Raw genomic sequence first — 103,638 nt, 5'->3', positions numbered from 1 at the left:
CCTGTTAAGCCCATTGGCCTGGAAGTTGTTATGGCTAAAGACGGAAAAAAGCCAACCGCCCGAACAAGTCCCCAGTGTGCATTGGGCTTATCTAAGATTAGGAAAACTCGCGGGCTGGAATGACAGCAAACGAAGCGGAATTGTAGGCTGGGAAAGGTTATGGCAAGGATGGTTTAAACTGCAAACCATCCTTGAAGGTTACCAGCTAGCCTTGTCTCTTGAGCAAAAGATGTGATCAAGAGACAGGCCCATGCAGGGCTTTTTATTGTCTTTATCACCTCAATTTATGCACAAGCACAGCATCGAAGCCTTAAATTTAGGCGACGAGGGCATTTAAGTTGATTAACAGATAACCAATTGAATCAGTTGCGTGAATTTCCAGCCAAAACACGGGTGACAAGCGTAAGTAAGCTTAGTATACTTCCTCCCGCTTCAGGTAATGACGATTACCTTAAGTCGGCCCCTTAGCTCAGTTGGTTAGAGCACACGACTCATAATCGTTAGGTCCACGGTTCAAGTCCGTGAGGGGCCACCACCCGATTCAACAAAAAAGCCCATTAATTCAATGGGCTTTTTTGTATCTAAAAACTGATCGCCGCTAGTTATCACACAATATCCGTGTATTTACACATTCCCCTCGCTGAACTGTTTTAAATTTTTAGCCTATTAGATGCTATTTAAACTTCCATAAAAATAGGCTCTTTGATAAGTGTTAAGCAGCAACACAATCAAAAAGCCTATTTAAAATCAATGAGCTAACTCCACAAATATCTAAGAGCTAGGTTTTTAACTTGCCTAACTGCTCATGTTGCTGCTTCACTAAATTTGCCAGTACCACACTGCTCTGTTGCGCTTCACCCGCAAGACGCGCAAGTTCAGAGGCCGAATCAGAAATGCCTGTAATATTGCGATTAACCTCTTCAGTCACCGCGCTCTGCTCTTCTGCCGCTGCCGCGATATGGGTCACTTGGCCCGAAATTTCTTCAATTTGACTCACCATAGAGTTCAATGAGTTCAGCGCTTGCTCAGTTTGAGATACGGCCATTTGTGCCCGTTCAGCGCCTTTATCTATGATGCCAGAAGCACTTTGAACTTCTTTTTGCAGTGCATCGATAAGAGTACTAATATCATTCGTCGAGCTTTGAGTCTTAGATGCCAGCGCACGGACTTCGTCAGCCACCACAGCAAAACCCCGTCCTTGTTCACCCGCCCTCGCCGCCTCAATCGCCGCATTTAATGCCAGCAGGTTTGTTTGTGCAGCAATGGAGCTGATCACCTCAAGAATACGACTAATATTCATACTGCTGTCTGCGACTTTACTCACGGCCAGCTTAGCTTCCATTGACTCTTTAGACATAGTCGCCACAAAGCCCATCGCCTTAGTCAGACTTTCTTCACTGTGACGAATGTTGCGTGACATAGCTTCTGTTTCTGCAGCGGTTTGCTCAGACGCCTTAGCAACCTCAAGTGCGGTGGCACTCATTTGGTTTACGGCCGTTACCACACTCTCAATTTCACCATATTGACGATTGACACTATCACGTGTGAGCTGGGCAATTTTCGCTGAAGCTTGGCTTTCTTCCTGAGAACGACTCGCAAGGGTTTTAAGCTCGGCAATCAGGTTTTTCAGTTTATAAATAAAGGAGTTGAAACCTTTTGCTAACGCAATCAACTCTGCATGGGAGTCCACTTCTATCGATTGCGTTAAATCACCATCAGCGCTTGCCAGGTGTTCTACACGGCCTTGGATCATCTTTAAGGGTGAAATAATGCTACGGATCACTAGGCTAATCGTAATCACAGCAGCAATCGACACGACAACACCGACCATGAGCAACAAACTTCCCAAGGAAGTTGCCATTTCATCCATATCATTATTCAACACAATCGAACTCTTGTACGCCTGCGCAGTCGGCACTTGGATCACTAAGGACCACTCGGCATTCGCTAAAGGGATCTTAATTGGGTAGGCAACAATAATTTCATCATCGTTAACCATGTAACCCGAGTTCTTGTGTAACGAGATAATTTGTGAAGCAATAGCTGGATTTATTGACTCAGCTAAAGGACGAGCCTTTTTACTGTAATGACTTGCTGCAACCACTAAACCGCGGGTACTCAATAAAGTTACTTTCGCTTGCCCATCGTAGAGGCTCTTAGATAACTTATCGATAAGGGTTTGAAAGACGGGTAAGTTTAAATCAACACCGACCACACCGATAAACTGTTTACGCTTAAGCACAGGAACAGTTAGCGAGGTCATTAATGCTTTGTTACCGGGAGTGATTTCGTATAAATACGGCTCCATTAGACAGGGCTTTAAGGTTTCTTTACCGCATAAATACCATTCTGCATCACGGATCCCAAATTCATTTAGGCTAGTAAGGTATTTTTCTGACGAATCTTCAACCTGTTGATGTGCAACAGTGCCATTGTCATCACGGGTATAGTAAACCTCTAGGGCACCTGATGTCATTACACTGTGGCTGGAATTAATATTCAGAAACTCAGTATCGAGCCCATCATAACCATTAGGTTCAAACTGGGCATACATGGAGGAAACTTGCGCATTCTTCTTAAGCACAGCCGCCACAGTGAGCTCTAAACGATCACGCTTTAAGGGAAGTTCTTCTGCCGTACTCTCCACCATACCGGCAAAAGAGTAAGGAATACGATAGGCTTCGTTAATAAATCCAGCGACCATTTCGCCATATTCACCGGCGCGGGCTTCGAGTTTATCCCGCGTTTCAGTTTGTAGGGTATTTTGAACTTGATCCGATAATTGCGCGTTTTGAGCCGACAGTGTCCACCATAAACTGATAGATAAAATAGCCACTATCGATAAAAATAATGCTGATGTAATCCACAACAACTTAGTACTGATGGACAAATGCTTCATCTAGTAAACTCCCAAGAGAACGACAATAGCGTAATTATTTTGATCTACTTTATTTTTATACTTTCTATACAGCATTAAAAATAGCACTTAGGGTAAGAATTACCAGTACTTAAGATAAAGAGTTGTCAATGGAATGTAAAACTTTTGAATGACTAAATCAAAAAAAGGCCAAATTCAAATAAATGAATTCAGCCTTTAATATCAAACACTATTCTTGATTGAGTCTAGGATTAGCGTCCCCACAACCAAGCGGCGCCACGCACCCCCGATGAAGCACCATAATAATTTTTAACAACAGGTGTGTGGCACTCTCGGCCAACCACATAGAGCGGCAAAATTTTCGGTAATTCGGTATAAATAGCATCGATGTTAGACACGCCGCCGCCAAGGACGATAACATCAGGATCCATCATATTGATCACATGGGCCAATGAACGGGCTAAACGATCAATAAAGCGGTTAAATGCTTGAGTTGCCAGCGGATCTCCCGCTTGCATCATTTGGGCAATTTCAATACCGCTGTCAGCAACACCGCCCGCAGCGCGAAAGTCGCGAACAAAGCCTGTTCCAGATATAAACGTTTCGATACAGTCTCTATTACCACAAAAACACGTCGTGGTATTAAATTCATCGGCTTTCATCCACGGTAAAGGATTATGGCCCCACTCACCACCAATACCATTGCCACCGTCATGTACTTGGCCTTTAATTGCGATACCAGCACCACATCCCGTTCCAATAATGGCACCAAATACAACAGACTTTCCTGCGGCAGCGCCATCTACCGCTTCTGATACGGCAAAACAATTCGCATCATTAGCAATTTTTACTTTACGATTTAATCGAGTCCCCAGATCCACATCGAGTGGATGACCATTGATCCAAGTTGAATTAGCGTTTTTTACTAGGCCAGTAAAAGGAGAAACAACCCCAGGAATACCTATTCCGATAGTGGCGGTTTGCTGCAGGCTGTCTTCGACTTCAGTTACCAATGCAACCAAAGCATTGACTGTCGCAACATATTCTCTCGGTGTCGGGATGCGTTTACGAAAGACTTCGTTACCATCGCTATCTAATGCGACTACCTCGATTTTTGTGCCACCAAGATCGATACCAATTCGTAACATTCATATACTCCGTTTAAATATATTTAACGCAAAGCGGTGCATTAACAACCTGATGCATATCTGCAACTGTAGAGACGCTGCTAAGTAGAACTTTTCGTTTTAAAGTGATCTACATTAGAATTTCCAAGCGCACTATGCCTGCTGGACAAACAGCAATCAACCTCAATGTATTTAAATACACCATAGCGCATACCCGCACATGCCATTATCTGCTTATCCGATAGTACTGCGAATGTTCCTTGATTTATCCGCAGCAGAAAAACTTGGATAAAACTGTCTCCGCTTAAATCCACCTTAAAATTGATAAGGTCATTTGTAACAAAGTCTGTTTTTGCCTATGTCTGCCATTGGTTTGAATTGGTTATCGCCTTATACTTTTGAGCTCAAATATTAAAACAACAATGTTGGAAGCAAGCGATATGACTATTGGGACTGCTCCGGTAAGTAAAACACATTCATTTATGACAGTGTCTCTTATCGAATTATGGGAACGCTTTGGTTATTACGGCATGCAAGCGCTGATTGTGTACTTTATGGTGCAGCGCCTTGGCTTTGATGACTCACGTGCAAACTTAGTATGGAGTGCCTGTGCGGCACTTATTTATGTATCACCAGCGATTGGTGGCTGGGTTGGGGATAAAATTCTCGGCACCAAACGCACTATGCTGCTCGGTGCGGGGATCCTCTCTCTGGGTTATGCGCTAATGGCCGTACCTACTGAAAATACGTGGTTTATGTTTTCAGCGCTCGGCGTGATTGTGGTCGGTAACGGCCTATTCAAGCCGAATGCGGGTAACTTAGTTCGTAAGATTTACGAAGGTGACGATTCTAAAATCGACAGTGCTTTTACCATCTATTATATGGCGGTAAACGTAGGTTCGACCTTCTCTATGTTGCTCACGCCTTGGATTAAAGATTACGTTAACGCCCAGTATGGCAACGAATTTGGCTGGCACGCGGCCTTTGCTGTGTGCTGTGTCGGTATATTGGTGGGGTTAGGTAACTATGCACTCATGCGTAAGAGTCTAGTCCATTACGGTTCTGAGCCAGATACTCGCCCAGTGAACAAGAAAAACCTCGCGATTGTATTGGGTCTATCCGCATTGTCGGTTGTCGCTTCAGCCATTATTCTTGAATATGAAGCTGTCGCGCGCGTCTTCGTTTATGCAGCAGGCGTAGCCGTATTGGCAATCTTCTTCCACTTGATCCGCACCAGCGAAACCAGTGAAAGAGCAGGACTGATTGCAGCGCTGATCCTTACCGTGCAAACCGTGTTCTTCTTTATTTTCTATCAACAAATGTCAACGTCACTCGCGCTGTTTGCCCTGCGTAACGTGGATTGGGATTTTCAAGTTTTTGGTACCCACTTGTGGACTTGGTCACCTGCCCAGTTCCAAGCATTAAATCCATTATGGATTATGGTATTAAGTCCAGTACTCGCATGGAGCTATTCGTGGGCTGGACGCAATGATAAAGACTTTTCTATCGCGGCGAAGTTTGCCCTCGGTTTTGCCGTTGTGGCAATTGGCTTCTTTATCTATGGCTTTGCGGGCCAATTTGCAGTCAATGGTAAAACCTCTTCATGGATCATGATCTGGGGCTATGCCTCTTACTCTTTAGGGGAATTGCTGGTGAGTGGTCTTGGACTTGCCATGATTGCTCGCTACGTACCTGCACGTATGGGCGGCTTTATGATGGGTGCCTATTTCGTCGCATCAGGTATTTCACAGTATCTGGGCGGTGTGGTTGCTAACTTCGCCAGTGTCCCCAAAGATTTAGTCGACCCACTGCAAACCTTACCCGTATACACAAGTCTGTTTAATAAATTGGGTATAGCCGCTGTGGTCTGTACCTTTATCGCACTTGCGGTATTACCTCTGATGCGTCGCCTGACTGAGACTCACCATTCACATAACAATGCTGCTGATCATGATATTAATGAAAGTGCTGCGGCATCGCTACGGGATGTGAAAGCCGAGCAGTAATGCTCGACTGACAATAGCGATTTTTCTATTGCATAACATTAACTGCCGATAGCCCTGCTATCGGCAGTTTTTTTATCACTTCATTCAACATCGTTTATACCCTTATATTGCTACTCATAACCAAATGAGCTTTAGCGAAAGTCATGCAATTCTACTGTGACTGGCTTAGCGCTGAGTTGCTGAGAATAAGAACTTCAGTTCCATATTATCGGCCCTCACACGCGGATGACTTCAGTCCCTCGATTTGTTACAAAGCAAGTATGGACTCGGACGCACTCGGTTTAATAGCGCTGCTCAAGTGCAAACTCAAATTGACATGACTAATGAAATAACGAAGGGAAAAGAGTTAGCCGTTCAAGCTTGAGAAGCATGGAACTTAGCCCCATATCAATAACACTGAATATCTTTTATTCATCAAGACTGAGCCATTAACGCTTGTTCTTCACTATGCGACTAACACAGTTAGCGCCTCTTGTTGTCGCTAGCAAAAACGGCAGTCACTTGGAGACACTATGTCACAACCGACATCAATATTGGCCGATATTCCCTTCTCGCTATTGGAACTCGCGCCTATGCGCCAAGGCTCAACTGTGGGTGAAACACTGCACAACAGTTTGCAGTATGCAAAGGAAGGCGACAGGCTCGGCTTTAATCGTTTTTGGTTTGCCGAACACCATAATATGCCCGGTATCGCTAGCGCAGCGACCTCGGTATTAATTGGCTATATTGCTGGCAATACTCAGCGTATTCGCGTCGGCGCGGGTGGGATTATGCTGCCAAACCATGCGCCTTTAGTGGTCGCCGAACAGTTCGGTACCCTTGAAAGCTTATATCCTGGTCGAATCGATTTAGGACTAGGCCGCGCGCCCGGCAGCGATCAAATTACCAGCCGAGCACTGAACCGTGATACCAGTCGCGCCGAACAATTCCCTGAAGAAGTCAGTGAATTACAAACTCTACTTGGCCCTTACAATGGTCGTCATGCGGTGCGAGCGATTCCCGGAGAAGGTACTAATGTACCAATTTGGTTATTGGGCTCGAGTCTTTTTAGCGCACAGTTAGCGGCGCAGCGCGGCTTGCCCTATGTGTTTGCGGGCCACTTTGCACCACGTTTTCTCTACGATGCGATTGAAATCTATCGCCGCGACTTTAAACCTTCTCAAGTGCTTGATAAACCCTATGTGATGCTCGGCTTGCCGTTAGTTGCCGCCGATACAGATGAAGAGGCGCAATTTCTGGGCACCACCTCAAAACAGCGCGTGCTGGCACTTATCCGTGGTCACGAGTTATGGCTAAAGCCACCAGTTGATACTATGGATGGCTTGTGGAGTGCGCAAGAAGAAACCTATGTCGATAATTTCTTAGGTTTATCCGTTACTGGTGGCCCGGCGACGATTAAGCATCGTTTGGAAATGATAGTAAAAGAACTCGGCGTGAATGAGTTTATCTTTACCAACGACTTGTATGATCTTGATAAACGCAAAAAGGCATTACAGATCCTAATGGAGATTAAAAAGTAGCGATTCATTTAACTGATGAGTGCAGAAAGTCACTGGCAGTAAAAACAGCCATTTCCAAAACAATCGCCCCAATAAAAATCCCGCCAAAGCGGGATTTTTATTATGCAAAACTGTTATCTAAAACCTTTTTATATCAAAGCGATATTAGCTTTTCAGTACGGAATTGAAACTGGCGTTAAGAATACCAAGGCCTGCATCAATTTGTGCATCCGGCGCCGTTAATGGCACCAAAATACGCAGCACATTACCGTAGGTACCGCAGGATAATAAAATCAATCCTCGGTCACGGGCATCGCTCAACACTTGCGCGCAATAGTGCGGCGCAGGTTTACCCTCTTCCATCAATTCGATGGCGATCATAGCGCCTAAACCACGCACATCGGCGATTTGCGCATGTTCGACCTGCATTACATTCAGGGCAGACTTAATTCGCTCACCAATGGCATTGGCCCTTTCTAGCAACTTTTCTTCTTCAAACACTTCAATGACAGCAAGCGCAGCGGCGCACGCTAACGGATTACCACCATAAGTACCGCCAAGACCACCGGGACCCACTGCATCCATGACTTGGGCGCGGCCAGTAATGCCTGAAAGTGGAAAACCACCCGCTATGGATTTAGCAAAGGTCGTGATATCTGCAGCAACACCCATTTGCTCCATAGCGAAGAAAGTGCCAGTACGACCCGCCCCCGTTTGCACTTCATCGGCGATCAGCATAATGCCTTCACGGTCGCACAGTGCCCGCAGGCGATGCATAAAAGCGGGCGATGCAGCGTAGAAACCGCCCTCGCCCTGCACTGGCTCTAAAATAATGGCGGCGATATCACTCGGCTCGGCATCATTTTTAAAGATACGTTCAATCGAGGCCATAGCATCGTCATCGGACACGCCATGTATTTCGCACGGGAACTCAGCGCGGAACACATTCGCCGACATCAGCCCCATACCTTTACTGTAAGGCGCGACTTTTCCGGTCAATGCCAAGGCCGCAATAGTACGACCATGGTAGCCAGACGTAAACGCAATCACGCCAGCACGTTTGGTATAGGCACGCGCCACTTTAACTGCGTTTTCAACCGCTTCTGAGCCACTAGTGAATAGTGCCGTCTTCTTGGCAAAATCCCCAGGAACCAGTTGATTGAGCTTTTCACATACTTGGATATAGCTCTCGTAGCCGAGCACCATAAAACAGGTATGGGAAAAATTATCCAGCTGAGCTGCAACCGCCGCCTTAACCTTAGGATGAAGGTGACCCGTATTGAGCACAGCAATGCCACCCGCAAAATCGATAAACTCGCGACCTTCAACATCCCACACAGTCGCATTTTCGGCGCGGGCGGTAAAAATAGGGTGAATTTGCCCGACACCACCCGCAACTGCGGCTTGGCGACGTGCCATCAATGAATCATTGGTTGTTGTCATTTAGTCTTCCTCACTCGCCAAATCGGGCCGTATTAAACGGACATACAGATATATTTAATTTCTAGATATTCTTCGATACCGAACTTAGAGCCTTCACGGCCAAGCCCTGAAGATTTCATCCCACCAAAGGGCGCGACTTCCGTCGAAATCAAGCCAGTGTTGACCCCAACCATGCCATATTCCAAGGCTTCGGCGACTTTCCACACCAATGAAATATCGCGGCCATAGAAATAGGCGGCGAGGCCAAATTCAGTATCATTAGCTTGTTTGATCACATCGTCGACATCGCTGAATTTAAACAGCGGCGCGAGTGGACCAAAGGTTTCTTCGCGGGCAACAAGCATGCTTTTATCAACGTTAGTGAGTACGGTTGGCTCGAAGAAATTACCGCCAAGATCATGAACTTTGCCGCCCGCGATCACAGAGGCGCCTTTAGCGATAGCGTCGATAAGATGACTCTGTACTTTCTCGACCGCGGCAGCATTGATCAACGGACCCGTAGTGATGCCCTCGTTGATGCCCTCTCCGACCTTAAGCTTGCCAACAGCAGTGCTAAGTTTTAAGGCAAACTCGTCGTATACACCGTCTTGCACATAAATGCGGTTAGCGCAGACGCAGGTTTGGCCGGCATTACGATATTTAGCTATCATGGCGCCTTCGACAGCGGCATCGATATTGGCATCGTTAAATACGATAAATGGTGCATTGCCGCCAAGCTCTAGTGACAGTTTTTTTAAGGTAGGCGCACATTGCGCCATTAATTTAATACCGATATTGGTTGAGCCAGTGAAAGACAGCTTACGCACTATCGGGTTGCTGCACATTTCATTACCAATCTGCACCGCATCACCCGTTAACACACTAAATACGCCCGCAGGAATACCGGCACGCTTAGCAAGTTCAGCCATCGCTAATGCGGTAAAGGGTGTTTGGTGCGCCGGTTTTACCACCATAGTGCAACCCGCAGCTAACGCTGGAGCGGCTTTGCGGGTGATCATCGCAGCAGGAAAGTTCCACGGCGTAATCGCGGCAGTTACACCGACAGGCTGCTTAATTACCATCAAGCGCTTATCCCCTTGATGCCCAGGAATGGTATCGCCATAAATACGCTTCGCTTCTTCGGCAAACCACTCGATAAACGAAGCGGCATAGGTTACTTCACCTTTCGCTTCTGCCAGCGGTTTACCCTGCTCAGTCGTCATGAGCAATGCTAAGTCATCACTATTTTCATTGAGTAATTCAAACCAACGCCTTAACTTAGCGCCACGCTCTTTGGCTGTGAGCGCTCGCCATGCAGGTAAAGCCGCTTCTGCCGCCTTAATCGCCATTTCAGTTTCAACTTGTCCCATATTAGGAACGTAGCCAATCACGGCATTGGTTGCGGGATTAACCACCTTTAGCGTGTCACCAGAAACGGCATCACACCATTGACCATTAATAAAAGACTGTTGACGTAGCAAACTCGGATCATTTAATTGCACAAGGATTTCCTCGTATTGTGAAGCTACCTAGCTTCTTAAAAGTGATGATGTTAGAGACCCAGTTTGTCTCTTAACGTGTAATACCAAGCTCCGATAGCACTAAAAGGGACGCGAAGTGCGTGACCGCCGGGGAAAGGATAATGTGGCAATCCAGCAAAGGCATCGAAGCGCGTGGCTTGGCCGTTAAGCATTTCAGCCAGTAACTTGCCTGCCAGATGGGTATAAGTGACACCGTGACCACTACACCCCTGTGAATAATAGATGTTCTTACCAATACGACCGACCTGTGGCAGGCGCGACAGCGTCAGTAGGAAGTTACCCGTCCACGCATAATCGATCTTCACATCCTTTAATTGTGGGAAGGTTTTGAGCATGTTAGGAATAATGATCGATTTGATATCCGCCGGATCGCGGGCGCCATACACTACGCCGCCGCCGTAAATCATCCGCTTGTCACCAGACAGGCGGAAATAATCGAGCAGATAGTTACAGTCTTCGACGCAGTAATCCTGCGGTAATAAGCTCGCGGCTAGATCGTCACTCAAAGGCTCTGTGGTAATCACTTGCGTGCCGCAGGGCATAGATTTTGCCTGCAGCTCTGGCATTAATTTCCCCAGATAGGCGTTACCCGCTACGACCACAAACTTGGTTTTTACACTGCCCTGCGCCGTATGCGCAACTGGGCTATCGCCTTCATCAACACTCAGCACTGCTGAGTCTTCAAAAATTTTACCGCCGAGGGATTCAACCGCGCGCGCTTCGCCTAGGGCTAAATTAAGCGGGTGAATATGGCCGCCGCTTTTATCGAGTAGACCACCGACATAACGCTCAGTATTTACCACACCGCGAATGCCTTTGGCATCGAGGAGTTCGAGCTGATTAACATGGCCGTGGCTTTCCCACAGTTGTTTTTGATGGCGTAAATGGCCCATTTGCTTTTCGTTCATCGCGGCAAACACGCCGCCATCTTTTAGATCGCATTGAATATTATACTTAGCAATACGATCGCGGATGATTTGCCCGCCCTCAAAGGCCATTTGGCCAAAGAGTTTACCTTGTTCTTTACCGACTGTTTTTTCAATAGTATCAATGTCACGGCTATAACTATTAACGATTTGTCCGCCATTACGGCCCGAGGCGCCCCAGCCTATGCGAGCGGCTTCTAACACCACCACACTCATGCCCGATTCTAATAAATGCAGCGCGGCAGAAAGGCCTGTATAACCTGCGCCAATCACACAAACATCGGCTTCAATCGATTCCTGTAGACGCGGACGTTCAACCTTATCGTTGGCCGATGCCGCATAATATGATCCAGCGTGAGCTATGGCAGACATGTTGTTCCCTTGAATTCTAATGTTCATTATTTTAAACAGCCATCACATCCTACACCTTCATAAAACGAAACACTAGCCAGAAAAGCGCAATAATTTACATTTTGTTTGATATATCAAACACGCGATTATTTTTAGCTCAGTGATTCAATTCTGGTGATCTTGAGTAACAGGACTAGCCTGCAAAGCAAAGCGGGTGATGGGAGCGGTGACAAATATCAAGGATGGCTTTAGCAATACCAAAGCCATCCCCAAATTAAACTAACTAGTTCATTGGTGTACGGTCGCGTTTCTCTGCCCGTCTTGCCATATACCAAGAAAGGAAAGCGATGAGTGAAACACACAGTATGATCAGCGTCGCTAAGGCATTGATCTTAGGAGAAACTCCTAAACGTACCGAAGAGAACACCACCATAGGCAGGGTCGTTGCACCAGGACCAGAGGCAAAACTTGCGATCACTAAATCGTCTAAGGACAAACTGAATGACAACAACCAACCCGCCACCAGCGCCGGCGAAATCATAGGCACAGTGATCAAGAAGAAAGTCTTGAGCGGTGTTGCCCCTAAGTCCATTGCCGCCTCTTCGATTGACATATCAAGCTCGCGCAATCTTGAAGACACCACCACAGCCACATAGGCAGCACAAAATGTTGAGTGTGCAATCCACACTGTCATCATGCCACGCTCTCTGGGCCAGCCCAACAAATCTGCCATGTGCACAAACAGTAAAAGCAAAGACAGACCAGTGATCACTTCAGGCATTACCAGCGGTGCAGTAATCATGTTCGACAGGGTCAGTTTTGCCCATGAACGCTTAAAGCGTGTCATCACAAAGGCTGCCATAGTACCGATAATGACCGCCATAGTTGAGCTATAAAACGCTATCCGCAGGCTGGTCCATACCGCATCTAAAATCTGTTGATCTTGAAATAATTCACCATACCATTTAGGGGAAAATCCTCCCCATACCGTCACTAATTTAGAGTCGTTAAAGGAATAAATCACCAGCACTAACATAGGTGCATACAAGAAAAACAAGCCAAACCAGAGCATCACTGAAGAAAAGCTTAATTTTTTCATAGGTCTTTCTCCAAACTACGCGCCTGATAGCGATGGAATAAAGTGATCGGAATAATCAATAGACCCAACATCACAATCGCCAGTGACGAAGCCACAGGCCAGTCGCGGTTATTGAAAAACTCTTGCCATAACACTCGACCTATCATCAAGGAATCGGGACCACCGAGTAGCTCTGGGATCACAAACTCACCCACGGCAGGAATAAACACCAGCATAGAACCAGCAATCACACCACTTTTTGACAGCGGGAAAGTAATTTTCCAGAAGGTATTCAAACGGCTCGAACCTAAGTCAGACGCAGCTTCAATCAAACTCATATCAAGTTTCACTAAGGTGGCGTACAAGGGCAGAATCATAAAGGGTAAATACGCATAGATGATGCCGATATACACTGCAATATTGGTATTGAGGATCTGTAACGGCTCAGAAATAATCCCCAACCACATCAGTGAATTATTGATAATACCAGTGTTACTTAAGATCCCCATCCAAGCGTAAACACGGATTAAAAATGAGGTCCAAGAAGGCAACATAACTAACAGCAGCAGCACGGTTTGCAACCGCGCAGGGGCACGGGCAATGGCATAGGCCATTGGGTAGCCAATAATCAAGCAGCCCAAGGTCGAAATTAACGCCATTTTCAATGAGCTGAGATAAGCCATGTAATATAGCGAATCATCGAGCAACATCAAATAGTTACCCAAATGCAGGAAGATATTTAATACATCGTCAGCATATTGGAATGTTGCTTCATAGGGCGGGATAGCAATCGCCGCCGTCGAAAAACTCAGTTTAAGGACAATCGCAAACGGTAAGGCAAAAAACAGCAGCAGCCAAGCGTAGGGAATACCTATGGTCCAGAAGCGGCCCTTAAGCCACTTAAATTTAATGGGTTTCTTCATGATCTCAACACCACGCCACTGGTGTCCTCCCAACTAATGAACACTTCGTCATCCCATGTGGCATGATCAGCTCGGCGTTCACGGTTAGTCATACTGCACTGTACGATTTGACCATTCTCTAAACGAATGTAATAGACTGAAATACCGCCTAAATACGCGATATCATGCACGATTCCTTTCGCCCAGTTGTACTGACCTTCAGGCTGTTCACGGCTAATAATGGTCTTTTCGGGACGCACTGCTAACCAAACATTCTTATCTTCAACGTTAGTCGTGACGCCATAACCGACATAGAAAGGTTGGGCCAAATCATTGGACTTAATGATCAGATGGTCGACTTCATCTACTTCAATCGCGCCACCAAACAAATTCACAGTACCGATAAACTCAGCAATCATGCGGCTGTTCGGGCTTTCGTAAATATCCATTGGCGAGCCAGTTTGAGCAATCCAGCCATCACTCATGATCGAAATTCGACCTGCCATTGTCATGGCTTCTTCCTGATCGTGGGTCACCATCACGCAGGTCACGCCGACACGCTCAAGGATTTCAACCACTTCTAGCTGCATTTGGGTACGCAGTTTTTTATCCAATGCGCCCATAGGCTCATCGAGCAGTAATAATTTAGGCCGTTTCGCCAGTGAACGGGCCAGTGCAACACGCTGGCGCTGACCACCGGATAACTGATGCGGTTTACGCTTACCGTATTGCTCCATATGCACGAGTTTCAGCATATCTTGCACACGCTGTTCAATTTCGGCTTTAGGCAGCTTGTCTTGCTTCAAACCAAATGCAATGTTTTGTGCCACTGTCATGTGGGGAAACAAAGCATAGGATTGAAACATCATATTGATGGGACGTTCGTATGGCGGTAAATCGGTGATATCTTCCCCATCAAGGAAAATACGGCCAGAGGTGGGCTTTTCAAAACCCGCCAACATGCGCAGTAGTGTTGACTTACCCGAGCCTGACCCGCCAAGTAAGGCAAAAATTTCGCCTTTATTGATAGTTAATGACACATCGTCGACAGCCCGCACGTCATCGAATAATTTGCTTACCCGCTCAATCTTGAGCAGTACTTTTTCTTGCGTCTTTGTTGTCGGTTTATTGGTGACGCTCGAGGTGATTGCCATAGTACTTCTCCACCCGAAAATGAGGCGTAGATACGCTCAAACTCTAGGTTCAACACGATTAATGAATGAAAAGTGGTTAAACAAACTGTGTCAAATCCTATACGTGGATTAACTATGCATAGGATTGGACATAGAAGTTTGCCAAGCTGGGGGCAAGCTAGGCTTGCCCCCTATCGACTATTGTCCTGACTTCACTTTGGTCCAAACACGGGTTAATACGCGCTGAATTTTCAAAGGACGAATTTCACCAATATAAAGTTTGTCTAACACTTCTTGTGGCGGATAGATCGCAGGATCGGTACGGATAGCCTCATCAACCAGAGGTTGAGCGGGATCGTTGGGGTTAGCATAGGCCACATAGTTAGAGATAGGCGCTATGACTTCTGGACGCAGAAAATAGTTAATCAGCGTGAGTGCATTATCGACGTTCGTTGAATCAGCAGGGATAGCTAACATATCGAACCACAGATTGGCACCTTCTTTTGGAATGGAGTAGCCAATCTTATTGCCATTTTTTGCTTCTTCAGCACGGGCCTTCGCTTGGAATACGTCACCGGAGAAACCGTAAGCGACACAGATGTCACCGTTTGCTAAGTCAGAAATATAACGTGAAGAATGGAAATACGTCACATAAGGACGAATTTTTTCCAGTAACTCACCCGCTTTTTCATAGTCTTCAGCCTTAGTGCTGTTAGGATCTAAGCCTAAATAAATCATCGCCTGTGGCACCATATCGTCGGCAGAGTCCAACATAGCAAAGCCACACTTAGAAATTTTTTCAGCGTATTTAGGATTGAAGATCAGTTCCATTGAGTTAAATGGCGCATCTTCCCCCACAGCGGCTTTCACTTTATCTATGTTGTAACCAATGCCATTGGTTCCCCATAAATAAGGCACGGCATATTGGTTACCCGGATCGGCTTTTTCAAGCAACTTCATCAGGGCTGGATTTAAATTTTTAAAGTTAGGTAACTTAGCGCGGTCTAAAGGTTTGAAAGCACCCGCTTTGATTTGCTTAGCGAGAAAGTGGTTAGAAGGTACAACGATATCGTAGCCACTACGACCAGACAGTAATTTAGCCTCAAGCACTTCGTTACTATCAAATACATCGTAAATTACCCTAATGCTCGTTTCTTTCTTGAAGTTTTCTAAGGTATCTTCCGCGATATAATCTGACCAGTTATACACGCGAACCACTTCTTCCGCTTGGGCCACTGCGCTCGCAAATACGCTCGCAGTCACCAGCGCTAATGTGGTCATCTTATTAAATAGCTTCATGCTTTCTCCTTTCTCGGGTAGCAGAACTGCTTAAGCAAATTCTGACATTGTGTCACCGGGCTGCCCGGATATTGTTGTTATTTTCGACCAATGCTACACCTTAAAAACCGCATCGGCAGTCTCTACGGCATGATAACCATGCCTACTTTATATCTTGCTGCAATTTGTTAAGTATCAGGTTTCGTGCCAAATTTTCGAGGCATCGGTATTGCATTAACACTCAAAAAAATAGACTAGATATGACACTGCTTGTACATTTTGCAACATTAAGGCAAATGCCTCAAGTCCCTAAGCAATCGCAAAAAACACTTAGATAAACACATTTTAAATATGACTAACAATTAGTTAGTAACGCTAGCAAGCGAACAACCTAAAATTGTTAAGCCTATTTTACTTCCCTTGCAGACAAGCAATGGAATTGAATAATCACTTTAACGGACAAGCCATTAAAAACCATCATATTATTTAACAAGCGAGTTGCACCAGTTAAGTGCAACCTCACTAAAACAGTGCACGCATCAGTATCGTTATGGCCAACGTTAACCCCTTATTCCTTGGGTTAACGCGGCAACACGGTCAGTGCAATCAATCCAAAACATTACACAGTGAGTAATAGGAATTCACGTTCCCATGAGCTGACAACACGGCGGAAGTTTTCAAGTTCAGCCTGTTTTACCGCCACAAATCCAGTGGTGAAGGATTCGCCTAAATATTGCTTACAGGCATCACTTTCTTCCATCGCCGCTAATGCTTCCTCTAATGTCAGTGGTAAACAATGGGTATTATTGCTACGACTTTCATTGGCTTTACCTTGCACAGGAGTCGAAGGTTTTAGCGACTCAACCATGCCGATATAGCCACACAACAAGCTCGCGGCAATCGCCAAATAACAGTTAGCATCGGCGCCGGGAATGCGGTTTTCAATGCGACGGTTTTGTGGTGAAGATTCTGGAATGCGTAAACCACAGGTACGGTTTTCATCGCCCCATTCTAAGTTTACAGGTGCCGAAGTGCCGGGGAGGAAACGACGAAACGAGTTCGCATTTGGCGCCATCAGTGGCAGCAACTCAGGAATGAATTTTTGTAGGCCTGCAATATATCCCAAGAATAGCTTGCTCTTAGTACCATCTTCATTGGTGAAAATATTCTTGCCCGTCTCTTTATTGATCACGCTTTGATGAATATGCATCGCACTGCCAGGCTCATCCGTCACGGGTTTTGCCATAAAAGTGGCGCAAACATCGTGCTTCAGCGCGGCTTCCCGTAAAGTGCGCTTAAAGATAAACACTTGATCAGCTAAAGATAATGCGTTGCCATGACTGAAGTTAATCTCCATCTGTGCGGGACCATCTTCATGGATTAAAGTATCGATATCTAAACCTTGAAGCTCACACCAATCGTACATGTCTTCAAACATAGGATCGTATTCGTTGGCAGCATCAATAGAGAATGACTGGCGACCCGCTTCGGGGCGACCTGAACGACCAATTGGAGGCTTTAAGGGTAAATCGTGGTCGTCACTACGACGAGTCAAATAGAACTCCATTTCGGGAGCGATAACAGGTTCCCAGCCCTGTTCGTCATAGAGAGACAAGACTTTTTTCAACACGTTACGTGGTGACAGCTCAATCGGATTACCCATTCTGTCGTAGCAATCGTGGATAACCTGTGCCGTGGCTTCGATGGTCCAAGGCAACATAAAGACGGCATTTTCATCGGGTACACAAACAAAATCGATGTCGGCGGGATCGAGCAAACTGTAGTAAATCTCTTCGTCGACAAAATCACCGGTCACAGTTTGCAACAACACACTTTCGGGCAAACGCATGCCTTTTTCATCGAGAAACTTATCGACTGGAGCAATCTTGCCGCGGGCGATGCCAGTCATGTCACTGATAACACATTCGACTTCTGTGATTTTTCGTTCTTTTAAAAAAGCGATTAGCTTATTCATTATTATTTCACTCGAGTTGTAGCCCTACGTCGGCATGCATCACCGAAGGCATTGAAAATGGAGAGGTAAAACGGATTCTCGCTCACCTTCCACTCTGGATGCCATTGCACACCGAGGGCAAATTCTTTAGTACCAATTACGGAGAAAGCCTCCACTAACCCATCTGGAGCATAAGCTTCTGGCCGCAACCCAACACCCAGGCGCTCCACGCCTTGAGTATGTACAGAGTTAATCTCTGCAGAGTTACGGCCCCAGGCCTCGTAAATAAGCCCCCCGGGCTCAACAGTAATACTGTGAGAAGCCCCATACTGCACATCTAAGGATGCGGTTTTATCTTCTCGATGTTCAATAAAGCCACCCACCTCATGGAGCTTCTGATGCAAACTGCCACCAAAAGCCACATTCATTTCTTGAAAACCGCGACAAATACCTAATACAGGTACCCCAGCAGCAATAGCAGCGTGGATCAGCGGCAAAGTTGTCGCGTCACGTTTAGGATCATGGTGTGTACCAAGCTCACTCGGCTGGCCTGCATAAAGATGGGGTTCTACATTAGAAGGAGAGCCAGTAAACAAAATACCATCAAGACGCTCTAAAATAGCGTCTATCGGTAAATCGCCACCTAAAGATGGGATCACTAACGGCCAGCCTTTAGCGCCATTAACTACGCCTAAAAGGTATTTTTCACCAACAATATTAAAGGGGTGTGATCCCAATTGTTGATTGCATGCAATAACACCTATGAGGGGTAAATCGGCTGACATATCTCACCTTTAGAATAGATTTTACTAGCATAACGAACACTTTGCCTTTAAATGTTCATTTTTTCACACAGTACACCGAAATTTAGCACTAGGCAAGAGGTTAAACACTTGTTAAAGGTTATTTAATCCACTTATTCTTAATAAGCATAGATAACATGTAGTTAAATGTATATTTACCCCATTTCTCGCTAATTCATGTATATAAACCAGCGGTTACACCAGCATAAAGCTCACTTTTTACAGGGTAAATTAAACCGTATTCGAACCAAATTTGAACCAATATTATTTACACAAAGAAGAGGATATATAACCAATATGACAGGGTTAGAAAGTAGGTAATACCAATCGTATTAAATATCTGTTCATTCAGCGGGAGTTCAACGCGCTTTAGACAAGGCGAAGGCTTGAAGGCATAGTGGTGCTCTGTCGAAAGCCTTAAACGCAGTATAAAGTGCGTTGAAACCCGCCCTTCGGGAGCCTCACAGGCATCCCACTCCCGTGTTGCATTGACTTAAAAGGGAATGACCATTTCTGCGTCAATGCGCCTTGGATTGAAATGCCTGTGAGGCTCTGAACTGATTAGATATTTAATGTGATTGGTATAAATCCGCAGTAATGTTGAATAACAGTATTACGCCACTCACTTTTAGTGAGTAAGTGGCCTAATATGTTGAATAATAGGGTAAGTTAATGACTTAATTAGAAGTTTGCAGGTGTAGTCGCACTCACTAGGCGACAAGGTTCATCGAAGGGATTGCGGAATCTATGGGGCAATTCACTGTTAAAATAATAACTGTCACCCGCTTCCAAAATATACACTTCATCCCCAACAGTGAGTTCGAATTTACCTTCTATCACCATAGCGGCCTCTTCACCTTCGTGCTTTAGCATCTCTTCACCCGTATCTGAACCGGGTGGGTAAATCTCATTCATCACTGACATTGCGCGGTTCGGGTAATCACGGCCAATCAGTTTAAATTCAAGTGGTCCAGTACCGATATTCAGTAATTCATTGGATCGATAGACGACCTTTTGCTCACTATCCGTTGAGGCTTCAATGGAGAAAAAGTCCACTAAAGACATAGGGATACCCGACAGCACTTTTTTTAAAGAGCTGACTGACGGGCTAACACTGTTTTTCTCGATCATTGAAATCGTACTGTTAGTCACACCAGCACGTTTGGCTAATTCTCGTTGAGATAAGCCTTTCATTTTTCGAACAGTTTTGAGGCTGGCTCCAATATCCAAATTTCACATCCCCCTAAAGGCTCGGGTCAATCCCGATAGATGACGAACAGGTTGTTCAGGATAAACACCATCCAGAACGCATTTTCGCCCAAAAAGCGCATGTTTTACTGCTTTCATTGTATTCTACATAAAAAGCGTGTTAAATAAAACGAACACTTTTTTGCGTCATGTTAAAAGTGTGATGAGTATACTGAGACAAGTCCAATTTACAATAAAAACAATTTTTTGGAGCCATAATGGCAAGCAAACCTCCAGTGCACAGCGAACTGTATCCACACTCTTATTATGTTGATACTGCTAAAGAAATTTATGCGCACCCACAACTCGAAGGCAATATCAATGCCGATGTCTGTATCGTGGGCGGCGGCTTTAGCGGTATCAATACCGCCATAGAACTCACACAGCGCGGTATGAGTGTCGTGCTGTTAGAAGCGAGGCGAATTGGCTGGGGCGCATCGGGGCGTAATGGCGGCGAACTCATTCGCGGCATAGGCCATGACCCTGCACAATTTCAAAGTGAAATCGGCACTGAAGGTGTTCAAGCAATTCAACAGATGGGCTTTGAAGCCGTCGAGATAGTGCGAAATCGCATACAAGAACACAGTATCGACTGCGATCTGCAAATGGGTTACTGCGACTTAGCGGTTAAACCTCGTCACATGGATGAGCTTGAAGAAGAATTTAGCGCACTCAAAGCCATGGGTTATCTGCAAGAAATCAAGCTGTTAACTAAGGCGCAATTAGGTGAAGTCATAGGCTCAGATTTTTATCAAGGTGCGCTGGTTGATATGGGTAGCGGTCATCTGCACCCACTTAATCTTGCCCTCGGTGAAGCTCGCGTCGCCCGCAATCTTGGCGCTAGGTTGTTTGAGTACAGCGCTGCTGAAAAAATCATTCAAGGCGCCAAACCGAAGGTCATTACCGCTAAGGGCGAAGTCACATGCCAATACTTAGTACTGGCGGGCAATGCCTATATCGGCCACAAACTTAATAGCTTTGTAGGGGGGAAAGTATTACCTGCAGGCAGTTATTTATTGGCGACAGAGCCCTTAACTGAGGCCCAATGCGCGAGTATTATCCCGCAAAACATGGCCTTCGCGGATATGCGAATTGCCCTAGATTACTTTCACTTATCGGCAGATCGTCGTTTGCTGTTTGGCGGCCTTTGTACCTATTCGGGTAAAGATCCGAAAGATATTGAAGCGGCACTGAGACCGAATCTTGAGAAAGTTTTCCCGCAATTAAAAGGGGTACGTATCGATTATGAATGGGGCGGCATGATAGGTATCGGTGCTAACCGTATGCCACAAATTGGTCGCCTTCCTGATGCCAATAATATTTTTTACGCCCAAGCCTATGCGGGACATGGTGTGAATGCCACTCACATGGCGGCAAAACTGCTTGCCGAGGCCATTTGCCAACAGGCGGGACATTTCGATGTGTTTGCTAAAATCAAACACATCACCTTCCCCGGCGGCCCGACGTTCCGCTCACCTATGCTCGCTGCAGGCATGCTGTATCACAGATTTAAGGACTTGTTTTAAGTCGCTTGTTACGCCTTGCCCACAGGATAAAAGGGATAGACCCAAGATAATGCACGACTAAAGCCACCAAGACGCCAAAGCCAATACCACTAGAAGTTAAAGGTATCCCTGGCTTAAAGTTACTGATGGTTTTCTCAAGATAATCAAAGCGAACAGGGTTAAACATATAGGCAGTTTTCTCAAACAAATTGCCCGTATTAAAGATCGCCACGCCCTGTGTTAACGCTTTATAAAGCGCCAGTGTCTGTACCTTTTGCTCAGCGTCGGCACGCACACTTGGCTCCTCATTTTGCTGGTGGCGGGCAATCATGGCATCAACATCGGCGTAATGATATTCCTTAGCCGTTGCCTCGTAACCTTCTACCTGCCATCGAGTCGATTCATAAAGGCCTGATAAAAATTGCTGATAATGATCAGCCAGTTGTGGTAACTGTAAGGCAATCACTAAAATAAATCCAAATACCAACTTATCGATCAATCTCGCTATCAAAGGTTTCTCCTTGGCATTTCGCCAAACGACGTAAAAGTCACATGATGTTCAACAAAAACCACGCTAACTTAATTAATCTACAGCACTAATTTCAATGGTGATACTCAATTAACACTCTATCGGCAGATCGTTACGGCTGCCCCAATCCGCCCATGAACCGTCATAGAGGATAGGATTTTTATGCCCCGCGGCGACCGAAGCTAAGATCAAAATACACGCCGTAATCCCAGAACCACAGCTGAATATCCGTGCGGATTTATCCGCTGCTAGCCCTTGATAAATAGACTGCAGCTCACTGACCGTTTTGATTTTATTACCATCGAGCACTTGAGCGAAGGGTAAATTAACCGAGCGAGGAATATGCCCAGAGCGCACACCGGGACGCGGCTCACTCACTTGACCTAAAAAGCGTGGCGCACCACGGGCATCGACAATCGCCGTTCCGGCATCTTCAATTCGTGATAACACGGCCTCGGCATCCATCACAAGCTCGGGGTGGTATTGCAGCACATCCGCCAAAGTATCGATATCCGTCGGGCCGTAATCGACGCCTTCGGCTTGATAACGCGATGAGGTAATGCGGTCTTCTTCAATCCATTGAGGCAAGCCACCATCAAGCACATAGACTCGATTAAAGCCCATGACTTTAAAGGTCCACCACGCCCGTGGAGATGAATAAATGCCTTGGTTATCATAGATAACAATAACACTGTCGACCTCAATCCCAAGTTGGGCTATCCCTTGGCTGAATTGCTCAAACGTCGGCAAGGCATGAATTTGGGTTGAAGTCTTATCGCAAAACACATTTTCCAAGTCGAATCGACGTGAGCGCGGAATGCAAATAGGCTCATCGTAAACTAAGGGTTCTTTACCAATAACGGTTTCCATACTGGCATCGAGCAAGACTAAATGGGGATCGGTGAGGTGTGCTTCGAGCCACTGCGAACTAACAAGTGGGTATTCCATAGCGGGTCCTTTTATTGTTATCAAAATCTGCCGCTAGTCTCTCACCAAATGCCGTAAAGCCCAAATATCGGCTTAACAAATTGCCTGTTTTGATATTTCTTTAAAAGTGTGGACTCGATTTTATGCACTCAATCATCAAATTGCGGCGAAGCCGTGTTTTGAAGAGAGTGCTTTCAAACTGCTCATTTTTAATGATGCCGCTTTCAAAACGATCCTGTCGATATGGCCGTGTTCGAGATAGCCGTTTTCGCAAAAGTCCGTTTCGAGACAACTGTTTTCAAAATAGCCGCTATTTAATGACTTCTATTTTCACGTCAATCAAGCCAGAAGAAGTATTGCCTATACTACTGAACGCCGATTTAGACAGATCAATAATGCGGCCACGCACGAAAGGCCCTCTATCATTGATTTTCACAATCACACTTTTGCCATTATCGACATTGGTGACCTTAACACTCGAGCCAAAGGGTAACTTTTTATGCGCTGCTGTCTTTAATTTATGTTTGTAAAGTTCACCGCTGGCCGTCTGCTTATTCTGATGTTTATCCCCATAAAATGAAGCCTGACCAGCTTCCGTGAATCCCACCCAGTTTCCATTCTCATCCGTCTGCATTGAAGAACAGCCGGCCAAAAAGCTTAGCAATGCCAGTACAAATAGTTTGACGACATTGAACTGCCTAATTGGGTTTTGAAGTGCATTCACATGACACCCTCTCTAATGAGTGAACGCTTTGCTGACGAGTAATTGGCTCAGCAAAAATCACTGGGAAATAACGAACAACCTTAGATGGCAAAGCTCAAGACCTGCATCCTAAAAGATCAAAATAAGAAACAATAAATTTCCACGAGGCTACAGCAGTTGCACGCTAAAATCACGTATTTACAGGTGAATGCTCTTACGTTGAGATAAAATATGCAGTCATAACGAGGCTTTGTTTCCTAATTTAGATCGGTAAACAAAGCCCTAACGAGTTAACACTTCATGGATAATCTCAAATTTGGGTTCTTTACCACTTGGCCATGTAGGTTTCTTTATGGGGTTTTCAAAGGTGGTCAGCCAAATATCAAGATCACTGGAACCAGACAAACAACCCATAAACGCAAAATACATTCCACTATTTATCATGTGACGGGCAAACTGAATAGCGTCTTCAAGAGTGCCCTCTTCCCAGTTATGTGTGAACGTTTCATCATCCCATACCCATTTAATGGGGACTCCACTTTCATCACAAGCGAAGAACCTTACATTTCGATAACCTTTACTTGCTGTTTTTAGAGAATTTATAAAACTTTCTCTGGTGTTATCGAATCTTTTTTTGAACTCTTCAATATCTAGATCTTTGCTAATAAAGTTCTTCATACTTGCCCTAGAGATAAATACTACCAACGGTATGACATAACCACACACAAAAAATTCTATCCAATGAGCCCAGTGACTGATGTCGTTTAGCTCTGTTAGAAGCTAATTATGCCAAAGATTGGTATTCATTGCTGCCATTATGAAACAACCTAATTTCGATACATTTTATTTCTTTTTTAGAGGAAATTAATTGCTCCACCAACCACATATAACCGATTTCATATAGCTTATTTTGTAGGGAGAACAAATCATCTTCTGGCATATTGTCTATATCAACATTCAATAATTGATACCAATTAAAGGCTTTAAATTCTGAAACATACTCAAACTCACATACTGCGGTTAAAAGCCATGCGCCATTCATCATAGAGGCGATGTCGACAAAAAAATCGCAATATGCCTCACCTTGATTCTTACAAGAAATCGCATATTCCCTAACAAGTTCCATAAAATCAGATTTGTAACTATCGAGAGCTTTACTGACGATTGCCCCAAACTCTTCTACGTTGTTCATACTTGCCTTATTATTCAATGCTCTAAGCACCCTATAATATCATAAATAACTTACAACCCTTTTCACACTATGACTAAATGCATTAATGGTAATGTTTGAAAGCCACAAATTTATAAGCGATAACTTACGATATTTATGAAGCTGATAAGAATGGAAGTAAATTGAGATATTAATGGGAGTATTTAAAGTCAATATTCTATCGGGTATGAGTGAGCAACATGATTACGAATCAAGAATGCAACATTTCATCTACAGCAGCAGATACAGATTTTACAAGTAAAATCTGGCTTAGAAAAAATGGGTACGGCTTGAGCTCCAAAAAATAAAAAACCTCTTTCCATGTAATATAAAAAGAGGTTTTAGTATTTAGCGAAAGCGGCTCCTTCTCTTATATAGAAAAAAAAGAGCGGTTATAAAAATAGTCCGCTTATAGCACGATCCAAGTCGCTTTCAGTTCTGTGTATTTGTCGAAGGAGTGCAGAGATTTATCTCGGCCATTACCTGACTGTTTATAGCCACCGAATGGCGCTGTCATGTCGCCGCCATCGTAATGGTTGATCCACACCATGCCAGCGCGCAGGGCTTTAGCGGTTTTATGGGCCTTGCTGATATCCGACGTCCACACGCCAGCGGCTAAACCGTAGATGGTATCGTTGGCTATTGATATCGCTTCTTCCATGCCATTAAATTCAATAACAGATAACACAGGGCCAAAGATTTCTTCGCTGGCAATTTTCATCTGATTGTTTACGTTAGAAAATACCGTTGGCTGCACATATACACCGCCCGTGTCGGCCATAACTTGGCAGCCACCGTGGACTAAGGTTGCACCTTCATCTTTACCCGCTTTAATGTAACTGAGCACTGTGTCTAACTGTTGTTTATCAACAACGGCGCCGCTCACAGTGGCAGGGTCGAGTGGATGCCCTGGATGCCATGAGGCTAGCTCCTCTGCGATAAGCGCGATAAGCTCATCTTTCACCCCGGACTCCACCAGCAAACGCGAACCTGCGGTGCAAACTTCACCTTGGTTAAAAGCAATGGCTTCGGCAGCAGCAACAGCAGCGGCTTTGAGATCTGGCGCGTCATTAAAGACGATATTAGGGCTCTTGCCTCCCGCCTCTAGCCACACGCGTTTCATGTTCGACTCACCAGCGTAAATCATTAATTGCTTGGCAATTTTGGTGGAACCTGTGAAAACCAGCGTATCCACATCCATATGCAACGCTAAGGCTTTACCCACGGTATGACCAAATCCTGGCAACACGTTGAGTACGCCTTGTGGGATCCCAGCTTTAATAGCCAATTGCGCCATACGGATAGCCGTTAAGGGTGACTTTTCAGAGGGTTTTAACACCACACTATTACCCGTGGCCAGCGCGGGCCCGAGCTTCCAACACGCCATCAGCATTGGAAAGTTCCACGGAACAATCGCGGCCACAACCCCCACAGGCTCACGGGTGATCATGCCAATTTCATTGTGAGCCGTTGGCGCGAGTTCATCGTAAATTTTATCAATAGCTTCGCCAGACCAGCGAATCGCACGGGCAGCCCCCGCCACATCCACCGCTTTGGAGAAACGAATTGGTTTACCCATGTCGAGGGTTTCTAACAGCGCGAGTTCATTGGCATTTTCTTCCAGTAACTCGGCGAAACGTATCATCACTTGTTTGCGCTTTACCGGAGATTGCTGCGACCAAACACCAGACTCGAATACGCTGCGGCCATTAGCAACCGCAAGATTAGCATCTGCAAGATCGCAACTCGCCACTTTTACCAACAAGCGGCCATCGATAGGACTAATACAATCAAAGGTGTTACCCGAAACGGCATCTTGGTATTCGCCATTGATAAACGCCTTACCATTAATAGACAGGCTGGCAGCCAGACTTTCCCATTCGCTGCGGCTCTTCGGTGTGCTCATGATGACCTCTTAATCATTCGTATAGGTGTGGTTTATCGTTCATAGACAAGAAAATAGTGGCCCGTGACGACTTTAGCGCAAATGGTAAACATCATCACAGTCATAATCCGAGCTTCAGGTTACGCTGTTTAAGCAATAAAATTCAATATTTTTTACAAAAATAGCTTTTTTGCCACAAATAACTGCACACGGCTCTTCCATGTTCATTATTTCTAACATAGCATAGCAAATATTAGCCACCCTAAAACAAGACCTGAAAATACAGGACAAGGTAGACACTATGGCCGATTTGCCGCTCAATTCCTCAAGCGTACCCTCACTTGAAAATTTCTGGATGCCTTTTACCGCTAACCGCCAATTCAAAGCCAGTCCGCGGTTACTCGCCAAGGCCGAAGGCATGTATTACACGGATATTGATGGTAATAAAGTGTTAGATGCTACCGCAGGTTTATGGTGTTGTAACGCAGGCCATGGTCGCAAGGAAATCAGCGAAGCAGTCAGCAAACAAATTAAAGAGATGGACTACGCGCCCTCCTTCCAAATGGGTCATCCTATCGCCTTTGAACTTGCCGAGCGGTTAGTCGAGCTCAGTCCTGAGGGATTGAACAAAGTCTTCTTTACTAACTCAGGTTCTGAGTCCGTCGATACTGCGCTTAAGATGGCACTTTGCTATCACAGAGCCAATGGTCAAGCCTCACGCACCCGCTTTATCGGGCGCGAAATGGGTTACCACGGTGTAGGCTTTGGCGGCATCTCTGTGGGTGGATTAAGCAATAACCGCAAAGCATTTAGCGGCCAATTACTGCAAGGCGTCGATCACTTACCTCATACCTTAGATATCCAAAATGCGGCATTTACCCGCGGACTCTCACACTTTGGCGCTGAAAAAGCCGAAGTATTAGAACAACTAGTGACCCTGCATGGCGCCGAGAATATTGCCGCCGTAATCGTTGAACCTATGTCGGGTTCTGCAGGGGTAATATTGCCGCCACAAGGTTACTTAAAACGCCTGCGAGAAATCACTAAAAAGCATGGCATCCTATTGATTTTTGACGAAGTCATTACCGCTTTTGGCCGCGTTGGCGCCGCCTTTGCGAGTCAGCGTTGGGGTGTTATTCCAGACATGATCACCACGGCTAAAGCCATCAATAACGGCGCGATTCCAATGGGCGCAGTATTCGTGCAAGATTTTATCCACGACACTTGCATGCTAGGCCCCAATGAACTGATTGAGTTCTTCCACGGCTACACCTATTCAGGTCATCCAGTCGCTGCGGCGGCCGCACTTGCCACCCTATCGATTTATGAAAATGAGCAATTATTCGAGCGCAGTTTTGAGCTTGAACGCTACTTTGAAGACGCAGTGCACAGCCTCAAGGGCCTGCCGAATGTGATTGATATCCGCAACACAGGATTAGTGGCGGGGATTCAATTCTCCCCTAACGCTCAAGGCGCGGGTAAACGGGGTTACGGCGTGTTTGAACACTGCTTCCGCCACGGCACTTTAGTGCGAGCCACGGGAGACATTATTGCCATGTCACCACCACTGATTGTCGATAAACGCGAGATTGACCAAATGGTTAATAGCCTAAGCGATGCCATTAACGCCGTTGGATAATAGCACCAGCGGTTCGTTCCACTCTCACATTTAACACCCCGCTGCGGCGGGGAACTTCAAAGGTTAACTATGCTCAAGATCACTCACTTTGTTAATGGTCAGCACACCCCTGCCAGTACCAGAACCCAAGATATTTTTGAACCTGCCACGGGTGAGCTACGTGGCCAAGTCTCACTAGCAAGCGGAACCGAAGTGGGTGAAGCCATCGCGATCGCTAAAACCGCCTTTGAAACCTGGTCGCAAGTCACGCCGCTCAACCGTGCTCGAGTGCTGTTTAAATTCAAAGCCTTAGTCGAGCAGCACCTAGATGAAATGGCTCAGCTTATCACCCGTGAGCACGGCAAAGTGATCGACGATGCTAAGGGCGAGTTGATCCGTGGTCTCGAAGTGGTCGAATTTGCCTGTGGTATTCCGCACTTGCTTAAAGGTGAACACACCCAGCAAGTGGGTGGCGGCGTCGATTCTTGGTCAGTTAATCAAGCTTTAGGTGTTGTAGCAGGCATAGCGCCCTTTAACTTCCCCGTGATGGTTCCCATGTGGATGTTCCCAATCGCCATTGCCTGCGGTAACACCTTTATTATGAAACCTTCAGAAAAAGACCCAAGCTCGGTGATGCGGATTGCCGAGCTGCTTAAAGAAGCGGGTCTTCCCGATGGCGTGTTTAACGTGATTAACGGCGACAAAGAAGCCGTCGATACCTTACTCACCCATAAAGATGTGCAAGCAGTGAGCTTTGTAGGCTCAACTCCGATTGCCGAATACATCTACAGCACAGCCTCTAAACATGGCAAACGCGTGCAAGCCTTAGGCGGCGCGAAAAACCATATGTTACTCATGCCAGATGCAGATTTAGATCAAGCCGTTAGCGCCTTAATGGGTGCCGCTTACGGCAGTGCTGGTGAGCGTTGTATGGCAATTTCAGTCGTACTCGCGGTAGGCGATGTGGGCGACGCATTAGTGGAAAAACTGCTACCGCAAATTCAAACCTTAAAAGTCGGCAACGGCCTGACGCCAGAGATGGAAATGGGGCCACTGATCTCCAAACAGCACCTTGCCAAGGTCACCCAATATGTTGAAGCCGGTGTGCAAGAAGGTGCAGCGCTGCTGGTCGATGGCCGTAAACTGAGTGTTGAAGAAAATCTACAGGGTTATTTCCTCGGCGCCTGTCTATTCGACCATGTCACGCCTGAAATGAGCATCTACCGCGAAGAAATCTTTGGCCCAGTGCTGGCGATTGTGCGCGTGAAAGATTACCCAACGGCGCTTGAGCTGATTAACCGACACGAATTTGGCAATGGCACGGCGATTTTCACCCAAAGTGGTGAAGCGGCGCGACATTTCTGTCACCACGTACAAGTCGGTATGGTTGGAGTGAACGTGCCGATCCCAGTACCAATGGCGTTCCACAGTTTTGGCGGTTGGAAGCGCTCACTCTTTGGGCCGCTGCATATGCATGGTCCCGATGGCGTGCGTTTTTATACCAAGCGTAAGGCTATTACTGCCCGCTGGCCCGTGGGTAAACAGACTCAAGCCGAGTTTGTGATGCCTACGATGAAATAGCCGAATGTCAGCTCAACAAGGAAATCGCAAATGACTGTAAGTATCAACGCCATTATTCGCTTTGCTACGGTGCAAACACCCGTCGAAACCTACCAGTTACCGGCGGAAAAGTTGTTAACTGGCAATCCAACTCAAGGGCTAGAGAATCATTATTCTAGCCCTTGTGATCAATTTCACAGTGGAATTTGGCAAAGTGAATCAGGCGCTTGGAAAATAAACTACACTGAATACGAGTACTGCGAAATCCTCGAAGGGATGAGTGTTATCACAGATCTTCAAGGTCAATCGCAGACGTTCACTGTGGGTGACAGGTTTATCATACCCGCGGGTTTTCAAGGCACTTGGGAAGTCGTGGAGCCCTGCCGCAAGGTTTACGTCATTTTCGAACAAAAGTGAGATCGACGAGGCTGATGTTAGCCTCAAAAAAGCTAAGTTATCTTAGCAATAACTCGCCATGAGGTCACAGCAACGGGTTTTCCTAGGCTGTTGTTTGGCAAACCAACGGATGCACTGGCGCGATTGAATAACCATGGTCGCCAGTAACACGTCCGAGTCAACAAAGAAAATGGGAGAAATACCGTGCATAACAATCTGAAAAAAAAACGGCTGGTACAGCTTGTCGGACTCGCGCTAACCACGACCCTATTCTCCGGCATTGCCGCCGCCGAAGTGACTGGGGAAATTAGTCTTACTAACGACTATCGTTTTCGCGGCGTATCACAAACCGCTGGCGATCCTGCCCTGCAAGGTGGTATCGATTGGAGCTTCGATTCGGGTTTCTCTGTTGGGGCTTGGGCAAGTAACGTGGACTTTGATGAGCCAGGTTATAACGGCCCAGCGATCGAATACGATTTCTATGTCGCCTATGGTGGTGAGATCAACGAAGATCTGACCTACGACATCACCCTTAACCGTTATAACTACTCAGGCGAGAGTGATATAGGTTATTTCGAAGTGATTACGGGTATGGAATTTAAGGGCTTTCGCCTAGCCTATTGGTTTACCAATGATTACGGTGGTACTGACTTAGATTATCACTATGGAGAACTAAACTACTCCTACGAATTTGTCGAGAATTGGAGCCTAGATTTGCACTATGGTTACAATGTGGGTGATGCCTTAGATGATGGTGAAGGTTTTGATAGCTACTCTGATTACTCTGTTGGCGTATCGACCGAATTGGCAGGCTTTGGGCTTTCATTAGCTTGGTTAGGAACAGATCTCAGCGGTGACCAAAAGGTCTCTGATGGCGCATTCAAAAACTCAGATACCGTGCTTGCGAGCGTAAGTTACGCGTTCTAATTTCGCCTTAGCTTGGTCCAACTAAAACACAAAAAAGCCCTCATCATCGAGGGCTTCTTTTTAGCTGTTCAAACAGACTTGACTACCAACTACGCATTTTATGGCCTTTCACCGCGTAGAAAAGGATGAACAAGTAGCATGGCAACATCACAATATAACCACCCTGCATGCCCATATCTGTCGCCGAACTCATTAAGCCCCAAGACACTGGACCAAAGGCGCCACCTGCAATCCCCATGATGAGAAGCGCAGAACCTGTACTGGTCAATTTCCCCATACCAGACAAAGCTAGCGGCCACACCGCAGGCCAAACAATCGCATTAGCTAAACCAAGAAAAGCAATCATCAACAAAGTATCGGGCAGCGCCACACCGCCAAAAGGCACTAACAAAACATTAGCAATAGCGTAGGAATTATTGTCGCCAAACAAAATACCGCATGTCAGTAACAAACCCAGAATAGCTGACACCATCAAAGCCTTAGGTTGTGAAATAAAACGAGGAATTAACAGGATACCTAAAGAATAACCCAGCACCATACACACCATAGTATAGGAAGTCATAACACCGTATGACTCTATGCCTAAAGACAAAGCAAATGTACCAATGGTATCGCCAGCAATAACCTCTACAGCAACATAAACAAACAGCGCTAACACGCCAAAGGCTAAGTTAGGGTGAGATAATGCCGCTTTAAGTTGCCCTTTATCAGTATTTTCAGCAGCTTCATCTTCATTCAACAACTCTGGCAAAGGTGATTTTTTTACCGCGAGCGCTAAGATACCGATAAAAATGGCCATGCCTAAATAGGGGAATACTAAACCGTCAGCCATTTCTTCAATTTGTACTTGAGTTAGCTCAGTACCAATACGGTCTTTAAAGCTGTCTAAAATCAACGCCGAAAACACCAAAGGCGCAATCACACCCGCACCTTTATTCAAAATACCCATCACACTGACACGGGCGGCCGCAGATTCTTCAGGCCCCAAACGCACCACATAAGGGTTAACCGCAGTTTGTAATAGGGTTTGGCCTGCGCCCATCACTAATTGGGCGAAAAGGAATAGGGCAAATATTTGTGTTTCCGCAGCAGGGATAAACAGTAAGCCCGCCAACATCATCACGCCCATGCCTATCGCCATACCATTCTTATAGCCGACTTTGCGAATAAGCCAAGCGGATGGCAAGGCAGTAAAGGTCACTGCAATGTAAAAAGAAAACAGGATCAACGACGCTTGAAAGGGATTGAGTTGCAATATTTGTTTCAAATAAGGCATCAAAGAACCATTCAACCAAGTGGCGAATCCGAGGATGAAAAAGAGAGCGGCCACTATGGCCATGGGGAGAAAGCTGCTTTTCTGCTGGCTTTTATCGAGTGTCATTTCCATAAACCTGCTTCTTATAGTAATTAATTATTTAGGTGATAACGGGGTTTAAATTAATGCCTAAGTTCCCGAATATCCGTATCGCGACTCGTCCGCAATGGTTAATGTTATCATCCAAACGCACCATTGTTTCAGTGATGTTAAAACAAATAACACAAAAAGACAACGCTGTCATTTAATAAATTCTCGCGAATATTCCCTCGTAATCATCGATTGGCCAACTGATAAGTTATAAGTAAGTAATGACTCACATCCAGAAAATAATGTAAAAAAAAGCCGCAGACACTGAGTGCGTGTGGCTCAAGCTATTAAGCAAACAGACTAAATTCTGACAAAAATATTGCGGCGATACATCCAATATAACACCAGCCACTGCACCGCAAGTAAGCTGATAACCCTAGCTAACGCTTGAGCGCTTTCAGGCAAGGCCATCACTAAGCCGCCAAATACGCTTTGGGCGATATATTTCCAATCCACTAAGCTCGACGCTAAGTAAATAATGATGGCGTTCGTGCCTATCACCACAAAGAAAAATGCGGCTTTTTGCCACTTAAGCACATCGACTAAGGCATAGAACACTGCCAGCAGAATCATGCTCCAGCCCGACGTCACCAGCACAAATGAACTGGTCCACAGATCTTTATTGACCGGAATAATAAGATCCAACAGCCAACCTAAGGCTAAGCAAGCACCACCTGCTACGGCGAGTAATCCCACTTTGACCCACTCACCTTTAGGATGGGATTTAACAATAAAGTGGCCGACAAACACACCCGCTAACGCATTGACTATGGCGGGGATGGTTGACAGTAAACCTTCAGGATCGGGCGTGCGCCCCTGATAGCTTATGCCGGGTAGTAAAATTGAATCGACATAGGCATTGATGGATTCCGTTGGCGAGAGCACGCCCGCCTGTCCACCTGAGAAAGGCAACCAAAGTTGCATTGCGCCATAACCGAGTAAAATGCCCAAGGCGACAATAACTTGCGTTCGTAGACTCGTATGCCACACCAGTAATGCGGCAAAGAACCATGCAAAGGCGATTCGGCCTAACACACTGGCATAGCGAATTTTTTCAGGATCGGCAGGCGCGCCCGTACCCCAACCGTGATTGTATAAAATGCCCAGTAGCAGCAATAAAAAGAGTCGTTTAATCCCATGCCGATACACAGGTAATCGATCCTTCATCAGTAATTTATCTAAACGTTTGGGAGATAAACCTAAGGCCACACCAGAGAGGAAAATAAACAGCGGAAAAATCAAATCGTAGAAGTGAAAACCATGCCATTGGCTATGGTGCATTTGTTCATCGCCCCATTGCCAACCTGCCCAGCCCGTTAAAATAAGCAAGCCACCAAACAGAGCCTCACCGCCCAAAATCCAAAACATATCGAAGCCGCGCAGTGCATCCAGCGACATCAACCTAGGTTTATTCACCTTTACTGGCGCAATTGCGTTTGTCTGTGTCGTCCCCATGCCATCATCCTTTATTATTGTTATTAAAAGTTTTTATAAAAGTTGAGCAAAACTAATACGGTACAAAACTAATACTGAATAAAATTAGTGCTGTACAATAAAAAAACTTAGCCCCTGTCATCAAAATACGACAAGGGCCAATTGTTACACATCACCTCAACTACGAAAGCAATTTAAGGGTGTCCCCCTATTGTCTGTCCTGAATAGACTGCCCGTCCCGCAATGTAGTTTGCCTGCACTTTATTCTGCGCATCGAGCAAAACAAAATCAGCCCTATGTCCCAGTGCTAAACGGCCAGCTTTATGCTCAATCCCGAGGAACTGTGCGGGATATAACGCCGCCATTCTCAAGGCTTCCGCCAAAGGTAAACCTAACAAGTTCACCGTATTATTGACAGCAGTCGCCATATCGAGCACACAACCCGCCAGCTCACCAGTCACGGCATTTAATCTGTCGCCGACTCTCAGCACTTGCGTACCGAAGAGCTCGAAGCTAGTCTCACCGTCCATACCCACAGGCGGCATAGCATCGGTGACTAACATCATTTTGCCCCTCGGTTTTGCCCGTAGTGCGACCTTTGCCGCCGCGGGATGCACATGGTGACCATCGACAATCAACCCACACCAAGCGGTTTCACTCTCTATCGCCGCGCCAACCATGCCCGGCTCACGGGAACCCAGTGGTGACATCGCATTATAAAGATGGGTAAAGCCCGTCGCGCCTGCCGCTAATGCTGCAATCACAGTATCGTAATCGGCATTAGAATGGCCTAAACACACCTTCACGCCCGAAGCAACGAGCGTGCGGATCACCTCTGACGACACATTCTCAGGCGCAAGCGTGACGACTTTAATCCCCAGATCTTGACGACAAAATACCGCGAGTTCAGCATCGGTTATTTCGCGAATAAAACCCTGCGGATGCACGCCTTTTTTAGGCACAGATAAATGTGGCCCTTCAAAATGCACCCCTAAAACGCCAGCGCTACCTTTGACTAAAGCCTCGGCCACTGCATCGGCCGCATTGGCCATCACGCTGACATTATCGGTGATAAGCGTAGGTAAAAATCCGGTCGTGCCAAAACGCGCATGGGCACGGCCGATAGTTTCAATGCAATTAACACTCGGATCGGCATTGAATAACGCCCCGCCGCCACCGTTCACTTGTACATCGATAAAACCTGGCACCAGCGTTCCGGCTTGGCGGATTTCCTTCGCGCCAACAACCGTATCAAACGCCAGAATGTGCCCGTCTTCAACAGTAACTGGCACATCTTGATGGAAATACTCACCATCGAAAATACGCTCGGCGATCAAGGTGATTTTCATCGCAAACCTCTTTCAATAAATAACACGAGTGACTTAAGTCTTAAATTAAGTTCACTGCGAGGGCTAAGCTGCACGAGCTAAGCTGAACAGGTTTAATCGTGAGCTGCTTAATCGTGCAGCTAAAAGTCCGCTAAATCTAATCCGCAGCACCTAAACCTCTTAAACTTTGGCCACTTAAAGCTCGGCGGCTTAGAGCGTTTGGGTCACTTTTTTAAGGCCTGCCGGTTGATCGGGATCGATACCGCGGGCAATCGCAACCGCAGCCACATCAATATAAAAACGCTGTAACAAGGCTAACGGCGCCACACGTGGGTGAATGTCAGTAGAGGTTTGATTCAGATGCACTAAATCGGCGCCGCGTTGGCTCACATTTTCAATCTGTTCGATATGGCTAGCGTAAGATTCATCGCCAATACACACATCGACGATAGTGAGTTTTTTCTCGACTAAGGTCACAGGACCGTGGAGGAACTCGGCGCTACTGAACGCTTCGGCATGGATTGAACACACTTCTTTTAACTTAAGCGCAATTTCCTTGGATACTGCATAACCTAAACCACGGCCGAGTACGACTAAGTTTTTCACGTCGGCAACGGATTCTGGCGTGAGCTGCGGCTCAGCGTCCACCGCCGTTTGCAGCGCTTGGGGTAAAGACGCTACGGCGCTAGCGAGTGATTCGCTTTGAGTCCAGGCGGCGGCGAGTTGTAAAATCGCCGACAACGTTGCGAGGTAACTCTTAGTCGCAGCAACGGCTTTTTCTTCACCTGCACGTAAAGGCACAACGACATCGGCGATATCTTTAATCGGTGCACTTTCATCATTCACTAAGGCAACACAGAAAGCACCGGCATTTTTTGCCATACGCGCCTGCGCCAAAATGTCAGGGCTACGGCCAGATTGTGAAATCACAATGACTAACGCGCCTTCGAGTTTCAAGGTTTTACCATACACACTCGCCACTGAAGGTGCGGCGGCGAAGGTCGGTACACCCGCTTCAATTTCAAATAAATATTTAGCGAACACTCCCGCATGATCCGATGAGCCGCGACCTACTATCATCACAAAACGAGGGGCGAAGGCGCGCAGTTTCTCACCTAACTGCTGCATGATGTCAGCGTTAGCTTCTAATTGACCCGCAATTTTTTGCGGTGCAGTGCGTGCTTCTTGTTCCATAATAGTGTTTGTCATGTCTTTTACCTTCACGTTCAAATACAGGATTTGGCTTCAGTGCCTATTTGCACTGACAACGACTTATTAAATTCTTGCTGAGCAAAATACATAGCACCGAGTTCGGGTGGTGCTAAGGTTTCTGAAATTTTGGCGACCACATCGGCACCGAGCCAGGCTTGTAAAGGCTCTGCAAGGCCACCGATCATCGAAAAACGCACCGGATTTAGGCTAAATAGCTTACGCGCCATGTCGCTAATATAATCTGCGCCCTCTTGTACTATCGCCGTCGCGACCGCGTCACCTTCACTGGCGCAATCGAGCACACTTCTGGCTAATGCGGCATAGCAACTTGATGATTTACCGGCTAGATTTTCGACAATGCCGAGCGCATCGGTGACGTTAAAGTAGCTCAGCAGCATATCGGTTAATCGGGTTGGTACGGCAAAGCCATCGAGTGCTAACAGCACGTGTTCCGCAGCTTTTAATCCAAGCCAAGCACCGCTGCCCTTATCACCTAATGCAAAACCATAACCGCCAATACTCAAACTGGTATCACCAACATGGGCATAACCGCAAGAGCCTGTACCCGTGATGATCACCGCGCCATCGGCACCACGGTGGGCACCAATACAAGCCGTATGCAAATCGGTAGTGACATACATGGCTGCAAAAGGATGCTGCCAGTTGATCACGTCTTGATATAACCGAGGGACATTTACGCCAGCAAGACCAAGACCCGCCACCAGCAAGTGACTATCGCTCTCGTTCATGCCCGCATCCAGCAACGCCAGGCGAGTCGATGCTTCAATGGATTCAAATGTTTGTGTGAGACCATGCAGTGGATTTGCGCGTCCAGCAACACCTGTCCCTAAAACGGTACCGTCTGCGCAGTAAATGGTGGCTCGACATTTACTGCCGCCGCCATCTACACCTATAAACAGTGGTTGATCTTTTGTCTGGACTAACCCCATGACACCCCTCTTCACCTATCAATGCAGCGCTACCGTTGCTTATTATTTGCCGTTAATACAGCGCTCAACTTTAGTTAACTCAATGTTACAGCAAAAATGACAGCGTTGTCATTTAGTTTTTTAAGTGATTTATGATCTAAAATCAAATTTAGGCAATCACTGACACAGAAAAACAAAAAGGCTGTATTTTATCTTTAAAATACAGCCAGATATAAAAACGATTTAGTTAACGATTAAACTTCGGCCTTTACGAATACCATCGGCCGCAATGGCTCGGATCTCAATTGGTGCAGTGACCGACAATCCCGCTTGATAAGCTTGCCATTGGCCATTGAGGCTACGGTATTCGAGTTTAAGGCCGGGATAGGCAATATTGGCAAACAGTTTACCGTCACGGATCTCGGCGCCGACCGTCGGTACGCGATAATCAATCCCCGCTTTATCTAGCTTGATAAACTCTTTGTGGCCCAAGGTATTCGCAAGTTGTTGCCACTCCTTTGCCTGTGCATCACGCATGGCTAAGGTAAAAGCCCCAGAGCTTTGGTTATACACAGCGCCTTGATACTGATAAGGCACTTCCCACGCAGCTTGATGCCAAGCACGCTCAGCCAGCATCAACAAACGCGGAAACACCATGTATTCAATCGTATCGTCACTGCGAATCGACTCACTCCAAACCTGCCCTTGCAAGCCAGTAAAGGGTTTGCCTTTCTCCCTTGGACCCGAGACTTTGTTACCCGCCTCATCAAATTTTATTCTGTCATCCGCTTCGAATGGCTGATTTTCAATATCGGTCCATTGCTCGGCGTTAGCGGCTAAATTATCAGGCATAAAGCTAAAGACTTTATGGCTATTGGTCGCGCGGCTCGCCCAGTAATAACCATGCTCTTTAGGATCGGCCTCATAGGGGAAGTCAAAGTACAATACCTCAGGATTAGAAAGTATGGTTTCCCAGCCGAGATTCGCCTGCTGATTGGCGCGCGAATGACCTTTGTGGGCAATCACATCCCAAATATTAGACTGCACCTTAGCGGGCATATTCTCAGGGCGAACATGGCTCATACCATCGCTCCATCCTGCTGCTTCAATGCCTTTTGCCGCTAACATAGTCGAAATTCGTTCAATAAAATAAGCGCCTAAGTCATCTATCGACTTAACGCCTTTATCGTTATTGGCGACAAATGCTAAACACTGCGGAGATTGTTTCCAAGCTCCCGCCGTTTCATCGGCACCAATGTGGTAACGCGTCAATGGTTGACCCGCGGCTTGGTGTAACTTGGCAATTTCATCAATCACTTTATCGACAAAGTGATAAGTCGATTCCATGCAGACGTTAAGCGTGTTGTCGTCGTAATATTGCACTGAAGAATAAACCGTTTTGTCGTTTTCATCGGATAACAAATATTGCTCAGCTGCAGTGGTTTTCCCTTCAGCTTGCAATTGACGAGCGCCCGCATCTAACGCTTTTACCGCTGTGTTAGCTTGATTTGCCGTTTCCTGCACAGGGACAACCTGCACTTTGCCCGTGTTTTGAAGCTCTACGTCTTCAGCCTGTAATCGACGAAAACGCGCATCCATCGCTTTAATCGCGGCGCGGCTATGACCCGGCATATCCATTGATGGGATCACTTGAATTTGACGCGCCTCGGCATATTTCACTATGTCGATATAGTCTTGTTTAGTATAGAAACCATTAACGCTCGACTCCGCAAAAGGACCACTGCCCAGTTGCGGTAACAGACAGGTATTTTCAGCAAGATCATGACAACGTTTACTACCGATGTCGGTCAGCTCAGGTAGCCCGTCGATTTCGAGTCGCCAACCTTCATCGTCAGCCATGTGTAAATGCAGTTTATTGAGCTTATAAGCCGCCATTTGGTCGAGCAAATCCAGCAACAATTGTTTGCTGTGGAAATTACGTGCCACATCAATGTGCATACCACGAAACGGATAACGTGGGCTGTCTTCAATGGTCATGGCATTCACTTTCAGCGAATTCACATCCACAAGGCTTGCTAATGATGACAAACCGTAAGAGAAGCCCGTCGCATCATTGGCAGCGATCACAATTTCAGTTGGCTGAATATCTAAGCGATAACTGCCCTCATCCCCTTTTTGGCTGGCAAATTTCACGATAATGCCACTCGCAGATTCAGCCACACCCAGGCGAGCTAAACGTGCCACCGCTGCCGCAACTTGACTCTTTTGCTCTGGGTTATCTTGCTGATATTCTAGCTTAATACCACCAGCAAGGGATACTGGTGTATCGGTTGAATGGATCTTCACCTTTTGTGGCGTTGGGATAATGGTATCCACAGCCAAGGCGGCATCTTCACTCACGCTTTGATTGTCTTTAAATAATTGCGCGGCATCGGCTGGCGCGAGTTTATCCGTTTCAGTGCGTTGATATTGGGTTTTAAAATTCGTAAACCCTTCAACATACGGACGCGTCTCTAAACCCGTTTCGGCATCTTTACCCACTTGAGTGCTGGCGATAATGACGGGTTCTAATCCTTTTGCTGCGAGGTAATAGTTTGGCATAGCGTCGGTTTCAGCCAATTGCCACGGCTCACCACGGAACGTCAATTGCTTTTTCTCGCCCTTAACAAATCCCTTAAAAGCAGCCGTTGGCGTAATACGATGCAAATCGCCTTTAACGTGCGTTATCGTCAACTCACCGCTTTCAACCGATTGCACTGGGCGCATTTGGCTTAAATAGATTTCCCAATCTTGGCTGGCTAAATCCATACCGGACACGAAATCAATTTGAGCGACAAAACAGCGACCATCGGCTTTATCTTTTAGGCACTTATCGTCTGGCACATTGGTCACAACACGGTAAGTTACGACTAACGAATCCCCGAGTTGTTGTAACTGCGCTTGAGTTAATGCGTCCTGAGCTTGCTGTGTTTGAGCCACAGCCTTATCGGCTGACGCCGCGGAAGGCGTCACAGGCGCCTCGGAACAGGCCGCTAATCCTAAAGCCAGTAAAATGGCGCTTGCTGAAAGTGTTTTTTTCATGATTATCCTTATCTAGCTCCAGAAATGGCTACAATCTGAAGGAAGTTACTAACGTCCGCAGTCTTTCCCCTTGGTGAAACAGTCGCTCGCTCGAGTGCGCTAAGTGCTCGCTATCGAGTGAGGCTGAACCTGAGACATTGGCAAGATCATTTAACGTACGAGAAATCGCTTCGGTGACGCAGGTTTGCTCCTGTGCCGCATGGGAAACTTCGATGTTCATATTACTGATATTTGAGACTAAATCAGTCACTTTAGTAAGCACTAACTTAATTTCTTCTGAGCGGTTAACGCCCTGAGTTGAGAGGGCTTGGCTCGCTTTCATCACAGTGACCGTTTCGGCCACTCGGCTCTGGACCTGCTGGATCATCTTCTGGATCTCACCAGTGGCTTGTTGAGTTCGGCTCGCCAGCGTACGCACTTCGTCGGCAACCACAGCAAAACCGCGCCCTTGTTCACCCGCCCTCGCCGCTTCAATCGCAGCATTAAGCGCCAGTAAGTTGGTCTGTTCAGCAATACTGTTGATGACTACAACGACTTCATCAATCTTTTGCGTTTCTTGCTGTAACTGTGAAACGAACAATGCCGAGCGAGCTAATTCAGATGCCAGTTTACGAGTAATGTCTAATCCCGAATCGAACTGACGCTGACTGTCATCGACCGCTTTATCGGCCTGACTCGCCGCGTCCGCGGTGCGTTTCGCATTAATGGCGACTTCATTGGCACTGGCGCTCAGCTGAGCTACAGCCGTCACTGCCGCCTCGGTTTCTTTTAATTGGGTTTGCACGCGATCATTATTGGTTTGCGACAGTGACCCCAGCGCTTTGGCATCACCCAGTAATTGCCCTGAGGTTTCGTGCACTCTGGAAATCGTGCCGTGAATTTGCTCAACAAAACCATTAAATGCCTTGGCAAGCTGACCAATCTCATCCTGACTCTCAACGGGTAATCTGTGGCATAAATCGCCGTCACCGCTGGCAATTTCTTCCATAGCACGGACCACATTCCCAAGTGGATTAATCACTAAACGTTTAAGAATAATGAAGATAACAAATAAACTGCCACCGAGAATTAACAACGCCTGCAAGAAATAACCTAAGAGTAAATCTGACAACTGAGCGCGAATAGGCAACATAGAAAACTGAATAGCCAATTGGCCCGTTGGGTTACCTTGATCAGCAAATTGAATTTCACGTTTCACTAGATACTCATCGGCCACTGTTTGAGCCTGTTGACTCTCGGCTAACACTTTACCGCGATGGTCACTCACGACAATATGATAAATTTGCGCAGATTTAAGCATCACAGATAGCACTGCACGGATCTGCTCATAGTCGTAGGTGAAGATGGGCTGCGCCATAGTGACTTGCAAATTGGCGACGGTATTTTCTTCGAACTCAGTTTCACTGGCGGCCAATTTATCGCTCGCCAACCAGTAAGATGCACCGAACAGAACGCTAACAATCATAAAAATCGCTGCCGCTAATCCAATCTGTACTTTTAAGGCTAATGTTTTCATTATTTTGCACCTTGCATACTAAAAAGATCTAACCATAATTCTGTGCGTTCTATTGGTGTTAATGGACTTAAATCAGGTGTATCAAGACGGATAATCACCCTTTGTTCAAACTTAGCCTCACGGTACAGCTGCTCAATTTTAAGCTCGCGATTAAACATCTCATCAAAAGAGCCGTCGCTTACCATACTTTCAAGCCCGGCTAAAATGGCCGCAGCAAGTTCGGGGCGCTTAGGGGAAACAAAGAAATAAGCTGGCGAGCGATATTGCAGCAGGATATGGCTATCGACCTTAAGTGCGGGATCGGGGTGATTTGCGAGTTCTTCGCCAATTTCCTGGGCGCCGAGGGCAAGATAATCGAAACGCCCGCCTTCTAACATGGGGTATAAATTGGTGTACTGATAGCTAGTGACGACGGGTAATCCATTGGCTTCTAAAATCGTGGCATCGGGCCAATAACGATTTTGCCCCGCCTTTAACTGCCTAAAATCCGCCATGGTTTTCACATTAGCAAATCGTGCCTCATCCGATTTACGGATAATCAGCAGCCGATTACCGAGTAACCCTTTAAACAATGGAATGCGCACGGGAAGCACTGTTTCTTCCAATTCTTTTGAGGTCATGCTCCAAAACACGTCGACAGTCCCAGCGAGTGCTTCTTCAACCTTGCGCTTTTGATTCATTTGAGTCGACATTTCTTGCGCTTGATAACCCGAATCCGAGCGCCGCAGTGCTTCATCAAGTAACTTTAGCAACCATTCCTGCTGTATCGCGGTGGTGATTGTTTTTGAAACCTGTGCAGACGATTTAGACACATCAGAATTTGAAGCTAAATTATTTGTGGCTGTGTCGGCAGCAAATACAGCAAAAGAGGAAAATGCCGAAAAAAACGCTAATGCTATTATAAACAGGGGGATGCAAACCGTTCTTCTTGTCATGATGAGTGCGACATGGCCAATGACACTCGACATGCCAATTGCAATGACACGCATCGCAGCCGTTAAATGAATCGCCATAAATTGCAGCCTCTTTTATTATCTGGTTTATACCAGTGAGTTTTATTTATCTATGCCGCTAACGTTCAAGTGCTGAGGTAGGCAGTTGAGTAATACCGTAAAAACATCCTAAAAAAATGGCTGGGCACTGCTTACAGTACCCAGCCCACGCTAGTTTCTGGGGAGAGACTATCAAAATATCAAAGACAAACGTATCGCCGCCCGACAGCAATACTCCTGCCAAACACATGATAAGGAGACCTCATCCTCTCATGCAGACCTTACAAACAACGCGTCACACAAGCAGATGACAGCGTTGTCATTATTAAAGTACACAAGAAAGAACAGGATTTCTACATTTTTTTGACAATTATTGTTATTTTTTATGAATAGACATAATTAATGCAAATTATTCAAATACTTAAAATGTTTATTTTATTTATTCAAGCTTATGTGACAACGCTGTCTTTCATTGATAACATAGCGATAACATGACAAAGATCACGGTAGCTATTGATGAATCCCATTAACACACTTGTGCCCAATAATACCCAGCCTGCTCCGCGCTTAAATCGGTATTACCTAAACCTCAGTTTGGTATTACTACTCTGTGGAGCTTGGTTATTTTGGGCTAACCATTTTCATTCGCTATTTGATCTTATCCAAGAATATGGACGCTTCGTTTTTCTAGGAATCACAGGAGCGATATTTGCAAACTCGACGGGAGCTGGCGGTGGAGTCATCTTTATTCCGGTATTTTCGAGCCTCAACTTTAGTGAGTCTCAAAGTGTCTCGACTTCATTTATGATCCAATGCTTTGGCATGACAGCAGGCGCGATTTCATGGTCACTGCATTATAAAAAGCACCACCGAGAAGATGATGCATGGTCTGGTTTTGTAAAAGCATCATTACTTACCGCCTTCTTTTCTGTCTTAGGTTTCTGGAGTAGCCAATTACTACAACTCAATTCGCCCTCTTCGCTACACACCAGCTTTAGCATTTTCTCGATAGTGCTTGGTATCGCCATCATTATCAGTAGCAAAAGTAGCACACAAATCACTCGCTCTATAATGCCGGTCGATTTTCTTTGGCTCGCTCTCATTGGCTATTTCGGAGGTATTATCACAGCTTGGTTATCGGTAGGCGTCGGTGAATTAGTCGTCATTTATCTCATGATAAGGGGACTATGCGCCAAAATGGCGGTCGCCACTGGCGTTGTTGTTTCTGCGATTACAGTCTGGTCGGCAAGCCCTATCCATATTTTTTCAACAAATAGCCATGCCCTCTTTGAGCTAGTGTTATTCGCAGGTCCTGGCGCCATTATCGGAGGATTACTCGCTCGTAAATTAGCGCTCTTTCTCCCAGTAAAAGTATTAAAACTCTTTTTCTCCATTTGGATCATTTTGACGGGAGTTGTTATGCTATAACATATTTCTTACTGAAAGTTATAAACACAAAAAGTTAAAACAAACAATATAAATAATAAAAAAACCAACCCAGAAAATAGTATTTAATTATTAGTTTAAATACTACTCACTCAAATAATACACTAGAATAAATCTTGATTAAGTTGCTATTTATTTAATGGTGGAAAGCCAACTTCAATAACTAAGCATGTACGTGGTAAGTGACTCTTGTGTACCGTTGTTCCATGTAAAAATCTTGCGTCATGGCACACAAGTCGTCCTGTTTTTGATTTGACAAGATATTGTTTCTCAGCAGGATATTCATAACAATGATTCCCTCGCATAATGTTGTTATCTCTATCATTAATAAAAACCAAATCGGCACTTTCATCTGGCACATCTGTATAATATATTGCGACTAGATGAGGAATCGTCCAGTCATTATTAGCATGTCTATGGGCAATTGCATCACAATTATACTCCATCCTATTCGCCCAAGTTCGGTGATACTTAAGCTTCTTTACATCACGAGTATTATGGAGCCCCAATAAAATAGCGGATTCAAATATACGTCTCAGAATCCAATCCCCTAAAGGGTTAGTTTTGAAGTTTAATAATTGTGGAATTGGATGGGTTTTATAAAGATGTGCAGTTGATAATGCCCGTCCTCCTTTCGCATCAGGAACGTTCCCTTCATTGATCACATCAAGAAGTGAAAACAGAAATTCAAGTGTATTGTATGTTTCGCTTTTACCATCAAAACTATCATATTCATCGAAATCAAACACACAAATAGCTTGTTCAAATACAGGAACTAACATTTAACATCCTCATTACTATCGACTTACTACTTAAGCGTCTTACTTTCAACAGCGCGCATTAATCCTTCCAACCATTCTCTATGATTTAAGAGTAACGTTCCAGCTCGCCCTACTAAGAGGTCATTATCAGAGAAAAGTGTCTCACAATGTTGGATTTCTTGCTGAGATAAAACTGAATGATTCGTTTTAAATTTCATTCCATATAGAACATACAAAAAATTCTTATTATCAAATAAATCAAAACGACTAAAAAAGTCAGACTGATGCGGAGGACGTAATTTGAATCTAGCTAAGCGCTGTTTTAACTCAAATGAAATAGTATCCTCTTTTTGATTCTCTAACCAAAATGATGAATCTTTCCGGTCAGAAATACAATAGTGCAACTTAATGAAGTCAACAACACGCTCCCAAACATACGTAATAACACTATTATAATATGAAGTCGAGACGCTAATATCTTCTATAGTTCGAGGAAAATGACGAGCTAACAGTTCAGCAGAAAAATCGGAAACTAATATAGATGTCGCCTCAAGAGGCTCAAGAAAGCCTTGGGCCAGTCCTAAAGCAACACAGTTTTTATGCCAGAACTCCTTCCTATAACCAATCTCCATCGGAATTTTCCGCGGCTTGAATTGAGCTTTATCGACTTGTAAGTAATCGGCATATAACGTTAAAGCCTCCTCATCACTCATGTGCCGACTTGAGTAAACAAAGCCAGTTCCGCGACGCGTAGTGAGTGGAATATCCCATATCCAACCAGCCTTATGGGCAGTTGCAGTTGTATAGGGATTGATATTTTCTTTATCATTCAGAGGCACTTGCTGCACCAAAACAGTATCCGTCAGTAACTCGCTTGATTTACTTTCAAAAGGAACTTTCAGTGCTTTATCAATTAGGATTGAAGAAAAACCACTACAATCCACATAAAAATCAAAAGCTAACGATGAATTATCAGCAGTGATTAAATGTGAAATCAGTCCAGCTTGATCCTGTTCAACTCCTACAATGGTGGCAAATTGATGCTTAACATTAAACTTTTTTTGTGCGTTCTTTGCCAATAACCCAGCAAACTTTAATGCATTAAAATGATAGGCGTAAGATAAGGCCCCATCATAGTCTCCCGAGCCTTTACGCTTAGGGGATAAACCTAAGTCACAAATCCTTGCCTGAATGCCAACATCATCAAATGGACGTTGACTCGCGTGAGAAACCCAGTAACTTGAGACATCAATACCTGCAGGGTAAGGGGCATCGAAAGCATGATAGTAATGGTTGTCTCCATGCTCGTTTTTATCGAGCCAATTAACAAACTTGATCCCTTGCTTAAAAGTCGCATCGCAAGTCAGCAATAGCTCTGCTTCGGAAATGCCAAACCGCTTCAATCCCTTCGCTAGATATGGAACACTTCCTTCACCTACACCGATTGTTGGCACATCTAACGACTCAATCAAAGTAATCTCTATTTCAGGATCATGGCACAACTCTGCCCCAAGGTGATTTGCAGCTAACCATCCAGCTGTTCCGCCCCCTATAACTGCAATGCGTTTGATTTTCATAGTGTTTATTAACCTATAAAAAAGCCCAGTCAAGACTGGGCTTTTGAGTTAAAACAAAGTGTTAGAAAACAAAGCTAGCACCTAGTTTATATGTAGTTTCGCCTTTAAATGACCAAGCAGGGAAATCATCTTGAAGCGCAGGCTTAACTTCAGTACCTACGCCAGCAGCACCATATTGAACGTCATCTTCAGCTGTTAAATTAACAATTTCAAGACGTAATGCAATAGCTTCTGTTACATTCCATCCTAAAGTCACATCGAGTGTACCAAAGGCATCATGCATACGGTTGCCGTAATACTTACCATATTCACGAACCATGTATTCAGAACGCCAGTTATAAGCGGCACGTGCTGAGAAATCATCATTCTCCCAGTAGCCGACTAAGTTAGCACTATGCTTTGATGACTCAGTAAACATACCTATGTTGTCAGTATAAACTTCTGAAGGTGCACTACCATCAGCATATGTATAGTTCGCATTAACACCGAAACCGTTATCAAATGCATGGTTTAGCTGCAGTTCAATACCATCGATCTCACCACCACCAGCATTTTCATATGTATTAACGGTCCAACTATCAGCTGGCACCTCTAAATCTTTATTTATGATACCAATTGATTGATTAAACTCTGACGAAGCGACAATAAAATTACTTATGTCTTTTATAAAGTATGTAGCAGAAACAAGATTGCCATCACCATAGTAATATTCAAGACTCAAATCAGCCTGTGAGGACTTCATCGGTTTTAGGCCTGGAGTTCCTTTCGTTAAGGCTTCATTCCCTTTACGATCATCAGGGAATCCAGTTAAAGTTGCTAGGAATAAATTATCGTAGTTAGGACGAGTGATCGCTTGTCCTGCGGACATACGTAAGATCAAATCCTGCGCTAAATCGAATGAAATGTTAAAGCTCGGTAAGACATCACTATAGCTGTCTTTAACGCTATGAAGCTCTTCACTCCAACCTTGGTTAACAGCTAAAATATCCGCTGGTGAGTTATCAATAACATGGCCGCTCGAAGTGACATCAGTTTGGATATAACGTAAACCAAAGTTACCTCGGAAACCTTCACCATCAAACGAGAACATACCATACATAGATAGGTTATCTTCTTCGATTAAACCATAGGCTGAGCGGCTGTAGGCAAATTGATCAACCAGAGACTCTGTGGCATTAATCATAGCGTCTAGATCAGCTTTAGGAATCGTCCAACCGTCATAACCTAACTTCATTGTGCCACTGTAAAGGTCTGAAGTTTTAAATTCATTTGTTTTGGTTGGATCATAGATGGCGCGGTATTCGCTTTTCTCAAACTCATGTTGTGTGTAACGAACACCTGTTTCGAACTTATTGATAACACCTAGGTCAAGGTCAAAGTCAACATCTAACTGAAAATAAGTTTCTTCGTCAGAGTTAGGTCCTTTAATCCCCGTCCAAGTTGATGTACTCACAGTTGTATCTAATTGGTCTTGGGTAAAGCCCATATCACGACCATTGATATCGACCTGTTTGCCTGTAGCATCAACAGTACCCGCCCACTTAACTTGGCCAAACTTATCACCCCACCAACCATAACCAAAGTTAGCACTCATTTGAGTACCACCTTCAGCTTTTGTCCTTCCTGCAACACCTGAAATTGCGAAACCATCACCTTTATAGTCAGCGTTCAACTCAAAAGTATCAGATGTCATTTCACCTTTACGTGCCCAATTCTGGAAAAACACATCTGATGGCGCATTTTCAGGAGTGACACTTAACGTACAAACACCCGCAGCATTAAATTGTTTACATGCCGATGGATTAGTTGTATTACCAGGTCCAGCGGTGCCATCTTTAGGTGCGCCAGCCCAGTTTGTATCGGTTTCAATATACATGTTAGCGCCAATACTATCTGCACCGAGTTTCAGTGATAGTATGTGCGCACCTAATTCTAAATTATCCGTTGGTCGGAATTGTAATGTTGCATCTAGCGCAGTGCGCTCTTGCTGCTGCAAGAAACTAGATGGCTGAACAGAAGAACGTCCACCCCAATCTAAATCCGCTTCAGTACCAGTCCGTAAATACTCACGGTCAATATATGAACCCGCAACTAAAACACCAAATGTCTCATCATCATTTTTCCAGCTATACAAACCAGATAATTCAGGTGCTATATCTTCATTTACAGTTCCATATTCACCCTTTGCAGAAACAAATACAGAATTAGCATCCATATCAAGAGGCTTACGGGTTTTAACGATAACTGTACCACCAATACCACCTTCTACAAGGTTGGCTTGAGTCGACTTATACACCTCCATACCACCAATTAGCTCAGAAGGCAGCATAGAATAGTTAAATGAACGGTCGACGTTCATTTGATCGTACCAACCAGTAGACGCTACGTTCTGGCCATTTAAGGTGGTCAGAGTCATTAAAGGATCTGTACCACGGATAGAAACTGAACTACCTTGCCCAAATGTACGACCCACAGTTACGCCTGGGACACGACCGAGAGCTTGGCCGACATCAGAATCAGGAAATTTACCAATATCTTCCGCAGTAACAGCATCCACTACTGCGTTAGAAAATCGTTTTTCATTGATATTGGCTTTATTTGAAGCGCGAATACCGCGAACTTCAATTTTTTCAATATTTTCAGGTGCTGCGGTGGTTGCAGCAACAGCGCTGATGGATACAGCACTGCCAAGTAGGATAGCAATATTTGTTGCTAGTACAGTTTTCTTAAAGGTTGATGGTCGCATCTCGTTTCCCTTCCATAACTTTATTATCGTTTTAGTATTCATAACCATTCCCCGCAGAATGACAACGCTGTCATGTCTATTGCAAACATTACACAATAATTAACAGCCTTGCCACAACAAAATAACGATGGAAGCAAAAAAATGTCATAAAGCAGAATTTTGAATCAGTAGTTTTATTAAAAACCATTATAAAACATGAGCTTTAATATTATGACGTAAATTTACAACTCCCAGCATAATTGTAACAATGATAAATTAACGCCAATTTGTAACAATTCAGGATTGCTAAGCACATCAAAAGCTCGCACTATAAGATGTATAAGTCAGAAAAAACTGATAAAAAATGTAAGCCTGTAAATTGCAGGTAAAGAATTTACGTTCATAGAACAGTTAACCCCTCGCGACCTTAGACAAAGAGTTTTTACATCAATGAAAGTCACTATCAACGACGTAGCTAAATATGCTGGAGTGTCTATCAAGACAGTATCCCGTGTAACCAATAACGAACCTTCAGTGAAGCAGGCCACCGTTGACAAAGTGAACGAGGCGATAAAAGCACTTAACTACCAACCTAATTTAGCAGCAAGAAATCTAGCAGGAACTAAATCCTATGCTATTGGTTTTATTTACGATAATCCAAACGCTTACTATATTATTGATATGCAAAATGGGATCTTGTCAGCCTGTAAAGACAAGGGCTATGAACTTGTCATCCACCCTTGCAATGCCAAATCAGAGACCATATGTGATGAGCTTACAGCACTAGTCAAATATTCTAGGCTCGCAGGATTAGTACTAACACCTCCCTTGTCAGAAGATCCTAAAGTACTCAAAGCACTCACTGAAATTGATGCTAACTATGTGCGCATTATTGCGGGAGAAAAGGACAACGATCAGAATGGGTTGACTATTTTAGTCAACGATAAATTCGGTGCAGTTCAAATCACCCAGCATCTAATTGATTTAGGCCACAAGCATATCGCTTTTTTAAGCGGAGATTTACACCATGAATCCACCAAAGAGCGATTACTTGGTTTTAAACAGGCATTAACAATAAATAACCTAAAGCTGAATGAAAACTACATAATTGAAGGGAAGTACTCATTTGAGTCCGGTGTTGATGGTGCTAACAAGCTCATCAAACTAAAAAATCGCCCGACGGCGATTGTTGCTTGTAACGATGAAATTGCCGCTGGTGCACTTTTTGCGGCTCGTTTAGCGGGTTTAGACATACCCGTTGATTTATCAATTGTCGGTTTCGAAGATAGCCCATTCTCACGTCAAACCTGGCCTAAACTTACCACAGTACATCAGCCAAACGCAGAAATAGCTCAGGTTGCTACTGAATTATTAATAGCAAAACGTCGCGAGCAAGATGCCATATATTCTAGAACCTTTACTCCTGAACCTATCATTCGTGACTCGTCGGCAATTCCTAAACAATAAAAAAAGAGAGCATATATGCTCTCTTTCTATCTCCTAAATCACATAGAAATCAATGTAATTTGAGCTTCGGACGCTGCCACTTCAATAACTTTTGTGCCACTCGATACACAATTGCCGAAAACCAACCATAAAGGCTGGCTAAATGCCTCTGATACAAAGAGATATACATCAATCTTGCTATATGGCCTTCAACAAAGAAAGTGCCAGAACGTAGGTTCCCCATTAAATTGCCTACCGCAGAGAAGCGGCTTAAAGACACTAATGAGCCGTAATCTTTATAAATAAATGCCTTTTCAGGCTTACCTTGTAATCGATTAACGATATTATCAAACAAGGTATCAGCCATCTGAGCTGCTGCTTGCGCCCTTGGTGGAACAGGCTGGCCAGAACTTTGGATCAATAGAGCACAATCGCCAAGGGCGTAGATATCCTGATGACCTTTAACTCGCATACAATCATCAACTTCTACCTGATTTCGCGGAGTAATGGGCAGTTTTGCAAAATGCTGAAATGCTTTTGGCCCTTTTACACCGGCAGCCCATACTTTTAAGCCTGCTTTAATCACATCGCCATCTTGGGTAATGAAACCATCACGAGTCACTTCTTTAACTTGAACACCGATATGTAAACGTATACCAATCTGATCAAGAACAGCTTGAGCCCTAGCGCTTACACGCTCTGGTAATTGTGGAAGAATTTTGGGTGACGCTTCAATCAAATGCACATCAAGATGATGCTTAGCGATATTCAGATAGCCGTACTCTTTAACAGACTCTATGACATGATGAAGCTCTGCTGCCAATTCAACCCCTGTCGCACCCGCACCGACAATACCAATGCTGACTCTTTCTTGCGTTTCATTTAATTGGAGTAAAGCGTCGAGTAATTTATGATGAAATAAATTGGCATTTTCAAGGCTGTCTAAGAAAATACAATGCTCATCTGCACCTAATGTATTGAAGCTATTAGAAACTCCACCCAATGCAAGCACTAAAAAATCGTAATTGATTTGTCGCTGCTCTAGGAGCAACTCACCTTCATCATTATAGACTGCGGCTAACTGAATCGATTTAGCATCCGGCTCACACTGCTCTATCTCACCACGAATATAGCGATAACCGTTTTTAAGTCCATGATCGCGATAGAGCAAACCTTCAATAGATTGATCTATCACACCAACAGCGACTTCGTGTAATTTAGGCTTCCATATATGAATAGGACTTTTATCAATTAAGCACACATCGACGACATCACTACCGCCCCATTTACGGCCCAACTTCGATGCAAGCGCTAAACCAGCAGCACCACCACCCACGATCACTATTCTTTTTGTAGCCAAAATGACAACCTCATAAAACTCATTTGCGAGGCTAAGTTATACCATGTTACAGATAAGAGATAACTACATTAGTTGAGTAAAACAGGCGATTTTCCATTAAAGATATTTCAGAAACCCAGCAGTACTATTTAGTTTTTCCATATGCTTAGGCAACAAAAAAGGGCCACTAGGCCCTTTAGAATCGTTCGTAAGCAGTTTATACCGCTTCTTCGTTTTCTTCACCCGTTCGAATACGGATAACACGTTCAACATCTGTGACAAAAATTTTGCCATCACCAATTTTGCCAGTACGGGCCGTTTCAACAATGACATCAATTGCTTGGTCGAGCAGATCGTCTTGGATCACTAACTCTATTTTTACTTTTGGCAGAAAATCCACCATATACTCTGCACCACGATACAGCTCTGTATGCCCTTTCTGACGACCAAAACCCTTAACCTCCAGTACCGTCATCCCAGTTATACCAATTTCTGCAAGTGATTCGCGCACATCATCTAACTTAAATGGCTTAATAATGGCTTCAACTTTTTTCATTAAAAATTCCTCATCCCTTGCAATAACATAAACAAACAGAATAACACTAGCTTACACGGGGTTACGTTAATATTGAAGTGAATGTAGTGCTTTACTCATAAAACACAGTTTCTATAAAATCGCTTTTAGCACATAAAAGTCTAAAAAAAGTACTATGAATATTGCCTCAGATTTTATACTTACATTCTAGCCAGCACTAACTCGCTCGCGGGATGCAAGCGTAAAATAACAAGGATCTGTTATGAACTTCCATCGAAAAGGCTTTAGCCTAATAGAACTTATGACTTCACTTTCCATCTTAACGATCTTACTTACAGGCGGAATACCATCCTTAACTGATTTTTATACTCAATATAGAGCTGATAGCAGCATACGCATCATCCAACAAACGCTGCAATTTGCACGCAACCAAGCAATTACCCTTAACAGAACAGTGACAGCATGTGCTGTTATCGATGAAAAATGCGTACAAAATTGGCAAGTTGGACTAACAGTATTCATTGACACTAACAGTAATAACCAACTAGATGACAGCGATAAAATACTCTATAAGATAAATGCTTTTGATTCAAAAGACACAGTTAAATACAATCGTACGGCAATCCGGTTTCAGCCTGACGGGCTGGCATCTGGTACAAATGGAACACTCAAATATTGTCCCTCATCAGCCACAAGCCCGTATTCACGAGCAGTCGTTATTAATCAAGCAGGTAGAGTTCGCTTTTCAACCGATGACAATATAAATTGCACTTAACCTTATCAGTGTTAAGATAATGAGCAAAATTTATACGTTTAGAAAAGCCACAAAAATATCATGATAAGGAAGCTTTTTTATATCAAAAACATAAGATCAAAAAAGCACTACTTCGATACTGATATCAGCAGCATTCTCGCTTATACTCTATTGTAAATAAGTGAGGATAGTCCCATGCAAAAAAAAATGGCAGGTTTTACCTTAATTGAGTTAATGGTCACAATTGCTGTCGCAGCAATTTTATTAACCATTGGAATACCGTCATTGGTCTCTCTCTACGAAGGTATGCGGGTAAATAATAATATTACAAAAATCCATGACATTATGGCCTTTGCTCGCAATCAGGCGGTGAGCTATGGGACCACCGTCAATGTTTGCCCTTTTGCGACTGCAACCTCCTGTGGAACTGGCAAAGACTGGAGTAAAGGAGTTAGAGTCTATATAGCTACTGGAAACAAAGAACTACGGGTAATTGATGGCTTTCATACTAATGATAAAGTTAAAGGCCCTGCCGATTCACTCACCTTTTCACCCGATGGTCTTTCTTCTGGAGGGATATTTAATTATTGCCCAGAAGGAAAAGCGGCCGAGTCAAAGGGCGTTATAGTCAATGTTGGAGGTGTAATTTCATACGGCGCTAATGGTGATAGCTGTGTTATTAATTAACTAAATACATCTAAAATCCGTATTTAACATCATAACAACGCTCAAACCCCAAGAGCACTTAAAAACTATATCATTCTGTGAACTTATCTTAGAAATAGTCAAAAAACCTTTAAAAAGGTTTTTTATTAAAGCTTCACGAATGATACTTATCTAAGTGTAATCTTATCTAGTTGCTTACTCTCGTCACTGGTAAACTCTTGGCTTAGAGAAACACATTCAACGACATCTTTTATAAAATACTTTTTACCATCTGATGCGGTTAGCTGCTTGCCTGGTAAACTGGCTATATTCAGGTTAACGTCTTTTACCTTCCAACGATAAAAAACCACTTTATCCCCTTTAGATGCCGTAATGTGACATTTATAGTCCTGTGCTGGCTCACTCGTAGCTGCAACGGACACACAAGAAAAAATACCTAACACTAAAACAATAAGAGTTCTGCTCATTTCCAACACTCCGCTGACGGGCCTTTTACACCCGTAGATGTCATAGTAATAGTTGCACAGGTGGTATCTCGGCTCGCTTGACTGCCTTTAGCCGTCGCCGTGATGGTATAGGCGTTTGTACCAGCAGATCCAACGCTATAGTGCCCGTTTTCCGTTACAAAAGGATTGGCTGCCAATCCCAGCTTGGTCATATCAGTAGCAAAATTCCGATTATCAAGGTAATACTGTTCTTGCAAATTTGCGACCCGCATTACTGCTGCCACGCCTTCTGAACGAGCACTTTTTGTGATGTAGTCAATGTACGAAGGGTAAGCAATACCAGCTAATATTGCTACGATTGCTACCGTTATCATTAACTCAATCAAGGTAAAACCTTTCACCATTTTTTTCATCTAATCTCACTCATTAATATGGTAATAAATTTTATTGGTATTCAAGCCACCACCCAACCCGATAGTGCCGGTACATTCACCATTTTGACACTCGCCTTTACCCACGCCAATGATATAGGCATCGGCAGGTTTGCCGTCTTCAGGTTTGGGAATGACGATTTGAGGAGTGTCTGGTACCCGCTCACCTACCTCATAATAAACTTGGCTGTATGAACGAGTTCCTTTATGCAAGTCGAACACATACAGTCGTCCTTGGCCAGAAAAACCACACACTCCGGCATCTAAATCTACAGCTTGGTTTGTGGGGGGCACAAATGAGGTAAAATGTACTTTACCTTTAAAAATTAATGAGGCGGATAAACTCTTTTCCCCTGCTGCGGGAAAACTGTAATACCACCCTTTGAGTTTTCCAAATGCAATATCAGCTGCATTGCCACTCGGTGCAGAGGTGGTGACATCATACAAATCCGTCGACGTTAAGGTAGCAGGCTTAATCACAAAATTTTGCGTGACAACATTACGATCTTGGAAAACATAAAACTTATCTTTAATACTTAATCCAAGCGGATTATCCCGATTACCTGAGCCAATAGTCACTGCATCATAAGGAATTTTCTGATAGCTCAGCGTTGTACCATCAGAATGCACATTATTAAATTCAGTTTGAGCCACTACTGGGCCAGCAAAAAACATACGATTGTCAGGTGCTGCGCCTGCTATTGCAGCAAACTTAAATACAGTCCACTTTGTATTATCCGTACCAGCTAAATCCATTCGCCAAACATTGCCAGTTATATCACTGGCATAAATTCTATCCGTATAACCATCATTATCACTGTCTAAGACGGCAACTCTTGTCGCTATACTTCCCATATCTGCATCGGCAAATTTTGCAATAAAAGCCCCAGTATTAGCATTTACAATATAGATGGCTTGCCCTGTGCCTTGGGCAGATGCCATACCACCACCAAAAACTAACACGGGGTCAGTTATTCCATTTAAAGTAGTGACTACAGGCTCAGACCAAGTCTCACCCAAATCTTCAAATCCAGTTGTATCGGAATTAATTAACCATTTAAAGGATGGTGAGTCTGGCTTTGAAATATCTAAGGCATAGTAAGAAGCGCCACCACTACGCATACCTAAAAACACCCAAGCGATATCAATCTCACCATCAGATTCACCTCCAGATTTCGTTTTCGTATAGGCGACGGGTGATAAATCCATACCATAAACTGAATGCACTCCAGTAGCAGGATTATCTCTCAATTTTGGAATATTTCCCAAAAGTTCATTGGGAATAAATGCCCAAGATTCAGAAACTGAGCCGATAGAATAATCAGAACTGCCAGAATCAGAGTCTTTGAACATATGCACTAAACCTTGATTAGTACCAACAAGGATCCTTACATCAAGATTTTCGCTTACTAGTTTGCCACCATCATACACTGGCTTACTTCCAAAATTAATCGCTAAGGGTTTTGAATGCAGCGGATCCCCCATAATATCTTCACGTGCATCAGAGGTACTTTCATCATTGTTTTCATCATCGACATCAACGCCATATAACCAATCCAAATCTGCCTGTGAATAATTAGAAACAAAAGAAGATGAGGTAATACTGATTAAACTTGCTCCACTATTGGTATAAATTTTGCGGTCATTAAGTTGAGTCTGTAATATAGGTAAGACTCCACCGGTAAGCACTTTATTACCATCATTAGAATTAGAGCAAGTATTCCAATAAGTACAAGTATCAATTGAAATATTGCCATTCGTATCAATGGCATTAGCACTTCCACCAGGCCCCACGATTTCACCAGCAGAGTTAACCTTTAATTTTTTGAGGTTACCACTCCAACGAGGTCCATTACCAGGTAAAAACATGGCGTAATAAGCTGAATTATAGGTTTGTGTTTTATCAAAGTTATTACTGGCAATACTGGGCGAGGTGAATGATGAATCAATCGTCAAAATCGATTTTAGGGCGTCATCTAATGCCGACACTAAATCTAGGCCATTTTTAGCGACATAATAGCCCTTAGACACACCATTACTATTGCGAGGATTACCGCCTCTATAAGCGGTTTCTTCCAACAAATCTGCCGCCGCATCAGCACCATCGGAAAACCCGATAGTAAACACTCGTAGATTTTGTTTATTATCAACACCTAAAGAATCTTTGTTTCCAATGACAATATCATTATTATACATATAGGCTGCTAAAGCTGGCATGTAACTGGTGTCGTTTTCATTCTTTGAGTCTTTAAAATTAAAAATACTATAATCAGCTTCTTTGTTAGCCGCACTTGCAGTTAATCCAGAAATCAATTTATCAGCAGATTTATCAACCGTTGGTGCGCCATCGGTTATATATATCACATAAGCGGTATCGGGACACTTTTTAAATGGTGTGGTGTAGCTACCACTCATCAAAATACCAGGCGGCTTATTTGCGGTATAATTAAGCGTATTATTTTTAGTATCTTTATTACCAAACGTGACGGGACCACCACTGAAATATTGGTAAGCCTCATATAAGGTTTCACACAATGGAGTATTAGTTTGTGCTGGCATACCATTAATTAAATTTGTAAGACTTGCTTTATTGGCATCATTCATCAGAGCTAAGTCATACACCACTCGGCCGCCATCGGAATCCCCCTCTTTAGGGTAATTCAGGTTAAATACAGCGAGTCCAGCATCAATTGGTACGGCCAACCCATCCAAGGCAGATATTAACGCCGATTTAGCAACATCAAGGCGTGTTCCTGTTCCACCACTTATTTGCCCGTCTGGAGTTTTCGCCCATTGGTACCAAGCTAAATAATGAGCAGTATAAAGAGTTACAGGTGTTCCACTAGCGAATTTTTTTGTCGCCTTTGAATTATCACTTGTATACATCGTACTATTATCAATAGGATAACCCACAGTTCCATTACCAGGATTAGCTGGGTCTTTATTTAAAATATCTTCTAAACAATCAACATATGGCTTTTTATTAAACCCATTATTATTAGCCAAATTAACCCAAGATTTTGTTTTAAACTCTCCTACATAACCAGTATAACGGCCTTTGGTGGATAACAATTTTTCAGCTGTATTACAATTATTGTTTTGCTTATTGAATCGACGAGACTCGTTTGCTTCATCAGGAATTGGCATATTATTGGTATTATCAATACCACCTGAATTCCAATATATTGCCTGCTCATTTATATATTTATAATAACCTTTGTCATTTATATACTTTTCGAGTCCAGCAGGGTAACTACATTTAAGCGCCTTTTCATCAGCTTCTGAGCAATAAGAGGTTACCGCATTTTCCTCCACTGTTGACATACTGCCAGAATTATCAAAAATAAATAACACCTGCGGACGCTTACCAGTGCGCACCGTTGAATCCACTAAATAAAGTTCAGTATCATCGGCAAAGGTAACGCCTGCCGTGCAGGTTACTAGGGTTAACATTCCTATGAGCCATTTGTTTAGCATGATATTCATTCCTATTAAGGCAACACTTGCTGTTCGACACCCGCAACGACCGTTAATTGGCCCAAATTATCTCGGCCAAATGTTGTTGTGCTGCTAATTTCTACACGACGACAATTCACCAAATTTGCGCCTGTTGCATTTGCTGTGCGTTGACAACTGACATTTTTAGGCTGAACAACTAAATTACCTGTACCATCATCAACAAAAGGTAGAGGAGTCACCACTTGCACCACTTGCCACGGTTCATCGGGATTCGGATCCAAATAATGATTATCAGGGTCTATATCAGACAAATTAGCAAAGTAAGATTGGGGCTTCTCCAATAACAATGCTGCAACCCCCCCGTCAGCTAACGCTTTAGCTTCTAAGCGCTCAGAGCCAGCACCAGACATGCGTAATGATTGAGTTGAGTTTACTGCCAATGCAACACCAATGACAGTCATGATGATCAGAACAATTAATGCGAAAAACAGCACTACCCCTTTTTGCCTTTTCATCAATAACTCCGATTAGCTACGTATTAACACAGGGTTTTCGAGAACAATAGTCACTGACATCACCTTGCGTCGATAATGATCGTTAAAAGGCCCAAGTTCAGTCCCATTAGCATTATTTTTATCACCCAACTGATATGTGGCCTCATTTATATAGCTTTTATCTTCTTGAGTAGTTCTAATTAATACAAACGCTTTTATCGCTACTAAACGTTGGAATCCTTCGTTATCCCACATCAATGATGTAACATCTTCTGCTGGCATGAAACTATCAGGAGTGCTATCCCCATCATTATCAAACCCATATAAAAATCGAATATTTTCTATGCCTTCAACCAATTGCTCATCGTTACTCATACCAGTGCTGGTTAAAGTTTTACGCCGCAAAATAGGTATTCCACTTGCGTCATCTGCAATGAAGTACACATGGTGCTGATACTCCCAAATCCTAGAGTTTTCTATCGTTGCGGCAGGGTTCTCACCAACAAAAAATGCCACTTGTGATGAATTGGATGCGGCATAAATTGCATTGTTATCGCCCTTTAATACACTTGGACCTAGGAAACGTTTTAACTGTAAAACATCAGTATTAGCTTTCACATCATCATAATCCAAACAACTGAGATACTCACTCGTGGCAGTGTTTCCATACCCCCAAAGCCGTCTAAAATGTGCAGGTTTATTATCAGGTAAAGTTGCATTATTTAAGCCAGCTCCAACACAATCAGAAGTTAAGGCAGCAACCTCAACATTTGTATTTGTTCCAACAATAAAATCTGTACCTGTAATGTCCCCCATAAAACCTAATTGACTAATATCACGTTCTATTATGGCTAATGCGATACGCCCATTTTCCTGTAACTGATTAAATTGACTGGTTGTGGTGACATTTGATGAAGACATACTAAACATAGTAAAAACACCGGCAGTCAAAAAAAGTCCGATAACCATTGCGACCATCAACTCTACAAGTGACATGCCTGACTGCAGTTTCTTCTTTGCTATAACAAAAATTGCTATTTTCATTTATATAATCATCGTTTTAATGGAAAATATTCGGCGATTTTCCTTATCTGCACCACATTTAGCGGAAGTATCCACAACTTTCGAACTATCAATTGCTGTTTTACGTATTCCACGCCATACAATCACCACTAAAACATCATTATTAGTGATTTGAATACATCCAGAGGGAGAATCAAGGCCGCCAACATTTTGAGTACCTACAATTTCATCTTCACCAGAAAAGGTTGATCGCCACTCATATAAATCCCAAGCAACCAATTGAGTGGGGGAGCATAGAGTTCCTCCATCACACGCAGGTGATGCAGGTGTAATAGCTGATTTAGAACCGCTATAATGACCTTTGTAACTAGTGAGCTGTGTTCTATTCAGCTTCATTCGATTAATTATGTCGTTTGCATAATAGGAGGCTTGAGTTTGCTGAAAGGATTCAAAGCTGCCACGCTTTGCAACAATATGCAGATTAAAAATACCAATTAAGCCAATGACTAAGATCACTAACGCAACAAGCACTTCAATTAATGAGAAGCCCCGTTGAAATTCCCTTTGTGTCAACCTTTCGATTTTAGTCATATTTTTGACAAGCTTTTCAGCTATTTACCTTTAAAAATCTTAGTATTACGATAAAAAATACCAACAGTTAATAATAGATGAGTAAAATGTAAGTAGCCAGTAACATTAGCACATAAGCATTGACATCATTATGCTTTGAATGAATTTGAGACAATAAAAAAGAGGCTTATAGCCTCTTTTTTATTGTCGATTAAACAGTACACAGATTTAACGTAATTCGGCTGGCACAGCAAAAACAGTGTCTTCTTTACGCCCTTCAACTTCAGTCACAACACTAGGGGCAAGTTTAGCGATTGCTTGAACCACTTGTTGGACTAAGACCTCGGGGGCTGAAGCTCCTGCGGTGACGGCTACACGTGTAACATTATCAAACCAACTAGACTCAACATCATCTGCAGTATCCACCAGATAAGACAGGGTTCCTGTTTTCAATGCTAGCTCGCGTAAACGATTAGAGTTAGAGCTGTTTTTTGAGCCAACAACAATCAACAAATCAACGTCTGCAGATAAATTGCGTACCGCATCTTGACGATTCTGCGTTGCATAACAAATATCGTCTTTTCGCGGACCTTCTATAGAGGGAAACCTTTTTTGTAACGCAACAATAATGTCCAAAGTATCATCTACAGACAAAGTAGTTTGTGTCACGAAGCAGAGATTATTAGGATCGCGAACTTCCAAGGCTTCAACATCTGCAGGCGATTCAATCAGATAAACGCCACCATTAGGATTATCGTATTGCCCCATAGTACCCTCGACTTCAGGGTGCCCTTCATGGCCAATCAGGATGCACTCAATACCTTTGCGGCTGGCACGCGTCACCTGAAGATGTACTTTAGTCACTAAAGGACACGTCGCATCAAAGACTCTCAGCCCTCGCGCCTTAGCCTCTTGTCTCACCGCTTGAGATACACCATGGGCACTGAAGATAACAATGTTGTTATCCGGCACTTGATCTAACTCTTCGACAAAAACCGCACCGCGATCCTTCAGATTCTGCACGACATAGCGGTTATGTACGACTTCATGGCGAACATAGATAGGCGGCGAAAATAATTCCAACGCCCGTTCAACAATACTGATAGCACGATCAACACCCGCACAAAAACCGCGCGGGTTAGCGAGCATAATATTTAAACTTGGGCTAGTAGGATCGAGTTTCATCTTAAAATACCTTTACTACGTCCAGTTCAAAAGTGATCTTGTGTCCTGCCAGAGGATGATTAAGATCGACTGTGATGGAATCACCCGCAACATCACGGACAATACCTGGGATCTCACTACCACCAGGGCCAGCAAAACTCACAATCACGCCAGCCTCTAAACTCATGTCAGCCGGAAAACGGCTTCGATCTAGATAATGGATAGCATCAGGATTGGATTCGCCAAAGGCATCAATCGCTTCAAGCGTGAAACTGTGCTTATCACCTTCAGCAAGCGTCACCAGCTGCGCCTCAAATGCAGGACTTAAAGTACCATCACCCACATTTAATCGAGCCGGTTTACCCGAAGCTTTAGTGCTATCGGCAGTTGAGCCATCAGCAAGCACAATGTTCATGTGGCATAATAATGAACGTGTCACAGTCACTTTTTAACCCCTTCAGCGCTATCAGCTTCAGACTTATCGCTTACAAATGCATCCCAAATAATCAGCACTGCACCGACGCAAATGGCAGCGTCGGCAATATTGAATGCTGGATAATGGCTCTTATTCCAGAAGAAATCGATAAAATCAACCACGAAACCATGCATCAATCGATCGACTAAATTACCTAAAGCACCACCAATCACTAAGGTGTAAGCTAGATTCAGTTTCCACAAAGAAGACGATTGCTTACGCAACCACACAGTCAATAACGTACTGAATCCAATCGCAACAATCGTAAACAGCCAGCGCTGCCAACCTCCGGCTTCACTTAAAAAACTAAAAGCTGCACCATAGTTACGTACATAAGTGAAATTAAAGAAAGGTAATAATTTCACTGATTCATACAAATCAAAATTGGCTAAGACCCATTGCTTAGATAGCTGATCGGCTAAAAACACCAATACAGCTACCCAATACCAACGTAAGCCACTGTCTTTCCAAGTTAATGGCATACAGATCCTTTACGCAAACTGACGAACTTCGCCGTCACCTTCAATATTGGTTACGCAGCGAATACAAAGTGTTGGGTGAGCCTCAATAGTGCCAACCTCTTCTCTGTGGTGCCAACAACGCTCACACTTCTCGGCAGTGCTTGAAGCAACTACTAATTTCAGTGATGCCAACTCAGTCTCAACCGCTTCCAATGTCGCATCGGCTAAAGGCAATACTTTGGCTTCAGAGGTCAACAACACAAATCTCAGCTCATCGCCGATATGGGTTAATTGCTCAGTCAAGGTAGCATCCGCAAACAAGGTCACTTCAGCTTCTAATGAGCCACCGATACGTTTGTCACGACGAGCTTGTTCAATCACTTTATTGACTTCATTACGCACGGTTAGTAACTGCTGCCAATAGTCATCGCTTAAATCAGTCGCTAAGGTGACTGATTTCAAGCCTTGATACCATTCTTGGGTAAAGACATAAGCATCACGCTCGCCAGGCAGTAATTGCCATACTTCGTCAGCAGTGAAGCTCAGAATTGGCGCAATCCAACGCACCATGGCCTCAGAGATCAGATACAGCGCCGATTGACAACTACGGCGCGCATGGCCTTCTTGCTTAGCCGTATATTGGCGATCTTTGATGATGTCCAGATAGAAACTGCCTAACTCAACCGAGCAGAACTGCATCAGTTTTTGAGTCACTATATGGAAGTTATATTGATCATAGGCTTCGATGATTTCCTGTTGTAGCGCAGCGGCACGGCGAACAACCCAACGATCTAACGCCACCATATCTTCAACGGCCACTAAATCCTTAGCGGGCTCGAAACCGTTTAAGTTGGCTAATAAGAAACGCGCAGTGTTGCGAATACGACGATAGGCATCGGCGCTGCGATTTAAGATTTCGTCTGAAACCGTCATCTCACCGCTGTAATCAGTTGCCGCAACCCATAAACGCAGAATATCGGCGCCTAATTTGTTGGTTACCGTTTGTGGTGCAATCACGTTACCAATAGATTTTGACATCTTACGGCCTTTACCATCGACGGTAAAACCGTGGGTAAGCACTTGCTTATACGGTGCTTTGCCATTCATTGCGGTTGAAATCATCAAAGATGACATAAACCAACCGCGATGTTGATCGCTACCTTCAAGATACAAGTCAACACCGTGTCCGTGGAATTCAGGACGTGCGGCTACCACTGATGAGAAGGTTGAGCCAGAGTCATACCAAACGTCCAAAGTATCAGTGACTTTACGGTATTGTTCCGCTTCATCACCCAGCAATTCTGCGGCATCAAGGTCCCACCAAGCTTGAATACCCTGCTGTTCGATACGATTCGCCACGCGTTCCATTAACGACACGCTATCAGGGTGTAACTCTTCGGTTTCTCGGTTCACAAACAGCGTGATAGGCACACCCCAAGTACGTTGGCGTGAGATACACCAGTCAGGGCGGTTTTCAACCATTTTTTCGATACGACTTTGGCCCCAATCAGGGATCCATTGAGTCTGCTCGATTTCTTTCAATGCTTGTGTACGTAGACCGTGGTTATCCATAGAGATGAACCACTGCGGTGTCGCGCGGAATATAATTGGTGTTTTGTGGCGCCAGCAATGTGGGTAGCTGTGACGGTAAGCCACGTGATTCAGCAAGGCACTTTTTTCTCTCAGCAAAGCTACGACGTTATCGTTAGCTTTAAAAACATGTTGCCCAGCAAAATACTCAGTATCAGGCTTGTATACACCGTTGTCGCCAACAGGGTTTGCGACTTCTAAGCCGTACTTTTGACCAACAACAAAGTCGTCTTGACCGTGACCAGGGGCAGTATGAACGATACCGGTACCCGCATCAGTAGTGACGTGATCACCTAAAATTGCAGGCACATCAAAATCCAAGAACGGGTGATTAAAGCGGACAAGCTCAAGCGCGGCGCCTTTGGTTGTACCAAGCACAGTATGGCTTTCGATGTTATAGCGAGTCAGGCAAGATTCAACCAAGACTTCAGCTAAAATAAGCGCTTGCGTCACACCGTCTTTTTCGAATTCGACTAAGCTGTAATCCAGCTCAGGACTCAAAGACAAGGCGCGGTTCGCTGGTAGCGTCCATGGCGTGGTCGTCCAAATTACCATAGAGACAGGATGTGAGTAATCGCTTACCCCAAACTTAGCCGCAACGGCTTTACTGTCAGCGGCGACAAACGCCACATCGATTGCGGGTGATGTTTTGTCTTCATATTCGACTTCGGCTTCGGCTAACGCTGAACCACAGTCGGTACACCAATGCACAGGTTTGACGCCTTTATGTAAGTGACCACTCTCAATCACTTTCGATAAAGAACGAACGATATTAGCTTCCGTTGAAAAATCCATCGTTAAGTACGGATTTTGCCAATCACCCAGCACACCTAAACGGATAAAGTCTTCACGTTGACCGTTAACTTGCTCTGCAGCGTATTTACGGCATTCTTCACGGAATTCTGCCGCAGAGATTTTTTGACCTGGCTTACCCACTTTTTGCTCAACTTTCAGCTCAATAGGCAAACCATGGCAATCCCAACCTGGTACATAAGGCGCGTCAAAACCAGACATGGTTTTTGACTTAACAATAATGTCCTTGAGGATTTTATTAACTGAGTGACCAATATGAATACTGCCATTCGCATACGGTGGGCCGTCATGCAAAATGAAGGGAGTACGGCCAATTCGGCTATCACGGATCTGTTGATACAAACCGTCTTTTGTCCAGCGCTCTAACATCTCTGGCTCGCGATTTGCCAAATTACCACGCATCGGAAACTCTGTTTCCGGCAAATTCAAAGTAAATTTATAGTCGCTCATTGATCCTATACCGTTAATTAAACTGATAAATTTCAGCCTGCATCATTACCAAATAAAGCTCTGGCTTCATTTGCATCATTTAAAATCTGTTTTTTTAGCGCATCCAATGAGTCAAAAGGTTGCTCATCTCGGAGTTTAGCCACCAACTCGACTTCAACATGTTTGCCGTAAATGTCACCTTCAAAATCAAAAAGATGCACCTCAAGCTGACACACTTGACCGTTCACTGTCGGGCGAAACCCAATATTGGCTACGCCCTCATAAATATCGCTGTTATCCCAATAACATTTAACCGCAAACACACCGCGAACCGGCACAACATTGCGCTTTAAGGCGATATTAGCGGTGGGGAAACCAATTGTGCGGCCAATTTTTTGCCCATGCGCTACACGACCACTCAAGGTAAAAGGGTGTCCTAATAGGCGTCTCGCCTGTTCAAGATTGCCCTTCGCCAATTGTTCACGCACAGCAGTCGAGCTCACTCTTTGCGAGCCCAGCATAAAACTTTGAGTGCTGACCACAGTAAATCCATATTGGATACCCGCCTGCACTAGCATTTCAAAATTGCCTTTACGGCCTTGACCAAAACAAAAATCATCACCGACGACGAGGTATTTGACACCCAGTTTGCGGACCAACAATTCTTCAATAAAATGCTCTGCAGGTTGATTAGCAAAAGTGCGATTAAAGTTAACACACACTAACCGCTCAACCCCGAGTTCATCGAGTAAAATGACTTTATCACGTAATAAACTTAAACGAGCCGGCGCGTTGTCGCCGCTAAACAATTCTTGCGGCTGAGGTTCAAACGTCATTAATGTCGATGGCAGCGATAACTGCTTCGCCTTCTGCACTAAGTTCGCAATCACTTGTGCATGACCACGATGGACGCCGTCAAAATTACCTATAGTCAATACACACCCGTGGTGGGATGACAAAATGTTATGTATACCGCGGATTAATTCCATAACGTTAGACAACTGCCAAGCGCAAATCGGCTGATTATATAACAGCTAGCGATGAGAATCAGCAATCAAGCTCCCCGTTTAATTGACCAAGGACGAATTCCGAGCAAAAGCAGACACAATAAGTAACTGACTGCCCCAACTAAAATTAAGCCTATCAAGGCTTTCGCACGATCGAACAAATGCCAATCTAACCAAATTTGTTGTGAAGGCAAAAAGTAATACAAGACTACCACCATCAAGGCTGTAGAGACCACGGCTTTAGCAAAAAACACCATAGTCGGCCTAGAAACACGATAAACGCCAGCTAAATGCAAGCCTCGGTATAGTAATGTGGCGTTAAGTAATGCTGACATCGAAGTCGCAATCGCCAGTCCAACATACCCAAAAGGAATAGCAAACAGTAAGTTAAAGCCCATGTTTGTGATCATGGCAATAATGCCATAACGCACAGGTGTTTTGGTATCTTGACGAGAGTAATAGCCAGGAGCAAGCACCTTAATCAGCATAAAGCTAAGCAAACCACTGCCATAAGCCATCAAACTATAGGAAGCCATTTCAACATCATGCAATGAAAAAGCACCGCGCATAAATAATACCATCAACATAGGCTTTGCGAGCACGATCAATCCCATCATAGCCGGTAGACCTAGCAGTAGAATCGCTTTAATCCCCCAATCCATCGTCTTGCCAAAGCCCGCACCTTCGTCATTCACATGGTTTCGTGACAGCGCAGGTAAAATCACAGTAGCAATCGCGATCCCAAACAATCCTAAGGGAAATTCGAGTAAACGGTCGGCATAATAGAGCCAACTTATTGAACCCGTCATCAAAAAACTGGCGATAAATGTATCAAATAGCAGGTTAATCTGTGAGACAGACACGCCAAACAATGCTGGGATCATCAAAGTTCTGATTTTCACCACGCCCGGGTGATGCCAGCCCCAAGAAGGCTTGACGAGCGCATTTTCACGCAATAAAAAGGGAATTTGAAATAGGAACTGAATCAAACCACCACAAAAAACGCCCCAAGCCAAGGTAATCTCAGGCTGGGTCGATGTAGGCGCATAGAAAATAGCAGCCGCAATAATTGCCACATTGAGAAATACGGGTGTAAAAGCCGATACCGCAAAACGGCCTCGGGTATTTAAAATTGAGCCCGCTAATGCCGTAAATGTGATAAACCACAGATAAGGAAAAGTAATTTTAAGCACAACGGTAGCGAGTTCAAATTTAGCACCATCTGGCTCGTTGTTAAGCCAAGCGATGAACCAACCACCACCGAATAAAGCTGACAACACAGGTGATGCAATCACCCCCAAAAGGGTCACTATTGTCACTAGTAAACCTAATGTGCCCGCAACTTTACTCAATAAATCACGAGTCTCTTCTGCGGTATGTTTCTCTTGGTACTCAGTTAAAACAGGTACAAACGCCTGTGCAAAAGCCCCTTCAGCAAACAAACGGCGTAAAAAATTAGGAATTTTATTTGCAAAGAAAAACACATCAGCACTTGTCCCTGCGCCCATCAAATTAGCAACAACCACATCCCTAACTAGACCTAAAACTCGGGATATCAATGTCATAGCACTAACAATCAGGCCAGATTTTAATAATTTTCTACTCAAACGTCCCCCAGACCCATATCGAATTGATTAGGTGATACATCTCAAAAAATCGATTCAGGCTCTGTCACACTGCGGTAATAGCTGCTAGAATTGCGCCACATATTACACGAGTTGGGTCGAAGATAGCCAAGGCAGGTTGGATTAATTTATCTTTATGATGAATATTCAATCATAGTCATTGACAAAGTGACTAAATGCAGGCATATTCCTCGGCCTTTAAAAGTATCAAATCCAGTTTTTAGGAGTTGCACCTTGGCTAATAGCAAGTCTGCAAAGAAGCGCGCGCTTCAATCTGAAAAGCGTCGTCAGCATAACGCCAGCCGTCGCTCAATGTTACGTACATACGTTAAAAAAGTAATCGCTGCAATTAAAGCAGGCGATCACAAAACAGCAACAGAAGCTTTTGCTGTTGCACAACCAATCGTTGACCGTATGGCGACTAAAGGTCTTATTCACAAGAATAAAGCCGCTCGTCAAAAGGCACGTTTGAACGCTAAGATCAAAGCAATCGCTGCTTAATCTATAAAATAGCAAATGAAAAAAACCGGCAATTGCCGGTTTTTTTATATCTGAAAAACACTATTAATGACAATAAATGTTGTTCAATAAGTGAATCATCTCCCGTACTTCATCACTCTTGAGTGAATAAAATACCGTTTGCGCTTCTTTGCGTGTGGTTACTAAATTATCTTTGCGTAACCAAGCAAGGTGTTGTGATAGTGCCGATTGACTTAAGCCTAATTTTTTATTCATTTCGCCAACGCACATTTCTCCTTCATTCAATAAATAACAAAGAATAAATAAACGGCGTTCGTTCGCGAGTGCCTTTAATAGCACTACGGCATGATCGGCTCGCTCCTGCATTAATTCAATATTCATTACGCACTTTCTCTCCTAAAACTAACCCCTGCGCTAATATAGCGTCGCCTTACGGATATAGTCGGGACATAAAGCACACTTTTTGCTAGATTGTTTTTAAAAATGGGACATGCTTAATAAAAATAAAGGAAATCTAATGAAGCCCTATCAAACTACACTTCTCTCGAGTCTTTTAATCGGGAGTTTAAGTGCGTGCCAAACTCAAGTAGAAACTGCCCCTAGTGAAGTCATTCAATTACAACAGGCAGCATTATCTTCGCAATTAAGCTATGACTTAGTCGAATCACTCACGGTTGAAGTGGGTCCAAGACTTGCAGGTAGTCCAAAGGATATCCTCGCCGTTAACTGGGCGATAAATAAACTGACCAGCCTTGGTTTTGACCGTGTTTATAAAGAAGCCGTACAAGTGCCAATTTGGGAGCGCGGTGAAGCCAAAGCCAAAATCACCGTCCCTGTAGAACAGCCGTTGGTCATTACTGCGCTTGGTGGCAGTATTGCGACTCCTGCTGGAGGTATACAAGCTAAAATCGCGCGCTTTGATAGCCTAGAGGCATTACAACAAGCCAAGCCTGAAGAGGTGCAAGGTAAGATTGTTTTTATTGACCAAAAAACTGGCCGCCATATCACTGGTGAAGGTTATGGTAAAAGCGTTGGTGGCCGCTCGAAAGGGGCAATAGCTGCAGCACAAAAAGGCGCAGTTGCTATAGTGATCCGCTCTATTGGCACAGATCATGACCGCATGGCCCATACTGGCATCATGCGCTACCAAGATGGCGTGCCTAAGATCCCCGCTGCTGCCATGTCAAATCCCGATGCTGATTTGGTTGGTGCATTGCTAAAACGCGATCCTAATGCCCTGCTCGAATTGCATATGTCGCCAAAAAACTTAGGTTTTAATACTTCCTACAATGTCATTGCCGAAATAACGGGCAGTAGTAAGCCCAATGAAATAGTGCTCATTGGTGCTCATTTAGATTCCTGGGATGAAGGTACTGGCGCGATTGATGATGGCGCTGGTGTCGCCATTGTGACGGCTGCAGCCAAGCACATTCAAGATCTCCCCATAAAACCCGCTCGCACTGTTAGAGTCGTGCTATATGCCGCTGAAGAAGTTGGGCTCGTTGGTGGTAAAGCGTATGCAGAGGCTCATAAAGCGGAATTACCGCTGCACTACATAGCTGCAGAGTCTGATTTTGGGGCCGGTAGAATTTATCAAATCGATACTAAAGTGAATGAGAACATATTCACCGAAGTACAGCAGGCGCTCAGCCCTATGTCATTCAATGGCGTTGCACTGGGCAATAACCAAGCTTCAGGCGGGCCAGACGTGTCTATGCTCCCCGCCTTAGGTGTTCCAGTTGCATCTTTGAGGCAAGATGGCCACGATTATTTCGATTACCATCACACACCGAATGATACTTTAGATAAAATCGACCCTGCCGCATTGGCTCAAAACGTCGCCGCCTACGCACAATTTGCTTATATCATGGCAAATTCAACGGTGACATTAACGCCTTTAGTCACCCAATCTGAAAAATAGGCCATCAATGATATAGAGAACAGCATTAGCTGTTCTCTATCAATTAACATCTTATCGATATTTCGCTATTGCTCTTCACGTAAAAACGTTGGATTTGTTAGGGAACTCTGCTCTTCACTATAATAATAACCAGCAACATTAAATGCTTTTAATTCATCTAAAGTGTTAATTTGATGCGTAATGAGATATCTCGCCATCATGCCTCTAGCACGCTTAGCAAAAAAACTGATCACTTTATATTGACCATTTTTACAATCTTTAAATATGGGTGAAATTAATTGCCCTTGAAGTTTTTTAGGCTTTATTGCTTTAAAATATTCATTAGATGCAAGATTGACAATAATATCACTACTCGTTTCAGCAAGCGTTTCATTTACCGCTTGAGTTAACGTCTCTCCCCAAAACTCATATAGGTTTTTACCTTTAGGATTAGAAAGTGCCGTGCCCATTTCTAAACGATAAGGCATAATTAAATCCAGCGGTCTGAGCAAACCGTAAAGTCCAGATAAAATACGTAGTTGTGACTGAGTTCGAGCAATTTCATCTTCAGACAATGTATCAGCATCAAAGCCAGTATACACATCACCTCTAAAAGCAAAAATGGCCTGTTTTGCATTATCTAAACTAAAATCAGGCTGCCACTCCCCAAAACGTGCCGCATTTAAACCCGCAATTTTATCGCTCACCTTCATTAAAGTGGCGATGTCTGTAGGGGTCAATTGCCGACATACTTGGATCAACTCCTGACTATAAGTTAAAAAATCAGGTTGTGAATACACCTGCGTCAGTGGCGGCTGTTCAAAATCTAAGGTCTTCGCCGGCGAAACCAATATCAACATCAAAAACTCCCAACAGAAACAAAAATACATACCTATGATACTGAACGAGCATAAAAAAACCACGCTTTAACAGCGTGGTCTTTTCGATTACAACAATCAGTAATGCCTATTGTCGATGCGCTAGGCTAATTAAAGCTTTTTAGCCGGCACAAGACTGGTATCTTGCCAAATATCATCATCAAGCTGATCCATCAACTCAGGAAATTTACTACGATCAAATTCTGGAGTCTTACCCGCGTTGATCTGTTCGCGATAATCATTGATAACGCGAATTGCCAGACCCGATAATAGTAATAGAGCAACAATGTTTACCGTCGCCATCAACCCCATCGAAACGTCAGCCAAGTTCCACACTAAACTTATCTTAGCGACGGCACCAAACATGACCATGCCAAGCACGCACAAACGGAATAAAGGCAGTGCTTTGGTACTATTTCCCATTAAGTACATCACATTTGTTTCAGCGTATGAGTAATTGGCTATGATGGATGTAAAGCAGAATAAGAAAATAGCCACCGCAATAAATGCGCCACCCCAGTCGCCAACATGTGCAGACATGGCATTAATGGTTAATCGAATCCCATCATCACTCGAACCAATATCCCCTGATAGCAGGATTATCGCAGCCGTTGCAGTACAGATAACGATAGTATCCGCAAACACGCCCATCATCTGCACAAAACCTTGGGATGCTGGATGATTAGGGTTAGGCGATGCACTTGCCGCGACATTCGCCGCACTGCCCATACCCGCTTCGTTCGAGAAAAGTCCACGAGCAATACCCGCTTGCATTGCCTGCGCGACAGTATAAGCCACGCCGCCAGCGGCAGCCTCTTGCCAACCAAAAGCACTTTTCACAATTAAGCTAATAATCGCAGGTAATTGTTCTAGGTTGAAAATAACGATAATGAAGGCTACAAGAATGTAGGCTAAGGCCATAATGGGGACAAGAAATTCAGATACTCGCGCGACTTTACGTAGACCACCGACAATCACAAATCCACTGGCAATAACTAGCCCAATCCCTACATAGGTTGGATTAAAACCAAATACTCGCTCCATTGCACCGGTAATAGTGTTAGCTTGTACTGCATTGAATACTAAACCAAAAGCAATGATCAAAAAGACAGCAAATAAAATGCCCATCCATTTCTGACCCAATCCTTTTTCCATATAGTAGGAAGGACCTCCGCGGAACTGGCCATTATGATCTCGGACTTTATAAACCTGCGCTAAGGTTGATTCAACCATAGCGGTCGCCATACCTAAAATAGCGATAAGCCACATCCAAAATACTGCACCTGGACCCGCTGCACCAATAGCAACAGCGACACCGGCCATATTACCAGCACCGACACGGGCTGCCATACTCGTACAAAAGACTTGAAATGAAGAAAGACCGCTATCGCAACCTTGCCGACTCATGGTCATAACTTTGATGGAATGTTTAAAGTGGGTTAACTGAATAAAGGCAAGTCTAATGGTGAAATAGAGACCAGCTCCTACTAGTCCATATACTAACAACTTACCCCAAAGTAGCGCATTCAAAAAATTAACTATGGTTTCTAACATATTATTTTACTTCTTCCCGTAGCAAATGCTCCTCTAATTGCAATTAAAGGTACAACATCTGTGGTGAATGAATCCTTCCAAGTTAAAGGTAAGAATTTCGGTAGATTTATTTTTTCAAATTATCCTTCCGTGAATTTACAACATCACGGCTACCGAATTCAACGCAGCAAAATAGCACAGTATTCGAAATTGCTCATGTGATCAAGCTCGCGTTTGCACAGTTAAACGGCATTGATATCACGTCTTACAACACTAGCTAAGCTACTGTTAAAGCTAGATTAACAAAAGGGCGAAGTTACGCTATTATTTTTAACAGCAAAAACAACTTTTAAAATTTGGATGTAGGGCACATTTTTGTAATAAAACTACAAATATAGTAACCCCATAGAAACTTCAATCATCTCTTGTTTGTTTTAGTGAGGCTTAACATGACACAAATACATGAAATCAATGCTCTGAAAAAGTATGTCAGAGCGACAAACTTTCTTGCGACCTCGCAAATTTACCTCAAACAAAACGTCTTACATAAACGTCCACTTGCCCATACTGATATCAAGCCACGTTTACTTGGCCATTGGGGTACCTGCCCAGGTATTAACTTTGTCTATGCCAACATTAACCGCTTGATAGTGAAGCATAACCGCTCTTTTATCTATTTAGTCGGTCCAGGCCATGGTTTTCCTGCTGTACAAGCAAACTTATTCATTGAAGGCTCTTTAAGTCATTTCTACCCAGAAACTATTCCCTACAATGAAACTGGCATCGAAGATATTTGTAAGAAGTTTTCTGCCGCTTATGGTTATCCTTCACATGCAAACCCTGAAGCACCTGGACAAATTCTTGAAGGTGGCGAATTAGGCTACTCACTCTCAGTAGGCTGGGGGGCAGTATTAGATAATCCAGATCTGATCGCAACCGTCTTAATTGGTGACGGCGAAGCAGAAACGGGACCATTAGCCGCATCTTGGTATGCAAACCGCTTAGTTTCACCTGCGACCAGCGGTGCAGTATTGCCAATTGTGCATATTAACGGCTATAAGATTTCCGGTCCTACCCGCATGGGACGTATGAGCCATGAAGAACTGGATCTTGAATTCCGTGGTCTTGGCTATTTCCCCATCATAGTTGATAACGAATTAGAAGAAGATATCTATGTGCAGATGACAAATGCCATGGATACCGCTTATACCATGATCAATGACATTCAACGTCGAGCACGCAGTGGCGAAGATGTAGTTAAACCAAAATGGCCAGTCATTTTAATGCGCACAGCCAAAGGTTGGACTGGTGTCAGTGAATATAAAGGTAAGAAATTAGAAGGTAACTGCGAATCGCATCAAGTAATCGTCAATAAATGTGCTACTGATAAGGGCCATTTAGATGCACTGGATAATTGGCTTGCCAGTTACGACTTCCAAGAACTCTATCAAATGAATGAAAAAGGCGAACTGATTTTTGATGCCGACATTTGTTCATTAATCCCGCCCAAGCAACTTGCCTGTGGCCGTCAACATTTAACCTATGGCGGAGAAGTCGTTAGAGCATTATCCAATCCAGATCTTGAAAAACTCAGCTATGGACCAGAAGTACCACGTGGTCAACGTGGCTATTCAATGTTAAAAATGGGCGAATGGATGCGCGATGCATTCAAGTTAAACCGCGACCAACGTAATCTACGTATTTTTAGTCCTGACGAAACCTATTCAAATCAACTACAAGCTGTATTTGAAGAAACCGATCGTGCATGGCAGTGGCCAATTGAGAGTTGGGATGAAGATATGTCCCGTGAAGGTCGAGTCATTGAACTGCTTTCTGAAAACTTGCTTTTTGGCATGCTACATGGATACACAGTAACAGGCCGCCACGGCATGCTACCCACCTACGAAGCATTCTCACAAGTTATCTCATCGATGGCCGATCAGTACTGTAAATATGTCTACGCCAGCCAAGGCGTACATTTCCGTAAGCCACTGCCAGCCTGTAATGTCGTATTATCTTCATTACTTGAGCGCCAAGATCATAATGGCTATTCACATCAAAACCCATCTTTCCTTGGGGCTATGCTGGAGAAACATCCAAAAATAATCTCGGCTTACTTACCCGCAGATGCCAACAGCACATTGGTTTATACAGAACGAGCCTTCGCTGACCGTGACAAACTCAATATTCTGGTTGCAGGTAAAAAAGAGTTACCACAATGGCTAAGCTTGGAAGAAGCGCGTAAACAAACGAAAGACGGCGTAATGGTGTGGGATTTTGCCTCAGATGAGAATCCCGATATTGTGCTGGCAGGTTGTGGTGATTATGTCACTCAAGAATGTATGGCTTCTTTAGTATTAATAAGAGAACTCCTTCCAAGAGTGAAAATCCGCTTCGTTAGTGTCACTGAATTAAGCAGTGATGGCTTAGGTAGCCGCAAATTTAAAGAAAAACCTTGGTTAATGGACGAAATATTTACTCAAGATAAAGGCGTGGTATTCAACTACCATGGTTACCCAAATACAATCAAAAAGTTAATTTTTGATTACAAAGGCAGCCGTCGCTTCAGAATTAAAGGCTACGAAGAAGAAGGTTCAACAACAACGCCATTTGATATGGGTGTTCGTAACGGTACATCACGCTATCACCTTGTAATTGATATGGCTTACAAGCTGTTCCAACAGGGCGTTATTGATGAAACTATGCACGTCTCTATTACCACTGATATGCTGCAAAGATTAGTTGACCACCGCAACTATATTAAAGCGAATGGTGTAGACCCAGTGGAAATCGAAAATTGGGTATGGACACGCTAATAGAAACATCTAATTAACATTAGATTGTAATTTAAAGGCATTCTTCGGAGTGCCTTTTTTGCATTAAAAATACCAGTTACAGAATGACAACCTTTAAAAGGTTGATCTTAATACTGGAAAAAGTTAACAAACCAAGTGATAATTAACCGCTGGCTAAAATATCAAAGGATCCCCACACTAAGTGCTAGCAATGTTTTGCACAAAACCAGCAAAGCATATTGGTGGAGAATCATAATCAATGGACGTAAATAAAATGATGAAGAACACATTAAAAGTAGTATTACTGACATCTCTGCTTCCACTCGCAGCCAGCGCATCTCAGGAACTTACACCTTGGTATGTTGGTGCCGGTTTAGGCGTTAATAACTACGAGCACGTTGCCACTCAGAACGGTGAAGACAGTCCATACGCTTGGGATGTTTTCGCAGGCTATATGTTCAACGATTACTTCGGTGCTGAAATCGGCTTCCGTGATTTAGGTAATGCAGATTGGATCGATGGTACTATCAGTAATGATGCAGGCGTTAAAGGTTCTACACTTGGACTAGTTGGTATTTGGCCACTAGCTAACCGCTGGAGCCTATCGGCTGAAGCCGGTGTTATGTACTATAGCCTTGAAAACAGCCAAAACAATGGCACTCCAAGTTCATACAGTACGAATGACTTTGCTCCATACATGGGTGCTGGTGTTGGTTACAACTTCACTGACAACTTAAAATTACAAGCTAAATATCGTCGTTATGAAAACTTAAACGATGATTACAATATTGTTGAAGCAGATAGCAACTATTGGGGCTTAGAATTAAGCTACCGCTTCGGTTCTGCTGCTGTTGTAGCTCCAGTTGCCGCTGCAGTCGTTGCCGCAGCACCTGTTGATTCTGACAACGATGGCGTTTACGACGACAAAGATCAATGTCCAGCAACACCAGCAACTCACAAAGTTGACTCTGTTGGCTGTACTATCTATGAAAACGTGAAGAACAAAGAAGACGTAGGTTCAATCCAGTTTGCTAACGATTCTGCTGTAGTTAAAAATGTTTACTACAAAGACATCGAAAGATTAGCTAACTATTTGAACAAAAACCCAGCTTTCACTGTTGAAATCGCTGGTCACGCCTCAAATGTAGGTAAACCAGAATACAACATGGAATTGTCTGACAAACGTGCTGACGCCGTTGCCAAGATTCTTATAGAGAAATATGGTATCAGCGGAAGCCGCGTAACTTCTAACGGTTACGGTGTTACTCAGCCATTGGTTGCTGGTGATTCAAAAGAAGCTCACGCTGCGAACCGTCGCATCGAAGCTATCGTGACTACCACAACAAAACAACCTGTTCTGAAGTAATAGTACTTACTGAAGTAAAAAAGTCGCTGCTTGCAGCGACTTTTTGTTTTTGTGGGGTATACACTAGGACAAGCGACGCCCTCTATTGCAGCCAAGATGATAGCCCGTAGCTCGAGCCATACCTTAATAGACATAAAATTGTCATTTTTGTAATTTTTTTACATTCAAGGTTGGAAAAGTTGGCAAAATCGCTTCTAATAGTCATCAGTGAATTCCGAGTTAAAACTGCTACCTGAGAAGGATGTTTTTCATGGCCAATACATTAGAGCAACTCAAGTTATATACCACTATCGTCGCTGACACAGGCGACATCGAAGCGATTAAACGCTACCAACCTGAAGATGCGACCACTAATCCATCACTCATCTTGAAAGCGGCTCAAATTCCTGAATATGAATCCCTTATAGATAACGCTATCGACTGGGCAAAATCACAAAGTACCGATCTCGTGCAGCAACTTGATGATGCCAGCGACAAACTAGCGGTCAATATCGGCGTAGAAATACTGAAACTCGTTCCAGGCCGTATTTCAACTGAAGTTGATGCCCGTTTATCATTCGATAAAGAAAAATCAATCGCTAAAGCCCATAAATTGGTTCGCCTATATAAAGAAGCGGGTGTAGATAAATCACGCATTCTGATCAAACTTGCTTCAACTTGGGAAGGCATTTGTGCCGCTAAAGAACTAGAGCAAGAAGGCATCAACTGCAACTTAACCCTACTATTTAGCTTTGCTCAAGCGCGTGCGTGTGCCGAAGCGGGTGCTTATCTCATTTCTCCTTTTGTAGGCCGCATACTTGATTGGTACAAAAAAGATACGGGTAAAGATTACAATGCCGTAAATGACCCTGGTGTCATTTCAGTGACTGAAATTTATAACTACTACAAACAACACGGTTTTGACACTGTTGTTATGGGTGCAAGTTTCCGTAATATCGGTGAAATTATTGAGCTAGCAGGTTGCGATCGTCTGACCATTGGCCCTTCTCTATTAGAAGAACTGGCTAATTCGCAAGTTGACATCACACCTAAACTGGTTGCAGCAACGACCACTGTCGCTGCAGAACCCCCATTGACTGAAGCACAATTCCGTTGGGACTTTAACCAAGATCCAATGGCGGTTGATAAGCTTGCCGAAGGCATTCGAAACTTTGCGATAGACCAAGGTAAGCTCGAAGTCATGCTCACGGCTAAGCTCGCGAACTAAGCACTCTGGAGACGGTGAAATGACACTCTTGACCCAAAGCTCAACATGGCAAGCTTTATCAGCACACAGTAAAAATGTTCCGCATATGCGGGAATTGTTTGCAACTGACGCGGCACGTTTCAATAAAATGTCGCTATCAGCCTGTGGTTTATTACTCGATTACTCTAAAAACAGAGCAACAGCGGAAACGCTGGATCTGTTATTTGCGTTGGCAAGCAATAGCCAACTTGAAGCAAAAATCAAAGCGATGTTTGCAGGTGAAATCATTAACACCACAGAGAAGCGCGCCGTACTGCACACAGCGCTTCGCAGTACTGCAGAACAATCGATTATTGCCGAGGGTCAAGACATAGTTCCTGAAGTTCAACAAACTCTAGATAAGATGCAAGGGTTTGTGAACTCAGTGACGTCAGGTCAATGGAAAGGTTACACAGGTAAAGCGATAACCGATATTGTAAGTATTGGTATTGGCGGCTCTTTCCTAGGCCCCAAAATCGTCTCTCAAGCGTTGCGCCCTTATTGGAACCCCGAATTAAATTGTCACTTTGTGGCAAACGTCGACGGGACTTCTATTAGTGAAAAGCTGAAGTTACTGGATCCTGAAACGACCTTGTTCATCATGTCATCCAAATCTTTCGGGACACAGGAAACCTTAACTAATACCCTCACCGCAAGAGACTGGTTCCTAGCGAAAGGCGGTTTGCAGTCTGATGTGGCAAAACACTTTGTCGCAGTCACTTCAAACGTGGCAAAAGCGACAGATTTTGGTATCGATGCAAACAATATTTTCCCAATGTGGGATTGGGTTGGTGGCCGTTACTCTCTCTGGTCAGCGATTGGCTTGCCCATTGCACTTTTGATCGGTATGGATAACTTCAGAGCTCTACTCACGGGTGCGCATCAGATGGATGAGCACTTCGCCACAGCACCACTGACTGAGAATATGCCGGTTATCATGGGATTACTCTCCCTATGGTACGGAAACTTCTTTAATGCTCAGTCCCATGTCGTATTAACCTACGATCATTACCTACGTGGTTTACCCGCTTATTTCCAGCAGCTAGATATGGAAAGTAACGGTAAATCAGTCACCTTAAATGGTACTGATGTTGACTACAGCACAGGTCCCGTCATTTGGGGGGGCGAAGGCACTAATGGCCAACATGCCTACCACCAGTTATTACATCAAGGTACCGCACTGATCCCTGCCGATTTCATTATGCCGCTGCAAAGCCATAATCCTATCGGTGAGCACCATGACCAATTAGCGTCAAACTGCTTCGGTCAAACCCAGGCCTTAATGCAAGGTCGTACTTTTGATGAAGCTTTAGCCGAACTTGCTAATAGCGCATTATCCACCACAGAGAAGCAGCTGATCGCTCAACATAAAGTCATGCCTGGTAACAAGCCGAGCAATACCTTACTTATGGATAAGCTCACTCCAAGTACCCTAGGCGCTTTAATTGCCTTGTATGAACATAGAACCTTCGTTCAAGGTGCTATTTGGGATATCAACTCCTTCGATCAATGGGGTGTAGAACTCGGTAAGAATCTCGGTAACGATGTGTTAGCACGCATTGGCGCAGAGCAAGATTCCGATGCTTTAGATGCCTCAAGCAACGCATTGATTAACCTTTATCGACAAGGCAAAATCTAATTGAACAAAAAGCCAGCAATTGCTGGCTTTTTAATTCTACCCCGTTCTTTTTATTAAATTTTTCTGCTTAACTCCTCTCTACTTCTGCATATAACATCAATGACATATCACTCAAAGTTCATTTCAACTTAACACAAATGAAACATAATTCTTGCACCCTGTTTTAAAAATATGTTATTTAATCGCTGACAAAACATACAACAACAGGAGGTTGCCATGGATCGTTTAGATTATGGTTGTGCGCTAGATGAAGTCGTTGAAAGACCCGATCGTTCGCGAGGCTCCAATAAAAAGCGTAAATGGCGTGAGATCGAAGCGTTAAAAGATAAGCATCGTTTGCTCAAAGAACTCCAAGAAATCGATAATAACTTTAACTACGACATTGATGCTATCCAGTTGTAATTACATGTTTATATGAGCTAGTTATCATTTCAAACATGAATAGAAAAGCGCCCTTCGGCGCTTTTTTACTTACAACTATTGGAGCAAACAGAATATAAGCGGGGTATGACCTTACGAGCCGGAGCTTTAAAAAAACACATAAAAACCAGTAAGTTACGATAAAAACCAACGTCATCGACACCGATAATACTTTACAAATCCCAACCAACTTTGGCTCACGAGACATCGCCGTCAGAATCAAAAATGTGCTCCTCAGTCTTATAAAAACACCAGCTTAAGCCCACAACATGGACCCAATAAACTAAAGAGTATTAGTCAGATGCTGTGAGATAAACCCGTAAATCTTCAAATTCTTTCTGCTCTCGATCAAGAAACAAAGGATCATCGATTAGCGATTTCTGACACTCTAACTCAATAACTTGCCAATCTTGCTCAGTTAAACTTTTGGCTAACAAAGGAAATATTTCCCGTTCCTCCATCTGCATATGTCGCTCTTGCAATGCGACATACTCTGCAAAATCAACAATCAGTTTCTCGCGGGCAACCACAATATCACTGAGGATCAAGTTTAAAGTCGCCATCAAGGTGGCCGAGGATTGGATCACCGACTCATGTTCAGCACTCAATTTATCGATAGTATCGTTCGTTTTATGGGCTAGGTAGTAGGCATAAATAATGTCTTCAATGGGATGATGGCAACGTTCAGCATATCCTTGCATATATTCAACAATATCGCGCACGACGCTGAAGTTGATTGACTCACCTTCGGATAGTTTCATCTGCTTGTTTTTTAAAACATTTAGCAATACAGCTATATGTTTATGATCATGCATGAGTCTTTTAAGCATAATGCCTCCTGAATATGGGTCTGACTATTGATACTAGCCAAGTCGTGAACTAACACCAATATAACAGGCTAAAACCTGTTCACTTTATGACGTTGATCAAGTAAATCACATACCAAACAGTAAACAGACCACAAACATTAGCACGTCTCGGCATATTTCAGGGAAATTTAGCTGTTTATCTCACCACTTTGCGATTTCTAATCACTTTTTTATTCGTAAATACCACAACCACATAGTCATTTGGCAAGCTGATGTAATTGCTGTTGTAGCTTTTTAAACTCAAGTCTTAATACTTGCTGCGATTCGATTTGCTGCGCTTCATCGACATCCTTAACTGCAAGATACGGGTAATCTTTGAGCAGTTTTTGTTCCAGCACGAATGCTTGCTCAGTCTCCTTCGCTTCGATGAGGACTTGTAACCGATGTAAATACTCAGTCAATGACACTTGATTGATTTCAGCAGACTCAGATAATTTTTGTGCATTCATAGACCTTGCAGCGATAGCGGGGCTAATTGTATCCTGCTGCTCAATTGCTCCCAATGCGGCTTTAGCTTGCTGCATTTCCGTCTGTCTTTTATGTTCAGCCACGGCTTCTGTTTGCATTTTTAAAGATTGCATCGCTTCAGTATCAGCCATTCTTGCCATCGTTTGTGGCGCGGGGGCACTCATCACCATAGGACTTGGAACAAGTGTATCTTCGACTTGAGGTCGATTCAGCACCAGCAGACCAACAACAAGCACTAACGATGCCGCGCTCGATAACGCCCAAGGATGGCGTCGCCAGACAGAACTTGGCGCTTCAACGGCGGTTATTTTGCTTTGATGCATTTCAGCTAAGTGAGTTTGCGCCAGCTGTAAGATATCTTGATCAAGTTGCCGCGGTGGAACCTCTAAGGCCTGTTGGCGATACCAAGCCAGCACTTCCTGTTGTAATGCGCGCTCATCAGCACTTGAAGAAGAATTACTCATGACCCGCCTCCTGCCATTTAGTGCTGACACAATCTTTTAGGCTTTGGTAAGCATAACGAATACGGCTTTTAGTCGCTTCTAAGGTCACGCCCGCAATGTCGCTAATGATGGCAGCCGTAAAACCCATTTCAATATTCAGGATAAATGCCTCTTTCTGAACTTGGGGTAACAGTGCGATACAGGTCTTTAGCAATAAGCTCTTTTGCGCTTCTTGCCACTGCACATCGGGTTTATCTTGCTCACCCGCCACAAAAGTATCGAGCCCTACATCATCTTCATCAGTAGCGACAAAATCCACGGGCTTAACCGCCCGCACATGATCAATCAATAAGTTATGAGCGATACGATACAACCAGGTAGTAAACTTAGCACTGGCTTCGTAGTTAGCCGCAGCGCGGATCACCCGCCCCCAGGTTTCTTGATACAAATCTTCAGCTAACTGCTTATCACCTAACTGGCGTACAAAGTAGCGATAGAGTGCACCTTTGTGCTTCAGGTATAACTGTTCAAATGCTTTTGAATCGCCCTTGGCATAGCACAACATCAATTGCTCATCTGAGTGCTCATGGTTTGATAATTGCGCTATTGCTAATGCCACGGGAAATTCCTCATCATTGGGGTTAGCCCCACGAATTTACTTTTACTATTGTAATCTCTCATTGCGCGTATTGCTCTTGTCTCTCACTGGCTCGCCATGAAGCTTATCTTGGGGAGGAAAAGGTTTATCCGTACCATCGAATACCTTCTTAATCGGCACATGATTAGATTGCTCTATGGCCGCGGCGGTTTCCATTAATTGCACAAACTCATGGCGATATCCAAAGGGATCGTCCCCTAATGCCGAACGTGCTAACTGGCTTAACTTAGTATAATCAAATTGATGTAGATAATGGCTGCCATTCAGTAATTGCCCTAATCCTGCAACCGCTGCTGCAAATCTAAAATCATCACTCGCTTGTTCTAACAGCTTAACATTTTGGTCTAACCTGATGGGATAACTCAGTAACTGACTCTGTGTTTGCTCTGGCAACTTGTATCTCAGTTTAAGGAAAGCGATTTCTTCACGGCTGTATTTTTCTTGCCCCGTTTGAGCATCAACGCCATATCTGAGTTTATCATTCGCCATCTGCCCTGCTTCAACATATCTTAATTCATATAAGGCAGTCACTGTATGACCCGCGCCAATTTCGCCCGCATCCACCTTATCGTTGTTGAAATCCTCCCGTGCTAAAGCACGATTCTCATAACCGATTAGACGATACTCAGACACTAAGGCCGGATTAAACTCCACTTGCACTTTGACGTCTTTAGCAATAGTGAACAAGCTTGAACTTAACTCGTCCACCAGCACTTTTCGCGCTTCATTCAGGGTATCGATATAGGCATAGTTACCATTGCCCTTATCCGCTAATTGCTCCATGAGTTGATCGTTGTAATTCCCCAAACCGAACCCTAAGGTTGTCAGGCCAATACCATGATCTTTTTCCTTCTCAATCAAGGCAATCAAATCATCAAAATCTGTCATACCAACGTTGAAATCACCATCAGTCGCGAGGATGACTCGATTAATACCATGGGGGATAAAATGCTTTTTCGCCAATTGATAGGCTTGTGTGATTCCTTGCCCACCATTGGTTGAACCACCGGCGCTCAATTGCTCTAACGCATAGGTTAAAGTTTGAGTGTCATTACCCGACGCGCCATCGAGCACTACACCAGCAGCCCCTGCATAAACCACAATAGAGACTTTATCCTGCGCGCTTAATTGCGCCGTCAGCAACTTGAGTGCTGTTTGCAGTAAAGGCAATTTATCGGTAGATGCCATAGAACCTGACACATCGAGCAAAAAGACTAAGTTACTAGCACCTAACTGAGATTTAGGTAAGTCATACCCTTTAAGACCAATCCGTAACAGCATCATGTCATCGTTATAAGGGGATGACGCAAGCTCTGTCGTAACGCTAAACGGCGCGGCATTTTTAGCAGGTAAGGGATAGTCGTAGGAAAAATAATTGAGCATTTCCTCAACTCTGACTGTACCTTTCTCGGGCAAGCGCCCTTCCCTCAGCATCCGCCTTAAGGTGGCATAACTGCCAGTATCAACATCGATGGAAAAAGTCGATACTGGAATTTCTCCTGCCACCATGATGCCATTTTGTACCAGCGGCTCGAATTTATTTTGTGCTAACAGAATCGCGGCATAGTCTGACGGCATTGGGGCTATGTTCATTCCCATCACTGCACCATGGGTAGACATTTGCATCGGCGCCGCGACTCTGGCCATCTCAATCTTAGTAGCATCACGCATTTCAGCACGGCGCAGTGACACTTCTTTATGACTCTGTTCGGCTTGCAGCTCCGCTTGTCGTTGTTGAGCCTCAGAACCTTTACCGCCACAGGCCGTTAAACTCAGCATGACTAAGAATAAAGCTGCGCTATTGCTCGCCGATATGCTGGCGTTTCCCCAAGGTAATAAGGAATGTGCAATGGTTTTCTGGGAGTATATTGTTTTCATATTGAATGCCTTTGATGTTGACCTAAGGCTGTAAACGGCGCAAATGACTAAAAGGGTTAAAGTATCAAAATATTTTACAAACCACTCTTAAATGAGAATCAAACAGCCTCCAAGCACACTATTTATACAAAACAAAGTATTTTCAATCGTTTTTGCAATCAAGCTCACACTGCGGCTTGTATCAGGTCACTAAAATAGAAGCTTGTTACTCGCCTCGCTATGGGACCCACTCGTGTCACACTCAGCTCATTTGTTTTCCCTAAGAATCGCCCACGCACTCACAGAAGCTTGCGTGAAGGATAAGTATTCGTTTAAACGTTTTGGGCAAGATCTTCTTGCAGGTCTCACTGTCGGCATTATTGCCATTCCGTTAGCAATGGCATTAGCCATTGCCAGTGGAGTAGCACCTCAATACGGTTTATACACTGCGATTGTCGGCGGTTTTATTATCGCCATATCTGGCGGCTCACGTTATAGCGTGTCAGGCCCGACAGCGGCATTCGTGGTATTGCTCTATCCAATAGCCCAACAATTTGGTTTAGCAGGATTATTAATCGCAACTGTGATGTCCGGAATGATACTCGTCGGCATGGCAATGCTGCGACTTGGTCGATTAATTTTGTATATCCCTGAATCCGTCACCTTAGGCTTTACCGCGGGGATAGGTGTCGTCATCGCTACCTTGCAGCTCAAAGACTTTTTCGGACTCGAGATAGCCCAAATGCCAGAGCAATATCTGGCTAAGTTGATGACATTAGCTCAAGCGCTACCCTCGGTGCATTTACCTAGCCTACTGGTAGCATCCGCGACCTTAGCGACTATGCTACTTTGGCCAAAACTCAAAACACCCGTGCCAGCGCACCTTCCGGCTATTATACTCGGCACTATGTTCGCCTTGGTTCTCAATGCCATGGGTGCAGATATAGAAACCATAGGAACCCGTTTTCACTATCAACTGAGTGATGGCACCACAGGCATGGGAATTCCTGCCGTATTACCCAGTTTCGAATGGCCTTGGCTGCAAGCTGGCGCGAATGGCCAAGCGTTTCAGTTTAATCTCGCGACCTTTCAAGCTTTATTACCAGCCGCCTTTGCCATTGCCATGTTAGGCGCAATTGAATCGCTACTGTGTGCAGTGGTGCTCGATGGCATGACAGGTAAACGTCACAGTGCCAACAGTGAATTACTAGGGCAAGGTATAGGTAATATCATCACACCGTTTTTTGGCGGTATACCGGCCACTGCAGCAATTGCCCGTAGCGCGGCAAACGTCAAAGCGGGAGCTCAGAGCCCGATAGCGGCCATGATCCACGCCATAGTAGTCTTAATTGGTTTAGTCGCCTTAGCGGGCGTATTAGCTTATTTGCCCATGTCAGCCATGGCAGCCCTGCTACTTGTTGTGGCTTGGAACATGAGTGAAGCCCACAAGGCACTACATTTAATTAAAACTGCGCCCACCAGCGATATCATGGTTTTTGTCAGTTGTTTTTCATTAACGGTTATTTTCGACATGGTGATCGCCATCAGTGTTGGAATTATCCTTGCTGCCTTGCTGTTTATGAAAGAAATTGCCGAGATGACAAAGCTTTACGATATCAGCACCAACAAGCGTTATGTGGATCAAGAGCTACCTGCCGATTGGGCTGTCCTTAAAATTAACGGGCCGCTATTCTTCGCTGCTGCTGACCGCATTTTCTCCGAAATCGCGAGTCTCACCGAAGATAAACAAGTGATAGTGCTTTATCTCGATGGAGTATCTATTCTGGATGCGGGAGGATTAGCCGCACTGACGAAACTGATTGAAAAATGCAAAGCAAATAAAACTAAGCTCATTATCGCCGATCTGCAGTTCCAGCCCATCCGAACACTGGCGAGAGCGAAGATCCAGCCAATTGAAGGTGTATTGAAGTTTTACTCGACCCTACGTGAGGCAATGACAGAAGCGCCAGTTATCACTCAGCAAACTGAAATCACTGCGGATAAGCAGACACAGTAAACCAGTAGCACGATCTCAGGGCTTAATGTTGCTGACTTATCTCAAAGGCCAACCTCAGGGTTGGTCTTTTTTATTGCTCCATCACCTCACCTATTCATCGCCGCGAAAGACGTTTTTTCACACGCAAAAACGGGCAGAAATCGCTAGGATCATGGTATTATTCAGCGCCATGATGCTAGCTACCGATGACGGCTAGACAAGCATCAACTGTACCTAGACCTGAAACAAGGTCAAAATATAATTAAAATTAGTGAGTTAAGGAGTTATCATGCAAGCCCTTGTTGCTGTTGTTATGGGTTCTAAAAGTGATTGGCCCACAATGGAAGCCGCCGCTGAGATAATGGATAAACTGCAAGTGCCTTATCATGTTGAAGTGGTTTCCGCCCATAGAACGCCAGATAAACTCATGGAGTTTGCAGCCTCTGCCGCCGAACGTGGTTTTAAAATCATCATTGGTGGCGCCGGTGGTGCAGCGCACTTACCCGGTATGATTGCCTCTAAAACTCGCTTACCCGTATTAGGTGTACCAGTCCAAAGTAAAGCCCTGTCAGGTATGGATAGCTTATTGTCTATCGTTCAAATGCCAAAAGGCATCGCCGTCGGCACCTTAGCCATAGGCACAGCGGGCGCATTCAATGCAGGATTATTGGCCTGCCAAATCCTTGCGAATAACGATGCAGAATTAGCGGCTCGTGTTGACGCTTTCAGAGAAGAACAGACCCGTGCGGTACTGGACAATCCAGACCCGAGGGAAGTCTAATGACCCAGACAAACACTAAACCTAAGGTTTGGGTATTAGGTAATGGTCAGCTGGGCGCCATGTTGACCCACGCTGGTGAGCCATTAGCGATTGAAGTTAACGCCGTCGATATCATGACACCTACGGATGACATTCTGCCACTCGCGCCCCACGACATTATTACCGCCGAGCGCGAACAGTGGCCAGAGTCCGCCCTGAGTTTACAACTCAGCTCACACCCCCATTTTGTTAATGGTCCGGTATTTAGCCGTTTAGCCGACCGTTTTAGCCAAAAAAGTCTACTCGACCAGCTCAGTGTTCCCACGGCGCCTTGGACCTTAGTCGACGATAACACCCAAGTCGATACCCTGTATCAGCACTATGGTCCTAGAGTCTTGATGAAACGCCGTACTGGGGGTTATGACGGTAAAGGTCAACATTGGCTAAAAGAAGCCGAAGCGGGTGATATTCCAAACGATTGGCGTAACCTTGCGATTGCTGAGCAAGCGATTAATTTTGATGAAGAAGTATCATTGGTTGGCGTGCGTACTCGCGAAGGCGAATGCGTGTTTTATCCGCTGACGCTGAACTTACATCAGGACGGCATTTTAATGGCGTCGATTTCGCCACTGGCACGCTTAAGCCCTTTGCAAGCCCAAGCCGAAACTATGCTCAGCGCTATTATGCACGAACTTGAATACGTTGGCGTAATGGCGATGGAATGCTTCCGTGTTGGCGATGAGCTACTGGTGAATGAGCTGGCGCCGCGAGTGCACAACTCTGGCCATTGGACTCAAGCCGGTACCCATATGGATCAATTCCAGCTGCATCTTAGAGCACTTTGCGGAATTGCGATCCCACAGCCACAAGTGAATTTTCAGTGTGTTATGGTCAACCTTATCGGTATCGATAATGACCCTCGCTGGTTAAGTTTGCCCAATGCTGAGTTGTACTGGTACAACAAAGAAGTGCGCCCGGGTCGTAAAGTCGGACATTTAAACCTATCAGTGCCAAATCAAACTGTGCTCAACCAGAGCATAGCCGCACTGCAAACTTGGATGCCAATCCAATACCAAGCACCATTAGCTTGGATATTGGCAGAATACGCAGAAAATTCGCGTTAATTCAGTATTTAGTACCAAAATCACTGATATGAAATTGTTCACAGTTTCATATCAGTTTATATTTCAATTTTCGTTATATACTTAACTGAACTCAGTGTGAATACGTTAGTGATGTATAGCATTCAATGATTACTAGCAATGACACAGATAAAGGAATAGTCGAGTGAAATTAAGGGATAATTTCAAACGTAAGACCATAGATCGCTTAGATTATCGCTATCATCTGCTACTGCTTATAGTGCCGATATGTCTATTCATCCTGCTGTTTATCTTTAATGCACCCACAGAAAATTGGACTATCCTGCCCTTACTGTTTGTTTGCATCATTTATATTTTTGCCTACAGCCTAATTTACTATTTGCATCAGGGCCGTTTAACTCGACTATGGCAGCATTTAGAGCAAGTCGTCACCATCAACGATGCCATCTATGAACTCGCCCATCTCTCGAGCCATTATAAAAATGAGCATGCCTTTCTGGACGCCTTACTCAATAAAGCCGTGTACGTGATTAATGGTGCCGAAATGGGCAGCATCATTAAAATCAACGAGGTGAATAATAAACTGTATTTTGAATCTGTCGTGGGGCTCGATTTAGCAAAGCTCAGACAACTGGATTTTACCTTAGAGCAAACTTTTGAATATCGACTCACTGAAGGGAGATGCGATCAAGTGGTGGTCATCAATGATATGAAGAATATCAATGCGGCTAGCACCTTAACGGAAGATGATCAAAAAGTGTTACTCTCAGTGTCGAAGCAGCCGATACGCTCAACCCTGTCTAGCCCTATTCGTATTGATGGCAAACTGTATGCCATGCTCAATCTCGATAGCAGTAGCATTGGCGCCTTTAGCGATTACGACCGCAATCTTGTCTCTATCCTAACTCACGAAGCTAGCAATGCCATTGCGCTCTATCAGAAGTCACTGCAGATCACTAAACTCGCCAATTTTGATCCATTAACAGGACTTTATAATCGAAAGAATTTTGAAGATGAACTGCACCACTGGCAGCACAAACCTCACTTAGGCAGTTTTTTAATTATTATCGATATGGACAATCTCAAGTCCATTAATGATGCCTATGGGCACCAGATGGGTGATGTTGCCATCAAGCGAACAGCCACCGCCATGCTCACCTATTGGCAAAATAAAGGCATTATTTCCCGTTTTGGTGGCGATGAATTTGTCGCTTTATGCCATGGGCCGTTAGCTCAAATTGAACAAGACTTAGATGATATGCGCAAAACCTTGAATCAAGGTTCAGAGCTTAGCCTAGGTTTTAGTTTTGGTATTGCACCCTTCGAAGCCGATTGGTATCAATCCTTTAAGACTGCAGATCATGCTATGTATGAGCAAAAGCGTGCGAAGAAAAAAGCCATTCAGGCATTAGAAACCTTCGCAGTGAAAGCGCAATAAATCAATTGAAGTCAGTTGCTGCAGCCGATGTCAAAAGGCTAATATCAACAATCAGTAAGCGTCGGAGTTGAATATTTGAGTTTAAGATTTGAGTTTACTATCTCGATTAGCTATCTCAATTAGCTATCTCGATTAAATATCTAAATTGAACACCGACAGTCAGCCACTCTCACTTAAGTGGCTGACAATGATATAAAAACGTAATCTTAACCAAAAAATAAACGCCACAGCCAAGATGAATCTAAATCTTCTTGGCAGGTTTTATATTGAGCCGCGTAGCGTTTCGACCTCGCATCCACCTTGTTCGCCACTTTCACTAACCACGCCTTAGATTTATAACTACCACGGCGATAACCGCCCCAGCCCTCGTGATAATTAAGATACTGCGCCCGCGCATCCCATTTAGATACGCCATTTATCTTATGGGTTTTGCTGATAAACCAGCCCATAAAATCCAAGGCATCATCGAAATCACTGCGGCTCGACCAACTGTTTCCCGTCTCACGCACATAATCATCCCACGTCATGGTCTTAGCCTGCGCATACCCATAGGCATCACTGGCACGGCCAATAGGGATAAAACCTAAAAAGTATTCCATCGGTGGCGCGGCATTGTGCTTGAATGAGCTCTCTTGATACATCATAGCTAACGGCACATGCACTGGCACACCCCATTTATCACGGACATCTTTAGCTGCATCGTACCAATCTCGGTGTTCTTGAAATATCTCACACAAATTTTCGGGAGACTTAGGCGGAGATGTCGCGCAACCTGACAAGATGCCGAGACTTGCGCAGAGTAAGATAGCGGAGGATTTATTCATTAATATCATGTTCTTTGGAGAGTTAGCTCGCGCCATGATGTCATAGACTCAGGCTGAGGCAAGCATAAAAAGCCTTTTTGCGCTTAGAAGATCTCAACGCTAGGGGCTAAATCAATATGACTTAATCGTATGTTGCTGGCTTACCACTTGAACTTAACAATTTGGCTATTTCGTTTCGGGACTCAGCTCAAACTGACACTCATGATCTTCTTGCTGCCACACGCCGGGTTCCCAATACGCAGTGTCTTTACCCATATAGCGCTTATCGGTGTGAAATAACGCACCGATATGATAACGCTGATGACTTTCAACATTGAGCTTGAATACTTTGGGTGTCCGCGCGGCAAGCGTGACTGACAAACTTGGATCATCAATCAGCTCCGCAACGGTAAATTCATATTCGCCAGGCGCTAACTGATAATTAGGCTTAGAAACGACTGCCTGCCCGTTTAAATGGGTCACCACAACTCGATACCAGTGAGTACTGGCATCGGGCTGCAAATAACCCGACACAGTACCACAGCCCAGTGGGTCTTCAGGTGACGCGGCGCAGCCAGATAACAAGGCACAGAACCCAATCAAAGCTACGCGGGCACGTAGGCCAATGAAAGAGAATAACCCCTCTTTCACGGCTTCACTCCAAAGTAATCTTCCAGATAATCATCGAATGAAACTGCACTCTGCGCCGCCTCTAGTTCAGCTTGCTTGTTAAGCGAACTGGATGCTTCAGCTTGATACTGCGCTATGGTCTCGCTCGACAAGGGATAATCGATAAAGTATTGATAGTATTGCTGCGCTAACGTCATCACCCACTGACCATGATCTTGGCCCTTGTTGATCACGTTTTGCAGTACTTGTCCCGACAGGGTTAAATTCGGATCTTCAGCCGCTTTACGCCAATGGGCCAAAGCCACTTGATAATCCGTCCCCTCACCATCAAGCAATACTGCCAAAGGTTGCAAGGCATCAAACAACTCTTCTAACCAAGATTTAAGCGAACGTGAACCGTCTGCGGTTAATAACTCAAGCCCAGGTTTACGGCCTTCAAGCACCACAGCTTTAAGATTCGCGCTTAATCTCGCCTCTTCGCTCGCCTCTGACTTAGGCGACTGCGTTAATAAACAATAGAGTAGGAATAAATCAAGGAAACGCACTTGTGTCGCCTCAATGCCAACTGGGCTAAATGGATTAACATCCAACGCTCTCACTTCAATGTATTCCACCCCAGCACGGGCCAGAGCTTCAGACGGTTTCTCGCCACTACGCGTGACCCGTTTAGCACGGATTGGCGAGTAGAACTCGTTTTCAATCTGCAATACATTGGCATTAAGTTGACGATACTCACCATCGACTTTAACGCCGATATTAGCAAAGTTTGCTGAAGGCATTTTAGTGGCGGCATTCACGCCAGCCAGATACTCAGGCAAAGAGTTATAGCTGATATTTAGATCTTCTTGCTCTTTGTTGGTATAGCCTAAATCACTCATACGCAACGAAGTAGCATAGGGCAGATACAGAGTTCCATGGCCCGTTTTTTCAAACTTGAGGTCGGTTTTTTGATCTTTAATGAAGGAGCTACATAACGCTGGCGAGGCACCAAATAAATAAGGTAGTACCCACACTAAACGGCGATAGTTACGGATCAAGCCGAAATAGGATTCTGAAATAAAATCATCGTAAGTTAACTCTTTATCACTTAACTCATACAGGCTTTGCCATAATTCTTGCGATACCGAAAAGTTAAAGTGCACCCCAGAGATGATCTGCATCAGGGCGCCATAACGATAGGTTAACCCCTTACGATACAAGGTTTTCATCATTCCAGTATTCGATGAGCCATAGCGGGCAACGGGGATCTGTTGCTCATCTTTCACATAGCAAGGCATGCTCACGGGCCACAAACGCTGACCATTTAAGTGGCGCACGCTGAAGGCATGAGTCTCAGTTAACCCTGTAAGAAGTTGCTCAACATTGTGATTTACTGGCGTAATAAACTCGAGCAAGGCTTCACTGTAATCCGTCGTAATACGTGAATGCATTAACGCCGAGCCTAAGGCTTCGGGATGCGAGTCTGTCGCGAGATAACCAAACTCATCAATCCGCAACGCCTCACGTTCTATGCCACGTAACATACCCAAGAGTGCGGTGCGCCCATTGGCGTCCGAGAGATGTTGTACTAATTCATTGAATGACTTCAATTTGCGCTTCTCTAATTGGTGATTCGCTATCGCGACAAGGTTAACAGTCAGACCTTTATTTTGAGGCTTATCTTGCAAAATATGCCTCAAAATAAATCTAAACCTGTCTGTGGGGCAAGCCAAATTCACACCTTGTATGATTAAAAGCAGACGGTGACAGCTAATGCTGTCACCGTCTTTCGATGTAAATCCGGTAAATATAGGGCAAATAGTCGTTAACTAATGCACCCGTCTATCTACCTATATAAGGGCGAAATACTAATTTACAATACTAAAGTTTCAATTGGATAGCCCAATACCGCTAAATCCGCTTCAATTGTCGCTTTATCTCCCACCACCAGAATCACCATTTTATTGATATCTAGCTCGGAAGCCGCGAGGGCATTGAGTTCATCTTTTGTTACAGTATTAATGATCTTGTCCTGTTGAGTCGTAAAATCTTGACTCAATTGGTAACGTTGGATCATCCGCATAAAGCCCGCTTTTTGATACGGTGTTTCATAATCAAGAGCTTGCCCTTGAGAGACTGAATTACGCATAAAGGCAAGTTCAGCATCTGTCATGCCCTGCTGCTGATAAGCACTGATTTCTTTTACAAACTCAATGAGTGCTTTCGCCGTCACGTCACTGCGAACGTTACTTGATGCGACAAAATCGCCCACTTCAGCACCGCCAGTAAAACGAGTGCGAGCACCATAGGTATAACCTTTATCCTCACGTAAATTCAGGTTGATACGGCTATTGAATGCGCCGCCTAACGGATAATTCATCAGATAGGATTTAAAATAATCGCCTGTGGCATCGTAGGGTAATGCGCGCTTGGCAATATTGATTACCGATTGCGCCGCACCAGGTTTATCAATCACATAAATTGTGCCGCCTTTTAATGCAGGGAGTGGCTTAAGTGGCGGTACCACAGCTGCTTCTCCTTTCCACTGGTTTAATCCCGCTAGTTTAGGCAGCAATGCAGATTCAGATAAATTAGCAACAGTGACAATTTTAGCGTTGCCGCCTTGATACTGCTGGGCATAAAACGCTTTTACATCGGCTAACGTAAGCGCCGCGACTGAATCGAGCGTACCAAGATCATTCACACCTAACGCATTGTCTTTACCGTATAACAAAGACGACAACGCCGTATCAGCCAGATAGCTAGGATCGGACTGCATATGCTGGATCTGTTGTAATTGCTGCTGTTTCACTCGCGCAAAGTCAGCTTCGCTAAACGCTGGCTGAAACAGCTTTTCTTCCATAATCGCCAGCGTCTCATCTAAATGTGCTGTCAGAGCCGATACTTTGATCGAACTTTGATATTCAGACGCACTAAAGTCGACACTACTACCTAGCATTTCTAAGGCTTGTGATAGTGCTTCACTGTTGCGCTTCTGGCTCGATTCATTAAGCATTTCCGCAGTCAGCGTTGCTAAGCCTGCTTTTTCGACGGGTATGAGTCTGTGGCCACCATTGAGATAAACAATTAACTCAACTGTTGGTGTTTCAGTACTTTGAGTGCCCATGACTTCGATGCCATTGGCTAAGGTTTTTGTCCAAATTTTAGGTACTTTGAGCATAGGTGCAACGCCAGATGCAGGCATCTTAGTCCGATCAAAACTTGAAACAAGTTCAGGCTTGGGCAAATCCCCCTCTACCGCAGAATGTGCAATCGGCAACGTTGCAGGCGTGAAGTTATCCGCATGGGCAATAAGTGACGTCATTCCCTGCGGCACCACACTCATAACCACCATAGGTTTATCTTTAATGTATTGCTTAAACACGCGCATCACATCGTCTTTGGTCACATTGGCATAACGATTCAGATCTGAGGCAATCATGTTCGGATTGCCCGACAGCGTTTGGTTCATCGCTAAGGTCGACACTTTGCCAGAAACACTCTGCAGGCTATAAATAGTATCAGCCTCAAACTGCACTTTAACTTTTTGCAGATCGTCATCGGTAACGCCACGTTGCTCAAACTCCTTAATCGAGTCGAGGATACGTTGCTCCAGATCCGCCAGTTTGCCGCCCTTTTCAGGATTGGCTAAAGCATAAATCGACATCTGACACGCAAGCTCTTGACAAGGATGACTCACATTAGCCTGCACGGCATAACCGTCCTTAACCAAGTTTTTATATAATAAGGATGTTTTACCACCACCTAAAATATTGGCTAACAGATCGAGCGCGGCCTCATCTGAATGTCTAGCGTATACGGTAGGAAAACCAATACGGATCAAAGGCAAGTGCACTTGATCTTCCATGGAGATGTAACGCGTCTTGTCTAAGTTAACCTGCGCCTTTTGCTCTAACGAGACTTCAGGGCCGCGGGGGATTTCACCAAAATATTTATTGACCCAGGCTAAGGTTTGCATTTCATCAAAATCGCCACCTATGGTCAGGGTTGCATTGTTAGGGCCATACCAACGTTGGAAAAAGTGTTTCACATCATCAACTGTGGCGCGATTAAGATCGTCCGGCCAGCCAATTACAGGCCAAGAATAAGGATGACCGACAGGGTACATGGCTTGGCTAAAACGCTCACTCATGCGGCCATAGGGCTGATTATCGATACGTTGTGCACGCTCATTTTTGACGGTTTCGCGCTGCACTTCAAATTTTTCACTGGTGAGTGCCGGCAACAAAAAGCCCATACGGTCCGACTCGAGCCACAACATTTTTTCTAATTGATTGTTGGGTACTGTCTCAAAGTAATTGGTTCTGTCGGTATTGGTCGTGCCATTTAGGGTACCACCGGCTTCGGTAACCACTTCAAAATGCTGTTCATCGGCAACATGCTGCGAGCCTTGGAACATCATGTGTTCAAATAAATGCGCAAATCCCGAACGCCCAGCTAATTCACGGGCAGAGCCCACATGATAAGTGACGTCGACATGCACTAAGGGATCGGAATCATCTTGATGTAAAATAACCGTTAACCCATTGGCTAATTGGTACTTTTTGTAGGGGATCCCTACTTGCGAATCGGCCAATTGCACATTTTCGATAAGTTTAACGCCTGCGGGCAAGTTCACCGTAGTCGTTTCAGATGCACAACCCGCAAGTGCGGCAGAAATTGCGACCGCTAATATCCATTTCTTCAAAACATTCCCCTCATACATCAATGGGCCAAAATAAAGTGTTATAGCTAAAGTGCTGCGTAGCGTCATAGTGCGCTTAAATGATTAAGCATGGGATTTATGACTCGCAAAATTAACACTAAGTTCCTATCTATACAGTAAATTCAGTCTAAACGGAAAAACACTCCCCGCCCTTGACCATTAAATGCATCCTAGCGCCATCATGCCATCCATTGCAGCACGACAGCGGCAACAATTAAGTAACGAATTGTTTTACCGATTAAAATCATCACCAAAGAAGGTATTAGCGGTAGCCTCAACCAACCCGCCAATAAACAGAGAATATCGCCGACAACCGGTGCCCATGAGAGTAACAACGCCCACACGCCGTAGCGTTCAATCAAGGTGAGCCCCTTTGCGTGTTTACCTGTCGCTAACGCTTCTGGTGATTTTGCGAGGCGACCTAAGCGGCCTAAGTAGAAACTGGTCATCGCGCCCAACGTGTTACCAATACTGGCCACCACGACTAGCGCAACCCAAGCCTCAGGGGTATTGTTTAATAGCGCCACGAGTAAGACTTCAGATCCCCCCGGTAACAAAGTGGCCGCTAAAAAAGCGCCGGAGAACATAATACCTAACTCAGTCATAATGGCTTACTCAATGATAAATCTCTCTTTTTGTATTCAATGCGATGAGGTTTGCCATGGGTTAATTGAATGTTTCACTTAATCTTTTTACAACAAACTCACTTATCACAATAAGTTATAAGAAAAACGGTTTGTTATAACCCTAGCTCTGTCGATACAATGGTTAACTATGGCAGGCAATAACCATGCGCATGACTGAGAGCGCGTTAACATCACGCTCATCTCGTTAAATACGAATCCTATCATCGCAGGCCTATTGGCTCACTCTTAATTTATTTTTCTGGAATATGCATGATCCTTCAAACCATTAGCCGCATTCCGTTTTGGCAAAAAGTCTTAGCAGGCTTTATCTTAGGTGCGCTCGTTGGCGTTATTTTAGGTGAAAGCGCCACAGTGCTAAAACCATTAGGTGATCTGTTCATTGGGGCCATTAAGATGTTGGTCGCACCTTTGGTATTTTGTGCCATTGTCGTGAGTATCACATCGCTCAACTCGCAAACCAGTCTGAAACGCCTGAGCTTGAAAACTTTGGGTATGTTCATGCTGACAGGCACAATCGCCTCTCTGATCGGCTTAGCTGTTGGCTCAATGATCGACATGGGTGGCACCATGCAACTCACAACGACTGAAGTGCGCGAGCGTAATATTCCCGGTTTCGCACAAGTGTTGCTCGACATGATCCCTGTCAATCCTTTTGCTTCACTCGCTGAAGGCAAGGTACTGCAAATTATCGTGTTTGCAGCTTTGGTGGGTATCGCTATCAATAAAGTCGGCGAGAAAGCAGAGCCATTAAAACGCACCATTGAAGCAGGTGCTGAAGTCATGTTCCAACTGACTCGCATGGTCCTAAAACTAACCCCTATCGGTGTGTTTGGTTTAATGGCATGGGTTGTAGGTGAATATGGTTTATCAACCTTACTGCCTTTAGGTAAGTTTATCGGGGCTATCTACATTGCCGCCTTTATCCACATCATCTTCGTTTATGGCGGGTTAGTGAAGTTTGTTGGTGGTTTAAGCCCACTGCAATTTTTCCGTAAAGCTATGCCAGCACAGTTAGTCGCATTTAGTACTTCCTCAAGTTTTGGTACTTTACCTGCGAGTACTCGCGCAGTCGAAACCATGGGCGTATCAAAGCGTTATAGTGCCTTTGTGATGCCATTAGGTGCGACCATGAACATGGACGGCTGTGGGGGTATTTACCCTGCGATAGCCGCTATCTTCATCGCTCAAATTTACAATATTCCGCTCGACACACTGGACTATGTGATGATCGCCGTGACTGCAACAGTGGCTTCTGTTGGTACCGCTGGCGTACCAGGAAGTGCGATGGTGATGTTAACTGTCACCTTAGGTGTGATTGGTCTGCCACTTGAAGGCATTGCCTTTATCGCCGCGATTGACCGTATTATCGATATGATCCGCACAGCAACTAACGTGACGGGCGATATGATGACTGCTGTTGTGATTGGTAAATCCGAAAATGAACTCGATGAAGCGCAGTTTTATTCGAACGACAATCAAGACGTTACACCAGTGAGTTCGTAGCAATAACAATACTGTATAAAAAGTATTAAGCTAAATCATCAGTACCATTGACCACAGTAAGAGATCGCTTCGGCGGTCTCTTTTATTATCCTACAAACGGTCTTTAATCTATTGGCTTTAGAAGCCACAATCGACTTCGACAGTCTCTACCAGCTGCAAAATAGGTTACTCAAATAAGATCAAGCTGTTAGACTCTGAAACAACTCTAACTCACACTTTAGCAGAACAGACAATGACGAGACTCTTCCTTATCCCGCTGATCCTATGTTTGTTTTGGGCGTTATTTTTAAAAGCCAACAAACTCACGCTAAAACAAGGCCGGCGAGGTTTTATCTACATTATCGGTATAGGTGGCGGGCTGATTTTAATCCTTATGGCATTACTCTGGTTAACGGCTTAGGTTAATACCAAGGATTCATTTTCTAAATTAGTGACTTAACAAAAAGCCAACTTAATACTGAGTTGGCCTTAGTGATAAAACAGCGTTAACGACTAGAATAAATTCGAAGATAAACCCGCTAAATTTACCCACTCAGTCAAGCCCAATCAGTTAACCCACTCTGTCATCAACCCAGCACGGCAAGTAAAATCCCCGCAGCCACAGCAGAACCTAGCACTCCCGCCACATTGGGACCCATGGCGTGCATTAACAAGAAGTTGTGTTGGTTGGCCTCTAATCCAACTTTGTTCACGACTCGTGCTGCCATAGGTACAGCCGACACCCCTGCGGCACCAATCAACGGATTAATCTTACCACCCGACAACTTACACATCAGTTTTGCCATCAATACACCTGCAGCAGTACCAATGCCAAATGCTAAAGCTCCCAATACCAAAATTCCTAAGGTTTCAAGCCGCAGGAATTGGTCGGCTGATAACTTAGAACCGACAGCTAACCCTAAGAAAATCGTAACGATATTGATAAGCTCGTTCTGCGCCGTTTTCGATAATCTATCCACCACGCCCGATTCGCGCATCAAGTTACCAAGACAAAACATACCCACTAACGGCGTGGCTGCAGGTAGGAAGAGAATCGTTAATCCCAGTACCATCAAAGGGAAAATGATCTTTTCCTTCTTACTGACTTCGCACAGCTGCTCCATCTTAATTTCGCGCTCGGCTTGAGTTGTCAGTAACCGCATGATCGGCGGTTGAATAATCGGGACTAGTGCCATGTAGGAATAGGCCGCGACCGCAATCGCCCCCAATAACTCAGGCGCCAGTTTTGAGGCAAGGAAAATCGCCGTTGGTCCATCGGCACCGCCTATAATCGCAATGGCCGCCGCATCCTTCATGGTGAACTCAAATCCCGGCACTAAGTTCAGCGCTATTGCGCCAATCAGTGTCGCAAAAATCCCAAACTGCGCAGCCGCCCCTAATAACAGAGTTTTAGGATTCGCGATCAAGGCACTAAAGTCGGTCAGCGCGCCTACGCCCATAAAGATCAACAGTGGGAACACCCCAGTCTCAATCCCCACATGATAGGCGTAATACAGCATGCCACCTTCTTCGGTAAATCCCGCGTGGGGAATGTTCGCCAGCACTGCACCAAAACCAATTGGCAGCAACAATAAAGGCTCAAACCCACGCACGATGGCGAGATACAAGAGCAAAGCGCCCACTGCCATCATCAACACTTGCCCGCCAGTAAAATGGGCAATACCTGTCTCGGCCCAAAAAGCCATTAAACCTTCCATAATGACTCCTACGCCAAGGCCAGTAATTGAGAACCCACAGACACTGAGTCGCCTTCTTTCACCCAGAGCTTAGCGATAATGCCATCGCCCTGAGCACGAATTTCAGTTTCCATCTTCATCGCCTCAAGGATGATTACAACATCGCCTTCACACACTCTATCGCCTGGAGAAACATGCACTTTGAAGATGTTGCCCGACAGAGGCGCGCTCATTTCAAGCCTGATTTCACCATGGCTTGTTGCTGGCGTTGTACTCTCAGTCACAGCTTGCACAGTATGAACACTTTGTCCCTGTGGCTGGATTTGCGAGATTTCACCGCCTGCGGTGACTTCAACTATGTACTCTTGCCCTTCGACAGTTACCGTGTAGGTTTCAGGACCACGATCCGCAGCATTAGTAGTAAGTGCCGAAGTCAGCTCAGGTTTAGGCTCAAAGGCGCTCGGATCGTCACGATTCTTTAAGAACTGCAATCCTATCTGTGGGAAGAGTGCATATGTCAGCACATCATCGTCATGCTCTGACGATAGGCGAATACCTTGTTCCTGTGCTTTATCAGCTAACTCAAGCCGTAATTTAGCCAGCTCTGGCGTTAATAAATCAGCAGGGCGACATGTAATGGCTCCGGCTCCTTGTAAGACTCTCGCTTGCAATGCGGCATTGACTGGCGCAGGCGTCGCGCCATATTCGCCCTTAAGCACGCCTTCAGTCTCTTTAGTCAGTGACTTATAACGCTCACCCATTAGCACATTGATTACCGCCTGCGAGCCGACAATCTGCGATGTAGGTGTCACTAAGGGCAAAAAACCTAAGTCAGCACGCACGCGGGGAATTTCTTCCAATACCAAGTCCATCTTATCGGCCGCGCCCTGTTCCTTTAGTTGGCTCTCCATATTGGTCAACATGCCACCAGGCACTTGTGCACGTAAAATCCGCGAATCGATGCCTTTCAGTGCGCCTTCAAACTTAGCGTACTTCTTACGCACTTCACGGAAATAAGCAGCAATCTCCTCAAGCAACACCATGTCGTAACCCGTTGCGCGATCAGTATCTTCCACCATAGCGATAACGGTTTCAGTTGCAGTATGTCCATAGGTTTGACTCATCGACGAAATTGCCGTATCGAGCACGTCAATACCCGCTTCAATGGCTTTCTGATAAGTGGCAGTACTCAACCCTGTCGTCGCATGACAATGCATAGATAACACAAGTTGCGTCTGAGATTTGAGTCGGCTAATAAGCTCAAACGCTTCCATCGGCTTAAGTAAGCCCGCCATATCTTTGATACACAAAGAATCACATCCCATATCTTCGAGACGTTTTGCCATATCAACCCAAGTCTCTATGGTATGCACAGGGCTAGTCGTGTATGAGATAGTCCCCTGCGCATGGCCGCCAACTTGGCGCACCGCTTTCACCGCAGTTTCGAGATTACGAACATCATTCATTGCATCGAAAATACGAAATACATCGACGCCATTAGTATGAGCACGCTCAACAAAACGCGTGACTAAATCATCGGCATAATGGCGATAACCTAATAAGTTTTGGCCACGCAGCAACATTTGCTGCGGCGTATTCGGCATTGCCTTTTTCAACTCACGAATTCTGTCCCAGGGATCTTCACCAAGATAACGAATACAGGCATCAAAAGTCGCCCCGCCCCAAGATTCCAATGACCAGAAACCGATCTTATCGAGTAACGGCGCTATAGGTAACATGTCATCAATGCGTAAGCGCGTCGCTAAAATGGATTGATGCGCGTCCCGCAATACGACATCAGTTAAAAATAATGGCTTAGCCACTGCTGTCGTAGAATTAGATACAAAAGTCATACTGCTCCCCATTACTTAATCTGTGAACGATACTGCTTTACCGCTAGTGAAATCGCAGCGACCAAGCTTGGATCTAAAGGTTTAGCATCAGATTGCGCTACCCTCTGCTGACTTTTAGCATGATTTTTAGCAAAACGTGCAGATGCAGCATCGACTGCACACCAACGCGCAACCAAATGAATCCCAAGGATTAGTACACTTAAAAATAAATAAACTAAGCCCATCCCCAAAAACATAATGCCAACGGCATCCAATAAAGATTGTGTTACATCCTCCATAGCTCCCCTACCCCTTCCTCTCTAGATCCCTATCAACAGCGCGATTGCCCCAAAATCATCGCTATCGCATTACAAGTTCAAAATTCATCAAATGAACTGCTCACAAACTATGGTTCTTCCGTAAACAGACACATAGCAATCACCAATCAGAAAAAAATCGAATAAAAAATCACATTTTAAAGCTAACTAATCACACAGCAAGAAAGCCAGCTGAACTCAACCTGCTAAGAACATAACCAATTGATAACGAAAAAACCATATCAGTGTAAATTGGTCTTACCAACATTAAATGAATCCATAGGCGACAAGTTATTAATCCTCATAAATCGAGCGATTAATTCAATATTCCATAATGAAACAAGCATAATGTTGGATTTAAGCTGAAGTGATGTCTTATGCTAAAAAATGATTCCTAAATTGAAAACAACAAGCATAGGAATAAACCAAGTGCGAAAATATGCAAATTTAACAATCCAAGCTACTGCAATCTGACTAAGTGGCAAAATAAAAAGAATATTGTTCTGAAGACATTGTTTAAAGAAGAGGAATGGGTTCAATTGAGCAAATTAAATCATCGGTTTTGACAACTTAAATGCCCCCTAGATACCAACACAGAGCAGTGCCTAGCAATACGGTTGGTGTGTGGAACGGCTATCTTAAAAGATAAACAACAGTGCTACCTGAGCTAGAGCTCAGGCGTTTAGTTATGCGCAGGATTAAGCAATAGGACGAGAACGAAATGAGAAATCCTAGGATCGACAAAGAATTCAGTAATTGAAATGGCTAGTGAGTTGGTGAGTTGGTGAGTTGGTGAGTTGGTGAGTTGGTGAGTTGGTGAGTTGGTGAGTTGGTGAGTAAAAATAGCGGAAAAACATGCAAGCTAAAAGAAAAACGGACTAATTTCTACAAATTRCAGACGCAAAAAAGCCAGCTTATTCAGCTGGCTTGGTTACATCTCAATGAGATAATTAGGCGCTTGGCGATGACCTACTCTCACATGGGGAGACCCCACACTACCATCGGCGCGTTTGCGTTTCACTTCTGAGTTCGGGATGGGATCAGGTGGTTCCACAAGGCTATTGTCACCAAGCAAATTCTGTTTATTACCGTGTCCATCTCTGGMYCACGTTAATAATAATTTGAAAAGCTGATTTTCTGTTGAGTCTTTAWCTTTATCAAGTRTCTRTATTCTGTCTAAGGTCCGTAAAACCCATC

The 103,638-nt window shown here is 44.4% G+C and carries 82 protein-coding genes, 1 tRNA gene, 1 rRNA gene and 1 pseudogene; 26 read left to right on the top strand and 59 right to left on the bottom strand.

Translation table 11 applies throughout. The annotated features are described in order from the left end of the window. Both L5L98_RS18515 and L5L98_RS18510 read left to right on the top strand, forming a co-directional pair. Nucleotides 1–235: pseudogene (locus L5L98_RS18515) on the top strand (IS4 family transposase); the annotation flags it as partial. A 223-nt stretch (nt 236–458) separates the two neighbouring features. After that, a tRNA-Ile gene (locus L5L98_RS18510) sits at nt 459–535 on the top strand. 243 nt (nt 536–778) lie between these two features. Here L5L98_RS18510 and L5L98_RS18505 read toward each other — a convergent pair. Further along, on the bottom strand, nt 779–2,899 hold the full coding sequence (locus tag L5L98_RS18505; RefSeq protein WP_263142782.1) for a methyl-accepting chemotaxis protein: 2,121 nt from the start codon (nt 2,897–2,899) through the stop codon (nt 779–781). 230 nt (nt 2,900–3,129) lie between these two features. Further along, on the bottom strand, nt 3,130–4,026 hold the full coding sequence (gene mak, locus L5L98_RS18500) for a fructokinase (protein WP_028760873.1): 897 nt from the start codon (nt 4,024–4,026) through the stop codon (nt 3,130–3,132). Between the two features lie 419 nt (nt 4,027–4,445). Between mak and L5L98_RS18495 the strand changes: the two genes are divergently transcribed. Beyond that, nucleotides 4,446–6,011: a peptide MFS transporter gene (locus L5L98_RS18495; RefSeq protein WP_028760874.1), complete on the top strand. Its 1,566-nt coding sequence runs from the start codon at nt 4,446–4,448 to the stop codon at nt 6,009–6,011. 512 nt (nt 6,012–6,523) lie between these two features. Further along, nucleotides 6,524–7,531: an LLM class flavin-dependent oxidoreductase gene (locus L5L98_RS18490; protein ID WP_263142779.1), complete on the top strand. Its 1,008-nt coding sequence runs from the start codon at nt 6,524–6,526 to the stop codon at nt 7,529–7,531. A gap of 144 nt (nt 7,532–7,675) precedes the next feature. Here the strand turns inward: L5L98_RS18490 and gabT are convergent, their stop codons facing one another. From gabT to L5L98_RS18440, 10 genes are all read right to left on the bottom strand, one after another. Beyond that, nucleotides 7,676–8,953: a 4-aminobutyrate--2-oxoglutarate transaminase gene (gabT, locus tag L5L98_RS18485; protein ID WP_263142778.1), complete on the bottom strand. Its 1,278-nt coding sequence runs from the start codon at nt 8,951–8,953 to the stop codon at nt 7,676–7,678. A 32-nt stretch (nt 8,954–8,985) separates the two neighbouring features. After that, a complete protein-coding gene (gabD, locus tag L5L98_RS18480) occupies nt 8,986–10,434 on the bottom strand; it encodes an NADP-dependent succinate-semialdehyde dehydrogenase (protein WP_263142777.1) in 1,449 nt (482 codons plus the stop codon). Between the two features lie 50 nt (nt 10,435–10,484). Next, nucleotides 10,485–11,771 carry an NAD(P)/FAD-dependent oxidoreductase gene (locus L5L98_RS18475; RefSeq protein WP_263142776.1) on the bottom strand — a complete coding sequence of 429 codons (1,287 nt, stop codon included), beginning with the start codon at nt 11,769–11,771 and terminating at the stop codon, nt 10,485–10,487. A 262-nt stretch (nt 11,772–12,033) separates the two neighbouring features. Then, nucleotides 12,034–12,849 (bottom strand): ABC transporter permease subunit, encoded by an 816-nt coding sequence (locus L5L98_RS18470; RefSeq protein WP_105249905.1) that lies wholly within the window; start codon nt 12,847–12,849, stop codon nt 12,034–12,036. Next, on the bottom strand, nt 12,846–13,751 hold the full coding sequence (locus tag L5L98_RS18465) for an ABC transporter permease subunit (protein ID WP_263142773.1): 906 nt from the start codon (nt 13,749–13,751) through the stop codon (nt 12,846–12,848). The genes L5L98_RS18470 and L5L98_RS18465 overlap by 4 nt, the downstream gene beginning before the upstream one ends. Beyond that, a complete protein-coding gene (gene potA, locus L5L98_RS18460; RefSeq protein ID WP_028760881.1) occupies nt 13,748–14,884 on the bottom strand; it encodes a polyamine ABC transporter ATP-binding protein in 1,137 nt (378 codons plus the stop codon). Before potA ends, L5L98_RS18465 begins: the two co-directional genes overlap by 4 nt. A gap of 177 nt (nt 14,885–15,061) precedes the next feature. Then, the gene (locus L5L98_RS18455) at nt 15,062–16,162 is read right to left on the bottom strand and encodes a polyamine ABC transporter substrate-binding protein (RefSeq protein ID WP_028760882.1); all 1,101 of its coding nucleotides are present in this window, start codon (nt 16,160–16,162) and stop codon (nt 15,062–15,064) included. Between the two features lie 598 nt (nt 16,163–16,760). Next, a complete protein-coding gene (locus L5L98_RS18450; RefSeq protein ID WP_105249908.1) occupies nt 16,761–18,116 on the bottom strand; it encodes a glutamine synthetase family protein in 1,356 nt (451 codons plus the stop codon). 2 nt (nt 18,117–18,118) lie between these two features. Beyond that, nucleotides 18,119–18,880, bottom strand: coding sequence for a gamma-glutamyl-gamma-aminobutyrate hydrolase family protein (locus L5L98_RS18445; protein ID WP_105249909.1), 762 nt, complete (start codon nt 18,878–18,880; stop codon nt 18,119–18,121). Nucleotides 18,881–19,579: 699 nt separating this feature from the next. Further along, complete coding sequence (locus L5L98_RS18440; RefSeq protein ID WP_028760885.1) at nt 19,580–20,128, bottom strand: cupin domain-containing protein; 549 nt, start codon at nt 20,126–20,128, stop codon at nt 19,580–19,582. A 236-nt stretch (nt 20,129–20,364) separates the two neighbouring features. Between L5L98_RS18440 and L5L98_RS18435 the strand changes: the two genes are divergently transcribed. Next, nucleotides 20,365–21,672: an NAD(P)/FAD-dependent oxidoreductase gene (locus L5L98_RS18435; protein WP_263142768.1), complete on the top strand. Its 1,308-nt coding sequence runs from the start codon at nt 20,365–20,367 to the stop codon at nt 21,670–21,672. Here L5L98_RS18435 and L5L98_RS18430 read toward each other — a convergent pair. The 6 genes from L5L98_RS18430 to L5L98_RS18405 form a co-directional block, all read right to left on the bottom strand. Then, nucleotides 21,656–22,162, bottom strand: a complete 507-nt coding sequence (locus L5L98_RS18430; protein ID WP_028760887.1) for a DUF2937 family protein — start codon at nt 22,160–22,162, stop codon at nt 21,656–21,658. The genes L5L98_RS18435 and L5L98_RS18430 overlap by 17 nt on opposite strands. A gap of 108 nt (nt 22,163–22,270) precedes the next feature. Next, entirely contained in the window at nt 22,271–23,128 is an 858-nt protein-coding gene (locus L5L98_RS18425) for a sulfurtransferase (protein WP_263142765.1), read from the bottom strand. Between the two features lie 289 nt (nt 23,129–23,417). After that, nucleotides 23,418–23,831, bottom strand: a complete 414-nt coding sequence (locus tag L5L98_RS18420; RefSeq protein WP_198573928.1) for a septal ring lytic transglycosylase RlpA family protein — start codon at nt 23,829–23,831, stop codon at nt 23,418–23,420. Nucleotides 23,832–24,092: 261 nt separating this feature from the next. Beyond that, a complete protein-coding gene (locus L5L98_RS18415) occupies nt 24,093–24,488 on the bottom strand; it encodes a hypothetical protein (RefSeq protein WP_105249914.1) in 396 nt (131 codons plus the stop codon). A gap of 106 nt (nt 24,489–24,594) precedes the next feature. Continuing rightward, the gene (locus tag L5L98_RS18410; RefSeq protein WP_263142762.1) at nt 24,595–25,002 is read right to left on the bottom strand and encodes a hypothetical protein; all 408 of its coding nucleotides are present in this window, start codon (nt 25,000–25,002) and stop codon (nt 24,595–24,597) included. A gap of 427 nt (nt 25,003–25,429) precedes the next feature. Then, nucleotides 25,430–26,926, bottom strand: coding sequence for an aldehyde dehydrogenase (locus L5L98_RS18405; RefSeq protein WP_263142761.1), 1,497 nt, complete (start codon nt 26,924–26,926; stop codon nt 25,430–25,432). Nucleotides 26,927–27,206: 280 nt separating this feature from the next. Between L5L98_RS18405 and L5L98_RS18400 the strand changes: the two genes are divergently transcribed. The 4 genes from L5L98_RS18400 to L5L98_RS18385 all read left to right on the top strand — a co-directional run bounded on the left by L5L98_RS18400 (nt 27,207) and on the right by L5L98_RS18385 (nt 31,406). Continuing rightward, nucleotides 27,207–28,544, top strand: coding sequence for an aspartate aminotransferase family protein (locus L5L98_RS18400; protein WP_263142760.1), 1,338 nt, complete (start codon nt 27,207–27,209; stop codon nt 28,542–28,544). Nucleotides 28,545–28,613: 69 nt separating this feature from the next. Beyond that, a complete protein-coding gene (locus L5L98_RS18395; protein WP_263142759.1) occupies nt 28,614–30,104 on the top strand; it encodes a CoA-acylating methylmalonate-semialdehyde dehydrogenase in 1,491 nt (496 codons plus the stop codon). Nucleotides 30,105–30,134: 30 nt separating this feature from the next. Further along, the gene (locus L5L98_RS18390; RefSeq protein WP_173246221.1) at nt 30,135–30,500 is read left to right on the top strand and encodes a cupin domain-containing protein; all 366 of its coding nucleotides are present in this window, start codon (nt 30,135–30,137) and stop codon (nt 30,498–30,500) included. Nucleotides 30,501–30,683: 183 nt separating this feature from the next. Beyond that, a complete protein-coding gene (locus L5L98_RS18385; RefSeq protein WP_113941294.1) occupies nt 30,684–31,406 on the top strand; it encodes a TorF family putative porin in 723 nt (240 codons plus the stop codon). Nucleotides 31,407–31,488: 82 nt separating this feature from the next. On the opposite strand, the gene nagP is transcribed toward L5L98_RS18385, so the two are convergent. From nagP to L5L98_RS18345, 8 genes are all read right to left on the bottom strand, one after another. Next, nucleotides 31,489–32,787 (bottom strand): N-acetylglucosamine MFS transporter NagP, encoded by a 1,299-nt coding sequence (gene nagP, locus L5L98_RS18380; protein WP_105252977.1) that lies wholly within the window; start codon nt 32,785–32,787, stop codon nt 31,489–31,491. Between the two features lie 324 nt (nt 32,788–33,111). After that, complete coding sequence (gene nagX, locus L5L98_RS18375; RefSeq protein ID WP_263142757.1) at nt 33,112–34,266, bottom strand: transmembrane glucosamine N-acetyltransferase NagX; 1,155 nt, start codon at nt 34,264–34,266, stop codon at nt 33,112–33,114. Nucleotides 34,267–34,439: 173 nt separating this feature from the next. After that, nucleotides 34,440–35,594, bottom strand: coding sequence for an N-acetylglucosamine-6-phosphate deacetylase (gene nagA / locus L5L98_RS18370; protein WP_263142756.1), 1,155 nt, complete (start codon nt 35,592–35,594; stop codon nt 34,440–34,442). Between the two features lie 189 nt (nt 35,595–35,783). After that, entirely contained in the window at nt 35,784–36,782 is a 999-nt protein-coding gene (gene nagB-II, locus L5L98_RS18365; RefSeq protein WP_219252032.1) for a glucosamine-6-phosphate deaminase NagB-II, read from the bottom strand. A gap of 17 nt (nt 36,783–36,799) precedes the next feature. After that, a complete protein-coding gene (gene nagK / locus L5L98_RS18360; RefSeq protein WP_263142755.1) occupies nt 36,800–37,735 on the bottom strand; it encodes an N-acetylglucosamine kinase in 936 nt (311 codons plus the stop codon). Between the two features lie 222 nt (nt 37,736–37,957). Further along, nucleotides 37,958–40,756, bottom strand: a complete 2,799-nt coding sequence (locus tag L5L98_RS18355) for a family 20 glycosylhydrolase (RefSeq protein WP_219252031.1) — start codon at nt 40,754–40,756, stop codon at nt 37,958–37,960. A gap of 28 nt (nt 40,757–40,784) precedes the next feature. Next, nucleotides 40,785–42,272, bottom strand: coding sequence for a methyl-accepting chemotaxis protein (locus tag L5L98_RS18350; protein WP_263142753.1), 1,488 nt, complete (start codon nt 42,270–42,272; stop codon nt 40,785–40,787). Continuing rightward, the gene (locus L5L98_RS18345; RefSeq protein WP_131525463.1) at nt 42,272–43,285 is read right to left on the bottom strand and encodes a substrate-binding periplasmic protein; all 1,014 of its coding nucleotides are present in this window, start codon (nt 43,283–43,285) and stop codon (nt 42,272–42,274) included. Before L5L98_RS18345 ends, L5L98_RS18350 begins: the two co-directional genes overlap by 1 nt. A 495-nt stretch (nt 43,286–43,780) precedes the next feature. Between L5L98_RS18345 and L5L98_RS18340 the strand changes: the two genes are divergently transcribed. Further along, on the top strand, nt 43,781–44,692 hold the full coding sequence (locus tag L5L98_RS18340; protein ID WP_263142751.1) for a sulfite exporter TauE/SafE family protein: 912 nt from the start codon (nt 43,781–43,783) through the stop codon (nt 44,690–44,692). Between the two features lie 146 nt (nt 44,693–44,838). On the opposite strand, the gene L5L98_RS18335 is transcribed toward L5L98_RS18340, so the two are convergent. From L5L98_RS18335 to L5L98_RS18325, 3 genes are all read right to left on the bottom strand, one after another. Further along, the gene (locus L5L98_RS18335; RefSeq protein ID WP_263142750.1) at nt 44,839–45,492 is read right to left on the bottom strand and encodes a putative 2OG-Fe(II) oxygenase; all 654 of its coding nucleotides are present in this window, start codon (nt 45,490–45,492) and stop codon (nt 44,839–44,841) included. A gap of 26 nt (nt 45,493–45,518) precedes the next feature. Next, complete coding sequence (locus L5L98_RS18330; protein WP_263142748.1) at nt 45,519–47,048, bottom strand: tryptophan halogenase family protein; 1,530 nt, start codon at nt 47,046–47,048, stop codon at nt 45,519–45,521. 61 nt (nt 47,049–47,109) lie between these two features. Continuing rightward, nucleotides 47,110–49,794, bottom strand: a complete 2,685-nt coding sequence (locus tag L5L98_RS18325) for a TonB-dependent receptor (RefSeq protein ID WP_263142784.1) — start codon at nt 49,792–49,794, stop codon at nt 47,110–47,112. A gap of 429 nt (nt 49,795–50,223) precedes the next feature. Here L5L98_RS18325 and L5L98_RS18320 point away from each other — a divergent pair, with 429 nt between their 5' ends. After that, the gene (locus tag L5L98_RS18320; RefSeq protein ID WP_131525952.1) at nt 50,224–51,240 is read left to right on the top strand and encodes a LacI family DNA-binding transcriptional regulator; all 1,017 of its coding nucleotides are present in this window, start codon (nt 50,224–50,226) and stop codon (nt 51,238–51,240) included. 49 nt (nt 51,241–51,289) lie between these two features. Here L5L98_RS18320 and L5L98_RS18315 read toward each other — a convergent pair whose 3' ends face one another. Together L5L98_RS18315 and glnB are read right to left on the bottom strand one after the other, a co-directional pair. Then, complete coding sequence (locus L5L98_RS18315; RefSeq protein WP_105249931.1) at nt 51,290–52,579, bottom strand: NAD(P)/FAD-dependent oxidoreductase; 1,290 nt, start codon at nt 52,577–52,579, stop codon at nt 51,290–51,292. A 196-nt stretch (nt 52,580–52,775) separates the two neighbouring features. After that, a complete protein-coding gene (glnB, locus tag L5L98_RS18310) occupies nt 52,776–53,114 on the bottom strand; it encodes a nitrogen regulatory protein P-II (protein WP_028760911.1) in 339 nt (112 codons plus the stop codon). Between the two features lie 241 nt (nt 53,115–53,355). Here glnB and L5L98_RS18305 point away from each other — a divergent pair, with 241 nt between their 5' ends. Beyond that, nucleotides 53,356–53,868 carry a GspH/FimT family pseudopilin gene (locus L5L98_RS18305; protein WP_263142744.1) on the top strand — a complete coding sequence of 171 codons (513 nt, stop codon included), beginning with the start codon at nt 53,356–53,358 and terminating at the stop codon, nt 53,866–53,868. Between the two features lie 174 nt (nt 53,869–54,042). Next, nucleotides 54,043–54,534: a GspH/FimT family pseudopilin gene (locus L5L98_RS18300; RefSeq protein WP_263142742.1), complete on the top strand. Its 492-nt coding sequence runs from the start codon at nt 54,043–54,045 to the stop codon at nt 54,532–54,534. A 146-nt stretch (nt 54,535–54,680) separates the two neighbouring features. Here the strand turns inward: L5L98_RS18300 and L5L98_RS18295 are convergent, their stop codons facing one another. The 12 genes from L5L98_RS18295 to murJ all read right to left on the bottom strand — a co-directional run bounded on the left by L5L98_RS18295 (nt 54,681) and on the right by murJ (nt 68,482). Further along, nucleotides 54,681–54,980, bottom strand: a complete 300-nt coding sequence (locus tag L5L98_RS18295) for a TapY2 family type IVa secretion system protein (RefSeq protein WP_263142740.1) — start codon at nt 54,978–54,980, stop codon at nt 54,681–54,683. Beyond that, nucleotides 54,977–55,372 carry a type IV pilin protein gene (locus tag L5L98_RS18290; RefSeq protein WP_263142738.1) on the bottom strand — a complete coding sequence of 132 codons (396 nt, stop codon included), beginning with the start codon at nt 55,370–55,372 and terminating at the stop codon, nt 54,977–54,979. Before L5L98_RS18290 ends, L5L98_RS18295 begins: the two co-directional genes overlap by 4 nt. 6 nt (nt 55,373–55,378) lie before the next feature. Continuing rightward, nucleotides 55,379–58,867 (bottom strand): pilus assembly protein, encoded by a 3,489-nt coding sequence (locus L5L98_RS18285; RefSeq protein WP_263142783.1) that lies wholly within the window; start codon nt 58,865–58,867, stop codon nt 55,379–55,381. A gap of 14 nt (nt 58,868–58,881) precedes the next feature. After that, nucleotides 58,882–59,364, bottom strand: coding sequence for a pilus assembly PilX N-terminal domain-containing protein (locus tag L5L98_RS18280; protein WP_263142737.1), 483 nt, complete (start codon nt 59,362–59,364; stop codon nt 58,882–58,884). Nucleotides 59,365–59,376: 12 nt separating this feature from the next. Beyond that, on the bottom strand, nt 59,377–60,387 hold the full coding sequence (locus L5L98_RS18275; protein WP_263142736.1) for a PilW family protein: 1,011 nt from the start codon (nt 60,385–60,387) through the stop codon (nt 59,377–59,379). Continuing rightward, nucleotides 60,388–60,957 carry a type IV pilus modification protein PilV gene (pilV, locus tag L5L98_RS18270; protein WP_263142735.1) on the bottom strand — a complete coding sequence of 190 codons (570 nt, stop codon included), beginning with the start codon at nt 60,955–60,957 and terminating at the stop codon, nt 60,388–60,390. 207 nt (nt 60,958–61,164) lie between these two features. After that, nucleotides 61,165–62,121 carry a 4-hydroxy-3-methylbut-2-enyl diphosphate reductase gene (gene ispH, locus L5L98_RS18265; protein ID WP_212601289.1) on the bottom strand — a complete coding sequence of 319 codons (957 nt, stop codon included), beginning with the start codon at nt 62,119–62,121 and terminating at the stop codon, nt 61,165–61,167. A 1-nt stretch (nt 62,122) separates the two neighbouring features. Further along, nucleotides 62,123–62,545, bottom strand: a complete 423-nt coding sequence (gene fkpB / locus L5L98_RS18260; RefSeq protein WP_028760921.1) for an FKBP-type peptidyl-prolyl cis-trans isomerase — start codon at nt 62,543–62,545, stop codon at nt 62,123–62,125. Beyond that, complete coding sequence (gene lspA, locus L5L98_RS18255) at nt 62,542–63,057, bottom strand: signal peptidase II (RefSeq protein ID WP_028760922.1); 516 nt, start codon at nt 63,055–63,057, stop codon at nt 62,542–62,544. The genes fkpB and lspA overlap by 4 nt, the downstream gene beginning before the upstream one ends. A 9-nt stretch (nt 63,058–63,066) precedes the next feature. Further along, a complete protein-coding gene (gene ileS, locus L5L98_RS18250) occupies nt 63,067–65,889 on the bottom strand; it encodes an isoleucine--tRNA ligase (protein ID WP_263142733.1) in 2,823 nt (940 codons plus the stop codon). A 32-nt stretch (nt 65,890–65,921) separates the two neighbouring features. Next, nucleotides 65,922–66,857, bottom strand: a complete 936-nt coding sequence (gene ribF / locus L5L98_RS18245; RefSeq protein ID WP_105249940.1) for a bifunctional riboflavin kinase/FAD synthetase — start codon at nt 66,855–66,857, stop codon at nt 65,922–65,924. Between the two features lie 65 nt (nt 66,858–66,922). Continuing rightward, nucleotides 66,923–68,482 carry a murein biosynthesis integral membrane protein MurJ gene (murJ, locus tag L5L98_RS18240; RefSeq protein ID WP_263142732.1) on the bottom strand — a complete coding sequence of 520 codons (1,560 nt, stop codon included), beginning with the start codon at nt 68,480–68,482 and terminating at the stop codon, nt 66,923–66,925. Nucleotides 68,483–68,734: 252 nt separating this feature from the next. On the opposite strand from murJ, the gene rpsT reads away from it, so the two are divergent. After that, nucleotides 68,735–69,001, top strand: coding sequence for a 30S ribosomal protein S20 (gene rpsT / locus L5L98_RS18235; protein ID WP_011790375.1), 267 nt, complete (start codon nt 68,735–68,737; stop codon nt 68,999–69,001). 63 nt (nt 69,002–69,064) lie between these two features. Here the strand turns inward: rpsT and L5L98_RS18230 are convergent, their stop codons facing one another. Further along, nucleotides 69,065–69,361: an ArsR/SmtB family transcription factor gene (locus L5L98_RS18230; protein ID WP_006084975.1), complete on the bottom strand. Its 297-nt coding sequence runs from the start codon at nt 69,359–69,361 to the stop codon at nt 69,065–69,067. Between the two features lie 136 nt (nt 69,362–69,497). Between L5L98_RS18230 and L5L98_RS18225 the strand changes: the two genes are divergently transcribed. After that, entirely contained in the window at nt 69,498–70,901 is a 1,404-nt protein-coding gene (locus tag L5L98_RS18225) for a M28 family metallopeptidase (protein ID WP_263142726.1), read from the top strand. Between the two features lie 65 nt (nt 70,902–70,966). Here the strand turns inward: L5L98_RS18225 and yaaA are convergent, their stop codons facing one another. Both yaaA and L5L98_RS18215 read right to left on the bottom strand, forming a co-directional pair. Then, nucleotides 70,967–71,740 (bottom strand): peroxide stress protein YaaA, encoded by a 774-nt coding sequence (gene yaaA, locus L5L98_RS18220; protein ID WP_263142724.1) that lies wholly within the window; start codon nt 71,738–71,740, stop codon nt 70,967–70,969. A 129-nt stretch (nt 71,741–71,869) separates the two neighbouring features. Next, on the bottom strand, nt 71,870–73,312 hold the full coding sequence (locus tag L5L98_RS18215) for an alanine/glycine:cation symporter family protein (RefSeq protein ID WP_113941318.1): 1,443 nt from the start codon (nt 73,310–73,312) through the stop codon (nt 71,870–71,872). Nucleotides 73,313–73,740: 428 nt separating this feature from the next. Between L5L98_RS18215 and L5L98_RS18210 the strand changes: the two genes are divergently transcribed. From L5L98_RS18210 to L5L98_RS18190, 5 genes are all read left to right on the top strand, one after another. Then, nucleotides 73,741–76,107 carry a phosphoketolase family protein gene (locus tag L5L98_RS18210; protein WP_113941319.1) on the top strand — a complete coding sequence of 789 codons (2,367 nt, stop codon included), beginning with the start codon at nt 73,741–73,743 and terminating at the stop codon, nt 76,105–76,107. 238 nt (nt 76,108–76,345) lie between these two features. Continuing rightward, nucleotides 76,346–77,452: an OmpA family protein gene (locus tag L5L98_RS18205; RefSeq protein ID WP_212601284.1), complete on the top strand. Its 1,107-nt coding sequence runs from the start codon at nt 76,346–76,348 to the stop codon at nt 77,450–77,452. 250 nt (nt 77,453–77,702) lie between these two features. Beyond that, nucleotides 77,703–78,659 (top strand): transaldolase, encoded by a 957-nt coding sequence (gene tal / locus L5L98_RS18200; RefSeq protein WP_028760931.1) that lies wholly within the window; start codon nt 77,703–77,705, stop codon nt 78,657–78,659. Nucleotides 78,660–78,678: 19 nt separating this feature from the next. Then, nucleotides 78,679–80,316 (top strand): glucose-6-phosphate isomerase, encoded by a 1,638-nt coding sequence (gene pgi, locus L5L98_RS18195; RefSeq protein WP_113941320.1) that lies wholly within the window; start codon nt 78,679–78,681, stop codon nt 80,314–80,316. A gap of 216 nt (nt 80,317–80,532) precedes the next feature. Continuing rightward, nucleotides 80,533–80,718, top strand: coding sequence for a DUF3545 family protein (locus L5L98_RS18190; protein WP_006080618.1), 186 nt, complete (start codon nt 80,533–80,535; stop codon nt 80,716–80,718). A 311-nt stretch (nt 80,719–81,029) separates the two neighbouring features. On the opposite strand, the gene L5L98_RS18185 is transcribed toward L5L98_RS18190, so the two are convergent. The 4 genes from L5L98_RS18185 to L5L98_RS18170 all read right to left on the bottom strand — a co-directional run bounded on the left by L5L98_RS18185 (nt 81,030) and on the right by L5L98_RS18170 (nt 85,052). Beyond that, entirely contained in the window at nt 81,030–81,566 is a 537-nt protein-coding gene (locus L5L98_RS18185) for a hemerythrin domain-containing protein (RefSeq protein WP_105249947.1), read from the bottom strand. Nucleotides 81,567–81,802: 236 nt separating this feature from the next. Continuing rightward, nucleotides 81,803–82,537 (bottom strand): hypothetical protein, encoded by a 735-nt coding sequence (locus tag L5L98_RS18180; RefSeq protein ID WP_263142718.1) that lies wholly within the window; start codon nt 82,535–82,537, stop codon nt 81,803–81,805. Continuing rightward, a complete protein-coding gene (locus L5L98_RS18175; protein ID WP_263142717.1) occupies nt 82,530–83,135 on the bottom strand; it encodes a sigma-70 family RNA polymerase sigma factor in 606 nt (201 codons plus the stop codon). The genes L5L98_RS18180 and L5L98_RS18175 overlap by 8 nt, the downstream gene beginning before the upstream one ends. Nucleotides 83,136–83,180: 45 nt before the next feature. Continuing rightward, the gene (locus L5L98_RS18170; RefSeq protein ID WP_263142716.1) at nt 83,181–85,052 is read right to left on the bottom strand and encodes a vWA domain-containing protein; all 1,872 of its coding nucleotides are present in this window, start codon (nt 85,050–85,052) and stop codon (nt 83,181–83,183) included. A gap of 232 nt (nt 85,053–85,284) precedes the next feature. Between L5L98_RS18170 and dauA the strand changes: the two genes are divergently transcribed. The 4 genes from dauA (at nt 85,285) to L5L98_RS18150 (ending at nt 90,328) form a co-directional block, all read left to right on the top strand. After that, nucleotides 85,285–87,048, top strand: coding sequence for a C4-dicarboxylic acid transporter DauA (dauA, locus tag L5L98_RS18165; RefSeq protein WP_173496303.1), 1,764 nt, complete (start codon nt 85,285–85,287; stop codon nt 87,046–87,048). 268 nt (nt 87,049–87,316) lie between these two features. Further along, nucleotides 87,317–87,808: a 5-(carboxyamino)imidazole ribonucleotide mutase gene (purE, locus tag L5L98_RS18160; RefSeq protein WP_028760937.1), complete on the top strand. Its 492-nt coding sequence runs from the start codon at nt 87,317–87,319 to the stop codon at nt 87,806–87,808. Beyond that, nucleotides 87,808–88,911 carry a 5-(carboxyamino)imidazole ribonucleotide synthase gene (purK, locus tag L5L98_RS18155; RefSeq protein WP_113941630.1) on the top strand — a complete coding sequence of 368 codons (1,104 nt, stop codon included), beginning with the start codon at nt 87,808–87,810 and terminating at the stop codon, nt 88,909–88,911. The genes purE and purK overlap by 1 nt, the downstream gene beginning before the upstream one ends. A 163-nt stretch (nt 88,912–89,074) precedes the next feature. Next, on the top strand, nt 89,075–90,328 hold the full coding sequence (locus L5L98_RS18150; RefSeq protein WP_105249953.1) for a sensor domain-containing diguanylate cyclase: 1,254 nt from the start codon (nt 89,075–89,077) through the stop codon (nt 90,326–90,328). Between the two features lie 206 nt (nt 90,329–90,534). On the opposite strand, the gene L5L98_RS18145 is transcribed toward L5L98_RS18150, so the two are convergent. The 5 genes from L5L98_RS18145 to L5L98_RS18125 form a co-directional block, all read right to left on the bottom strand. Then, nucleotides 90,535–91,152, bottom strand: a complete 618-nt coding sequence (locus L5L98_RS18145; protein ID WP_081729062.1) for a hypothetical protein — start codon at nt 91,150–91,152, stop codon at nt 90,535–90,537. Nucleotides 91,153–91,317: 165 nt separating this feature from the next. After that, nucleotides 91,318–91,782 carry a hypothetical protein gene (locus L5L98_RS18140; RefSeq protein ID WP_263142711.1) on the bottom strand — a complete coding sequence of 155 codons (465 nt, stop codon included), beginning with the start codon at nt 91,780–91,782 and terminating at the stop codon, nt 91,318–91,320. Next, nucleotides 91,779–93,428 carry a glutamate--cysteine ligase gene (gshA, locus tag L5L98_RS18135; RefSeq protein WP_168823561.1) on the bottom strand — a complete coding sequence of 550 codons (1,650 nt, stop codon included), beginning with the start codon at nt 93,426–93,428 and terminating at the stop codon, nt 91,779–91,781. Before gshA ends, L5L98_RS18140 begins: the two co-directional genes overlap by 4 nt. Nucleotides 93,429–93,613: 185 nt before the next feature. Next, nucleotides 93,614–96,466 (bottom strand): M16 family metallopeptidase, encoded by a 2,853-nt coding sequence (locus tag L5L98_RS18130; RefSeq protein ID WP_263142709.1) that lies wholly within the window; start codon nt 96,464–96,466, stop codon nt 93,614–93,616. 179 nt (nt 96,467–96,645) lie between these two features. After that, nucleotides 96,646–97,071, bottom strand: coding sequence for a YqaA family protein (locus L5L98_RS18125; protein ID WP_263142707.1), 426 nt, complete (start codon nt 97,069–97,071; stop codon nt 96,646–96,648). Between the two features lie 291 nt (nt 97,072–97,362). Here L5L98_RS18125 and L5L98_RS18120 point away from each other — a divergent pair, with 291 nt between their 5' ends. Beyond that, nucleotides 97,363–98,616, top strand: a complete 1,254-nt coding sequence (locus L5L98_RS18120; RefSeq protein WP_173246311.1) for a dicarboxylate/amino acid:cation symporter — start codon at nt 97,363–97,365, stop codon at nt 98,614–98,616. Between the two features lie 232 nt (nt 98,617–98,848). Continuing rightward, nucleotides 98,849–99,016, top strand: a complete 168-nt coding sequence (locus L5L98_RS18115; protein WP_168823570.1) for a hypothetical protein — start codon at nt 98,849–98,851, stop codon at nt 99,014–99,016. Between the two features lie 166 nt (nt 99,017–99,182). Here L5L98_RS18115 and L5L98_RS18110 read toward each other — a convergent pair whose 3' ends face one another. From L5L98_RS18110 to rrf, 4 genes are all read right to left on the bottom strand, one after another. After that, nucleotides 99,183–100,313: a sodium ion-translocating decarboxylase subunit beta gene (locus tag L5L98_RS18110; RefSeq protein ID WP_263142704.1), complete on the bottom strand. Its 1,131-nt coding sequence runs from the start codon at nt 100,311–100,313 to the stop codon at nt 99,183–99,185. An 8-nt stretch (nt 100,314–100,321) separates the two neighbouring features. After that, entirely contained in the window at nt 100,322–102,145 is a 1,824-nt protein-coding gene (gene oadA, locus L5L98_RS18105; RefSeq protein WP_263142703.1) for a sodium-extruding oxaloacetate decarboxylase subunit alpha, read from the bottom strand. Between the two features lie 11 nt (nt 102,146–102,156). Then, entirely contained in the window at nt 102,157–102,423 is a 267-nt protein-coding gene (locus L5L98_RS18100; RefSeq protein ID WP_131525257.1) for an OadG family protein, read from the bottom strand. Between the two features lie 974 nt (nt 102,424–103,397). Then, nucleotides 103,398–103,513 (bottom strand): 5S ribosomal RNA (gene rrf, locus L5L98_RS18095). Nucleotides 103,514–103,638 lie beyond the last annotated feature (125 nt).

It is taken from the genome of Shewanella sp. SM23 (assembly GCF_025654295.1).
Lineage (GTDB): Bacteria > Pseudomonadota > Gammaproteobacteria > Enterobacterales > Shewanellaceae > Shewanella > Shewanella oncorhynchi.
This window is presented reverse-complemented; position numbering and strand designations above follow the sequence as displayed.

Coding starts and splice junctions, on each gene's coding strand:
- L5L98_RS18115 (WP_168823570.1), top strand. CDS start 98,849: ATGACGAGACTCTTCCTTATCCCGCTGATCCTATGTTTGTTTTGGGCG.
- ileS (WP_263142733.1), bottom strand. CDS start 65,889: ATGAGCGACTATAAATTTACTTTGAATTTGCCGGAAACAGAGTTTCCG.
- L5L98_RS18435 (WP_263142768.1), top strand. CDS start 20,365: ATGGCAAGCAAACCTCCAGTGCACAGCGAACTGTATCCACACTCTTAT.
- L5L98_RS18275 (WP_263142736.1), bottom strand. CDS start 60,387: ATGAAAATAGCAATTTTTGTTATAGCAAAGAAGAAACTGCAGTCAGGC.
- L5L98_RS18110 (WP_263142704.1), bottom strand. CDS start 100,313: ATGGAAGGTTTAATGGCTTTTTGGGCCGAGACAGGTATTGCCCATTTT.
- nagA (WP_263142756.1), bottom strand. CDS start 35,594: ATGAAAATCACCTTGATCGCCGAGCGTATTTTCGATGGTGAGTATTTC.
- lspA (WP_028760922.1), bottom strand. CDS start 63,057: ATGCCATTAACTTGGAAAGACAGTGGCTTACGTTGGTATTGGGTAGCT.
- L5L98_RS18465 (WP_263142773.1), bottom strand. CDS start 13,751: ATGAAGAAACCCATTAAATTTAAGTGGCTTAAGGGCCGCTTCTGGACC.
- L5L98_RS18340 (WP_263142751.1), top strand. CDS start 43,781: ATGAATCCCATTAACACACTTGTGCCCAATAATACCCAGCCTGCTCCG.
- L5L98_RS18455 (WP_028760882.1), bottom strand. CDS start 16,162: ATGAAGCTATTTAATAAGATGACCACATTAGCGCTGGTGACTGCGAGC.
- purK (WP_113941630.1), top strand. CDS start 87,808: ATGACCCAGACAAACACTAAACCTAAGGTTTGGGTATTAGGTAATGGT.
- L5L98_RS18185 (WP_105249947.1), bottom strand. CDS start 81,566: ATGCTTAAAAGACTCATGCATGATCATAAACATATAGCTGTATTGCTA.
- glnB (WP_028760911.1), bottom strand. CDS start 53,114: ATGAAAAAAGTTGAAGCCATTATTAAGCCATTTAAGTTAGATGATGTG.
- L5L98_RS18495 (WP_028760874.1), top strand. CDS start 4,446: ATGACTATTGGGACTGCTCCGGTAAGTAAAACACATTCATTTATGACA.
- L5L98_RS18335 (WP_263142750.1), bottom strand. CDS start 45,492: ATGTTAGTTCCTGTATTTGAACAAGCTATTTGTGTGTTTGATTTCGAT.
- L5L98_RS18145 (WP_081729062.1), bottom strand. CDS start 91,152: ATGAATAAATCCTCCGCTATCTTACTCTGCGCAAGTCTCGGCATCTTG.
- L5L98_RS18330 (WP_263142748.1), bottom strand. CDS start 47,048: ATGAAAATCAAACGCATTGCAGTTATAGGGGGCGGAACAGCTGGATGG.
- L5L98_RS18410 (WP_263142762.1), bottom strand. CDS start 25,002: ATGAACAACGTAGAAGAGTTTGGGGCAATCGTCAGTAAAGCTCTCGAT.
- L5L98_RS18425 (WP_263142765.1), bottom strand. CDS start 23,128: ATGGAATACCCACTTGTTAGTTCGCAGTGGCTCGAAGCACACCTCACC.
- nagB-II (WP_219252032.1), bottom strand. CDS start 36,782: ATGACAAACACTATTATGGAACAAGAAGCACGCACTGCACCGCAAAAA.
- nagX (WP_263142757.1), bottom strand. CDS start 34,266: ATGGGGACGACACAGACAAACGCAATTGCGCCAGTAAAGGTGAATAAA.
- yaaA (WP_263142724.1), bottom strand. CDS start 71,740: ATGTTGATATTGGTTTCGCCGGCGAAGACCTTAGATTTTGAACAGCCG.
- L5L98_RS18230 (WP_006084975.1), bottom strand. CDS start 69,361: ATGAATATTGAATTAATGCAGGAGCGAGCCGATCATGCCGTAGTGCTA.
- tal (WP_028760931.1), top strand. CDS start 77,703: ATGGCCAATACATTAGAGCAACTCAAGTTATATACCACTATCGTCGCT.
- L5L98_RS18415 (WP_105249914.1), bottom strand. CDS start 24,488: ATGAAGAACTTTATTAGCAAAGATCTAGATATTGAAGAGTTCAAAAAA.
- L5L98_RS18215 (WP_113941318.1), bottom strand. CDS start 73,312: ATGTTAGAAACCATAGTTAATTTTTTGAATGCGCTACTTTGGGGTAAG.
- purE (WP_028760937.1), top strand. CDS start 87,317: ATGCAAGCCCTTGTTGCTGTTGTTATGGGTTCTAAAAGTGATTGGCCC.
- L5L98_RS18345 (WP_131525463.1), bottom strand. CDS start 43,285: ATGGCGATTCATTTAACGGCTGCGATGCGTGTCATTGCAATTGGCATG.
- L5L98_RS18180 (WP_263142718.1), bottom strand. CDS start 82,537: ATGAGTAATTCTTCTTCAAGTGCTGATGAGCGCGCATTACAACAGGAA.
- pgi (WP_113941320.1), top strand. CDS start 78,679: ATGACACTCTTGACCCAAAGCTCAACATGGCAAGCTTTATCAGCACAC.
- L5L98_RS18445 (WP_105249909.1), bottom strand. CDS start 18,880: ATGTCAGCCGATTTACCCCTCATAGGTGTTATTGCATGCAATCAACAA.
- L5L98_RS18475 (WP_263142776.1), bottom strand. CDS start 11,771: ATGTCTGCCATAGCTCACGCTGGATCATATTATGCGGCATCGGCCAAC.
- L5L98_RS18285 (WP_263142783.1), bottom strand. CDS start 58,867: ATGCTAAACAAATGGCTCATAGGAATGTTAACCCTAGTAACCTGCACG.
- L5L98_RS18130 (WP_263142709.1), bottom strand. CDS start 96,466: ATGTATGAGGGGAATGTTTTGAAGAAATGGATATTAGCGGTCGCAATT.
- nagK (WP_263142755.1), bottom strand. CDS start 37,735: ATGGGGTTAGTCCAGACAAAAGATCAACCACTGTTTATAGGTGTAGAT.
- pilV (WP_263142735.1), bottom strand. CDS start 60,957: ATGACTAAAATCGAAAGGTTGACACAAAGGGAATTTCAACGGGGCTTC.
- L5L98_RS18125 (WP_263142707.1), bottom strand. CDS start 97,071: ATGACTGAGTTAGGTATTATGTTCTCCGGCGCTTTTTTAGCGGCCACT.
- L5L98_RS18350 (WP_263142753.1), bottom strand. CDS start 42,272: ATGAAAACATTAGCCTTAAAAGTACAGATTGGATTAGCGGCAGCGATT.
- L5L98_RS18305 (WP_263142744.1), top strand. CDS start 53,356: ATGAACTTCCATCGAAAAGGCTTTAGCCTAATAGAACTTATGACTTCA.
- mak (WP_028760873.1), bottom strand. CDS start 4,026: ATGTTACGAATTGGTATCGATCTTGGTGGCACAAAAATCGAGGTAGTC.
- L5L98_RS18470 (WP_105249905.1), bottom strand. CDS start 12,849: ATGAAAAAATTAAGCTTTTCTTCAGTGATGCTCTGGTTTGGCTTGTTT.
- L5L98_RS18100 (WP_131525257.1), bottom strand. CDS start 102,423: ATGGAGGATGTAACACAATCTTTATTGGATGCCGTTGGCATTATGTTT.
- L5L98_RS18170 (WP_263142716.1), bottom strand. CDS start 85,052: ATGAAAACAATATACTCCCAGAAAACCATTGCACATTCCTTATTACCT.
- ispH (WP_212601289.1), bottom strand. CDS start 62,121: ATGAAACTCGATCCTACTAGCCCAAGTTTAAATATTATGCTCGCTAAC.
- L5L98_RS18395 (WP_263142759.1), top strand. CDS start 28,614: ATGCTCAAGATCACTCACTTTGTTAATGGTCAGCACACCCCTGCCAGT.
- L5L98_RS18355 (WP_219252031.1), bottom strand. CDS start 40,756: ATGAAAAAAACACTTTCAGCAAGCGCCATTTTACTGGCTTTAGGATTA.
- L5L98_RS18400 (WP_263142760.1), top strand. CDS start 27,207: ATGGCCGATTTGCCGCTCAATTCCTCAAGCGTACCCTCACTTGAAAAT.
- L5L98_RS18325 (WP_263142784.1), bottom strand. CDS start 49,794: ATGCGACCATCAACCTTTAAGAAAACTGTACTAGCAACAAATATTGCT.
- gabT (WP_263142778.1), bottom strand. CDS start 8,953: ATGACAACAACCAATGATTCATTGATGGCACGTCGCCAAGCCGCAGTT.
- L5L98_RS18505 (WP_263142782.1), bottom strand. CDS start 2,899: ATGAAGCATTTGTCCATCAGTACTAAGTTGTTGTGGATTACATCAGCA.
- potA (WP_028760881.1), bottom strand. CDS start 14,884: ATGGCAATCACCTCGAGCGTCACCAATAAACCGACAACAAAGACGCAA.
- L5L98_RS18190 (WP_006080618.1), top strand. CDS start 80,533: ATGGATCGTTTAGATTATGGTTGTGCGCTAGATGAAGTCGTTGAAAGA.
- ribF (WP_105249940.1), bottom strand. CDS start 66,857: ATGGAATTAATCCGCGGTATACATAACATTTTGTCATCCCACCACGGG.
- oadA (WP_263142703.1), bottom strand. CDS start 102,145: ATGACTTTTGTATCTAATTCTACGACAGCAGTGGCTAAGCCATTATTT.
- L5L98_RS18300 (WP_263142742.1), top strand. CDS start 54,043: ATGCAAAAAAAAATGGCAGGTTTTACCTTAATTGAGTTAATGGTCACA.
- L5L98_RS18320 (WP_131525952.1), top strand. CDS start 50,224: ATGAAAGTCACTATCAACGACGTAGCTAAATATGCTGGAGTGTCTATC.
- L5L98_RS18390 (WP_173246221.1), top strand. CDS start 30,135: ATGACTGTAAGTATCAACGCCATTATTCGCTTTGCTACGGTGCAAACA.
- L5L98_RS18120 (WP_173246311.1), top strand. CDS start 97,363: ATGATCCTTCAAACCATTAGCCGCATTCCGTTTTGGCAAAAAGTCTTA.
- L5L98_RS18290 (WP_263142738.1), bottom strand. CDS start 55,372: ATGAAAAAAATGGTGAAAGGTTTTACCTTGATTGAGTTAATGATAACG.
- L5L98_RS18210 (WP_113941319.1), top strand. CDS start 73,741: ATGACACAAATACATGAAATCAATGCTCTGAAAAAGTATGTCAGAGCG.
- L5L98_RS18450 (WP_105249908.1), bottom strand. CDS start 18,116: ATGAATAAGCTAATCGCTTTTTTAAAAGAACGAAAAATCACAGAAGTC.
- L5L98_RS18205 (WP_212601284.1), top strand. CDS start 76,346: ATGGACGTAAATAAAATGATGAAGAACACATTAAAAGTAGTATTACTG.
- L5L98_RS18405 (WP_263142761.1), bottom strand. CDS start 26,926: ATGAGCACACCGAAGAGCCGCAGCGAATGGGAAAGTCTGGCTGCCAGC.
- L5L98_RS18280 (WP_263142737.1), bottom strand. CDS start 59,364: ATGAAAAGGCAAAAAGGGGTAGTGCTGTTTTTCGCATTAATTGTTCTG.
- L5L98_RS18295 (WP_263142740.1), bottom strand. CDS start 54,980: ATGAGCAGAACTCTTATTGTTTTAGTGTTAGGTATTTTTTCTTGTGTG.
- nagP (WP_105252977.1), bottom strand. CDS start 32,787: ATGACACTCGATAAAAGCCAGCAGAAAAGCAGCTTTCTCCCCATGGCC.
- L5L98_RS18225 (WP_263142726.1), top strand. CDS start 69,498: ATGAAGCCCTATCAAACTACACTTCTCTCGAGTCTTTTAATCGGGAGT.
- L5L98_RS18490 (WP_263142779.1), top strand. CDS start 6,524: ATGTCACAACCGACATCAATATTGGCCGATATTCCCTTCTCGCTATTG.